The organism is Lysinibacillus sp. UBA6686 (assembly GCF_002455205.1).
GTDB classification, from domain to species: Bacteria; Bacillota; Bacilli; order Bacillales_A; family Planococcaceae; genus Lysinibacillus; species Lysinibacillus pakistanensis.
Genome location: NZ_DKJS01000080.1, coordinates 1 through 105,235 on the forward strand (window position 1 = coordinate 1; position 105,235 = coordinate 105,235).

Here is a 105,235-nt window from a genome sequence, read left to right on the forward strand (position 1 = left end):
TTTAGTTTTTCAACACTATGAGCTCATAACCTTAATTCAAGGTTTATGAGCTTTTTTAATATTTAGTTCACCCTCCGTTCATTTAAGAATTTTAAGCTTAGGGTATTCAAAGAATGGAGGCGTTTAATATGAATCTTGCCTGGAAAGAAATGAAGAAAAATAAAGGAAGGTTTTTAATATTAGGCTCGATTGTTTTTCTTGTTAGTTTTTTAACTTTTATTATTTCTGGCTTGGCCAATGGATTATCACAGGATAATGCCGCTTTAATTAAAGATTTACCACAGGGGCAATTTTATATGGATGAAGATGCAGATCAAACTTATAATCTTTCAAAGATAGATCGTAGCATTCAAAATGAAATATTGAGCAATGAAAAAAATGCTGTAGCTTTTTCGATACAAATGGGCTTTTTAAATGATAAGGACAATAAGCAACAAAGCGTTGCCTTTACTACTTCTACAGCATCAACGTTATTTGCAAATGTGAAGCAAGGGGAAGTAATTTTAGATAGTTTTTTAAAAGACAAAGGGATTAAAGAAGGAGATACATTAACAAATAATCAATTTAATGGCAAGTTCGTTGTCAAGGGATTTGTAGAGCAAAAAAAATATAGTCATGCCCCAGTCGCTTATATTAATAAAGAAGATTATCAAGAAATATATCGCGTTGATGAAATGCAATTGATTTTCGTACCAAATGGAGATTCTTCAAAGGAATATACTGGATTACACTCATTCTCGAATAGAGAATTTCTTCAAACAATTCCAAGCTATAACGCGGAACAAATGTCTTTAAATATGATTGTATGGTTTTTAATCGTCATTAGTGGGATGCTATTTGCGATTTTTTTCTATATGATGAATGTCCAAAAAATTGGCTTGTATGGAATCTTAAAGGCCATTGGTTTGAAAACAAACAAATTATTCAAAATGATATGGATACAGATGGCTATCATTACAGTTGTTTCACTCATTTTGTCTGTAGGCCTAAGTCAGGCATTTAATATAATATCGCCAAAAGAAATGCCATTTACTTTAACGGTTATTACAACCATTCAATTATCGATTGTGTTTCTAATTATTGGATTTATTGGTGCTACAATTTCAGGAATGCAAATTAAAAAAGTTGAACCATTACAAGCGATACAGCAAGGAGAGGCTTAATATGACTTTATTAAAAATCAATGGAATTAGAAAAACATTTACAAATGGGGAGATAGAGGAAGAAATACTAAAGGGAATAAATCTTTCTCTAAAAGAAGGGGAAGTAACGGCAATGGTTGGTGCTTCTGGATCTGGTAAGAGTACGCTTCTAACAATAGCTGCTGGACTTCAACCTACATCAGATGGGCAAGTTATCTTTGAGGGGAAAAATATGTCCATCATGAGCTCTGAAGAGGTTCGAAAAGTACGGGCAAGTAAATTCGGGTTTGTTTTCCAGTTTGCATATCTTGTACCATTTCTTACAGTTGAGGAGCAGCTACAGTTAATGCTAGATGTTTCAGAATCCAAATTAAAGAAACAGGAACAAAAAAATGAAGTGAATCGAATACTTAAATTAGTAGGGATGGATCATCGAAAAATGGCTTATCCTTCCTCCTTATCAGGTGGAGAGAAGCAACGCGTTGCTATTGCCCGGGCAATAATTCATAAACCAAAAGTTCTATTTGCAGATGAGCCAACTGCAAGCTTAGATTCAAAAAAATCAGAGGAGGTTATGTTACTTATTAGAGATTTAACTAAAACATTAAACATTACTACTTTAATGGTGACACACGATGAAGAAATGCTCGTTTATACGGATCGTATTATTAAAATGACTGACGGTGTCATTTTGCAAGATGTTATTTAGATTAAAGGATAAAAAGCCATAACCATATAAAGTCGATTTGCCACAAAAACGTGATGCAAATCGATTTTTTAGTTTTCAAATCAAACAATATATAAAGTTAATTTTTCAATACCCTCTGTGCGTTTTGATAAACAGGCACCTTTGGATAATGTGGAGTTGATTTCCGTTAATGATGGATTTTTTTATAAGTCTAGTGTTAAGTTACCAAATCACCAAACAAATGAAGCATATTGTAGAAGGAAGGAGGTGATTTGACATGGCGTTTGTTATTGCCTTATTGATTGTATTAGCAGGTTTAATAGCAGTATTCCAATTAAGCGAGGGAAGATCAGAAAAAGGAAAATTTATCGTTTGGGGCATTATTACAATGATTGTATTTGCACCATTTCTATCTTTCTTAATTGGTGTAACGTTTGGAATGATGGCTAGAAATGGTTGGGCTATATCGATGATGATGTTTTTATCTCCTGTTATTTTTATTATAGGACTTATTATATTACTATTAGGTATATATAAGAACAATGAAGAGGAACATAAATAACTAGCTATTTATCTCTTAAATGGGGTTAATTCGTTCAGTGTTTTCGTTATCTTAACTAACAAGGTAAAAAACCGCGAGACTCCTGTGAATTGTTTTTGCGATAAAGTATAAATTGTAAAATATAGTGAAGGAGACATAAGCCTCCGATCCAATATTTTTTTCACTCGTTTTTTGAATAGCATAGCGGTTTTTTACCATTTAAAATGATTACGTTAATCGTGCATTTCGGCTTACTTTACAGACCATTCTCATTAACACCCTGTGTAACGAAGGGAAAAGTGTAAAGACAATATCCATTGTTTTACGCATTGGCATTGGACAAATAATTGGCTTATTTTTGTGCACTCCTGCAAGAGCGATTTTTGCTAATTGCTGTGGTGACATCATTTTTTGCTTTTTCAATTGCTTGGACATTGCTGTTTTGTCAATATTAATAGCTGTTGCTTTATCAAAAATAGGTGTATCAACAAAAGTTGGACATAAGGTGCTTACCTTGACACCATATTCCTCTGCCTCATAGTGAAGTGATGTTGTTAAGCCTACAACAGCATGCTTTGTCGTTGAGTATGCCGCAGAAATAGGAGACGGCCCTAATCCTGCTGCTGATGACGTATTGATAATATGTCCAAACCCTTGTTCTTTCATGATTTGATAGCCAACTTGTGTACCATAAACAACGCCCCACAAATTTATATCCACAATGTCTTGCCATTTGTCTATCGACATATCGTAAATTTCACCATACATTGCTATACCAGCGTTATTGAATAAATAATCTAATCTTTGAAATTCCTTATATACATTTGTAATAACGTGTTCAACACTTTTGTAATCGGTTACATTCAATTCAACAAATCTAGCATTTAAGGCATCTTTATTTAGTTCTGCCTCTAGAAGATGCCCATCTTGTTTGTTGATATCTGCAATAAATACAAATACATGACGATCTACTAGCTCTTTACAGATAGCCTTTCCTATACCTGATACACCACCAGTAACAATCGCAACCTTTCTCATAGTCATCACCTCTCGTATGAATTTCTAATGAACAGTAACTTCCTGCAATAGAAGCTGTTCAATTACAGTTGTGTATTGATCCACGACTAGTTCTGCTCCTTTACTATTTAAATGAACACCATCCAAAGTAAAATGTAGCCCTCTTTTTTGAGATAATCGATCAATTCGCAAAGGATCTTTATAAAACAGTACATCTTTCATCACTTTCAGAACATTAGTGTTAATATAATCTGAGCTATCAACTTGTTCCAGGTGACTTTCAAAAACCTTTTGCATATTTAAAAAACTAACATTTGCATACTTAGAAGAGATAGAATGAATAATGGAGGAAAGCTCTTTTAATTCCATATTTGAAGCATTTCTTATTTCCTCTCCTACTAAAGCGGGTGTTACTAAAACTACATGTTTCGAAGATGCTAAAATCATTTCTAAAACATTTACATAGTTTTCTTTAAATTCTTGATGATCTTTTGTTACTGGCTGTGCCTGCACTTTCAAAAGCTTGGCATAAACATCATTAACACCAATCCAAAGAAAGCTAAGGTCATAATAACTAGCTAGTTTCGATTTCTCTAATCGCGTCTGTAGGCTTTTAACTGTTTCGCCTGGTTTACCAAGATTATCAAATTCTAAATGTGGATGTTTTGCTGTTAATTGTTTAAAAAATGAAACCCCTGGTCTTCCTTCTGTTAAGCTGTCTCCTAAACAGGCAATTTTCATTTATACCCCACCTTTTTTGATTTCTTTTAAAAAAATGGTAATTGCTTGTTGAAAAAGTGGCTCTAACTCTTTAAGCTCTTGAGTATTTGTAAGCTGACATAAGCCTCCTAGCCAAGTGCCTAGTAGAATTGTCCATTCATCAATATTTCCATGAATAAATTCTCCTCTATCAATTCCTTCTTGAAGTATTGCACGATAAGCACCCATCGGTACAACCGCTAAATTGAATAATTGCTGTATGGATTCAGGGCTAGATTTGGGATTGGCAGCTAGTTCTTGCCCAGATCTTAATAAAGGTGTTTGGTAATGATAGAGAACATGCATAGCCATGCCATATAATTTTTCTGTTGCTGTGGAGTAGGTAATTTCCTTTTCCAGCCATTTGCTGTGCCAATCTTGCATTGTTTGTTGCGCTAAAAGAACAAAAAGCTTTTCTTTGTTTTCAAAATGGTAGTAAATATGTCCCTTGCTGTAGCCTGAAGCGGTTGAAATATCTCCAACTGATGTTTGATTATAGCCTTTTTGAGAAAACAAACTAACCGCATGTTCCATAATTTCAACTTTTGCTTTCTCGCTATCATAACGTCTTTTGCTCAAGAATTTTCTCCTTTCTAACATTTGAACGATTGTTCTAATTTGATTATACAATAATTTACTAATTAATAAATAGGTAAATTCCTAAGTCATTATGTTGTCACAATTGATTAATGCTGGAACTTTAGTCGAAGGGGAAACATTAGGTATGGAAGTCTCTAACTTATGTCGATGGGCTGAAGGAAATATTGACCAAATTGTTGAACTATAAAATTAGTACTTTTAAAAATCAGAAGGGGGAATTAACGCTATGGGGAGAGTAATCGGATTTGAATTAAATAGCCAGGAGCCTGAAAAAGCAGCTGAATTTTATGCTAAGGTTTTTGGTTGGGAAATAGCTACACCTCATTGGAATTATTGGGCTTTAACGACCGGGGATGATAAAAAGCTAGGAATTAACGGTGGTATTGGAAAAGGACCGCATGATTTCCCTTTTGGAACACGTATTCAAATTAAAGTTGATTCTATCGATGAAGCAATTTCTAAAGCAAAGGAAAGTGGCGCCATTATTGTTCGTGACAAAATGGAGTTCGATGAATTTTATCTTGCCTATATGGTAGATCCAACTGGGCTTGGCTTTGGCATCATTCAAAACAAATAATCTAAATGATTGTAGGGGCTTGGAAAAAATGATTAATGGAGAAAGCGAGGGGGAGTCATGAAACAGATATTGAAAATAGCATGTGTACTATTACTAGCTGTTTGTTTAATACCACTAAAGGATGTACATGCAACAAGCTTTAAAGATGTGTCTGATGATAATACTTTGATTACGGAAATTGATTACCTAGTGGAAAAAGGAATTATTAATGGTTATCCAAATGACCTTTTTAAACCGAATGCCTATGTAACAAGAGCGCAGGCGGCTGTTATGTTATCACGCGCTTTAGGATTGCAAACAGCAAATGTGAAGGATCCAAAGTATCAGGATGTCCCGACTACACATGCCTATTTTAAAGAAATTGCAGCAGTGCACAACTATGGCATTTTCGATTCGGCGCAGAAATTTAATCCAGAGGCTACTCTTTCAAGAGGGGACATGGCTATTGTGCTGCAAAGAGCATTTAAATTAAAGGAATCTGAGCGATACTATTTTTCAGATGTGACAGAAAAGACGAAGGGCTATAAGGAAATTTACACAATAGCAAGTAAAAATATAACAAGACGCTATACGGATGGCTCATTTAAGCCTGATTTACCTTTAACACGAGCTCACTTTTCAGCATTTTTGGCTCGCGCATTAACATTATCGAATTCAGATCTTTTAAAAGATACTAAATATGACTACATATATTCATATTATTCGTTGAATGATAAGAATCGCTATACATTAAAATATGAATATAGTCATAATAACAATAAGAACGATGTATGGACAATAACTGATTTAAATTCAAACGAGTTATTTGATGAAGAGTATCTATTAAGTGAGGGTCTTCATTATGCTCAGGGATTGGCGAGTAATGAAAGTACACATTATGATATATATTTCTCACTACCGATTAGAATTGGTGTTATTAGACATGAAGATGATGGCGGAGTTATTTCAGGAATACGAATTACTGTTAAAGCGACAGATGGCACTGTTCGAGCAGGTGGTGTCAATTATAATAATGTCATTGTACTAGAGGAAAAATCCGTTTACAGTGATAATGTATGGACATATTACTTTGTTGATGGTATCGGTTTAGTTAAAGAGCTTTACAATTATGAGGTTATTTACGAGCTTCTTGATCGTACAAAAAATTAACTCTTCCCTACAGAAAAAGCAAGTCTTCTATAATAAGGAGGCTTGCTTTTTTGTCATGAAGCATCTAATCCAATGAAATATGAAAAAAACGATGAAGGGCTTGTAGCCATTCTTTTTCATTCTGAGTTGTATAGGTTGTTAGGGATTGTCCCTCATATATTCGGAATTCATTGTTAAGCATTGTATGTCGACCACGAGGAGTACGAATCATAGCAATTTTATTTTTTTGTTTTGAAAGTCTTGGAGCGAACTTTGCATCATTTGCGTCATCTAAAAAACTATAGAGTAAACGCCAATTATATTTTGTTTGTTCATACAGCATCCAGCCATTTACATTGTCTTGTTCAATTTTATAAAGTTCGTTACCTTCGCGATGTTGATGACCTGCTATTAGTGGAACGGGCTTACACGGAGCTAGTGCACCTACGCCAACATCAGTGATATATGATTGTCCAGCGTAATTGACGAGCAATAGCTGATGCATAGGTACATCCTCGATAGGTGTATCTGCTTCAAGATTACGCCAAAACTGTGCATATCGGTTTGTCACTGAATAGCCAAGCTCACGAAGAAGCCAGCTAAATAAAATATTTAGTTCAAAGCAATTGCCTCCGCGCTTATGAATGATTATTTTTTGAAAAATATCAGGAATAGAGAAGGAGATGCCTTTTTTCAAAACAACATCTAAGTTTTCATACGGGATTAAATTTAAATGATTTGTTTGTAACTGCCCAAGTAATTTAATAGTCGGCTCAGTTAAAGGACCTTGAAAACGAATATGTTTCAAATACTGTAATATTTGTGAATTCATATACTATCGCCTCACTTCCTTATTTATTAACATAACCGAATTAGCTTGAGATTACACGTATAATCTTTTTAAAAGAAAATAATAGAAAAGTAGATAGATAACTAGTAAAATTTAAGTATTAGCTACTATTTAGTAAACTATTTTCCAATTAAGTTCACAATAAATTATTGTAAGGTAGGTATATAAATGACAACAATGAAATGGATAGAAGTCAATTCGTATGATGAAATGAGCAAAGTGGCAGCAAATATTTTTACTAAGCAATTACAGGAAAAGCCTACAAGCATTTTAGGACTAGCAACTGGTGGTTCACCTGTTGGAATGTATGAGGAGTTAGTAAAGCGACAACAAGCTGGACAGGTTTCATTTAAAGATGTTATCACGTTCAATCTAGACGAATATGTAGGTTTGGATCAAACAAGTCCAGCTAGTTATTGGACATTTATGCATGAGCAATTATTTAATCATGTAGATATAAAAGAAGAAAATATACATTTACCAAACGGCAAGGCAGAGGATTTAGCTGCGGAGTGTATAGCGTATGATGCTCGAATTAAGGAAGCAGGGGGCATTGATTTACAGCTTCTTGGTATTGGCGTGAATGGACATATTGGCTTTAATGAACCAGGCACACCCTTTGAATCGCTCACGAACATAGTCGAACTTACTGAATCAACCCGTACTGAAAATGCAATTTATTTTGATGATCCTAAGGATGTTCCGACACATGCCATTACAATGGGAATTCAATCGATTATGAATGCCAAGGAAATCGTGTTAATTGCATTTGGTGAAAAAAAGCTAGAGGCAATTGAACGATTAAAAAGTGGAATCATCAATGAAGATTTCCCTGCAAGTCAATTACTAAATCATCCAAATGTAACGGTTATTTACGGCGGAACAAAATAGATGCCTAGCGTAGAACTCAATTTAATTGGAGTCTACGCTTATTTAAATGGATAGAAACAATAAACTGCTGGATAGATCTCTTGTACCAATGGATAGAATCACTAAATCGATGGATAGAATTAAAATTCAGCTCACTTTTCTGCCTGATACGATGACCCCTGCAACAACAGCAAGTCCTCCAACAATTTGAAAGGCATGAAGCTTTTCATCAAGAAACAGTACTGCAAATATGGAAGCGAATACAGGGATGAAGTTTAAATAAATACTTGCCTTATTTGCACCTAACTGTACAACCCCACTATTCCAGCTTAAAAAGGCAACAACGGATGCGAAAATTCCAACATAGAGAATGGCTGCTATTGATGACCACTGCCAATGAATCGAATTCGTAAGCGTAGCGGTTTCATAGATATAAAATGGTAATAACATAATGGCTCCAGTAAAAATGGTTACTAGGAATGTCGATTGCCCTGGTAAGCGTTTGGCGTAATGCTTAATGAGGAGGGAATAAATACTCCAGCAGAAGACTGCGATAAGTACAATTAAGTCCCCTTTATTAAATGTAAAATCAACTAAGCTTGCAATGGAGCCTCCTGAAATAATGAAAGTGACACCACTAAGTGATAAAGCAGTTCCAAGCAACTGATATTTTGATAGTTTTTCCCTCAAAAAAATAAAGGATAGTATGTAGATCATAATCGGTGTTGATGAATTCATTAAAGATGCATTAATAGACGTTGTATAGTGCAGACCGATATAAACAAGGGTATTAAATGCTGCAACACCTGTTAGAGATAAAATAATAACGATTGGCCAATTTGCCTTGAGCATATGCCATTCATGCTTTAAACTCCGATAAGCAATGGGGAAAAATACGATGAAGGCGACACACCATCTTAGAAAGGCTAGTGTAAGAGGTGGGATATCTCCACTAACTGCACGTCCAATAACAAAATTACCACCCCATAAAAGAGTTGCAAGCATTAATAACAAATATGGTGGGATTTTCATGTTGCAATGACTCCTCTACAGTAAGAATATTATGGATAATTATAGCCACTAACGCCATGAATAATCAATGCCCTCCTTATAATCAGTATGCTAGAATAAGAAAAAAGGGAGGAGAAATTCTGATGAAAAGCACCGTACCACATTTGCAAAAGGGAGATACAGTTGGCTTAGTGGCTTTGTCGAGTCTAGTGGAACCTGAAAAGCTAGGAGAGGCACTATCTTTTCTTGATGATTTAGGTCTTCACTATATTATTGGGGATACGATTCAAGAAAAGCATGCTTATTTAGCAGGTAGTGATGAGATGCGACTAACTGATCTTCATGAGATGGTTAGAAATCCAGAGGTCAAGGCTATTTTCTGTGTGAAAGGTGGCTATGGCTCTGCACGTATTGCTGAGAAAATTGATTATGCTCTATTAGAGGAACATCCAAAAATTTTCTGGGGTTTCTCTGATCTTACATATTTACATTGTGCAATTAATGAATATGCTAATTTAGTAACGTTTCATGGACCTCTACTAATGTCTGTTGGAAGAATTGATGAGCTATCAAAAAAGATGTTTTTACAGTTATTTTCACCAATTGAAATACAATATACTGAAGAAATTTCACCATTAACAACAATTGCAAGTGGTGTAGCCCGTGGGCAAATTATTGGAGGAAATTTACGTCGTCTTGTAAGCTCAATAGGGACAAAATTTGAAGTTAGGACAGAGGGTAGAATTTTACTGATAGAGGAGATTGCAGAGTCCATTCCACGAATAGATTCGATGCTGCAACAATTAAAGCAGGCAAGAAAGCTTGAGCAGTTAGCAGGAATTGTGATTGGTTCCTTTACGCAGACAGGAGCAGATGAAGCAGCACTTCTTATGTTGATGAAGGAGTATTTTGGAGAGTTAGGAATTCCTGTTGTAGCAGGCTTTAAAATCGGACATGATACAACAAATATTGCCATTCCATTAGGGGCTGATGCCATTTTGGATGCACAGGAAAAGGTACTAAAAATTTTACCTGGTGTGCATTAAGAAAGCACTCTGCATTTGGGCGTTAGTCCCTTATGTAGAGTGCTACTTTATTATTCTTAGTAGGGCTCTGCATCATGTCCATTATTAATTGCATCCTTAGGAGCATCGTCACCATCAATATTGCCGAGAGGCTTTGATGTAGATGAGTTTTTTTCAGCCTTTTGTAATCCTTCCTTTAGCAAGCGACCATATTCTTTATCGGCTTCCTCTGCTAAAGCAATCATAGCCTTTTGAATAGCCATATTACATACGGATAAATCACGAATTAAGTTTTCAAGAAGCTCGTCTCGCTCCCACTGCTCAAAATTCCGATACGTTTCGCCAGCCTGTTTAGTGTTGCTTTGACGATCAATAGACTCCCGTACAAGTTCGCCGTCTATATGTGGTGTATATTCTATGCCTGTTTGGGTTGCTTCCTTTAATCCATTAAGCATAGAAGGCTCATAATTAATATGTGGATTTTGTCCAGGTGCTAAATCACGTTTATACATCATTTGACCACCATTTAGATTAGTGGCTACTCGTTTTTTAGGAGCATTAATTGGTAACTGAAGATAATTTGTCCCTACACGATGACGCTGAGTATCAGAATATGAAAAGGTGCGGCCTTGTAGCATTTTATCATCTGAGAAATCCAATCCGTCTACCAGTACACCTGTACCGAAAGTTGCCTGCTCAACCTCAGCAAAATAATCTTCAGGGTTTTTATTTAACACCATTTTACCCACTGGATACCACGGGAATTGATCATTCGGCCAAAGTTTTGTATCATCTAATGGATCAAAATCTAGCTCAGGATGCGGTCCGTCCTCCATTATTTGTACATTTAATTCCCATTCAGGAAAATCACCCTGTTCAATTGCATCGTATAAGTCCTGTGTAGCATGATTAAAATTCTTCTTTTGAATCTCCTCAGCTTCTCTTTGGGTTAAATTTTTAATACCTTGTAAAGGCTCCCAGTGATATTTGATAAGGACAGCTTTGCTCTCATTATTCACCCATTTATATGTGTTAACACCAGAGCCTTGCATCATTCGATAATTTGCAGGAATACCCCATGGAGAATAAACGAATGTGACCATATGGAAGGTTTCTGGTGAGCTTGCGCAAAAATCAAAAAAGCGTTCTACATTCTGAATATTTGTAATTGGATCTGGCTTAAAGGCATGAATCATATCTGGGAACTTCATCGCATCACGTATAAAGAAAATCTTTAAATTATTACCCACTAAGTCCCAATTCCCATCCTCTGTATAAAACTTTACAGCAAAGCCTCGTGGATCTCGTAAAGTCTCTGGAGAATGCCCACCATGTATAACGGTTGAAAAACGTACAAAAACTGGTGTCTTTTTCCCCTTATCTTGAAAAACCTTTGCTCTTGTATATTTAGAAATAGGCTCATTACCAACAACACCATAGGTTTCAAAGTAACCATGTGCCCCTGCACCACGAGCATGTACAACTCGTTCAGGGATTCTTTCACGATCGAAATGGCTCATTTTTTCTAAAAAATCGTAATTTTCTAGTGTAGCAGGACCACGATTACCGACAGTTCTTAAATTTTGATTATTGGTAATGGGGTGCCCCTGTCGATTCGTTAAAGTTGTATCATCTTGTTGTGTTGAATCATTTTGATTTGTCATTGTTTGACCCCTTTCTTTTGGATATCCACATTCTGTCCTTTAGTAGGGCAAACTAGACATAAAAAAGCTCTCCTACATACAAGATGTAAGAGAGCTTTTGGATGGTGTTTTCAAAAAATAATCAAGTTAGCTGAGTATAGCCTTTGCCTATAGTTGGTTATCGGTCATCGGTCATACGGTAACAGGTCACATGTTATTGGTTTTTTCAAAGTTTGCTTCAAAAAGCGAAATTGAAAACAACGCATCCAAGATGGAGTACAATTCGACTCCATACATCTATTGTATACAGTTTCAAGGGATATGGAAAGCCTTAACAGCAAGAGGACTAAAGGTGATATAAAATATTGTAAATTAGTTAATAAATACTATGGAAATATTAGTATTAGTTTATCATAATTGTAATGTGCGAATACGGAAATATTTTATAGAAGAATAATTTCGATTTGTATATTTAGTAATATGGAAATGAATTTAGGGGGAAATAAGTTAATGAAGAAGGCTTTGTTTTTACTACTAGCCCTAATGCTAGTTGGATGCTCTGGCGAAGGAGCCGAGAAGGAAAAAGAGAAGAATGTAAAAGAAGAAGAGGTAGTACAAGAAGAAAAAATTGTTCCAGTAAAATATGATGAGGTAGATACTGAATCGAAAGCTGCTGTAGAAAAATTTGTTCAAAAATACAATGTCAGAGTTGATTTATATAAACAGGATGCAGAGAACTCTATAACATTAGAGAAAATTCCTGAGCCAGTAACTAGTGATTTAATGAAAGAGGACGACATCCTTTCACAAACTTTATTGGAAGCGGACTTTATAAAATATAAGGGTCATTATAAAATAGTGGCTAAATATAATGAGGATAAAAAATTAATTGGCTATAATATTTCCGTAGAAGGTAGCCCTGCTAGTGAGGTAAGTGAAGAGGGTGACGAATGGGAAGAAGGATTTTTATCAGCAATGTCAATTACTGATGCAATTGGCTTAGATTTAGATAAAAATGAAGAAGAATTAGGTAAAGCTTTAGATGAAGAGAAGAAAAGTCATACATATACTGATTCTAATTATAATATAACTTTCCTTTTAGCTGATCTGGATTTAGGGCAATTTGAAGTTAATTATGATTTAGCTAACTAGAGAAGAGTTTTTCATAAAGTGCCCCAAAAGTTATAAATTTAACTTTTGGGGTGTTTTAGTTTAGAAATATCGAGAGTCATCGAAGTTAATAGTAACACTATAGTTTTTTGAGTTGATTAGATTTGATAATTTATGGGCGTCTTTTTCTAGTTGAATGGCACGCTCACGATATGCATCTGGCTCATACATAGCAATCTCATAAAGCATTGTATTTTCACCATAACCCATTCGTACACTTTCTTTTTCATGCATACTAAATTGTTTGCAAAGCTCAGCGTCTGCACGGAGCTGTGTTGCGAGCTCGATAGCTTCTACTAAAGCCAATGTTTCACCCTTAAATTCTACTGAATTATTGATATTTGCTTCATAGACTAATCGATCTAATGTACGAGCATCGAGACGTACTTGAGCTAATTCTTCCTCAATGGTCTTCATTGCACGATTACTTGTTTTTGGGGTTTGTCCCTTCTCCACAGTTACAAAGGCACTACGATGTAATTCACTAATAAGCTCTTGAACTTTTTTTCCTAGAATACTTTTAAGTTTAACGGCTTCCGCAAGATTAATCATTCAAACACGTCCTTTTTATAGTGTCGTTGCTGGTACTACGTTTGTTAATAGGGTTACTTTATAGTCGCCTCCATGAATTTGGTTAAACATTTTCCCTGCTGAGGCTAAGAGCTTAGTTGCATTTTCTTCTGTTAAGGATGGTCGAAGGTAGAAAATCTGTAGTGCCTCAGTCGTCTCTTCTGAAATAGAAGTACGCTTAGAATCGACAAATGGTGAACCGAATGCTCCTTCTGCATCATAGCTATAAAGAATATTATTTAATGAATTAAAGCGTCCATTTAAGCCTTCATAGCCAGTATCTTCATTGCCCAATGCAATTTCTATATCTCCTTGTAGTTTATCTACATCATATAAGCCTACTGGAATTTCATATTGGAGGGAAAAGAAATTATTTAAATCTACACCTGAATGGTAGGGTGTTAAATAATTTTGTTTACTAATACGACGCATTAAGCTTTCTGCTGAGTGACGGTATCGATTTGGATCAGCACCAAGCTTTTTCCAGAGACGTCGCCATTCTGCAATTCCTTCACGTTGCGTAACAGGATTCTCCTGCACTTCTAGATAGAGATTTTCTTGATACAATTGCATACGACCCTTAATCATTTGAGGCGATTCTGCTACAACAATTTTGGTATAATGGATAATGCCGAATTTAAGCTCGGGATGTTGTGTCAATAGGGATTGATTAATTGATATATCCATAAAACACCACCTACTTTATCTATTTCTATTATTGTATCATGTAAGGAGTTGGAAATAAAATGAACATACATGACCTGCAACATGAGTTTGTAGCGTATGCAATGTCCATTGGTATAGACAAAATTGGCTTTACAACAGCAGCTCCATTTACAGAATTGAAAAATCGACTGCGCCGCCAGCAGGAACTTGGCTATCAGTCCGGCTTTGAGGAAAGTGATATTGAAAAACGAACTGAACCCCTACAATTGTTAGATGGAGCAGAGAGTATAGTAGCGATAGCTGTAGCCTATCCGTCGCGTATGCAGAATGCACCTGTTGGCAAAAAAGGAGCAAGACGCGGGATTTTTTGCCGTGCTTCTTGGGGAATCGATTATCATACAGCCTTACGTGAACGATTGACATTACTATCGGCTTGGCTAAAAGAGCGAGTAGAGGGTGTCCGTATCGAATCAATGGTGGATACGGGTGCTCTAGTTGATAGAGCAGTTGCTGAACGTGCGGGAATAGGCTGGAGCGGGAAAAACTGCGCCATTATTACACCCGAATTTGGTTCCTATGTCTATTTAGGAGAGCTTGTCACAAACATCCCCTTTGCACCAGATAAGCCTATGGAGGATGAATGTGGAGACTGCCGCTTATGTTTAGATGTTTGTCCAACAGGAGCGTTAATAGATGGAGGGCAACTAAATGCTCAGCGCTGTATTGCCTTTTTAACGCAAACAAAGGGAACACTGCCTGATGAGTTTCGCACACATATTGGCAATCGATTGTATGGCTGTGATACATGTCAGACCGTATGTCCGAAAAATAAAGGCAAAATCAATTGGATACATGAGGAATTTAAACCAGATCCAGAGCTGGCCAAGCCATTGCTGACGCCTCTTTTGAAGATTTCAAATCGTGAGTTTAAAGATAAGTTTGGACATATTTCTGGCTCATGGCGGGGGAAGAAGCCCATTCAACGAAATGCTATATTGGCCCTTGCCCATTTTAAAGAAGAAGCGGCTGTACCAGATTTAATTGCACTTCTAGAAAAGGATGATCGTCCTGTTATTCGAGGGACAGCAGCATGGGCTTTAGGTAGGATAGGCGGGAAAGAAGCCCATTCCGCATTATTTCAGGCGAAGGATAAGGAAAGTAACGAAGAGGTACGCATTGAAATCGACAAAGGGTTACAATTTTTTAATAGGGTGGATGAGTGAATATCTCTCAGGATAACTTGATAAAGGGAGCACTTCATGTGAGGGTGAACGCTTGAAAAGTGTGGTAAACCGTTCAATTTTGGGGAGAAATCGCTCAAAAAATTAATGACAGAGAAGCACCAACCTAACAGTGGGATTTAAGATAAGAATTACTTTTACATTTGAAATTTTTAATAAGGAAGTGTACCTTATGCCATTGCATATCGTTTTATATCAACCAGAGATACCAGCAAATACAGGTAATATTGCACGTACCTGTGCCGGAACAAATACCTCACTACATTTAATTCGTCCTCTTGGCTTTTCTACAGACGATAAAATGCTGAAGCGTGCTGGGTTAGATTACTGGCATAGTGTCAATGTTGTGTATCACGATTCACTAGAGGATTTTTTAGAAGCATCAAAAAATGGTGATGTTTATTTAATTGAAACATATAGTGAAGAGCCATTCACAACACATGATTTTAGTGATAGAGACCGCGATATTTATTTTATGTTCGGAAAAGAAACAACAGGTTTGCCAAAGGATTTTGCTTACGAGCGTCGACATATGTGCTTGCGAATTCCACAGAGTGAGCATGTACGTTCACTGAATCTGTCGAATACAGCGGCTATTGTTATATATGAAGCATTACGGCAACAAGGTTACCCAGGGCTACATTAAAAAAGGCAGTTCTCCATCATGTGAGAACTGCCTTTTTTGGATAGCACCTTAAAACTGACGGATAGAATCCAAAAGTGGATGATATAATTCAAAAACTGACGGATAGAATGTCCTTCCTAAAATTTTAATAAAATTTTATTACCAGCAGGGTCCTCTGTTTGGAAACCCCCAGCTATATCAGTAACAGGAGCACCAATAGCACGAAGATTTTCTTTCATTGTTGCTACTTGTTGTTCATTATCTAAACGCAAAGAAAAGGTTTTTAAGCCGACTTGATGTTCACCAAGTTTTGGCGCATTTTCTGAGTACCAAGTATTTAAGCCGATGTGATGGTGATAGCGGCCTGTAGAAATAAATAATGCTTGTGTGCCATAGCGTGTGACAATGTCAAAACCTAATCCTCTTGTATAAAATTCCTCTGCTTCTGTTAAGTTAGATACAGATAAATGAATATGACCCATTACTGTACCAGTAGGAAGTCCACTCCATGTATCATTACCTTCAGCTAATATCGATTGAATATTAAGTGGTTCAGTAACCATATGCACTTGGTTAGAATGCCAAGTCCATTTATCTTCAGGTCGATCAGCATAAATTTCAATGCCATTTTTATCAGGATCACTTAAATAGAGCGCTTCACTGACATCGTGGTCAGATGCCCCAAAATATACACCATTTTTATGAAAATGACTAATAACATTTGCTAAATCACGACGTGAGGGCAATAGAAGTGCGAAATGGTAAAGTCCAGTAGTAAATCTCGTTTTTTCTTCTACAGTTTCAGGTTGAACGATTGTTAGTAAAGCTGTTTTTCCATCTGCAGTTAAAGTGGCTTTATGGGATTCTTGTTGTAAGACTTTAAAGCCAATAACCTCCTGATAATAGGTTAATGAACGTTGTAAGTCGCTCACTTTAATTTCAACATTAGTGACATAAGTGTTTGGTTTTTCATGAAAATGCATAATGACCCCTCCATATATTAAAAAGTTATCTTTTGTTATCAACTTACTTTATGTAAGTAAGTTTATTTTAAAAAGTACATAAAGTCAAGAATTTTATTTATCTTCATTCAGCAAATGTTTTTGTATTGAAAGCAAATCGACAGATGTTTTATGCGTGAAAGCGTAGCGGCAGCTACAATTACGCCAAGGCGAAATAAAAAAGAGAAGTACCTGAAGTGGTTCTTCTCGTGGAATATAAGGAAAATCACTAAGCAATTCATATGCTTAGTGATTTTCTAGAGGTATTATTTGTCTGATTTGTAGTCGCCTTCGTAACCAGCAGTGAAAATAGCAGATAAGAATGCAATAGTTACACCAAGAATTAATATTAATTTCATGGAAGAACCCTCCTCATGTTTATAAAGACATCTTCATTTAGTATAGCTTATCTACTAGAAAAATAAAATGACATAGTGAAATAAAATATGGCAGAAATGGTTCAGTCATATTAATTTAGGGAACACTATTAGAGAGGTGATGATAATGGAAAAAAAGGTTCCGAATATCGAAAACGGCACAATGGCTAGAAATTTTAAAGATTTGCATGATTTAGGAAAGCAGATGGAGCATTTACGTGATGGCTTAGAGCTAGTGGAGGACGAACGTATTCCAGATCCTATCCAAGTAGATGACCCTGAAGAAGAGAAAAAGGACTAGGTTTTTTAATGGCGTAGATATGACCTCTCAAGAATTTTCCTTATTTTCTTAAAACCAATTTTTTGTATAATGGAACTAGGAAAAGAAAGGGGTTGTTATTCTTGAATTTACAATCAACAAAAACATTAACAAATGGTATAGAAATGCCTCGCTTAGGTTTAGGTGTCTATAAAATGATAGAGCGTGATGAAACATTGCAAGCTATTGATAAAGCACTTAAATTTGGTTATCGAGCAATTGATACCGCTTCTCTTTATGGTAACGAAGAGGAAGTGGGCAAAGCCATTCGCTATTCAGGTGTTAAGCGTGAGGATATATTTGTTACAACAAAGGTTTGGAATAATGACCAAGGTTATGATGAAACGTTACGAGCTTTTGAAGTGTCGTTAAAAAAATTAAATATGGATTATTTAGATTTGTATTTAACACACTGGGCAGTACCTGAAACATTTGAAGAAACGTATCGAGCCATTGAACGTCTATACGATGAAAAGTTAATTCGGGCAACAGGTGTTTCGAATCATCATGAGCATCATCTACAAAAGCTATTAGCAAAAGCAAATATTCAGCCGATGGTTAATCAAGTTGAGGTGCATCCATATTTACAGCAAAATGATTTAAGAGCTTACTGTAGTGAGCATGATATTGCTGTGACTGCATGGTCTCCACTAGGGCGTGGCGGTGTGCTCGATAACACAGTTATTACAAGGATTGGACAAGAAATTGGCAAAACAGCTGCTCAGGTAGTACTACGCTGGCATTTACAAAGAGATACCCTAATTATTCCTAAATCTGTTACACCAAGTCGTATTGAGGAAAATGCACAGGTTTTTGATTTCGAGTTATCCTTAGCACAGATGGATCAAATAGCTGCTTTAAACCGTAATGAACGCTTTGGGCAGGATCCAGATAATTTCAAATTCAATTTTTAACTATTTAAATTTAGCTAATCCTGCTCTTCTAGATAAGAGGGCACTAAAAAGCTAACTTTTTTATATTAGAAATCTGTCTTTTGTTAAATTGGAAAATTAAAAAAAGTCGATTTGCACCATATTGAAGCAAATCGACTTTTTTAGTTATATTATTTTGATTCTTTTACATAAGGAATATAGTTAGAAAGCATTTTTGCCATATGAGCACGTGTAGCGTTATTGCTTGGCATAAACTTACCATTTGAACCGCTAACAATCTTTAAGTCTTTCATAAGTGCAATTGCCTCTTGAGTTTCAGTGTTGTATTTGGCAATATCACTGAAATCAGCTTTTAGTCCAGCTTTTGCATCATGTTGAAGATTGTATGCACGAGCAAACATTAATGCAAGTTGAGCACGAGTTACTTTTGTATTAGGATTGAATTTACCATTTACACCTTTAACAATGCCTGCTTCGGCAAGAGCAGTGATTTCCTTTTGTGTTGCAGGATTTACATGTCCAAGATCCGTAAATGTTGTTTTGCCTTTTGCCTCAAGCTTTAATGCACGTGCGATAAATGAAGCTGCCTGAGCACGAGTTAAGTTAGCATTTGGAGAATATGTTGTTGCAGTCGTACCATTTGTTAAATCACGGTAATAAAGATCACGTACATAGCCCTCTGTTTCTGAGCCTTTTGCGATGTCAGTAAATGGAATTGTTGCAATAATACGTCCTTCAACTTTTGGATCAACATTTTTCAATGTAGTTAAGTGTTCGATAAACATTTCATAATCAATTGTACCAGGCTCACTTACACGGCCATCAGCATAGGCTTTTTCAAGTGTTTCGTAGCCGTCTCCACCTTTAGCAGTAAAGGTATTCGTTGCAGCTTTATAGTATGTTGCTTTGTCTAGCTCTTTACCATTTAATTTAATAGATTTTACACGTTTACCAGCTGGAGCTTTTCCATCAAATTCTACTTGTAAGCCAGAGAAGTGTAGGAAGCCGCCAGATTCTTTTGGAAACTCTTTTACACTATGTTCGGCAATGTCATAGATTTCAGCCCCTGTTAGTTTAACGATACCAAGTGCATTACCGAAAGGCATGACAGTCATTACTTCACCAACTGTAATATCTCCCGCATCAATGCCTGCACGGATACCACCGCCATTTTGGAAGGCAAATTGTACTTCTGGGTCAATTTTCTTGGCACCCGCCAGCATACCATCTGTAATTAGGTTTCCAAGGTTTGTTTCACCAGCACGAACGCCCCAAAGACCACGTTTACCATCCAATACTGAAACAGCTGTATTACCTGTAGATTGTTGTTTAACAGCAGTAATTTTGTCTGTATATGGAGCTAAAATTTTAGCTGCTTCAGGGTCTGCTGCAACCGGATTATCTTTATCGTTTAAAGCGTGTAATTGACCAAAGTATTCAACAACAGCACCATTATCATCAAACGTTAAATCAAGCTCACCTAAATTCTCACTATATTGACCTGTTTGAACGATAATTGTAGGATTTTTAAATGATGTTTCTGCTTTCACAGCTTTGTCTAATTTAGTATGTGTATGGCCACCAACAATTACATCAATACCTTCTACTGCTGCCGCTAGTAATTGATCGTTATCGAAATCTTTTGAATCATCGAATCCTAAATGAGTCACAGCAACAATTTTATTAACACCTTGTTTTTCAAATTCTGCTACTGCTTTTTTTGCAGAGTCGATATAATTGGCAAATTGCACATTAGCAACGCTTGAAATAGAAGGAGTTTCTTCAGTTGTTAAACCAAAAATACCAACTTTTTCTCCATCGACATCTTTAATAATACCGTTATAAATTTTACCTTTTTCGAAGTCTTTTGTGACAGTTTTAAACTGTAAGCCATCAAATAAAGAATCCTTTGAAAAGTCTAGGTTTGCGCTTAATATTGGGAAATCGGCTCCCTTTACAAATTTAGCGAGTGCAGCATGTCCCTCTGGGCTTGACCCTAAATCAAACTCGTGGTTTCCAAAAGTCATGGCATCATAACCCATTAAGTTCATTAACTTCATATCAACTTCTCCAGAGAATTGATTGAAGTAGAGTGTACCTGAGAAAACATCACCAGCATCTAGTAGAAGAGTGTTAGCGTTTGCAGCGCGAAGCTCCTTTACTTTTGTAGCACGCTGTGGAGCAGCTTCAACATGTGCATGTGTATCATTGGAATGTAAAATTGTTAGTTTGAAACCATCCTTTGTAGCTGCAGGTGCTGTTTCCGCTGCATGAGCTGCAAAACCTGGAGTTGCTAATAAACTAGCAACTAGAGTTGTTGCTGCAATACTTTTAACCCATTTCATCAATGAATTCCTCCCTCATAATATGTCAGATGACTGACAATTTACTCTTATTCTATCATGAAAGAAATTCTTCGTCATTACCATTAATGGTAAATGTATATTAAATTTGTTGTAAAAAATAGATTAAGAAATATCAAATAATATATTTATACTTTTTTTGAAGTATAAGTAAAATTTTTACCTCAAAAAAGCGCGGGAAATCAACCTTTTTGATTTCCTGCGCTTTTTAAGATTTTGAGCAACTCACTAAACCTAAGCAAAGGATTACTGTTTGTCCTTTACAACAATTTGCTTATTTAAAAATGGATGTTCAAATTCTAATTGGATGGCATGAAGCTCATAGTCTCCACTTGCTGTTTCTCTTGCACCATACATTGTATCACCAATAATAGGATGCCCAATATAAGCTAAATGTACTCGAATTTGATGTGTTCTACCTGTTTCAAGGATGAGATGGACAATACAAGAACTTTTAAAGCGGGCTACTACCTCATAGTGGGTGACTGCATGCTGACCAGTTTTGGAGACAACACGTCTTGTTGCGTGATGCCGATCCTTCCCAATGGGTTCAGTGATTGTACCTGTAGAAGCTTGTAAATTTCCTTGTACCTCTGCAGCGTATGTGCGAATAATAGATTTTTCTTCAATCATACGATCAAAGATTGACTTTGCAAGAGGATGCTTTGCCACCAGCAATAAACCTTGTGTGCCTCTATCCAGTCGATGGACATGCTCTGCATAAACCCCACCTTGCTTTTTAATATGTGCCATAACATGGTTCATACAAGTATGAGTATCACGAGCATCATTTGGATGTGTTGACATACCTTTTGGTTTGGAAACAATTAAGCAATGGTCATCCTCATAAATAATATCAATTGCACATACTGGTGTAGGCTGATAATTGGATGAAGGTATCGGAAACGAAAATTTTAAAATTGTACCTGGTTGAAGTGGGGCTTTCCATTGAACAGGCTCATTGTTCACTGTTGTAATTGCTTTTGACATTCGTAATTCATGGACTAATTTTTTACCAAGTCGCCAATGATTACGTAGCAGTTCCTCAATAGTTAAATCATCTTCATTAATTTCATAATGAAACATAAATCATCCTCCGTAGAAAAAACCGTATTCCAATTGTAGAACACGGTCTCTTAATTATTTTGCAGCTTTTACAGCCTTCATTACATAAAAGCTTGCCCCTGCAATTAAAATAAATGCAGTTAGTGCTAAAAATGGGATTGTGATAAAGCCTAACCAATTAATATATTGACCAGTACAGGAAACAAGACCACAAGAAGGAGCGGTATCTGCTAAAAAACTAAGCTTTTGAATTCCGTAATGATAAAGAGATACACTGCCACCCATAATGGCAAAAACAGCTGTTGTAGCTGCAATACGTGCATTTTTTTGTATAAAGGCAATTGTTGTCATAATGACAATTGGATACATGAAAATACGCTGAATCCAACACATTTTACAAGGTTCATAGTGACGAATTTCAGAAAAGTATAAGGACCCTAGTGTTGCAACGACAGAGACAATCCAAATAAATAATAAACCATTTTCTACTTTTTTAGACATATCTATTCTCCCCTTTATTAAACCATATCCTTGTACGATTATAGTTCTTCTAGTTTTATAAGTAAATTAACTTACGCAAAATAAGGCATAACTTTTTAAAAGAATTTCAGTCTAAAGTATGAACGGGTCAGGCAGACGTTTGAGACTTTGAAATGTTATCATTAACATTAGTAATGCCGAAGAAGAGGTGTTTTTGTGAGAGAGAATGAGCATTCAAATATCAGTATTTTAAAAGAGATTGCAGAGCTATTAAATGAAGAAACTGAAATAGTGACAATGCTAAAGGGTGCACTTGTGAGATTTTTAAATGGGACAAATTTTGAAACAGGCTGGATTTTTTTTATCAATGAGAAAGGACGATCAGAGCTTGTTGTACACGAAAATTTACCAGATGCATTGGAATTCAAAAACTGTCATTACTTAAAAAAGGGAGGCTGCTGGTGTGTTTCCCGCTATCGTAATGAGGAATTAAAAAAAGCCTCCAATATTATTGAATGCCAGCGCATTGAAAGTGCGATTGCAGCGAATGTCGGGGATCATGAGGGTATTACACACCATGCTACAGTGCCTCTTCAGTCAGGACAAGAACGTTTTGGGGTCTTAAATGTTGCCTCAAAGGATAAAGTGCGTTTTTCTGAGGAGGAGCTAGCTTTACTTGAATCTGTTGCTTTTCAGATGGGGTCAGCTATTAAGCGAATTTTACTGACAAAGCAGGAACAAGAAATGGCACTCGTAAAGGAGCGTAACCGTCTAGCTAGAGATTTACATGATTCGGTTAATCAGCTGCTTTTTTCAGTTACTCTAACAGCGAGAGCCGGTATTGAAATGACGAATGATCAAGCTATTAAAGAAACATTTAAGGAAATTCAACATTTAACACAGGATGCCTTAACGGAGATGCGAGCATTAATTTGGCAGCTTCGTCCAAAGGGCTTAGAAAATGGTTTGCTTGAAGCGATTAAAGTATATGCTGAAATGCTCGGCTTAAAGTTGCATGTAACAGTTTCAGGTGTATTGCAATTCCCCTCTCGTATTGAAGAAACGTTATTTCGGGTAGCACAAGAAGCACTTAATAATGTACGTCGTCACGCAGGTGTGCTGGAAGCAGCATTATATATAACAGTTACATCTACAGACATTTTGCTTGTGATTCGTGATGAGGGACGAGGCTTTGTCATAGATAATAACACGAAGTTACTTTCAATGGGTTTGCAGTCAATAAAGGATCGTGCAAAATCAGTTGGCGGTGCAGCTGACTGGGTTAGTGAAATTGGCAAAGGAACAGAGCTGTTAATCCGTTTGCCATATTAGGAGGGAAGAAAATGATACGTGTATTAATTGCAGATGATCACCATGTAGTACGTCGTGGATTATTATTTTTTTTAAAAACGCAGAAAGACATTGAAGTGGTAGGGGAAGCAAAAAATGGACTGGAGGCAGTTGCTTTAGCAGAAAGCATACAACCAGATATTATCCTTATGGATTTAGTCATGCCTGAAATGGATGGTATTCAGGCTACTAAGCGCATTAAAGCGAAATTGCCACAAATTGAAATTTTGATGCTTACAAGCTTTTCGGATCGGGATCATGTCGTTCCAGCTATGGAGGCAGGTGCCGCTGGTTATCAATTAAAAGATATAGAACCTGATGAGTTGGTATTGTCTATTCGTCGAATAATGCGTGGCGAAAATACTCTTCACCCAGAGGCCACATCAACGCTAGAAATGGATCGACAAGAATCTGAAAATGCACCTCATGCATTAAACCCACTAACACCTCGTGAACAGGATGTACTTGCAGAGCTAACAAAAGGGAAAAGTAACCGAGAAATTGCTTCCTCCTTATTCGTTACAGAGAAAACTGTAAAAACCCATATATCTAATATTTTCACGAAGCTACAGGTGCAGGATCGAACACAGGCGGCTCTTTATGCTGTAAAGCACGGACTGACAGAGGGTAGTGGTGTGTAAAAGGTAAATTAAAACGGCGAGTTCCTACAAATATGTAGTAGCCCGTCGTTTTTTTATCTTCATTCAGCAAATGTTTTCTGTAGCGAAAGCGAAGCGACAGCTACAGATGGCTTTTGTATCGAAAGTAAAGCGGCAGATGTTTTATGCGCGTAATCGTAGCGGCAGCTACAATTACGCCAAGGCGACATTGATTGTTTATTTTTGAATAAAAAATTTATTTGTAATTTCTAGTAATGTTGAGCTCGGCGAAAGGCCTAAATCTTCTTTTAATTTTTGTTCATAGTCTTGAAATACCCTGTATGCCTGTTCGTATAGCCCAGTGTTTATTAAAATGTGTAAATAGTGTTGAAGTTTTTGTTCATTATATGGGTCAAAATCTAGTAGGCTATTTAAGAATTCAAGTGCCTTTGACGTATCCGTTAAGATGGAAGCTTGAAAACCTTTTTCTAATAAATCTATGTATGATTTAGTCAATTTATCTTTATAGGCTGTGGCCCATTCATAATCGTCAAAAATAAGAAGCCCATTTTTATAAATGGAAATACATTGATTAATTAAGGAAATAGGTGGAAACTCCTGCTTTGAAAAATCATCATAATATCTTTGAAAATCATATAAGTCGCAAAGAATATTAGGCTTTTCAAAGATATAATATTTATTGGAAAATACTATACAGTTCGCATAACCTATATTGCTTAAGGTTTTTCTTAAATAAGATAAAGCTGTATGAAGATTCGATTTTGCCCGTACATAGTCTAACTCAGGCCAGAGAATTTCTATTAAATAATCACGGTGAATAGGAATGTTTGGATGTAAAATAAAATATACAAATAATTCCTTTGTTTTCTCCGTTTTGAAGGCAATTAAACTATTGTTGCTATAGGCAGCAAATTGATCAAAACATTGAACGTTTAGCATCGTTTTCGAAGCCTTCTGAATGAGTTGCTGTATGGAATATTCATGCTCAATTCGAGCAATAGCCTTTTCTAAACGAGCATGATTAATTGGTTTAAGTAAATAATCAAGCCCTCCGATATCATATGCCTGTAATGCAAACTCTTGATGGGAAGTTATAAAAATAACACTAACATATGGACGCTCCGTTTTGACGATATCAGCTACTTCTAGTCCAGTCAGTTCATTGAGCTTTACCTCTAAAAAAATTGCCTCAAATTCTAATGTTGGAAGCTCCTGAAGAAATGTCTCTACACTAGTAAAGGTTTTCATCACCTGTATTTGCTGAAATGCTTGTAGTTTATTTTGAAAATAGTGTAAAGCTAGTGGTTCATTGTCTATTAAAACGGCTCTAATCACATCAAAATCTCCTTTTTACAATTAAATTGAAAACCATTAAACTCTAGTTCATTGTGTTTGAAAAGGCTTCCTAATATATAGTGAGCACTAAATAAGTGAATTTCACTTAAAAATAAAAATTTGACACTAAGATTTAGTACTCGTAATTTTACTTTTCATAATCCTATTGAGGTTTCATAAAAACAAAGCACTAAATTCTTTGCCACAAATAGATACTATAGTTTTCAGCGCTCTATAAAGAGGATGGAAGTTTTGTCTGTTGTGTTAAGAGAATTGAAATAATTGTATAAGCGTTTATTATCAAACTATTCTTAGCGAAATCAAATAATTCCTGATAAATTCTTGTATTAAACTTGTTTTTTTCTTATATTGTAAAAATAGTATAATGATTGTAATAATTTATCAGGCGTTATTATAGTACATTCGACTTAAATAAAACTCAAAAAGTACTTAAAAAATACTTAAAAAAGATAGGATATTAGTAATTAAAATGCAAAACAAAATAGTTAATTTGTGATGAAAAATGCTTGATGGATGACTAAAATGACATTATGCAATAAAAATAGTAGCAGCAGGGATGGGTGAACCATGAAATTAGAGCGTCTTTTAATGATGACAATGATTTTAATAAATCGAAAAAAAGTGACGGCACAGGAGCTCGCTGAATTATTTAATGTATCTGTTCGTACCATTTATCGTGATATCGAAACACTTAGCTGTGCTGGAATTCCTGTTTTGAGCCAGCAGGGGGTTAACGGTGGAATAAGTTTGATAGAGGGATATCGTGTTGATAAACAGGTTCTGACAAAGGAGGAGCTTGCCTCACTTTCCATTGCTATTAAAAGTGCACTTACAACCTATGAAGATGCCCATGCGGAAGCAGTGCTCGAAAAATTAACAAGTGTTGCTGATGAAGAAATAAAACAATCCATTGATCAACTATTTATTGATCTTAGCCCTTGGGGACCATCTATTGTTTTTAAGGAGCAGATTACACTATTAAAAAAAGCAATTGAACAGGCACATTGTGTAAGCTTCACCTACTCTACAACACATGGTCAAGTAACCACTCGTTTTTTAGAGCCACATACATTAGTACAAAAAGGAAAGGTATGGTATGTCTACGGTTACTGTACATTAAGAAAAGACTTTCGCTTATTTAAAATAGCTAGAATGAAAAATTTAAAAGATGAGATGATAACCTTCCAGCGCAAAGAAGTTCATTTGTCTGAATTACCGTGGAACAAAGAGTGGCATCGCCCCCAAAATGTCATCAAGCTAAAGCTATTATTCGATACAACAATAACAACTTTAGTGGAAGAAACATTTGGCGCAGAGCATATAGATCATGAAAATTTAACAGTTAATATTTCATTGCCAGAGGATGAATGGCTATATGGTTTTCTCTTAAGCTTTGGTCACCGTATAAAAGTTATAGAACCGCCCCATGTTAGAGCTATTGTGCAAAAGCGAGCACAGGAAATTCTAGAGCTATATAAAGGTATTTAATTTTCATTTAAAAAAGATGACATACAGCTGTCAGGTTTCCTTTGCTATAGTCGTAACAAATAGTATGAAGGGTGGATGAAATATGCAAAGTTATTGTCAAAGCTGTGGTATGCCATTAGCAAACGAAGCATTGTTAGGAACAGATAAAGAAGGTCAAAAAAGTCAGGACTATTGCATGTATTGTTATGAATTAGGAGAGTTTAAGCAGCCAGGATTGACAGTTGAGGAAATGGTTGAGATTTGTGTACCACATTTAAAGGAAGATGGTATGGCTGAAGAAGAAGCACGCCAAATGTTATCTTCTTTCTCACCAGGTTTAAAAAGATGGAGAAGAGAAGAAATAAAACAGCCAACCATGATAGAACGAGAATCATTTCAAATCGTAGGGATTTCAGCTCAAACGAGCAATGCCAATGAAATTACGCCTCAAGCTAAAATTCCTAAATTATGGTCAGATTTTTATCAGCAAGAAGTGATGGGACAAATAAAAAATCCAGTCAATAACGTTATATTCGGTCTATATTCGGACTATGAAACAGATGTTAATGGGGATTATTCAATTACCCTTGGAGTGGAAGTAGCAGCTACAGATGAAATCACACAAGGGATGGTCGTAAAAACAATACCGGCTGCTAAATATTTAGTTTTTACTTCAGAGAAAGGGTCAATGCCAGACATTGTAATTAAGGCTTGGCAAGATATCTGGGCCTGGTTTGCCAGCTCAGAAATAGAAAGAGCATACACAGGTGATTTTGAGAGCTATGATGAACGATGTGCCAACCCACAAGAAGCACAGGTTGATATTTATATAGCAATCAAATAACAACAAATCTCCTGCCATTTACTTGGTAGGAGATTCGTTGTCGTTTGCTGGAGGAATGATTTCAATATGTGGTTCAATATGCACGAGTACCTGACAGAATCGATTTTCACGAGTAATCGTTTTTTCAATCTCCTCTGTAATACGATGACTTTCAAAGACGTTTAAGTAAGGGTCCACAGTGACAGTTACATCGATAAAGTACATATTGCCATGGGCGCGCCCCTTAAAGTCTAACAACTCAATTACTCCATCAACATTACGAATAAGGACAGACAAAGTCTCAACTTCTTCGATATTAAATGCATCTGTTAGACTTTGAACAGCCTCCCAAAAGATTTCAATTGCTGTTTTAATAATTAGAAGTGCAACGAGAAGTGCAGTAATTGTGTCTATAATAGGAAAGCCGAAAATAGCTCCGAAAATCCCGATTGCTGTACCAATACTTACTAGCGCATCTGAACGATTATCATAGGCTGCTGCCTTTACAGCTGCACTTTTTATTTTTTTAGAAAGTGCTAAATTATAGCGATAAACGATATACATCACTATAGCACTGCCAATTGCGACATAGGCAGTTACTAATGACGGTGCTGTACTAACAGGCTCCCAAAGACCTTTTATCGAATTAATAAGTACCTGTAAGCCAACAATTAACATAATAAACGATGCAACAAGTGAGGCAACTGTTTCGGCACGCAAATGCCCATATTGATGATTAGAGTCAGGTGGAATTTGTGCAATTCTTAATCCAATAAGTACTGCTATAGAGGCGATAATATCAGTAGTATTATTTAATCCATCTGCCTTAAGCGCTTCTGATGCACCAATATAGCCGATTGTTAATTTTATAGAACTTAGTACCAAATATGTTGCAATGGATAACCAAGCACCTTTTTCCCCTTGACGTAAATTTGTATAAAGCTCCATTTTGTTTCCTCCTCGCAAAACTTTCGGGCATTATAAAACGACTCCCTTCTTTGAAAGGGAGTCGTTGCTACAATTTATCATGTTATTGCTATAAGCTCCCCACCACTATAGGTTGTGAGCTATATACATTTTTTATAGCTTGTATCTGTTAGTGCGATGTTAATCGTAACACAGTAAATAAAACACTCAAATTTTTAGTCATTTACATCTTCATTGTCATTTGATAAATCACGTTCAGGTAACTTCAGAACTTCTAAGTATAAAATATGGTGACCATCTAATTCTTTTGCGATAAATTCATAGCCTTGCTCTTTAATGCTATCTCCTTCGACTGCATCAAAGCGCTTTGTCATAAACCAACCGCCGATTGTATCTATATCATCATCTTCTATGTCAGTACCTAGCATATCATTTACATTTTCTACTAGCATCTTTGCATCTAAAATAAAATGATCTTCTGCAATTTCTTGTACTTCAGGGATCTCATCCTCATCAAATTCATCTTGAATATCGCCGACAATTTCCTCAATAATATCTTCAATCGTCACTAAACCAGATGTTCCACCATATTCATCCATTAAAATGGCCATATGAATACGTTCACGCTGAATTTTAAGTAGTAAATCGTTAATTTGTGTTGTTTCCATCACACGAATTATCGGCTGCATATAGTCAATCACAGGCTTATCACCATTTGCAGGATCTTTAATGTAAGCGGTTAATAAGTGCTTCATATTAACTAAGCCGATAATATGGTCTTTGTCACCATCGATAACTGGGTAACGGGTATATTGCTCAACGCCCATTAAATCGAATACTTCTCTAATCGTTAGTTCTTTTTCAATACCAACGATTTCAGTACGTGGGACCATGATTTCTTTCGCAAGACGATCAGAGAACTCAAAAATGCTGTTCACATATTCATATTCTGAAGTATTAATTTCTCCACCTTTTAAACTATCCGACAAAATCATACGTAACTCTTCTTCAGTATGGGCTACTTCTGATTCTGACATCATTTTCAAGCCGAAAAGACCTGTTAAGCCTCGTGCAGATCCGTTTAATAGCTTAATGATTGGATACGTAATGTTGTGGAATAAAATTAATGGGCCAGAAAGATTTAATGTTACAAATTCTGCTTTTTGGATGGCAAGTGTTTTTGGCGCCAATTCCCCCATAACTACATGCATAAACGTTACAATTGAGAATGCAAGTATAAATGAAAGGACAGTAGTAATGTTTTCACTCAAATTTAGAAATTCAAACACTGGATTCAAGATAATCTTAAATGTAGGTTCACCAAGCCAACCTAAGCCAAGTGCTGTAATGGTAATACCTAGCTGACATGCCGATAAGTATTCATCTAAATCTGAAATTACACGTTTTGCATTTTTTGCTTTTTTATTCCCTTCGGCAAGCAATTGATCAATACGTGTAGATCTTACTTTAACGATTGCAAATTCGGTTGCAACGAAAAATCCTGTCATTATTATTAGTAGGGCAAATGCCGCCAACCTTATGGTTATTTCCATTATGTCTCCGTCCAAATAATTCCTTTGTCCCCGCCCGAATGAGGGAGGTAAACAAAGTGTACACCTCCTATGATTTAAAAAATTGTTGGATGATTCAATCATAAAATATTTAGATGCAAAACACAAATATTGACAACCACTTTTTATGATCAATCCGTATTTTACTAACGTCAAAATATTGAAAATCAAAAATCATTGTGCTACCTTTAAAAGGAGCAAAGATAGTTTATTTAGAGAAGGAAGCATTTTATCTCATAAAAAACGACACGTCAAAAATCTCAAGAGAGCTTTATCTGCGAATTTTTTAAATGAATTATTTTTAATAGCATCAAACAAAGGAGCCTTCTCAGCAAGTGAGAGGGCTCCTTCTGCTTTAAATACTATTCTTGTTGGAAGCGTAATTTTAAACACGCTTTTTCAACATCATGAAGTGGTTCTTTGAATGGGATTTCGCCTGTAAAGGATGATATGGTAACAGGTGCCTTTTCCGTAATACCTTGCTGTGTTAAAAGATAATTTTTTCCATTAAACGTTAAATACATATTTTTTACAGATTTTTTTCCGAATGAGCTAGTCGGAGTGTCGATTAAGGCTTTTAATTGGCTGCAAAATTCATTGTAAAAATCACTATTATAGCCAGAAAGTAACTCGAATTTTTTACTATTGATAGTGTCAGCTTCATCTACTAATTCAAAAATTTTAGCAGAAAATTCGGAAAAAACTTCTTTTATTTTTGCACGAATTAATGCTTTTGAATTATAACTGTTTAAGTCATCTAAAAGTGTGACTTTACTCATTGAAATAGCCCCCTGCATACAAAACATTTATTATCAAGTTGATAACATAAATGTATAAGAAAAATGCGGCGATTTCAATAGATGGAAATATTTTTAGCATAAATGATCTGCATTCACTAGTAAAAAATGGGTATATTTAAAAGCTGATTACACGAGAAAGGTACTACTTTTTATTATTCGTACACATGATACAACATAAGCTCATGAATCATTTTTTTAACATCTTCTTCGTTTGGTGGAATAGATCCAGTCCATTGGATATTGCCATCCTTTAAATACTCAGCTGTATAGCGTTCACGTTGATAGAAGAAAGAAATAGCCCAGCCAGGAAGCTGAGAATTTTCAAATAAAGGCTTAAAATTGAAATGCTGAATCATAAACAAACCCCATTTCTTATATATGTAGTTATTATTATTCAAGGATAGTAGTAAATTTGCAACTATTCCACCTAAAGAAAATGATTGAAAGGTGTTGAATTATCTAGGGGTTTTTCTTTCGCTGAAAATCCTTGCTCTGCTATAATGAGTGCAATAGGCGACAAAATCCGCCAATCGTGAATACAATTGAAATGAGAGGGTACTAATGGATAATTTTCTAGTGACTTTACTATTTATGGCCATTATTGGAGCTGCTATCGGTGGTGTAACGAATCACCTAGCTATAAAAATGCTTTTTCGTCCACATGAAGCAATATATATTAAAAATTGGCGTGTACCATTTACACCAGGACTTATTCCAAAACGACGTGATGAATTAGCGAGGCAGCTTGGACTAACGGTTGTAAATTATTTATTAACACCTGAAACCTTTAGGAAAAAATTCTTTTCTAAAGATATTCAGGACAAAGTAGAACAGTTTGTACAAACAAAGGTAGAAGAAACTATTTTTACAAATGATAAAACGATTCAAGATTGGCTTACATTAGCTGGATTTTCTCATATGCCAACAACAATTGAAAACAAGATTGAAGCAATTGTTGAGGGACAATTTGAGTCGATGAAGAATACATTATCAACGAAGTCAATTCATACACTGTTATCGGCAGATATTCAACAAACAATTGACGCAAAGATTCCAGTAGCAGTTCGTCATATATTAGAGAAGGGTGAGGATTATTTTTTATCACCTGAGGGCGAGTTAACTATAAAAGCAATGATTGATGATTTCCTGTCGTCTAAAGGTTCACTTGGTGGAATGATCAATATGTTTTTAGGTGACTCTTCTTCGCTTGTGGCAAAGGTTCAGCGCGAGCTCATAAAATTCTTGCAGGCACCAGGTACAACAGCATTATTAACGAAAATCTTTACACAGGAGTGGGATAAATTAAAAGAACGTCCTGCGATGGATTTTTTACAGGATATTCGATTTGATTTATTATTAATGAAAGTGCAAGGTTATGTAAAAGAGCAGCTAGCAGTTGAGGAACGCTTGAAACAACCTATTTCATATTACTGGCCAGAAGGTAATACATGGATGAAGGAAACAGTCATTCCTCAGGTTATTGAAAAAGCTTTTGTTAAAGCAGAAGAGAAATTAGAGGATGTATTAAAACGCTTAAATTTACAGGAAGTAGTTCGTGAGCAGGTTGATTCTTTCCCTGTGGCGAAGCTAGAGGAGCTTGTACTAGGCATTTCAAAACGTGAGTTTAAAATGATTACAGTACTAGGTGCAGTTCTTGGTGGGTTGATTGGGATTGTGCAAGGGTTAATTGTCTACTTTATTTAAAAAGGGGAAATAAAAGAATGATTAATATTTATAATGAAATTAATGCTTTAGAGGCAACTTTCCGTAAAACACCGGAATTTGAAGAGTTGCAAAAGGCTGTTTCAGTAGTAAAGAATGATGAAGAGGCATTAAATGTTTTTAAAAATTTCCGTAAAATTCAAATTGAGCTACAGAAAAAGCAATTAGCGGGTGAGGATTTTTTGGAAGATGAACTAGTGTACGCTCAAAAGGCGTCTCAGCTTGCTCAGCAAAATGAAAAAATATCTTCAATGCTTGAAGCAGAAATGAAATTAAGCAAGGTGATTGAAGAGGTAAATCGTATTTTAGTAAAGCCTATACAAACATTGTATGAGGGAATATAAAGTACCCTTCGCTAATTAAGGGTCTAGGAATAAATAAACTATTATTTGCACATATAACAATTAGGAAAGAAACGTGTCTCCATGTCGAGGCACGTTTTCACGTTATACACTAATTTAAAAAATATGGAGGTAAGTACTATGCATGTAATTATTGAATGGACATATAAGGCGCTAAAGGGTGCAACAACAGTACTCCGTTCAGAAGAAATGCCAGCAGCTCAAGCAGTACTACTAGCTGAGGATATGGAGCGAACAGGGAGAGTTAAATCGTTGCATTGTATTGATCGACAGGAAACAAACTGGTCGCTAAAGGAGCTGAAGGCCTATTTAAAGGAAATTGAGACAGAGCCACATAACATTACTGTTTATTTTGACGGTGGCTTTGATCGTGCTACAAAACAATCAGGGCTGGGATGTGTCATTTATTATGAGCAAAATGGCAAACCATATAGATTAAGAAGAAATGCCTTTTCATCAGAGCTAAATTCCAATAATGAGGCAGAATATGCAGCGCTTTATTTAGGGATCGTTGAGCTTGATTTACTGAATGTGCATCATTTACCTGTTTGTTTCATTGGTGATTCTCAAGTCGTAATTAATCAATTAAGTGGGGAATGGCCTGCGCTGGAAAAGGATTTATCGAGCTGGGCAGATAAAATTGATGCGAAGTTAGAGGATCTTAATATTCAACCAGAATATCAGCTCATTTCCAGGAAAGAGAATTCAGAAGCGGACCGTCTAGCTACACAAGCCTTAAATGGCATAGACATTACAGGATTAAGCGAAACTGAAAGGTAGTCACTGAACCATTGTCCAAAACCATCTTGGTCATTAAATAGGCTAGACTAAACTAGTAAATGCAATGGACAACCCTTATACGTGTCACACCCCTTTGAATGGGAATTGTAATAATATGGAGGAACCACCTTCCTTTGATTGAAAAAATTCCTTTATCTAAAATGAGTATAAAGGTATTTAATTCTGATAAGAGCCTCGCTACAAATCATATTGTAGAAGGCTCTTTAAGGCTGTTTATTTTCTAACTATCTAAACGACTTGTTAACAAGATAGTTTAATGGGGGTTTTTCATAATTCAACCTTTTGAATTATTAGGATTTTCAAGAATAAAACTAAAGATAATGATGTATACATTATACTTAATATCATCAATCCTGATGTGACATCTGGTTCTTTTTGAAAGTCGAATAACGAAGGAACTCCCACGTAATAAGGAAATAAAACATAGATATAATACATTACTCCGAAGTACAATGCTAGCAATAAAATGATCATACAAAATTTACTAAAACTTGGTTTCTCAAATGTTACTGTATGTCTTCCTTTTGCTAAATTATAGCATGTTGTTCCTAATAAATAGATTAAAATAGTACAAATGAAGATTGTAATACTAAGAATTATTTTAGCGGCAGATTTCACCTTTGGAAAATCCTCACCTAATAAAGGTTTAGGAGTTCCTCCTTCCACTATTCTAAATAAATTAAAACCAGAATGGAATGTTATATCTTGTTTCGAATTTGATAGGAGAACAAGTCCAAATGATTTATCAGAATTTAAAACCATCGTTGAAGTGAAGCCAGGTAATCCACCCTCCATATACATATTTTGCGGATATATATACCAATTGTACCCCATACCATAATTATTAGCTTGGAATACTTCGTTAATACGGTTTGAACGAATCAGATTACCCATAGGAGTTCCCCCCTCGTTTAGTAGACACATCATAAACTTTGCTAAATCTGTGACATTTGAGGATAACCCTGCCGAGCTAGATGTAGCATAAACTAACTCTTCCTTATAAGGTTTAATTTTACCCCAGTGATAACGATGTCCCATTGCTGTATTGGAAAGTTGTTGATCATCAAATGTAAAATACCCTGTTCTGTTCATTCCGAGAGGTTTAAAAATATTTTCATCCATATATTTTGTAAAAGGAACATTTGAAACTTCCTCAATAATTATTTGCAGCAAATCTGTATTCATATTGGTGTATTCAAATGTTTCACCGGGTTTCGCAACTAACATAACATTACGTAGTTTATCACTAATTTGAATTTTAATTTCCCGTCGATCTACACTTTTCACTTCATGAACATTGAGGCGACTAGGCAAACCACTTGAATGATTAAGTAAATGCTTAATAGTAATCTGATTTGACATTAAAGCATCACTTGTTTTAAACCAAGGAAGATAATTAACAACAGGATCTTCTATACGTAAAAGTCCTTTCTCTTGAAGCTGCATAATAGCTATTGTGGTAAACACTTTAGAAAGCGATCCTAAGTTAAAGTTTGTATTTTCGTCAATCTGCTGTGTATCTTCTCGGATATCTAATGTTCCAAAACCTTTAGAATAAATAATCCCATTAAAATCAACAAGTGCAAAGGCCATTCCCGGAATATCATGTGTTTTCATGTTGTTCTCAATTTCAACTTCAATTTGTTTTATTTTCTGGTCCCTATCACTTATTGTTGCCGAAAATTTATCTGTAGACGTGAATAGTAAAATACAAAGAATGCAAATAATTAAAACTATAATTTTTTTAATCATACTCCCCCCTATTCTTTACTATCAAACTGCTTTACTACAAACTAAGTTGATTTTGCTATAATCACATTTTTCAACTAGTATATTTTTAAATTATAGTAACTAAAATCGCAAGAAGAAATACTATATGACTATTTACGAGGAAATAGTAGGCAAGATTCAACCCGTAGAATACAGCAAAGGCATCACGAATAATAAATATTGTTAACCGCACCTCCTAGTCCACCATACCCTTTATATTTTATGTTTTTTACAATTTAGGTCTTGTTAAATCAAATGATGGTTTTTTTATTTTTTAAAATGAAACTTTTACCATTTAAAATCGACTACTACTATGTATCTAAATAATAAGGAGAGATTTTATGAATATGAAAAAGTTTGCACCTGTAGCAATGACAGCATTATTATTTGGAAGTGCAGTTCCAGTCGCTTCAGCCAATGAAAAGCCTACAGAAGCACCGCAAATTCAAATTGATCCTGTACACATTTTCAACAATACACATGGGATAGTTGAGAAAGTCCATACTGGTGAAAAAATTACATATTACACGGTAAAAGATGGCGATCAAACGAATGTTGTAGAAATTACAAATGAAACACCTGTTTTCGATAATACAGGGAAGAAGGTGGATCTTAAAGAGGGAGATAAAATAGTTGCCTATACATTTGCAAACAAGCCTCAAAAATTAATCTATCCACCACAATTCAATCCTGATGTTGTCATAGTTGAAACAGAGGCAGTTGGATTTGTTGATGTTGATTATTTCTTTGAAGACTTAAAAAATACTTATGATATTTTAAAATTAAATATTGGAGAAAAGACGGAGCTTTTCAATTCACAGGGAGAGAAAGTCACAGCTAAGGATTTAGCAGAGAAGCATTTAGTGGTTTTCTATACAGCTTCTACAAAAAGCATCCCAGCTCAGACCACTCCTTCAAAAGTAATCATTCTTGAAAACAAATTTGCTAATACAGCAGAAAATACTGTTGAAGCAGAGATTGCAGCCATTATTGAGGCAGATTCATATGAAGTAGAAGGAACGAAAATGGTTCCTTTGCGCCTGATTGCTGAAAAACGTGGTTTTACGGTAGAGTCAACGGGTAAAGGGGCAATTATAACAAAAGGTAATTTATCTTTCACAATTACGCGCGGTGAAAAAATGTTTGGTGTGAACAAAGCCTTACATCCACTTCATGTAGCACCTGCATTACTAGAAGCGAATAAAACATATGTACCAATAGAGTTTGTTGAGGAATTCCTAAAATAATATGTTTCAAAGTAAAACAGTAAGCTAGAGGAGGTATTCTAGCTTGCTGTCATGTTGTTGAAATACTATTATTTCAATGAAATCAAGGTGATAAATTAAAAGTATAGTCTTTTTTCAAAACGAGGGGTTGATCTCCGTTCCGACTGAGTGCTTTCCAGGGGGCGTCCGATGAGCCGCTTCACTCAGTCTAAACTCCAATCAACCACTGCTCATAGTATTTTCTTCTGGCATTTCATACAAATTAATAGTGATAAATTTGAAGTCTTAGCCATCACTATATTGTGCAAAAATGGAGCTTTGAAAACATTTTTCTATGTGAATGCAGAGCGACAGTAATAAGTGGCTTTATGTAAGGTGAAAAAGTAGTTTATGCATAGAATGTAGGTTGACAGCTATAGAATTGTACTACTATTCTATCCATTTAATGATGGTGAGAAATATGCTTTTACTTTACTTTTNNCTCGCCCACTGGAAAGCGAGTAACCTGGAACGGAAATCATCTTCATTTTGACTAAATATTCTCAAAGGTATCCTTGACCATTTAGTTTTTCAACACTATGACAGTAAGCTAGAGGAGGTATTCTAGCTTGCTGTTTTTGCTTTTAGGAGTATTTAAGATAAATGTCGGATACTTCTTTGCAAAGATTTGAACACTTCGCTTGAAATGAAAAGTTTGCATAAAATTTCTCGCTAGTATTAATTCATCTGAATACAGTAAAGCATGTCGAAAATGTTGCTGGATAAATTTTCGTGCCTGTTCATAGTGCTTGTTGATAGAGATAGCACCGTAAATCTCTTCTTGATCCATAATATAAATAAGATCACAAGGAACTTTATGCATGCGATATTTTAATAAAATAGTAATGTAAATGGTCTTTTCATCACATCGTTCTAAATTAAAGTGATGAAATAATACTTCTAGCTGGTGAATAAAGCTTGGAGCGGAAGAAAAATAATTATTTTTTATAAGAACCATTATCAACACCACCTTTATTAAAAATTATAAAGTGAATAACTTACATTGTCTATAATTAGACGGAATATTCTGTTATTTAAAACTTCTATTTGTAACTTTGCTTAACCTAATAAAAATTTGTTACACTATGGATGCCGTAATTTTGAAAGAAGAGAGCGAAGAAAATGAAAATTATTCACATAGATCAAAATTATCCAGAGGATTGGATTCGCGTATTAAACCATATAGCAAATTTATTTTTTGAGGATTCCAAACTAAAAGCAAAGTCTGATGGAGCCGACATGTCCGTATCCTTTGAGCATCATGTTGCTGAGGATTGTTCTATATCTACAAAAGCAGTATTAGAGGTAGAGGGAAAGCAATTTACAAATGAATATCATATTCAATATAATACACAGGCTGATGGACGTGAGCTAAATATCCGTATTAAACGTGCTCTGTCACATGTATTTTTAGATGTGCTTGAACAATATACGGGGATGCAACAGCAATGGGGTATTTTAACAGGTGTCCGTCCGACTAAGCTCTATCATAAATTTAGAAAAGAAGGCAAGACAGAGAAAGAAATTGCTGACATACTTATTCGTGATTTCCGATTGTCTGCACAAAAGGTAGCACTCTTAAAAGATATTGTTGAACGACAATTAGTGACGATCCCTGATATCGATAACATTGGAAAGGAAATAAGTGTTTATATCGGAATTCCTTTCTGTCCCACAAAATGTGCCTATTGTACGTTCCCCGCATATGCGATTGGAAGTAACCGAAAGCATGGCCGTGTCACTACATTTTTAGAGGGGCTACATATTGAATTAAGAGAAATGGGTAAATGGCTGAAGGACAACGATATGAAAATCACATCTATTTATTGGGGTGGTGGCACGCCAACATCTATTGAGGCACATGAAATGGATGCATTGTATCAGACGATGTACGATTCTTTTCCACATCCTGAAACAATCCGCGAAGTGACAGTTGAGGCGGGTAGACCAGATACGATTACTACAGAAAAACTAGAGGTGTTAAAAAAATGGGGGATTGACCGCATAAGTGTTAATCCACAATCTTATACAGATGAAACGTTAAAGGCAATTGGTCGCCATCATACGGTTCAGGAAACAGTTGATAAGTTTTGGCTTGCACGTGAATCAGGAATGAACAATATTAATATGGATCTGATTATCGGCTTACCAAATGAAGGTATCGAGGAATTCCAGCATTCTTTAGAGGAATCTGCTAAGATGCAACCAGAGTCATTGACTGTTCATACACTATCATTTAAACGTGCATCAGAGATGACTCGTAATAAGGATAAATACAAAGTAGCGAATCGTGAAACTGTTGCAGAAATGATGCAGATGGCACAAAATTGGACAAAGGAAAATGACTATGTTCCGTACTATTTATATCGACAAAAAAATATTTTAGGTAATTTAGAAAATGTCGGCTATAGTAAAGCTGGTGAGGAAAGCATCTATAATATTGTGATCATGGAAGAGGTACAGACAATTTTAGGAATCGGCTGTGGCGCTTCTTCTAAATTTGTTCATCCTGAAACAGGGAAAATTACGCAGTTCCATAATCCAAAAGATCCTGCTGCCTATATCATGACATTTGAGGATGCTATAGGTAAAAAAATTGAGTTTTTAGATGAATTATATAAAGCATAAGGTAGAGGCAATCTGAGTTGTTCAGGTTGCCTTTTTCAAGCTCACAAGAGTGTTTGCTCTGAAGTATAATCATGTTAAAAATAAATGAAGTGGAGGGATAAAATGAAAGTCATTATTAGTCCAGATTCGTTTAAGGGAACCCTGTCAGCCCTCGAGGTAGCAAATGCAATGCAGGCAGGAATCATGGAGGTGGACCAATCAATTCATACTGTGATGTTACCAGTTGCAGACGGTGGAGAAGGCACATTGGAATCGCTTATTATGGCTACTGATGGTCAGTATTTTTCGGCGCAGGTACTTGATCCATTAGGGAGAGAAATAGTGGCGAAATATGGTGTACTTGGTGATAATGTTACATGTGTTATTGAAATGGCTCAGGCATCTGGCATAGTGTTACTTCAGGATAATGAAAAAAATCCTCAACGGGCATCAACATATGGAACGGGTCAATTAATAAAAGCTGCTCTAGATCAAGGATTTAGGAAGTTTATTATTGGCATTGGCGGTAGTGCTACAAATGATGCTGGTATTGGCATGTTAAAGGCACTAGGACTGCAATGTAGAAAAGAGGATGGCTCATTAATTGATGATGGAGTGTCAGCTTTATTAGAGCTGGCCATTATTGATAGTAGTTGTCTAGATTCACGATTAGCTGAAGCACAGTTTACTATTGCATGTGATGTGGATAACCCCTTTATTGGAGAGCAGGGGGCAACTGCTATATTTGGACCTCAAAAAGGCGTAAAAGAGCATCAAATTGCTTATTTTGATAACTGTTTAAAGCAGTTTGCGGACATTGTTGAAGAGCAATATGGCATTCGATTACATGATCTCAAAGGGGCAGGTGCAGCAGGTGGCATAGGTGGTGCATTCATAGCCTTTTTAAATAGTAGCTTCTCAGCAGGTATTGATATTGTAATGGATGCCATTCGATTAAAACAACATATAGAAGGAGCTCAATTCGTTATAACAGGGGAAGGGAAATCAGATCGCCAAACATTACATGGAAAAGCACCGTTAGGAATAGCGAAGGCAGCCAGATTAGCTAATGCTCAGGCAATCTTATTGTCAGGGAATATTGATGATATTGATAAACCAGCATTGTATACTTATTTTACTGTTGTTGAGTCTTTAGTAGATAATAAGGTTAGTGTTCAACAGGCAATGCAAGAGCCTTATGAATGTATTCGTTTGAAAACCAAAAAAATATTTGAGAATCTCTTACAAAAGAGTAGTTCATCATAGAAGATTTTAGAAAATAGTGGGCAGTTCCAAGCTGCTCTTTTTTGTATAATAGAAAAATAGAAAGGAAGTAAGAAGATGAAAAAATTAATAATAGTACTTCTTTGTATTTTTTTATTAGCGGGCTGTACAGAGGTTTTAAAGACAGAAAAAGTACCAGTAACTGCTGGACAAGAAATGCGTGTTCATTTCCTTGATGTAGGGCAGGGAGATTCTATTTTTATTGAGTCAGCAAATGGTAAGACAATGCTTGTGGATGGAGGTGTTAAGGGTGCAGGCCAGCAGGTGGTTTCGTATTTAAAAGAGCTAGGTGTAAATAAGCTAGATATAGTTGTAGCAACACATCCAGATGCTGACCATATTGGGGGCTTAATTCCTGTGTTACAATCATCAATTGATATTGGTCAATTTTATGATTCTGGAAAGGTACATACATCACAAACCTTTGAAGAAATGCTGACACTAATTGATACGAAGAATATTCCCTATTATGTTCCAACAACAGGAGAAAATATAGCGTTTGATGATGATCTTACTGTAAAGGTCTTAAATGCTAATGAGCATGCAACGGATAATAATGATGCATCGATTGTGTTAAAAATGGTATATGGCAATGTTTCGTTTTTATTAACAGGAGATGCGGGGATAGCATTAGAAAAAGACATGCTGCAAAATGATGTACAGGCAACAGTCTTAAAGGCAGGTCATCATGGCTCAAATACGAGTAGCTCGGAGAAATTTATTCAAGCAGTGCATCCAGAAGTAACCGTCTTAAGCTATGGGGAAGGAAATAAATATGGGCATCCTCATGCCGAAGTCGTTGAGCGTTTGCAAGCTGTTGGGAGTAAGATTTATGCTACCGCAGAAGCTGGAACGGTTATCGTATCTACAGATGGTGTAAACTATGATGTGCAGTCAAAAGAATGGTCAGGAGCCAATATCTCAACACCTCCAAATGCCACAAGTGTAGAGATTGTTAGTAAGGATTTAATAGATGAAATTGTCGGTATTAAAAATAATGGTAGTGAAGCAGTATCGTTAAAGGATTGGCAGCTTATTTCAATAGAAGGGAATCAAGTATTCAAATTTCCAAATGTGACATTACAGCCTGGTAAGATCATTTATGTGACAAGTGGAACAAATGCGCGAGATGGTCAAAATTATTTAAAGTGGACGAAGAAACAAATTTGGCTAAATGATGGAGATGCTGCACAATTAAAGAATGCGAAAGGGGAACTTGTTAGTGAGCTCGACTAAATATACCTTAGACCGTATTGAAGATGGCTATGCAGTTTTCTTGAAGTACCCAGAGGAAGAGGAACAACTAATCATATTACAGTCAGCCATGAATAAGCCAGTACAGGTGGGCGATCGTGTGTTAATTGAAGAAATAAACGACATTTATCATATTGAAATTTTACTAGAAGAAACAGAGCAAAAAAAAGCTGAGATAAAGAGCTTAATGGAACGCCTACGTAATAAAAATAAATAGTACATGACAGGCTGTGCGTAAGGTACGCATAGCTTGTTGATTTTAGAAGGAATGTACATAAAATGCCATCCTAAATATTTTGAAAATATGCTAAAATAAGCAGTATTAAAGGAAGCTAGGAGCTGACACAATGTCAATTAATACAATTATTTTTGATTTAGATGATACACTGCTGTGGGATAAAAAATCGGTTAAAACAGCATTTGAAAAAACATGTCAATATGCAGCAACTATACATAAAATAGATCCAGTAGAGTTGGAGGAAGCAGTACGAAAGGAAGCTCGTACGCTTTATGAGGGGTATGAAACATACGACTATACAGTGTTAATTGGAATTAACCCATTTGAAGGTCTATGGGGAACATTTGATGATCCAACAGATTCCTTCCAAAAAATGAAGGGAATTGTACCAGAGTATCGTACTGCTTCATGGACAAAGGGCTTAGCAGCGTTAGGGATTGATGATGCGCAATTAGGAGAAGAGCTTGGTGAGCGATTTGTGGTTGAACGTAAGGTATCGCCATTTTTATACGAGGATACATTTACTGTACTGGATGAGCTAAAAGGAAAATATCAGCTCATTTTATTAACCAATGGTGCTCCAAGCCTACAGAACTTAAAGCTGACAATTACACCAGAAATAGCGCCATATTTTGACCATATTATTATTTCTGGAGACTTTGGCAAAGGAAAGCCAGATGCCGCCATTTTCGAGCATGTTATGGAGAAGGCAGGTATTACAGCCGATGATGCCATTATGGTGGGCGACAATTTAAATACTGATATTTTAGGCTCATCACGTGTGGGTATGCGGAATGTATGGATTAATCGTGAAAACAATGTTCCAAGTGGTGCTGTAACACCAACTTATGAGGTAGATTCTTTAACTGCACTTTTAGAACTTGTGAATAAGCTATAAATCAAAAATGTACTGATTCATCAAAGGATCAGTACATTTTTTTTGCAGCCTATCAATGCAAACTCAAACTTTACCGGAATTCCATTCCAATAAATTGAATTATCAAAAAAATAAATTTATACTAAATAAAAGTAAACACTTTCAATCTAGTGATTTCGATTTGGAGAAATGTACAAGCCTTTTTCGTTGTAAAGACTGCATGTTTATGGGGGTGTATATAGTGAAAGCAAATCGTTTAGTGTTTGAGAATGCCATTGATATTAATCCACGTTCGGGCATTATAAAGTTCAATGGGAATCGAATGATCTTAAAATCAGCTGAGGCACTTGGTTTTTTTAGGCGTGATATTATTCAAACGTTGAATATGGAGCGAGCAAAGGGCTTTTTATTACGCTATGGATGGGCATGCGGCTATAGTGCTGGTGACTCTATTGAGAAAATGTACAATTGGAAAGAGTTAAAAGAGTTAATAAAAGCTGGCGCTGCAATCCATACTTTAGAGGGTGTTGTCAGTGTAGAAATTGATGTACTGGAAATAAGCAATGATAAATTTGAAATGGAAGGCAAATGGTTCCATTCTTACGAGGCGGAGGAGCATGTCCGCCATTTTGGCTTTAGTGAAGAAAGTGTGTGCTGGACATTAATCGGTTATGTAGCAGGCTTTCTAGCAAAAACTTATTCAAGAGAAGTCGTTGTTTTTGAGGAAAAATGTCGTGGTAAATGTGATGACTATTGTAAATTTGTTGTTCGAACTAAGGAGCATGCAACAGCAGAGCAATTAGATTTATTACGATATTTTCAAGAAACATCCTTAGCTGATGAATTAGACGCTACTTATAATGAGTTAAAATCATTGAATAATTCTATCCTCCATTCTGACACCATCCACAAACAAATGACACATGCAATGCTAGAGGGCTATACGTTAAATCAACTCTTACATCTTTTAAGTGATGCGTTGCAATGTAGTGTAGCAATAGAGCGTAGATATTTAATGAAGCCAATTGGTTATTATTTTATGCAGAAGGATGATGAGCACCTCTATCTAGAAGGAAAACTTAGGAAAAAGGAGTTTCGACATGAATATGAAATTATGACGATGAAAAAACAATTGGGGACTTTAGTGATTCTTAGTCATAATGACTTAACAAGAGAACAGGAAATGATTATTGAACGCGCTGTGACGGTATTTTCAATTTATTTATATACACAGATGCAAATTGCTCAGTCCCAATGGCAAAAAAAGTCCGATTTTTTAGATGAAGTCATGAGTAGACAATCTTCCACAGAGGCACTCATTAAAAAGGCTCGCAGCATTTTCTATTTTGATCCGAGTAAAAACAATCGTGTAATTGTCATCACATCTGAGTATGAGGAACCAGAAATTTTGCATAGCTTTTTAATGACAGAGTATTTAAATATTGAGTGTTTCATTAAAAATCAAGAAATTTTACTTATTCTAGAGGATTGTGAAAAGGATATTGGATATATATCAGACTTTGTTAGCATTTTAACGAAACGATTAAAAGAACGATTTAAGCAATCTATATTCCAAATTGGTGTAGGGAAAAATGCTGATAGGTTAGAGGAAATTGGAAGCAGCCACAATGAGGCTAGACTGATTTGTCAATTTCTACAATATGCAGCACCTGGAAAGACACAATCTGCTATTTACGAAAACTTTCAGCATATTATGCTATTTTTAAAGACGACAAATCCAAAGGAGCTTCTGCATTTCTATGAAGAGGTGCTAGGTCCGCTAATAAAATATGATGAGCAAAATAATGCAACACTTGCCCATACGTTAGAGGTTTTTTTAAACAATAGCGGTAATGTCAATAAAACAGCAAAGGCTTTGAGTCTTTCAATTCCAGGTTTTCGTTATAGAATGGAAAAAATTGAATCTTTATTACAAGAAGATTTACGTACAGGAGATGGGCGTTTTCGATGCCAATTAGCTTTAAAAATCTATTATGTACTGAAAGCATTAGAAAATAAAAAGTAGAGAAAGTCAGCGTATTTGCTGGCTTTTTTCTATTTTTTGCACATATTCCTTTCAAATTTGAAGGAAAAATGGCGGAATTCTATACTTTTTATTAATTATCTAAAAATTCCGAAAGAACTATATTTAAATAGACATGTCAAACAAGAAAAATAATTGTAGGGGGGAAGGGAATGGTCGTAAAACAAGGTACGAAGCCATTGACAGGGCAAGAATATTTAGAAAGTTTAAAGGATAGTCGAGAAATTTGGTTACATGGTGAACGTGTAAAGGATGTCACGACTCACCCAGCTTTTCGGAATTCGGCTCGATCGATTTCACGTTTATATAATGCCATGCATGACCCAAAATACAAAGATATTTTAACTTGTGAAACGGATACGGGTAGTGGAGGTTATACCCATAGTTATTTCCGTGCAGCACGAAGCGCGGATGATTTAATGAAAGGACGGGATGCTATTGTAGCTTGGGCCCGCCTTACATATGGGCAGATGGGGCGGACACCAGACTATAAAGCTTCCTTCCTTGCAACACTTGGTGGGAATCCTGAATACTATTCACCTTTTCAAGAAAATGCAAAGCGTTGGTACAAAGAGTCACAAGAACGAAATTGGTTCTTTAATCATGCAATTGTGAACCCACCTGTAGATCGGCACAAAGATGTTCATGAAGTGGGCGATGTTTTTATCCAAGTGGAGCGTGAAACAGACAAAGGCTTGATTATTAGTGGTTCGAAGATGGTAGCAACAGGATCAGCTATTACTAATTACAATTTTGTGGGTACGTATGGATTACCAATTAAAGATAAAAAATTCGCGGTTGTTTTTATTGCACCAATGGATGCTCCTGGTGTAAAGCTTATTAGTCGAGCATCGTATGAAATGACGTCTGCGATTATGGGTAGTCCATTTGATTATCCGCTAAGTAGTCGTTTTGATGAAAATGATGCAGTACTTGTATTTGAGCAAGCGCTTATTCCGTGGGAAAATATTTTAATTTATGAAGATATGCAAAAGACAACTTCATTCTTTGTAGAAAGCGGTTTCATTAATCGCTTTACTTTCCAAGGTGTCACACGCTTAGCGGTGAAATTAGATTTTATTATTGGTGTATTGTTGAAGGCATTAAAGACAGCGGGTACTGATCAATTCCGTGGTGTTCAGGTTCATATTGGAGAAATTATTGCTTGGCGTCATATGTTCTGGTCATTAAGTGATTCGATGGCCTTGAATCCTGAGAAAAAAGAAAATGGTATCGTTATTCCGAATTTAAATGGTGGACTAGCATATCGCGTATTTTTACAGGAAGGTTGGCCAAAGATTAAGGGCATTATTCAGCAGATTGTAGCAGGGAATTTAATTGTTCAGCCATCTAGTGCAAGAGATTTTTTAAACGAGGAATTCCGTCCGACATTAAATAAGCTCTACCGTGGTTCTAATGGTATTGAAGCACTTGAAAAAATTAAAACAATTAAGCTACTTTGGGATGCGATTGGTACTGAATTTGGTGGCCGTAGTGAATTATACGAACGAAATTATGCTGGAAATCATGAAGATATTCGATTACAAACATTGTTTGGTGCACAAGGCAGTGGTAAAACAGATGAGTTTATAGCGTTTGCTGAGCAATGTATGGCAGATTACGATTTAACGGGGTGGACAGACCCTACGTGGGTTAATCCTGATGATGTAAATTATTTTACAAATAAATAATGAAAAAATTAGGGGGAATGTTTGATGTCAAATTTTGATGTAGCACAATTAGCGCATGTGGAGCTTTTTACACCAAAGCCAGAGGAATCTTTAAAGTTTTTCACAGATTATATGGGGTTACAAATTACAGCGCGTGAAGGGCAATCGGTATATTTACGAGGCTATGAAGATTTTTATCATCACACATTAAAGCTTACAGAAGGGAAAGAAGCAGGTCTTGGACATTCTGCATGGCGTGCAAGTTCACCAGAAGCACTGGAGCGTCGCGTCGTAGCTTTAGAAAAAAGTGGTTATGGGAAAGGTTGGATTGATGGTGATTTAGGTCACGGTCGTGCCTACCAATTCGCCACACCAGATGGCCACAATCAAGAAATTTTGTGGGAAGTAGATTATTTTCAGCCAGTTGAAGATCAAAAAACATTGCTAAAAAGCCGTCCACAAAAACGTCCATTAATGGGTGTGCCAGCCCGACGTTTAGATCATATCAACTTAATGTGTAGGGATGTGGCTAAAAACCGTGAGTTTATGTCTGAGCATTTAGGCTTCAAGTTACGGGAACAAATTGTGTTGAACAATGATGAAGAAATCGGAGCATGGATGAGTGTTAGCCCGCTAGTACATGAGGTAGCGTTAATGAACGATCAAACTGGCAATAGCGGCCGCTTCCATCATATTGCATTTTGGTATGGCTATCCACAGCACCTAATGGATACAGCTGATATTTTTGTAGAAAATGGTATTCAAATTGAAGCTGGGCCTGGAAAGCATGGTGTGAGTCAAGCATATTTCATGTACGTGATGGAGCCTGGTGGCAACCGAGTTGAATTATTTGGCGATTCAGGCTATCTGATTTTCGATCCCGATTGGAAGCCGATAACGTGGCGCGAGAATGAGTTAGATGAAGCGATTATTTGGTACGGCTCTCCACTACCAAATGAATATTTCCTATATGGTACACCAGATCGAGCAGTAAAGGTTCCAGTGAAATAAACAATACTAGAGTTATCACAATGTGGGTTGATTTCCGCGGAGCAACAGATTTTTTTTGTGGAAAGCACAGTGTAACATAGCGGAAGCGACACGATGTTGGTCATGAAGGCGGTATCACAGGACTTAGCCTAAGTTCAATCTATCTCTAATCCTAAGAGAGTCGCTCAGTCACCATATCATCGCTAACTTTGATAATAAATAAGCTTGTATTGTATCTGTAAAAAAGTCCAAACAGCTGTCTTAAATACTATTTCAGAGTATTTAAGACAGTACTAAATCATGAGGAGGTTATGTAATGGAGGATCGTCTATTTAGAAATGCGATGGGGAAATTTGCAACAGGTGTCACTGTGATTACAACAAATGTTAATGGCAAAATACATGGCATGACTGCAAATGCGTTCATGTCTATTTCACTTAATCCGAAATTAGTTGTCATCTCTATTGGGGAAAAAGCTTCTATGCTAAAGCATATCCAACAAAGTGGAACATTTACTGTCAATTTTTTATCTGCCCAGCAGCAAGAGCTGTCAATGCTATTTGCTGGACAAATCAAAGAAGAGCGTCATGTAACATTTGGTGATTTACAAGGTGCTCCAACAATTGAAGGGGCTATTGCACAAGTGAGCTGTGAGGTGGCAAGCACGTATATAGAAGGTGATCATACATTATTTATCGGACGAGTAAAAAATATTCATCTAGAAGATGGGGAGCCATTGCTATTCTTTAATGGACGATATGGTGCACTATCATCGGAAACACCGGTGCAAATCTAGGAGGTAGAGGCTATGGATAAACAATTATTTGCAGAGAAATTACAGGAAGCTCAGGTATTGAAGCAACCTATCGCCCCCTTAACTTCTACTATTCCAGATATAACTGTAGATGATGCTTATGCTATTCAATTACTTCAAATTGCTTCAAAGCAACAGGAGGGGAAGCATATTGTTGGTAAGAAAATCGGCTTAACGAGTAAGGTGATGCAGCAGCAATTTAATGTGTCAGAGCCAGATTATGGTCATATTTTATCGAATATGGTGGAGGTCGATGGTGCAACAATTTCTCTCAATCATTTCATTCAACCAAAACTGGAATTTGAGATTGCGTTCGTTTTAAAGAAGGACTTATATGGACCAAATATTACAGTGGAGGATGTTATTGAGGCAACGGATTACATCGTCCCTGCACTAGAAGTAATTGATAGTCGAATAGCTGATTGGAAAATTCGATTTGAAGACACGGTTGCAGATAATGGTTCCTCCGCCATGGTGATTATTGGTGGGAGGCCAACAAAATTGCTAGATGTAGACTTACCACATATTGGTATGAATGTTTATCGAAACGGCGAGTTGTTTGATAGTGCCGCCGCTGCCGCTGTAATGGGTGATCCATTACGTGCAGTTGCATGGTTAGCTAATAAGCTTAGTAAATATCATATCGGTTTGCAGGCAGGTGAATTTGTGTTAGCAGGTGCTTTGACAGCCGCAGTTACCATTGAGGACGGAGATACGTTTGTTGCAGAGTTTGCTCATTTAGGTGCTGTGTCCGCTACGTTTAGGCTGAAGGGGGAGAAATGAAGATGGTAAAACTAAAAGTGGCGATTTTAGGCTCTGGTAATATTGGAACCGATTTAATGTACAAAATCGAGCGTAGTGATTACCTATCAATGAGTGTCATGGTAGGAATTGACCCTGCTTCTGAGGGAATTCAACGTGCTAAGGCTCGTGGCTATCATACAATCACCAATGGAATAGAAGGCTTAGTGGCCAGTCCAGAGCTCTTTGATATTGTGTTTGATGCGACAACGGCAAAGGCACATTTGATGCATAGTGAGAAAGTACTTGCTCTTGGTAAACAGATTGTTGATTTAACGCCAGCAGCTATTGGTCCGTTTGTTGTACCGTGCGCTAATTTGAAAAAATTCGTAATGGCCGACAATGTCAATATGGTAACATGCGGTGGGCAAGCGACTATTCCAATTGTCTACGCGATTAATCAAGTAGCTGATGTTGAATATGCGGAAATTGTTGCTACCGTAGCAAGCAAAAGCGCTGGACCTGGTACTCGGGCAAATATTGATGAGTTTACACGGACCACAGCAAAGGCAATAGAGGACGTGGGTGGAGCGAAAAAGGGCAAGGCCATTATTATTCTAAATCCAGCTGATCCGCCGATTATAATGCGTGATACCGTGCATGTTTTGGTAAATGAGCGTAATAGGGAGCAAGACATTTTAAAAGCAATTGAAGATATCGTGCAAGCTGTTCAACAATATGTACCAGGCTATCGACTAACTAGTGCTCCTATTTTTAATGGTCAACAAGTATCCATCTTTTTAGAGGTAGAGGGAGCAGGAGATTTCTTCCCAACCTACTCGGGAAACCTCGATATTATGACGGCCGCAGCAGTACAAGTAGGAAATGAGATCGCTAAACAGCAACATGAAACAGTGAAATCGAATTAAACGGAGGTGAGTGAAATGAAGAAAATAACAGTTTTAGATGTGACATTGCGTGATGGTAGTCATTCTATGCGTCATGCATTTACAGAGCAGCAGGTGAGAGAGGTTGCGCGCGGTTTAAGAAAGGCAAAGGTGAACTATTTTGAGGTGTCACATGGAGATGGACTAGGGGGCTCCTCATTACAGTATGGATTTTCCAAAGTAGATGAACTGAAGTTAATCGAAGCAGCGAGAGAAGAATGTGGGGAATCAGCTATTTCGGTGCTAATTTTACCAGGCATTGGTGTAAAGGAAGATTTAAAAAATGCAGTGAAGGCTGGAGCTAAAATGGCTCGCGTTGCAACCCATGTAACCGAGGCTGATGTGGCTGGTCAACACATTTACTTAAGTCGAGAGCTAGGATTGAAAACAGTTGGATTTTTAATGATGGCACATATGGCTCCAACATCTGTAATCGTTGAGCAGGCAAAATTATTTGAGAGTTACGGTGCTGAGATCATTTATGTAACAGATTCAGCAGGTGCTTTGCTTCCGCATGAGGTCAAGGAACGAGTAGCTGCATTAAAGTCGCATGTTTCTTGTGAAATTGGTTTCCATGCACATAATAATTTATCACTGGCTCTAGCAAATACTCTAGCCGCTGTTGAAGCAGGAGCTACATATGTGGACGGAAGCTTACGCTGTTTAGGTGCTGGTAGTGGTAATACACAAACGGAAGTGATGGTCGCTGTTTTTGATCGACTGGGCTATGAAACTGGTATTGATTTATATAGTGTAATCGATGTTGCAAATGAAGTGGTTGCACCATTTATGCCCCAACCTCAAGAAATAACTGGCTCTAGTTTAATAATGGGCTATGCAGGTGTTTACTCTAGCTTTTTATTATTTACGCAGGAAGCGGCGAAAAAATATAACGTAGATGAGCGTGAAATTTTAGTAGAACTTGGCAAAATGAAGGCAGTAGGTGGGCAAGAGGATTTAATTGCAGAAATTGCTCGTGAGATAGCCAATCATAAGCAGACAGTAAACTAGAAGCGGAGGAACGCGCGATGATGAAAACCGATACGTTAGATCAAATTGCGTATGCGTTGTATAAAGCAGAGAGAGAGAGGACAGAAGTTGCAAAGTTTGTTGATCAATATCCAGAGCTGACAGTGGAAACCGCCTATAATATTCAAAATAAATTAATCGAACTGAAGTGTACGTATGAGGAAACAACCATTTCGGGGCTAAAGCTAGGGTTAACGAGTAAGGCAAAACAACAAATGATGGGTGTTCACGAGCCTTCCTATGGAGTGCTGTTAGCGAATATGGCGTTAAATGCAAAGCAGCCGATTTCATTAAAGTCTTTCATTCACCCGAAAATTGAACCTGAGATAGCCTTTGTATTTAGGCAGGATTTAGGTGGCCCAATTGTAACCGTTGCACAAGTGTTAGAAGCAACTGATTATGTTGCTCCTGCAATGGAGATTATCGATAGTCGTTATTTAAATTTCAATTTTACATTACCGGATGTGATTGCTGATAACTCATCTTCCTCGCGTTACATAGTGAGTTCGCAAAAATATGCGGTGAACGAAGTGGATCTTGTGAATATGGGCTGTATTTTCACACAAAATGATGAGATTTTTGCGACAAGCACAGCAGGTTCAGTAATGGGGCATCCAGCACGAGCCATTGCATGGATGGCCAATAAATTAATCGCTCGGGGACAACATATTCGAGCAGGAGATATTGTGCTAAGTGGCGCATTAACAGGCTCTGCAACAATGCATGCAGGGGATAACTTTACTGTAAGCTTTGACGGTATGGAGTCGTTAACAGTTCAAGTAGAACGATAGCAAAGGAGGAAGGTGTAATGCCATTTATTCAAATAACATTCATTGATGGACGGACACCAGAGCAAAAGGAACGGTTAATTGCAGAAGTAAGCAAAACCGTTTCATCTGTATTAGAGGCACCACTTGAAACAGTTCGTGTGTGCTTAAATGAAATCCCAAGCACACATTGGGGAATTGCAGGAAAGTCTATCCAACGTCGTCAAAATGAATAATAAGGAGTGGTCAACGATGAAGAATACACAAACGAAATTGAAAGAAGTTAAACTATTTATAAATGGAGAATATGTAGAATCTTCTTCTCAAACATTATTCGAGGTGAAAAATCCTGCGACCCAGGAAATTATTGCAAAAGTTCATGAAGCAAGCTTTGAAGATGTGGATCGAGCATGTGAAGCTGCACGGCAAGCTTTTGAAGAAGGTCCATGGCGTACAATGCCTGTATCCGAGCGTTTGGCAAAAGTTCGCCGGATGGCAGAAATTATTCTAGAACGCAAAGAGGAGTTAGCACGCCTTGAAGCATTGGATGTAGGTAAGCCTTATCAAGTGGCATTAGAACATGAAATACCTCGTGCTGCGGAAAACTTGAAGTTTTTTGCTGATTTTATGGAACAGCAAGGCGGTGAAGTATATCCCATGGACGATGCTTATTTAAATTATACGCGCTATGAACCAGTTGGGGTTGCGGCATTGATAACTCCTTGGAATTTACCGTTTATGCTAACAACGTGGAAGCTTGGTCCATGTTTAGCTTCAGGAAATACAGCGGTCATAAAACCAGCAGAAATTACACCATTAACTGTATCGTTACTTGGGGAGATTGCACAGCAAGCGGGTATTCCAGACGGTGTCGTAAACGTTGTCCACGGCTTTGGCGTACAATCAGCTGGAGAATTTATGACAACACATCCTGAAGTTGATTTAATTTCCTTCACAGGGGAAACAACGACGGGGAAAGCAATCATGAAAAACGGTGCTGATTCATTGAAAAAGGTTTCCTTTGAGTTAGGGGGAAAGGCAGCCAATATTATTTTTGAAGATGCCAATTTAGAAAAAGCCATCCCCGTATCGATTCAAGCCGCATTCATGAATTCCGGTCAAGTTTGTTTAGCAGGATCGCGGATTTTAGTACAACGCGCGATTTTAGATGAATTCCTTACACGTTTTAAAGAAGCGGCTGCAGCATTAGTTGTTGGTGATCCTCAAGATTCTAAAACGAATATGGGACCAGTTGTAAGTGAAACACACTATAACAAGGTAACAAGCTATTTAAGTATAGCTGAATATGAAAATTCTACGCTTATTTATGGTGGTAAACGTCCTGAATTACCAGCTCATTTAAGTACGGGTTATTATTTACAGCCCACAATTTATTTACAGGAAAATCCGCAAGCTCGCATTTGCCAAGAGGAGATTTTTGGTCCTGTCGTTACAATTATCCCTTTCGATACAGAGGAAGAGGCACTTGCAATAGCTAATGGAACAGAGTACGGTTTAAATGCAGTTGTTTGGACCGAAAATTTACAGCGTGCCCACCGTATTTCACATGATGTACGTGCAGGTACAATTTGGGTAAATTGCTGGTTTGTGCGCGACTTACGAGCTCCTTTTGGAGGCTTTAAAAAGAGTGGCATAGGACGTGAGGGCGGCCACCATAGCTTAGAATTTTTCACAGAAGCAAAAAATATATGTATTGCGTTGAAATGAGGATAATCAGTGGAGGACGAATTGGCCCTCCACTGATTAAAATGCATCTTATCGAAAAAATTTGATGGAGTATCGAAACAAATTGAGGTTTTATCGAAACTTTTTAGAGAAATATCGAAACAAACTCAAACTTTATCGAAACTTTCACTAAAAGTGTGCATTAAATCCAAGATATAGCCATGTAAGTGCTATTGCAATACATAGTTGAACCACAGCACTGGCTATTAGGTATCCTCGCGGTTCACCTGCTTTTTTACGATAGTATATTTGCATAATAGAGTAGAACGTAAATAAGCTGTATATAATCGTAGCGTGTATGGAATGCATCAGTAAATAGATAGCAAATAAAATACCTGCACACAAGACAAGCATAATGGCATTTGCGATGGCATGCTCAACTGTAGCAGCAAAAAAGCGTCGTTCGGTATGAGGCATTCTTTTTTTTGCAAGCCATAGTATTAAAAATGAAACAAATAAAAAGAGTTTTGACACGATTAATTTGTAAGGACGCTGATAATCGTGGGAATTGATTATCATGTCAAAATGCCTGTCGAATTGAATGGCACGTTTAGTTTGGACATTAAAAAGGGTATCGTTATTTAGTACCTTCCATTTCTCCTGAATACCATCTGAATAGACAACCAACAAATCGTGAGGTTTAAAGTAACCATGTGCTTCCCGCTGTTGAGCTGTTATTGAAACTGTAGGTGCATGTTCCATTTGTTCTTGTAGCTGAGTTAAAAGTTGCTTATTTGTATAGCATTGCTGAGGTACATAAAGGCATGAATCTTTCGCGATGAACGTTTCTTTGTTTTCATTGCTGTGTACATAGATTTTAGCAATTGTTTTGTTTGTATCTGTTGTCAGTGGGGAGTTGGCTGGCCCCTGGATAAAGGACAAAATTAAAATAGACAGAACTGTGATAAATAGCAAAGACACAGTAGGCATTTTCCAAGACCTTTTAATCGGTCGTTTTTCTATTGTAGTAGGAGTAGTAATATTGTGTAATATTTTTTCTTGCTGCTGCTTAGTTAATTTTAAGTCACGTAAATGTTGCCAAGATTCCTCATTGCTCTTCATCAAATTCACCTCCAAGCTGCTTTTTTAATGCAACTAGTGCACGTTTTAATGTGTTTTTTACCTTTCCTTCATTCCAGCCAAGTACATCACAAGTTTCCTGAATGGATAAACCCTCGATTTTACGTAAAATAATGACATCCCGATAGGTAAGCTTAAGTTTACTAATTGCAAGATAAAGCTTCTTTGAATCTTCTTGCTGGATTAGCCATTGGTGTGGTGAGGTTGGCTCAAGCTCTTCATGATCATTTAAAAACGGTACAAATTGAATAAGTTTTTTCCGTCGGTAATGATCGTAGGCTAGATTACGTGCAGTACTCCTTAGCCAAGCAAGCTCCGCATCTTCTTTGATCGTCGGCTGATATTTTAAATAGCGAACAAATGTCTCCTGTGTGAAATCCTCCGCTAATTTCTCATCATTGAGTAAGTAATATAAGTATTTAAAAATAGTTTGATTATGTAAGTAAAATAGCTCTTCAATTGTCAAAATGTGCACCTCCTTTCTCTTAAAGACGAGTGACTTTCTGAAAAGTATCATTTTACAAAAAAATAAATAGCGCACTTGCCGAAAATGGCTAAGTACGCAATTTTTTATAAAATATCTTTTTGTGATTCACGTCGCCAAGCATAGAGTGTAAGTATTATTGTAAGGCCGATAAGAAAAATATAGCCAGTTGGTGTTAGCCATTTCGGATGCCAAATCGAAATAATGTCTGAAATCATATAATTCGTGACACCAGCAATCATGCCAAACATAACGACAATTTGAATACCAATTAATGCAATTGTATTTCGAGCAAATGTTGAAATTGCCATCGATAATATACCTAAGAGTACAGTTACAATAAAGATTGCCACGATTGATAAAATAATATATCGGAAAAACGTCATATCGTACCAGTAATAGTTCCAGTTAAATGAAGACAATGGTAAGTCAAAATGGGAAGAAGTGTTATTTGTTGCATACATAGTTAAATAAATAATCATTAATACAATTGTTATAATCACTGCACTGACGAGCCCTGCAAGCCATTTTATCCAAAAAATTCTACGTCCTTTTTTCGATGTATATTGCAATGGAATAATAGATGTTACCTTGTCCCTAAGAAAAATAGGAGATAGCAGAATAGCAATGCTGAAAAATATAATAATAGCTAAACTATTTGTAATACTCCGGAAATTATCTAATACAGTGTTAGAGTAAATCGTACGCTTTCTCTCATTCAATAACTGCTTAAAGCGCTGCTGCTGTGCCCCAGATGTGCGTTCCATTTCTGCTTGAAGTGATATTTCATGGTGTTGGTAACGTTCAATTAAACTTCCCCATGCTTGCAATACCCATGGAAAATCCTCTTCGCTGTGAAAAGTAATAGCATTAAAATACTCTGACTGCTGTTCATTCTCCGGATCACTGAATGCTTCGTATGTTGTAATACCTAATGCCACAGCTTTCGGATCATGTTCTAAAAATGTATCTGCCTTCTTTTTCTCCTGCTCGTACATGGCTACTATTTCTTTATATTCTTTTTCGTCTATTTCTGCCCCATACATTGGAATTAGTTGCTGCTCAATCGCAAATGTATCTCCCGCAGGACGACCATTGGGAAAATAGGTTATATTAAACTCAAACAATAACCAATAGAGAAGTACATTCACAAATGCAATTAACGCTACAATCTTCCAGGAAAATATTTTCCTCATTTCCAACCAAAATAGCTGCATATTACACAATATCCTTTCTATTAAATCGTCTGAAAACGTATGTTACACAAAGTAAACTAATGAGACCCCATAAAACTAAAGTCCAAACCTCATGGTATTCAAACATCATCAAATTGGACACACCTGAAAAATACTGATGGGGGTTGAGTAAGAGAAGTATTAAATTAAAATGCATCAGTAGCAATAGCGTAGGCATACCACTGAAGAACATAGGTACAACAAACATACTTACAAGAATTAATATACATAGTATCCAAGAGAGATAACTATTTCTTAAAAATGTACTTATGCAAAATGTAAGGAGCGAGATAATAAGTAAAGTGATAACAAGTATAGTAATTGTTAATAATAAATACTTCCAGAGCTCAATTGGCCACCATGTTATATGTGGCCACGTATATTCCCAGTTCAAGCCACTGGTAATAGGTGCTGTCCAAACGCCAGAATAATCATATACCGTGAAAAAGGTTATTAATGATATTCCAAATAATAGCGATAATATAAGGAGAGTCGTTAAAAGGCTTGCGATTAATTTATGCCACATCAATAGACGTCCTTTTTTCGATGCATATGTTACAAGCTGTGTCCGATGTTCAAATTCATAATTTGTAATAAGAGCTGTGAGAAGTACTACAAGTATTACACCTTCCATAGCGACTTTTTTAATAAGATTTTTAAATAATTCGCTATGCATTCGATAGTTACTTGCGAAAAACCACTTTTTATACTCCTTAGTTTCCTTCATTTCAGTGAAGCGATTATTTAATTTATCGAATTCCCTTGTGATAACGTCAGCCGACCAGTTCGTTAAGCCGAAATCAGCAATTGTTCCTTCCTTTAGTGTCTCAATATTAAGCTTTGAGTAGCGTTCATCTAAACTCTTTCCAAGATTAATATATAATTGCATCAAATGTATTCGATCAATTTCATGTTGCTCAGCTAAAGTAGAATTTTGATATTTTTCATCATTCATGGAATTGATAAAAGCATTTGCATCTTGAAACTGTGGAACAAGCTTTTTAACATCAGCATTCAAGTCTTTCTGCATATTATCCAAAATATCATCATTAAAAGCTTCACCATACTTTTCAATAATGACATTTGCTATTTTTAATTCGTCTTTTCCATAAGAATGACTAATAATCGTGAAAATATTAAAAATAGAAAACAACACGAGTAGTATTAAAATGGTAGGTGAATATAATGCTTTTTTCATTTCTAGCCAAGTAATGTTCATTTGTTACCACCAGTCGTACTTTCATGTGCATATTCCGCTAAAAATACGTCCTCGAGCTGTGGTTCAACTGACTTCCAGGACGACTCAATCTTTTCATCCGCGACAAAGCGTACAATCATCTTTCCTTGCTCTTGCTTTTCTGCCAGTGTCACATAACTTTTGCGGAATTCAGTAAAGTCCTCATACATCATTGTTGTTTCAAAAACTTTTCCTGAGAGCGTTGCGCAAATATTAGCAACAGAATCTTTATACGAGATGACGTTATTTTTTATCATGATAATTTCGTTCGCAATAGATTCGATGTCGGATACAATATGGGTCGAAATGATGATAATTCGGTTTCGTGCAAGCTCTGACAGCATATGTCTAAAGCGAGCACGCTCCTTTGGGTCAAGCCCTGCTGTTGGTTCATCTAGCACAATAATTTTAGGATCACTTAAAAGTGCCTGTGCAATGCCAACTCGTTGAATCATCCCACCTGAAAACTTCCGCATTCTTTTATTTTTCACATCTTTCAGTGCTACCATATCGAGTACTTCATCAATACGACTGGCTACGGTTTGCTTGTCCATCCCTTTTAATGCTGCCAAATAACTTAAATATTGCTTTGGTGTAGAATGCTTGTAATAACCAAAATGCTGAGGTAAATAGCCAACATGCTCCCGATATGATTGTCCAAGCATTTGAATAGGTTGTCCTTGATAAAAAATGTCGCCGGTTGATGGACTAATCAATGTTACTAACATTTTTATAAGAGTTGTTTTACCAGCACCATTTGGAGCAAGTAAACCGTATATACCATTGTCAAACTGTAAGTTAATATGATGTAAAGCCGTAAAATCTCCGTACTTTTTCCCTACATCTTGAACGACTAACATTCAAAAACCCCCTCCTGATCTTTTGTCATTAAACGTTTAATTGAATAAAGGTATAGTGCCAGTACTCCTATAAGTAAGACAATGTACACTGCAATTGGTATGCTGTCTAAAACTCGTGCATACTGTTGACCTACTGTGTTAAGTAAAAGGGTATTTCCTAATATCCAAACTATGATAAACACCATACTTCGTTTGAAGACTTGTCCATTGTAAAGTGATAATAGTAAACCTGCTGAGAACAAAAATAACCCTGTTAAAGATAGAAGTAATAGTCGGAATATATCAATTTCGACCTTAAGTGATAAGATTAAGATAAATGACATATTAACTAAAATAGCTATGCCACTAAAGAAAAGCATACGGCATACGAGTAACTGAAAGACCGTATACTTCATCGTCATTTCTAATTCAAAGGTATTATTCGATTGTTTTTGATAATATGCATATGCCGTTAAGCATAGGAAAACAAGCGGTGAGAGCATAAAGAACATACCATTAAACACAGAAGATTCCATTGGTGTTTCATCAACTATTAGCCAAATATAGCCGAAGATCATTAACGTTATAAGTCCACTAAACAATGCCTCACCATAGCTAAGGAAAACGTATTTCCAGCCAATTTGACGCTTTAAGTCAAGCAGTAAATGTATGAAGCTTTGTTTTACTGGTAGCCCTTGCTTGATAATATAAGCAACTTGCTGTTCAATCTCTTCATCTGCTGGATATGGAATCGACTGTTTTTTGCTTTCCATGTATATTTGCCTCCATTTCCTCTCTTAGTTTTTTAAACCCTGCATAATATCTTGTCTTGACCGTCGATTCTGATACATTCAAAAGCCCTGCAATCTCTTGAAAAGTCAGCTCTAAAAACAATTTGTAACGAAGAATTTGCTGGGTCTGTGCTTCATACTTATAAAGTAGATAATTTACTTCCTCTAAATCTTCCTTTTTAATAAGGTAATCTACTAAATCTACTACATCTATAAGTTCAAGATCTTCTACATAGTTTGTTAGCTGGCCAGCTTGATACGACTTTGAGCGAAAATAATCGATGCAATGATTGGAAGCTATACGATAAAGCCATGTGCGAAAAGCTGCTTTCTTCTTATTGAAATTAGGAATAGCCTGCAGCACGCGTATGAAAATTTCCTGCGTCAAATCTAAAGCTAATTGTTCGTCCAAAACTTGCTTATAAACAAATGCAAAAATTTCTTTATAATATTTTTTAACAAGTAAGTTAGCACTTTCTTCATGAGCTGATTGCTGCACACGCCTTATCCATCGGCTTTCTAAATCCATCACATTATCACATCACTTTCATCGCTTCATTTATATATTCGTAAAGTTCTTTTAAATAGTTTTAATTTCAGCAATTTTTTAGTGAGAACATAAAAAAAGACCCGAGTATTTAACTCAGGCCCTTTACCATAAACTCTATTAAATTATAGGCTAATCGCTTTTACTTCATCAATATTTTCTAATTGTGCAACGAATTTCAAATCTTCTTCTGTTACCACATTATCGATTGTAAGCATCATGACAGCTGTTCCTCCAACCTGTGCCCGGCCAACCTGCATTGTTGCGATGTTAATATCTTTTTCAGCTAGCTTTGTGGCTACGCGACCGATTGCACCTGGTTTGTCCGTGTTTTTAATGTAAAGTAGGTGACCTTGTGGAATCACGTCAACAACATAGTCTTCTACTTTGACAATACGTGCACCTAGACCGTTTAATAATGTACCAGCTACAGTATGTGTTTCATTCGCTGTTTTAATTTCAATCGTAATTAAGCTAGTGAAGCCTTTAGCTGTTGTAGTCTTATGCTCATTAATTTTCATGCCGATACGCTCAGATAAGTAGCGAGCATTTACGTCATTCACATGGTTACCGTGATTTTTAGATAATAAGCCTTTTAATGCATTTGATGTTAATGGTCGCACATCATAGTTTGCTACCTCGCCAGCATATGATAAATTGATTTCCTTTACAGGCTCAGCTGTCACTTGAGATAAGAATGAACCTAGTTTTTCCGCTAACTCGAAGAACGGTTCAACTTGTGCAAGTAGCTCTTTCGGAATAGAAGGCATATTCACTGGGTTAGTTACAGTACCAGTTTTATAGAATTTAATAATATCATTTGAAACATCCACAGCTACAGATTCTTGAGCTTCAATTGTAGATGCACCTAAGTGAGGTGTTGCGATTACTTGTGGTAAAGTAAGTAGCTTATGATCCGTTGCTGGCTCAGATACGAATACGTCAAGAGCAGCACCTGCTACCTTACCTTCTTCGATAGCATCGTATAAATCGTCCTCATTAATAATACCGCCACGTGCACAGTTAATAATGCGTACGCCATCTTTCATCATAGCAAATTTCTCTTTGTTAATAAGATTACGTGTTTCTGGAAGAAGTGGTGTGTGTACTGTAATGAAATCTGCATTTTCACAAATTTCTTCAACAGTTGATTTTGTAACGCCTAATTCTTTTGCACGTTCATCTGTTAGGAATGGATCATATGCCATTACGTTCATACGTTGACCTTTAGCACGATATGCTACTTCCACACCGATACGACCGAAGCCTACAACACCTAATGTTTTATTTTTAAGCTCAACCCCAACATATGATTTACGATCCCATTTTCCATTTTTTAATGTATTAAATGCTTGTGGAATATGACGTGCTAGGGAAGTCATCATGGCGATAGTGTGCTCAGCAGCAGAGTTTGTATTACCATCTGGAGCATTCACTACGATAATACCATGCTCTGTTGCAGCAGTAAGGTCAATATTGTCCACACCTACACCAGCACGTCCAATTAGCTTCAAGTTTTTAGCTGCTTCAATTACTTCGCGTGTTACTGTTGTTTGAGAACGCACTAATAGTACATCTACATCAGCAATTTTTGCCATTAATTCCTCTTGTGCTAAACCAGTATCAACAATGATATTAAGATCTAAATCTTGTTCTTGACGAAGTGGGAAAATACCATCTTCACTTAGTGGATCAGCGATAAATACGTTAATTGTTTTTGTTGCAGTAGTCATTTGTAATTAGCTCCTTTTAATTAAAATTTAATAGTTTCTATATTCGATAGTTTGAAATTTGTAAAATTCGTACATCTTACAGCATGCAAACAATCTCCTTTCAAAATCCGTGACATCCGCCAGAAGGTTTATCTTTATTCATCCGTGCTACAGAAAATTTGGCTTTTGTACAATTAAGATTTTCTGAATGAATATAAAAAAGCCTTTCACGCCTTACAAACACAATTATTGCGTTGTAAGGGGCGAAAGGCTGAATAAACATTGGTTCGCGGTACCACCCTTAATCACTGCTTGAAAGATTTCTTGCAGTCTTAGCTATATGCGTAACGTGCATGTGACGGATAAGCTTACTTTGAAATATTCTGCCTATCTATTCAGGAGTGGAACTATTATCGTAGAAATCACTGATTTACACCAACCATCAGCTCTCTTAAGATTTTCTTGCGACTAGCGTGTCTCCGTCGTTATATTTTTGTGTAATTAAATTTGATATCATCATAATCCCTATTGTTCACCTTTGTCAATAATATTTCTGAAAAAGTTAAAAAATATTGACTTCAAAAGTCTGAAAAATACCAAAAAGCGAACTTTATGTTGTTTTTATTTAATTATAGTTCGTCTTTTAGGGGAGGACAATGAAAGCGCTAACGAAATGTCTTAAGTCAAGTAAAATGGGCATTTGAGATAAAGTCGAGCTGAAAAATTATATGGCAATTTATTGGGAGATGATTGTTGAAGTGAGTGAAATTTTCAATATTTTCAAGAAGAAGACGAACGTTATTTTCTTGTCACACTTTAGTCAAAAATATAAAAAGTAGAAGGTAAACGAACTATTAGGGAAGAATGTAAGTAAAGGAATGACCGATTTTTGGGGGTGTAAAATGTTGTATGATGTTGCAATTGTCGGAGCAGGGTTAGCAGGTTTGGTCGCTGCGTGTGAATTAGTAGATGCCAAGAAAAAAGTATTGTTGGTAGACCAAGAGCCAGAAAATTCAATGGGGGGACAGGCTTATTGGTCTTTTGGTGGCATATTTTTAGTGAATTCTCCTGAGCAAAGACGACTTGGTATTAAAGATAGTAAAGAGCTAGCGTGGCAGGATTGGCAAGGGACTGCTGGCTTTGATCGCTTGGAAGACGAGGATTCATGGGCGTTTAAATGGGCAAAGGCCTATGTTGAATTCGCAGCAGGTGAAAAATATGAATGGCTAAAATCGTTAGGCATAAAGTTCTTTCCTGTAGTTGGTTGGGCTGAGCGAGGAGGCTCATTAGCGGGAGGTCATGGTAACTCGGTGCCTCGATTTCATATTGTATGGGGAACAGGACCTGGGATCGTCAAGCCTTTTGTAGATAAAGTAAATAAGGCAATAAAGGATGGTTTTATAGATTTTAAACCAAGACATCGTGTAGATGAATTTATTCAACATGAAGGAAAGATTTACGGAATAAGTGGGACAATTTTAGCTGAAAGTTATGCAAGCCGTGGTGAGAAAAGTTCAAGGATTGGAATAGGTGAGTTCAACTATGAAGCCAAGGCTGTAATTGTAGCTAGTGGTGGTATAGGAGCAAATTTTGATTTAGTAAGAAAAAATTGGCCACAACGACTGGGCACACCACCTAAAAATATGGTCTGTGGTGTACCTGCCTATGTAGATGGCAGAATGCTAGAGATTACAGAGCATGCGGGAGGGCGTATTGTGAATCGAGATCGTATGTGGCATTACACAGAGGGCTTAAGAAATTGGGACCCGATTTGGCCTAATCACGGAATTCGTATTTTACCTGGTCCGTCATCCTTGTGGTTTGATGCAGAAGGAAATCGTTTTAGTGCACCCAATTTCCCGGGTTTTGATACATTGAGTACGCTTGAAGCCATTCAAAAAACAGGCCATGAGTACTCATGGTTTATTTTAACGGAAAAGATAATTGAAAAGGAGTTTGCTTTATCGGGCTCTGAACAAAATCCTGACTTAACCAATAAAAGCATAAGAGAAGTCCTTAAACGTATTTTACCAGGTCCGCCAGCTCCAATTCAGGCTTTTAAAGAACATGGAGAGGATTTTGTAATAGCGGATAACTTAAAGGAATTAGTGGATGGTATGAATAAATTAGCGGGTAACGAGCTTCTTAATTTCATGAAAATTAAAGAACAAATAATGGCAAGAGATCGGGAAATGGATAATAAATTTACAAAGGATTTGCAAGTTAATGCCATCCATGGAGCAAGGAATTACATTGGGGATAAATTAGTGCGCGTTGCCAAGCCACATAAGATATTAGATCCTCATAATTGGCCGTTGATTGCTGTACGTTTAAATATTTTAACGCGGAAAACGTTAGGGGGCCTACAGACAAATTTAGATGGCGCTGTGCTCGGGATAGATGGTCAGCCAGTACCAGGTTTATTTGCTGCTGGCGAAGTAAGTGGCTTTGGAGGCGGCGGTGTTCATGGTTATCGTGCTTTAGAGGGAACATTTGTCGGAGGTTGCTTATTCAGTGGGCGACAGGTTGGGCGCTACTTAGCTAAAAGAGAATAAGAAATTGGAAGAAAGCCCGATTGTGCTGAGAAATAGCTCGGGTTCAGGAAGAAAGCGCTCAGGTAAAAAGTAAAACTGCTCGGGTCCAGGAAGAAAGTGCTCAGGTAAAGTGTAAAACTGCCGCTCGGGTCCAAGGAGAAAGTGCTCAGGTAAAGTGTAAAACCGCTCGGGTGCAAGAGAAAAGTGCTCAGGTAAAGGATAAAACTGCTCGGGTCAAAGGAGAAAGCGCTCAGGTAAAGGGTAAAATCGCTCGGGTTCAGGAAGAAAGCGCTCAGGTAAAGGGAAAAACCGCTCGGGTCAAAGGAGAAAGCGCTCAGGTAAGGTACAAAACCACTCGGGTCTAAAAAAACTACTAAGGTACTAAATAAAAACAATCCATAAAACGATAAAGCATCATCCGTAAATTGGATGATGCTTTTTTGATGTGAAAAATCACAAGAATATTTAAGGTGACTCACTAAACTGCTTGAACCTGAGCTATTTTAGCAATTTGTTCCTCAATCTGCTCAGGTGTCCAGCCATTTTCTTCAACGAAGAAGTTCCGCTTTGCACGTCGGCAATCATCTGAACAGCTACGCATATAAAATGCTTCATGCTTTTCTTCACAAAGCATTAATCGATGACATTCCGGGTTTGCGCAGTTTGTATAGCGTTCTGATGGCTCGCCAGTGAAGAAATCTCGTCCAATAACCACGTGCTCAACCTGATTGATTGGTACACTGCGACGTCGGTCAAAGACAAACATTTGCCCATCCCAAAGCTGACCCTTTACCTCTGGATCTTTTGCATATGTGGCAATTCCTCCATGTAATTGAGCAACGCTTTCACCATATCCCTCACGCTTTAACCAACCTGAGAATTTTTCACAACGAATACCGCCTGTGCAATATGTTAAGATTTTCTTACCTGTAAATTGCTCTTTATGTTCCTCCATCCAATCTGGAAGATCACGGAAGTTTTCGATATCTGGACGAATCGCCCCGCGGAAATGTCCAAGATCATACTCATAATCATTACGTGCATCAATAATGATGGTATTGTCCTCTTGCATGCGCTTCATAAATTCTTTTGGTGATAAATAATCACCTGTTATTTCTAAAGGATTAATGTCATTCTCTAAACCAAGGTGTACTATTTCACGACGAGGGCGAACATGCATTTTTTTAAAGGCATGTCCTTCCGCTTCATCTATTTTCCACATGATATCGTTAAAACGAGAGTCAGCCTTCATCTGCTCCATATAAGCGTCCGTTTGCTCAATAGTACCTGAAACTGTACCATTAATTCCTTCATGCCCAATTAAAATACGACCAAGGAGTCCGATTTCTTTACATAGCGCTAAATGTTCTTCAGCAAATGCTTCAGGATCTTCAATCGTAATATATTTATAATAAAGTAATACACAATAGTCTTTCTGTGTCACAATACTTAACCACCTTTAAACAATATTCGACCTTTAATATAGCATATCAAGTGCAAGTTTGCGTAACAGAGAAGGAGTTTTCTAAAAAAACTCGAATAATACATAGTGAATGTCTATTCATATTTGGGGGTGCTAGGATGGAATTTTCAACAATTACTTTGGAAAAATTAGAGCGTCGAGCAACATTGACGTTAAATCGTCCACAGGCAATGAATGCGATGGATGATGTGATGATGCGGGAGCTGGCAGAGTGCTTTGAGGCATTACAACAAGAGCAGGATATACAGGTGCTTGTTATTCGTGGAGAAGGGAAGGTCTTTTCTGCAGGTGGGGATATTAAAGCGATGCTAGATCCAAATAAACCGCTTAATATTGAGGAGGCCATGGTTTATTTAACACGCATTGTAAAAGCCTATTATCAACTACCAATGATTGTTATTGCGGCAATTCACGGGGCATCTGCGGGATTAGGCTTTAGTCTTGCTTTAGGGGCAGACATTGTTGTGGCTTGTGAAAATAGTAAGCTTGCGATGAATTTCATTGGTATTGGACTTATCCCTGATGGAGGTGGCCATTTCTTTATGAAGGAACGTGTGGGCACTGTTAAGGCAAAGCAAATGATCTGGGAGGGCAAAGTATTAACTGCAGCAGAGGCACATGAAGCAGGATTAATTGACTACGTGGCTCCGGAGGGATCTGTTTTTGCAGTGGCTGACCAACTCGTTGGAAAAATGTTGGCGTCCCCAATTGCATCCATGATCACAACTAAGAAAATACTGCATGCTCAAAATTTACCGCAATTAGAAAGTATTTTGGCAATGGAGGCAGAGGGGCAAACAGCTATGAGGAAAACAGCTGATCATTTAGAGGGAATTCATGCATTTGTTGAGAAGAGAACACCTGTTTTTGCAGGGAAATAAATAGGAACAACATAGTGAAAGGCGCGTAGAGCTATTACTACGTGCCTTTTACTAGTCACTTTTAGACATGGAATAATATTAATTTACCAGAAGAGTTGACAAGGCGATGAGTTTTATCGGCAACACCTTTTTCTTCGATTTGCTGTTGACCGTTAATTTTTGCAGTCTCATCGTTTTCGAAAGTCCATGTTTCATCGAATAATGTTTCCCCTGTTTTTTCAAAAGCTGTGAAACGATAATTCTCCATTCTACACCCCACCCTTTACATAAATATATATCTATTATACATAGAAGATTTATAAACTTCACGGTAAATCTAGCGATAATTTTGATAAATTACGAAAATTGTGGAAAATTAAAGGCGATCTTAATAGGGGATATATTGAATAAATTTCTCATCTAATGAGAAGTATGATAAAATAGAACAAATATTCGGTTTGAATCAAAGGTGATATTTTATTGTGAGAGGATGTCCCAAAGGTTCAAATTATTTATTACTTGAGGTGATTAGATGTCTGCAATTCGTTTTTTTCATATGGCGGATTTACATTTAGATAGTCCATTTAAGGGCTTATTTGGTTTACCTGAACATAATTTTAAAAAAATTCGAACAAGTACCTTTGAAGCTTTTAATACAATTATTGATAAAGCTATTCAAGAGAAGCCTGATTTTTTACTAATAGTTGGTGATATCTATGATGGTGAAAATCGTAGCTTACCGGCTCAACGTCGATTCCAAGAGGCTATGGAAAAACTCTTTCAGCATAATATCCCAGTGATTTTAAGCTATGGAAATCACGATCATTTAAATGGTTCTTGGACGCGCTTCGCCTTACCAAGTAACGTCTATGAATTGCCAGCGGAAACAAGTGTTGTTCAGCTAAATATACGAGGACAGCAAGTGAATATTTATGGCTTTAGTTATAGTGAACGTCATGTAAAGGAATCAAAGATTGAGAGTTATCCTATTGCCTCTGACCAACATGTACTTCATATTGGTATGCTCCATGGTAGCGAGTTTAGTGATACCACACATGCAGTTTACGCACCTTTCACAAAGGAACAGCTACTTGAAAGAAACTATCATTATTGGGCTTTAGGACATATCCATAAACGCCAGCTGCTACATCAAAATCCACCTATTGTGTATCCTGGTAATATTCAAAGTCGACATCGTAAGGAACAGGGGATCAAAGGTTTTTATGATGTCACTTTATCGCAAGCCTCTGTTGAACTGGATTTTATACCGACATCTGCTGTCGTCTATAACACAGTGGAGGTAGATTGCAAAAATATGTTTCATGCAAATGAACTTTTAAAAAAATGTGAGGAAGCACTTTCACTCAATCGACAAGCCTACGGGGCATCTGTTGTAGAACTTCATTTAAAAAACATTGATGAACACGCCTCTTCTTTATTTGAACATGCTACTGTGGATGCATGGCTAGAAACTATACGAGAGGCGGAAGATGGGATTGAACCAATGTGTTGGGTACAAAAGCTAGTGCTACATACTTCATCAACACTGTACGAACATACTGCTGCAACTAAATCTGTGGTGAATTTAATGGAGCAATGGGATATCACAGCATGGAAGGATATACTAAAGGACCTATATCAACATGCCGGTGGAGCAAGATTTATCGACCCTTTAACAGAACAGGACATTAAAGTCTTAATGCACAATGCACAGGAATTATTAGCAGAAGAAATTCAAAGGACGTGAATGACATGCTAGTGATACGAAAAATCCAAATATATGGTTTTGGGAAGCATGAAAATATCACAATCTCTTTATCTGACGGTGTTACTATATTTTATGGCATGAACGAGGCAGGAAAAACAACCATTCAACAGTTTATTTTACAATTGCTCTTTGGTTTTCCTACAAAGCAACAAACACAACGCAAATATGAGCCGAAAACATCAACTAGATTTGGCGGTCAGCTGACAGTTTGGCACCCAATATACGGGCAATGTTCAATTGAGCGTGTTAAAGGAAAGGCAACTGGAGAGGTCACGGTTTATCTTGAAGATGGTACAGTTGGACAAGATGAGCTATTAGCAAAGCTGCTTTATGGCTATTCAAGGGCATCCTTTGAATCAATTTTCTCCTTTTCTTTACACGAATTACAGGGCATTGAGAAAATGTCTGAGGAGGAGTTAACACATTTGTTGATTGCTTCCGGAACAACAGGTGTTCAGCAATTGTCTACTATTGAAAAGAAATTGGAAAAAGAGGCTGGGGATCTGTTTAAAAAGTCGGGCAAGATACCTATTATTAATCAAAAGTTAGAGCAACTAAAGCAACTTGAGCGCACTATTAAACAGGAGCAGAGCAATATTCAAAGCTTTGAGGACAAATTGCTGCAATTAAAGCGGCATGATCAAAAGCTTGAAGATTTGTATAAGCAGCAAAAAATACAGCAACAGAATTGGCAGCAGCTCAATATTCTTAAGCAGGCAATGCCCCTTATGAAACAGCAGAAGGCTTTGGAGCAAACATTAAAAAATTATGAGCATGTGCAGTTTCCACCAGAAGGTATAAGGCGCTATGAGCAATTAAAGGACCGGCTAATGCACGAAACATGGCAATTGCAGCAGCAAAAAGAGCAGTACCATGAACTGCAGCAAAAACTGCAATTAACAGTGGATGAGCAAGCTATTCATGAAATGTCTCGACTTTTGAATAAGGAAGCGACATGGAATCAGTTAATTGTAAAAGAACAAAACTTAATGGATGATTTATATTTATTAGAGCAAGAAATAGAAGCACAGTTTCGATTATTAGGTGTACAGGAAAGCGAAGCACAGTTGAAGCTCCTTGAGGAGACGGTCTCATTGCAGCAAGAGGAGCAATTTCAGCAACAACTAAGTCTACTAGAGGAAGCGGAGGAAGAGTTAAAATTTCATTTACGTTCCTTAGAGCAAATACACATTGAACTAGATTCAATTGCCCAGCATAAGCAGCGTCTTCAACAGGAGGCATTAACAGCAGAAGAAGAACATATTTTAGCACAGTGGCCACAACGTAAACGGAAACTAGAGCAATACCGTCATGGAAGGTCACAGCGCTCAAAGCAGAAACAATCCAGTTCCATAATATGGATTTTATTAGCTATAAGTATATGTTCAATTATATATGGTGTTTTTGAGAAAAACATGGCTGTCATCGTTTTAGGAGCAGCTATCGCTTTATTCCTTATTTTATATGTGAAATTCTCAAGAGATGAAAGTAAAGCATCGGGACAGCCCAATCAGCAAATTCGCGAATTAGAGCAGCAAGAAAATATTGCTCAGACGATTCTTTGGAAAAAACAAAGGCATGAGGAGCGCTTGTTGCAGGTACATGAGCAGCAACAAGAAAAAGAACGTCAATATGTACAGCTAGAATATAAAATTCAACAGGCTGAAAGGGTGAGTGAGGCAGCAACTCAATCACTGCAACAATTTTTAGAGCGCTTCCGATTAGAGGGTAATATAGCAAAAACATTGTTACCAGAGCTTTTTATGCGAATACGGGGAGCACAAGAGCTGGAGGCAAAAAGGAAAAGTACAAGTAACCTTTTACAAACGATACAGATGGAAAAACGTGAGCTATTTGAACAGCTACAACAGGCTCTCAATGCAGAGTACAGTGAACAAGAAATTTTTATGCATTTGCGTACTACATTCCTTACGTTACAGCAAGAGCTACAAATGACTCAGCAAGCAAAAGAACAATTGACTAATCTTACTGTCAATATTCAAGGGATAGAATCTCATATAGAAAACGTTGAATCACAATTTGCTCCATTATTTAATGAGGCAAATGTTCAATTAGAAAAGGAGTACTACGAGACACATGAGCAATATGAACAACAGCAGAAATTCAAAGCTGAACTCCTAACAATAAAAAGTCAACTTGCTTCATTGGATTTATCAAACGATGAGGCATTGATGCATGATAGCCAGCTAAGTGAACGTTTAAAGACTCTAGAAGCAGAACAGGATGCGAGTCAGTTAGCAATCGATCATTGCTTAGAGCAACGTGCTACACTCCAAGTCCAAAAGGAGCATCTTCTAAATGATGAGAATTATGGTCAATTACTTCAGCATTTTGAGCAAGAGAAATCTATCCTGCAGCAGCTGATAGGGCAATGGGCAACAAAAAAGGCATTGTCTAATGCTATTCATGAAACATTATTCAGCTTAAGAGAGGAGAAGCTACCTTATGTTTTAACAGAGGTCAATGCAATCTTTTGTTTATTAACTGGTGGTCGTTATACGAAGCTATTCATTAACGATGCTGGCTATTTTGTCGCTCAGGATGCTGCTGGTGGCTTACATTATCATATGGCCGAATTATCACAGGCAACAAAGGAACAAGCCTATATTTCACTACGTATGGCACTAGCAAAAACACTTTCAACTTCTGCACCATTTCCATTTATTATGGATGATCCTTTTGTCCATTTTGATCGAATCCGAACAGACAAAATGGTACAATTAATGAAAGAAGTAGGATATGAACGCCAAATTCTATATTTTACTTGTCATGACACGATGCTTAAATATTGGCACAAAGATCAAATTGTCGATATAAGCGCATTAGCAAATGAAAGGGGAGTGACGTCAACATGAAAGGAATAACGACGCTCCAGGTTGGAGAAGCAGTTGATCAATTTTTATTAATTAAACAAGCGACAAAAGGGGTTACAACGGTTGGCAAGCCCTTTATGTCGTTGTTATTACAAGATAAAAGTGGAGACATTGAGGCAAAGCTGTGGGATACAAATGAAGATCATGAAAAAATGTATCATGCCGAGGCTATTGTCCGTGTCGGTGGCGAAATACATGACTATCGTGGGAAAAATCAATTACGAATAAAATCCATTCGCGTAGCTAAACCAGAGGAGGGAATTGCAATCCATGATTTAGTTCCTTCTTCAGCTACACCTAAAGAACAACTCTATGAAGAATTAACACAATATTTCTTTGAAATTAAAAATCCTCATATTTCAAGAATTACACGAGCAGCTATTAAAAAACATCAGGATGCTATTTTAGTATTTCCAGCAGCGACCAAAAATCATCATGATTATGCCTCAGGCTTACTTGATCATATGGTATCAATGTTGAGACTTGGCAAAGCTATTGCTGATTTATATCCTACGTTAAATCGTGACTTATTATTTGCGGGCATTATTTTGCATGATATTGGTAAGGTAGTAGAGCTTTCTGGCCCAGTTGCAACAATGTATACTGTTGAAGGGAATTTACTTGGCCATATTACGATTATGGTAAATGAGATTGCTAAGATTGCTAGTGAACTAGAAATTGAGGGAGAAGAGGTTATGCTATTGCAGCATATGGTCTTATCCCATCACGGCAAGGAGGAATGGGGTAGTCCCAAAAAGCCGATGCTTCAGGAAGCAGAAATTTTGCATTATATTGATAATATTGATGCAAAGATGAACATGCTAACACGAGCACTTGGTAAAACAACTCCTGGTGAATTTACAGAGAGATTATTCCCACTCGATAATCGATCGTTTTATAAGCCAACTATCTATTGAATGAAAAAAGGGTTACGCTGATACAAGCGTAACCCTTTTCGTATAGTAAGAGAATGACTATTTAGATTCTTTTTCAGTATCTTCAGCTTTCTCTTCTTTGTCTTTATTTTCTTTAGCTGCTTTTTCTTCAGCTTTTTTTGCTGCCTCTTCAGCTGCTTTAGCTTGTTCCTCACTTGTAGTTGTAAGGGCCTTTATAGCAGGTTCTAAATCTTTATCAGATGTTTTTATATCAGCTTCTTTAGCCATTTTAGCAATAATATCTTTAAGAACTTGTTGATCTTCACCTGTGTTCACTAATTTAGCCATCATTTGTGAACGGATATTTTCTTCTTCATCCTTGAATGAGCCAACACCTTTTACATCACGCTTGTCCGTAACCTCAATAATATGGTAGCCAAAGCTTGATTTTACGGGTTCACTTAATGTTTTTAAAGGAAGAGCATAAGCAGCATCACTGAATTCCTCAACCATTGCACCAGCAGAGAACCAGCCAAGCTCTCCACCTTTTGCGGCAGAACCAGTATCAGTGGAATACTCTTTTGCGACATCCGCAAAAGCAGCGCCACCTTTAATTTTGTCAATAACTTCCTTAGCTGTTTTCTCATCAGCCACTAAAATATGACGAGCATTTAATTCTGTTTTCATCTGCTCATAATATTTTTTTATATCTTCTTCTTTAAAGGCTTTATCTTTTAAAGCCTTATCTGAAAGAAGCTGAATACGTAGAAACTCTTTAAAGCCATCTTTAGTTAAGCCATATTGAACAAGAGCTTGGTCAAAATTATCACCTAACTGAGCTACGTAATTGTCATAAGCCTCTTTAATTTCCTTATCTGTTACTTTATATTTGTCAGCTAATACTTTTTCTGTCAACATTTGTTGAATTACATGAGAACCTGCTAAAGTTTTTGCTTGTTCATTAAAGTCAGCTACTGAAATATCACCGGCTTTTGATGTTGCAATCGTTTTACTGTCCCCTCCGCTACAAGCTCCAAGCGCTAAAACAGAGGCGGCTAATGTTAAAGATAATACAGTCTTTTTCATTGTGGATATTCTCTCCTAACATGGTTTTCGTCCATTTTTTACTATAACATAAACGTTTTAAAAACAAAATGGTTCCCCCTTGAGTATAGCCTATATTTCCATTTTTGAAGCGCATAGGATATAGAAAAGAAAGGGGGTGAAGTTATGAGCAACGGAGGATACGGTGGCGGTGGCTACGGCTCAGGCTTTGCTTTATTAGTTGTGTTATTTATTTTATTAATTATCGTTGGTGCAGCGTTCCTATACTAATTAATAAAATGGCGAAAAGCTAAGGGTGTAATGTCCTTAGCTTTTCTTAACAATGGAAGGCATTCACACCTACGCTTGAGGTCACGTTTATCTTTTGATACACGAGATGTCAAACTTACCACTTTTTGCTGGACGGGTGCAGATGCAATTTTTTAACTATACTGCATATAAAATTTCAATATAAAATGAGACAAGTAATATTGTAATAAGTATATTTATAGTTCGGAATATTTTTGGCTGGTTTTCTTCGGGAATTTCACGTCGCATGCACAGTGCATAAGTCATGCGGTTTATTTGAAATAAATAGAATACCGAGAATAGAACTACGATCATTAATAGCAAGTCTATTCCTCCCCTCTTTCAATAGTAATAGCATAACAAAAAACGTCAATAAAACACAAGTACTAGCAATTTAATGAATAGTAGGCGGTACTAAAATTTCATAGCCCTTTGGTGTCTCCTCAATTTGAGAGTCCTTAGGTGAATTCAATAAGTATTTTACATAGAGAATATCGATTAAACATAAACTACAATGATAAGCTAAAAGCAATGCGCCGTAATGTGTGTAAGCAGGTAATAAAAGTGTACCTATTAATATGGCTGTATTAAGCACGAAAAATGGTGTAAGAAGTGCTATAATATAACGACTTTTTGAGAGTGGTTCACGTATCCGCATATGTAAAACAGGAATTACATAAAATTGTGAACGCATCCGTAATGTTAAATGCTGTCGTAAATCATACAATGCTAGAAAGTGTAAGCATTTATGAATTGGATAAAGGGCAAATACAGCGATAACAAATAACCAAAATAAATGATCAGTATAGTGTTCATCATTAAATAAATTAAATGTAACATAGGATAGGGAAAAGACGGTTAAAAACACAAAGACAGACATTATTATAATACGTGTTGTACCGTAATGATGTTCAAGATTTAATATTTTCCAACAGTGCATGCTTTATCAACTCCATAATAGGAAGGGTCCTATTTAATGTAAATTGATTTATGTTAGAATGCAAGAAAAAGGAGGTATCTCAGAAATATTTTCTGAAATACCTCCTTTAACATGATTTTTAAACGTTTCGTAAGACGACTTCAGATTGCTATTTACTAAACGTTATTCCTCAATTGCTTGACTTATAATCAGCAGGAGAAGAAACAATTCCTACAAATTAGTTTCGCTTTACCCTTTTACAGTTGAACGTTCTTCTAGCTTGTCAAAGGAATCACGGAAGTGCTGAAAGGAGCGTTCGAAAATATCGATGAAGTCCTCTCCATATATATTGCGGATAACAGCCATAACATCTAAAAATTCTGGGAAGCGGCCATATAAGTCTTTTAAAGCTAATGAACCTTCGAGGACAGAATGATACGTATTATGATAATTGCTATTCATTTCAATAATTAGTTCTGTGCCTGCTTCAGTTAGTTCAACATACGTATTACGTTTGTCGTCATCACGCTTTGAAAACTTCAGGAATCCACGCTCTTCTAATTTTTTAGAGAAGTTAAATGCTGTGGAAACATGCATCACGCCAAATTTTGCTACATCGGAAATCGAAGCCCCTTTTAGATGATACGAAATCCATAAAATATGATGCTCATTGATGTTTAAATCGTATGGTTTAATCCATTGCTGCCAATCCTTTTCAACCGCTTTCCATAAGGCTTTTGATAATTGCGCAATTCTTTGACTATAAAGCATCGCCTCTTTTTGTGTGTATAATTCCTCTGACAAAGCCATCACCTACTGCTTTCTTTAACATTTTAAAAATATTATAGCAATAAAGAAAAAAAGTTTAAAGTTAGAAAAATTAAATAATTGAAAAGTGGTTGAATAATAATATTTTATGATTTAATTATGATAAAAAAATAGAATTATTTTTGGGTTATAAGGACTTTAGTCGCTTATTTTTTCTTGCGGTTTTTTCTTCTTTTCTGTGATTTGTGCAACGTTTTTCTCGATTTCGCTAATTGTATTCTGTAATGCCTCTATTTCTTGTTGTAAATTATTTTTTGTAGGCTCGATTTCATCTGTAAATGTAGTAATTGTTTGTTTTAATTCATTTATTATTTGTGGTATATTATTTTTGACTTCATTTGTTAAGGTATTAACTGACTGTTTAACATTATCAACCTGATGTTTAACTTCGAAAAGTTTGCCCTTTGTGATTTCAGCATTTTCTCGCAAATTAGTGCGTAATTGTCTGCCTGATTGAGGAGTAGAGAAAAGTACAGCAATTGTTCCACCAACAATACCAGTAACTAGTCCAAATAAAAATGGTTTTGCTTTCATATTGAAATACCTCGTTTCTGTAATAATCATATTATCTCTATTAAACCACGAATTACACATATACCAAAAGAAAAAAGAAACTAAACGAGTGATTTTCTATCACGTTTTAGCTTCTTTTAGTAGTTGGAAGTACCTTTACCTCAAAATAAAGGTTCGAACTATATATTAAATTTGAGAAATAGCTGTGTTAAATTTAGAACGCTTTACTAATTTAACGACTATTGGATAAATTATCGCAAAAGCTACAACATTAAATGCTACAGCGGGTAATACAACACCTACAAAAAGCATAGCAAATGTTGCACCAACATTGGCATTAAACACAAAAAGTGCTACTGCTAAAAATACTGTACCGGATAATATTGTTCCTACACCCACTAAGATAGCCGATATAGCAAAATTGTTTGCCAGTTTCTTCAGGGTGATTAAAATCGCTAAAAAGACAAAGCCAGTAACAGCCTTATCGATAATATTTGGAACAAGACCAGCAGGAAATGTTGTAAATAATCCTGATAGAACACCTGTCGCTAAAGAAAGCAAAAATGTTTCTTTGATGGTAGGGAACAGTAATATCCCGATAAACATCATTGTTAGCATGAAATCGGGCTTCATGCCATTAACCATACCTGGTGTGACTACATAAAGTGCCGCACCGACACCCACTAAGAGTGCCATTAAAACTAGATTCTTTGTATTCATTTCTAATCTCTCCTCGACTATGCTAATCTATTTGTCCCCCAACGTGTCCTCTTGACCGTTAGCGAAACTTATTTGTGATTGTACGATAAATAATTTTAAAATGCAAGGCACTATTCTGAAAATTAATCCTTCTTATTTCAAAGATGTGCTTTTATATTTTCTGCAACTTCAGTCAATTGCTCTGATGTATATTTTTGTGTCTGCCAAATTAAACCTAGACCTTCTTTTTCGTCATAACGAGGAATAAAATGTAAGTGATAGTGGAAAACAGTTTGTCCTGCAGCGGCTCCATTGTTATTAATCGTATTCAAGCCGATCGGTTGAAATGCAGCTTTGAGAGCATTGGCAATTTTAGGTGCCACAGCATAAAGGTTTCGTGCTACTTCCTCTGGCATTTCAAATAAATCCTGACAGTGCTGCTTTGGAATTAATAAAGTATGTCCTTTAGCAACAGGTGAAATGTCTGTGAATGCATAGACATGGTCGTCTTCATAAATTTTTGTACTTGGAATGGATCCATCAATGATTTTACAAAATAGGCAATCGCTCATTCGTAATTTCCCCTTTCATTTATGTATGTAATTACATTCTATCATACTCATAACTGTATCATTTGCTAATTTTTGATAAAATATAAAACAAGAAGAGGAGTGAGGTCATGTCAGTATTAGAGGTACAGCATGTGACAGGTGGCTACACAAGAAAGCCTGTTATTAAAGATTTATCATTTACTATTGGAAAAGGGGAGCTCGTTGGCTTAATTGGCTTGAATGGTGCTGGGAAAAGTACAACGATTAAGCATATTATTGGTACAATGCTTCCCAAAGAAGGGGATATTCGATTAAATGGTGTCACATTAAAAGAGGATACGGACAAGTATCGTACATCATTTTCTTATATACCTGAAACGCCTGTATTATACGATGAGCTAACATTAAGGGAACATTTAGCATTAACGGCAATGGCTTATGGCATAGATGAGGCAACACTTGCAGCTAGGTCGGAATTATTATTGAAAGAATTTCGAATGGAGAAAAGATTGAATTGGTTCCCATCGCATTTTTCTAAAGGGATGCGTCAAAAGGTGATGATTATGTGTGCCTTTTTAGTTAATCCAAGTCTTTACATTATTGATGAGCCTTTTGTGGGACTTGATCCCCTAGGCATTCAATCATTGCTAGATCAAATGGATGAAAAGAAAAAAGAGGGCGCTTCTATATTAATGTCCACTCATATTTTATCGACGGCTGAGAAGCATTGTGATCGAATCATCTTATTGCATGATGGGCGTGTTCGAGCACAGGGAACGATGAATGATTTACGTCAGGCTTTTGCTATGCCACACGCGACATTAGACGAATTATATATTGCTATGACAAAGGAGCGGGACCATGAAGAACTTGCGTGATGTATGGTCTTCTCGCTTCATGCATTATATCGGAGAAGTACAAAAATATATGCAATTTATTTTTACTGGGCATATCGCGATTGTACTCGTATTTCTTGTTGGAGCAGGAGGCTATCAATATAGTGAATGGCTAAAAAACGTGCAATTAGATTTTCCAGCAGAAATTGTTATTGCCGTAATCGTAGGAATTCTATTAGCTTTTAGTCGACCTACATCGCTCTTGAGAGAGCCAGACCAAGTGTATTTATTACCTGTAGAATCAAAAATGTCGCAGTACTTTAAAAAGGCGTTAGCATGGACGTTTTGGTCTCAGGTTTGGATTGTTGCGATTGTTTATATTGTAAGTATTCCTTTACTTAAGGCCGTTACTGATTTAACAACAATTGAAATTTGGGCAGTGTTTGTTCTAATGATCGTATTGAAATTTTTAAGTGTTCTAGGTGAATTTAGCTATCGTTATAGTGAACGAGGCAAACTGATTTGGGTGGACAGACTAATTCGAGCAATCATATTTGGTGTGACTATTTACATGGCGCTCCAAGCTCAATTGCTATTTGCCATCGTTGCAACTGTTATCGGCTGTATTTACATTCTTATATTCAGAAAAAAATGTAAGGATGAGCCTGTGCCATACGAGCATTTTGTCGAGCTAGAGCAAAATCGTATGATGAGCTTCTATCGTTTTGCAAATTATTTTACAGATGTGCCCCATTTAAGAGGAATCATTCGCCGAAGAGCATGGCTTAATTGGTTGTATACATTTATTCCTTATAAGAAGGAGAACACACAAAAATATTTGGTGTTCCGCACTTTTGTACGTACAGATGATCATTTTTATTTATGGCTTCGTTTAACAGTGATTTCTGCTGTTATTGCAGCGTTAGTTGATATTCCTTTTGTGACATGGATTGTTGTAGGAGCATTGAGCTTTGCGTCCACGATTCAGTTAAAGCAAGCGTTATTGGCAAGTGGAGAATTTCGTATGGACATGCTCTACCCATTGCCTGATCATGCGCGCAAGGCAGCTGTTCAACAAATTGTTCGTTTAGCGATGATTACTCAAGCTATTATCGTTGGTATATGTAGTGTGATGCAACCAATGTTCTATATAGGAATAGTCATTATTATTGTTGTCAGTGAAATAACGTCGAAGGTTTCTAAGCCGTAATTAAAAGTCCATGTAGATGTCTACGTGGACTTTTTGAACGGTTATCAGAATGTCTTAATATTGGTAAAAATTATGTGACTAATTGATAATACCACTATCATACCTTTTTTCATGTAAAGAAAAATGTGCCTGGCTTTTCCCATGTCAACGCTGTCCACAGCAGCCATCATTGAGCCCACACGATATTGATTATATTGTTCTAGATAAAAACGGTGTGGTAAACCGAATGTTACTCCTCATCTTCTTCTTTTGGGGTAGCACTATAGGTTGTAATATAGGAAGCAGCTGAAAATATATTTTGCTGACGTACGCCAGTTGGTTCTTCCCGTTCAGCATGTGCTGATTTATATGCTTTTGAGCTTTTCCATGCTTCAAATGAATGTGGGCCATTCCATTGTGTCATGACGATATAGGTTTCGCTATTTAACGGTCGAAGTAGTCTGAATGCTAGAAAGCCCGGTTCATCCTCGATAGCACGTGCACGATTTAAAAAGCGATGTTCAAAAACAGGTCGACCTTCATCTGTAACAGGAATATTGTTAAAAACAAAATATCCACGCTCTTCTAAATCATTTACTGAATCTAATACTTCAAAATTACGTGGTGTGGCAAATACAGATTTTCCTTCAGTTTCATGTATAAGTACAGAATTTCCTTCCCCATGTATTAGAATCATCTTCTGGTTTTGGTGCTTTTTTCTTACTTGTTCTAAAAAATCTCCTGTTCCCGAAGTTAAATAAATATACATAAATTTGCCCTCCTTATGAATGCTCTGACTAATAGCTTGATTATCTCCATTTAAGTGGAAGTCTATAGCTTTGTCAAAAAAGAAACCTTTTAGAAAGAACAATTTTATGACATTTCATGTGGAAAACTATACAATTGCTAAGGAAGCGTTTACTATTGAAAACGGATATCAATAATAAAGGAATAAACTAAAGATTTTATCTTCATTCAGCAAATGTATTTTGTATACGAAAGCAAAGCGGCGGATACAGAAGGCTCCCACTTCTACAGGTGGTGAGATGAACGCGGTTTTGATTTCTTTTCATTGGGTGTTCAAACACCTACTGAATGAAGATAAAGCCTCTGGCAAATGTCACGGATTTTCAAAGGAATGAATAAAAGGATGTTTGCCTAAAATCTTCACATTCTGCGAAAAGGGCAAACTGACCTGCATCGGTAAAAACGCTACGTCCTGTGGCATTACCGAATGACCGACATCATGTCGGCCTTCGTGCAGTCCTAGGCACAATTCAAAATCCGGACGTAATTACGCTAAGGCGAAATTGATTTTAAATATTTTATATGCAAGAATGTACAAAATGCTTTCTTAGTGCACGATATGGTAAAATAATGACTATTAGATGGAAAAGAAGAGAGGTACTTATGAAAATTATTGTTGGGTTAGGGAATCCAGGTAAACCTTATGAACATACAAGACATAATATTGGCTTTGATATTATTGATGCGATAGCTGAAAAATGGGGTGCACCTTTAACAAATTCAAAATTTAATGGCATGTATGCCACTGTACATCGTCCAGAAGGAAAGGTTCTACTTGTTAAGCCTTTAACATATATGAATTTATCAGGGGAATGTGTTGGACCTCTTATGAATTATTTTAATATTGATGTGGAAAACTTAATTGTTATCTATGATGATTTAGATTTAGAAACAGGTAAATTGCGCCTTCGTCAAAAAGGTAGTGCGGGTGGACATAACGGAATTAAGTCATTGATTCATCATTTAGGCACACAAGAGTTTAATCGTATTCGTGTTGGGGTGAGTCGCCCACCTGCTGGTATGAAGGTCGCAGATTATGTGTTGTCAAAATTTTCGAAAGAAGACCAAGGTGCCATTGAGAACGCTATTGAGAAGTGTGTAAATGCTGTTGAAGCATCTCTTACAAAGCCATTTCTTGATGTCATGAACCATTTTAACGGATAACCAAATATCAAAGGTGGTATTATTGATAGTCTCCAACACAAAGCGAAGATTATTCTTTTATGTTTGTGAATATTGTATGGTGCATAATCCTTTTTAGAAATGTCTATACTTTAAGTAGTAAGTTGCTTAAAGGAGGATGATTTGGAGATGTCAGTTCGCTATCGATGTCGGCATTGTGAAGTAGAAATAGGGACACTCCCATTTGATGCAGATGATACAATTCGAAAGCTGCATATTTTCGAATTGGGAGAAGCGGATGATTATGTTGAGAAAGACCAACATGGACACACGACTGTGCACTGCATTTGTGAGCAATGTGAGGATTCGCTGAGACAATATCCAGATTATCATGCACTCAATAAATGGATTCAATAATTGGAGAGATGCTTTGACGCACATTGTGTGCGTTCAAAGCTTTTTCCGTTTAATATAATGAACAAAAAATTGATACGTATTATCGTACTAGATTCATAGTATATGGCGATAGAATTACGGCTGAAAGGAGCTTTTGACTGTGGAAGTTTTACGACAGTTAGTGTCGCAGGACAAACATATTACATCATTTTTACAGGAGATTCAGAGCGGTCATACTGCAGCACAGCTTATTACAGGACTAACAGGAAGCGCACGCCCAGTAATGGTCGATGCGTTATTCGAATATGTACAAAAGCCGATCTATATAGTTTCTCCAAATTTATTGCAAGCACAAAAGATGGTTGATGAGCTTGCTGGAATTTTAGGTGAAGAATATGTTCATTATTATCCTGCTGATGAATTTATTGCTGCAGATTTATCTGTAGCGTCACCCGAGTTACGTGCGGAGCGTATAGCTACACTTGATTGTCTAGCTAGAGGTAAAAAGGCTGTTTATGTAATACCAGTTGCAGGCTTACGTAAAATGATGCAGCCAAAAGAGCATTGGCTACAGTACTATTTACAAACTGCAATAGGAGAAGATATTCAAATTGATGAGTGGCTACAAACATTAGTGGAAATGGGATACGTCCGCAATTCAATGGTGACAACACCTGGTGAATTTGCGTTACGTGGTGGTATTTTAGATATTTACCCTCCATATTTAGAGTCCCCAATTCGTATTGAGTTATTCGATACAGAGGTGGATTCAATTCGAACATTTTCAGCAGATGATCAGCGATCCATTGATAAATTACAAACAATCCGCATCCTCCCTGCCTCAGAAGCAATTTTAACGAGGGAAGAAAGAGTGGCATTGGCTGGTCGCCTAGAAACCGCTTTAGCAACAAGCTTAAAGAAGGTTAAAAAACAGGAAACAAAAGAGCTACTGTATCAGCATATTCAATATGATATTGAGTTGTTACAGCAGGGGAACTTACCGGACTATGTAAACAAATATGGTTCGTTGTTGTATGAGAAAACTGCGTATCTGGGAGATTACTTTGCTCATGATGGAATCGTGTTATTTGATGAGCTTGGTCGTATTCAAGAAGTTATGGATGCTTGGGAACGTGAAGAGGATGAATGGTTTTTATCGTTAATTGAAGAAGGTAAGATGGTTCATGATGTAAAGCCAGCTTTCTCCTTAAAAGAAATTTTGGCAATGCTGTCACAGCAAAAATTGTATTTCTCCTTATTTTCTCGAACATTTGCAGGAGTAACATTTAATAAGACAACGAATTTTTCTTGTAAGCCAATGCAACAGTTTCATGGGCAAATGGCATTGTTACAAAGTGAGGTTGAACGTTGGTTACTTGGTAAATTTACAGTACTTATCGTTGCTCGAGATAAAGAGCGTGTTAAACGCGTTCAGCAGATGCTAGAGGAATATGATATTCATACAGTAAATGGTAAGCCGACTGAGCCAGGTATCTATATTGTAGATGGTACACTTTCTAGTGGGTTTGAGCTACCTCTACAACGATTAGCCATTGTGACGGAGGATGAGCTTTTTAAGCAGCAGGTAAAGAAAAAAGCACGTCCTCAAAAAATGACCAATGCAGAACGTATTAAAAGCTATACTGAAATTAAAGCTGGTGACTATGTTGTCCATGTTCATCATGGTATTGGTAAATATATAGGTGTAGAAACCTTAGAGGTAAATGGTACACATAAAGATTATTTACACATTCGCTATCGAGCTGATGATAAATTATATGTGCCAGTAGAGCAAATCGACTTGATTCAAAAATATGTGGCATCTGAAGACCGTGAACCGAAGCTACATAAACTTGGTGGGGCAGAATGGAAAAAGACCAAAGCTAAGGTATCCTCTGCTGTGCAGGATATTGCTGATGATTTGATAAAGCTCTACGCGAAACGTGAAGCAGAGAAGGGACATTCATTTGCTCCTGACAATGATGATCAGCGAAATTTTGAAGCTTCCTTCCCTTATGAAGAAACAGAGGATCAATTACGTTCCATTGTTGAAGTTAAGCGTGATATGGAGCGTGAACGCCCTATGGACCGCCTTGTATGTGGTGACGTGGGCTATGGTAAAACAGAGGTTGCTATTCGGGCTGCGTTTAAAGCGATACAGGATGGAAAACAAGTAGCCTTTCTTGTACCTACAACGATTTTGGCTCAGCAGCATTACGAAACAATTCGTGAGCGCTTCCAGGACTTTGCGATAAATGTTGGTCTCCTATCTCGCTTCCGTACAAAAAAAGAGCAAACTGCAACGCTAAAGGGGTTAAAGGAAGGGCAAGTTGATATTGTAATAGGTACACACCGAATTTTATCGAAAGATTTAATGTTCCAAGACCTTGGACTGCTTATTGTCGATGAGGAGCAGCGTTTTGGTGTAACTCATAAGGAAAAGATTAAACAATTAAAAACGAATGTAGATGTCTTAACACTTACTGCTACACCAATTCCAAGAACGCTTCATATGTCAATGGTAGGTGTCCGTGATTTATCTGTCATTGAAACACCTCCAGCCAATCGTTTTCCTGTCCAAACGTATGTAATGGAGCATAGTGGAGCATTAGTACGTGAAGCCATTGAGCGAGAAATGGCACGTGGAGGGCAAGTGTTCTATTTATACAATCGTGTAGAGGACATGGCTCGAAAGGTTGAAGAAATTCAAGTACTTGTACCAGAAGCACGTGTAGGACATGCACATGGTAAGATGACAGAATCAGAGCTAGAATCCGTAATATTAGCCTTTTTAGAAGGTGACTATGATGTTCTTGTAACAACGACAATCATTGAGACGGGCGTCGATATACCGAATGTAAATACATTGATTGTTCATGATGCTGACCGAATGGGCTTGGCACAGCTCTATCAATTGCGTGGACGAGTAGGTCGTTCCAATAGGGTAGCTTATGCATACTTTATGTATCAACGTGATAAGGTTTTAACAGACGTGGCGGAGCAGCGATTACAGGCAATTAAAGAATTTACAGAGCTTGGATCAGGCTTTAAAATTGCAATGCGAGATTTATCTATCCGAGGTGCTGGGAACCTACTAGGAGCCCAGCAGCACGGCTTTATCGATTCAGTAGGCTTTGATTTATATTCACAAATGCTAGAAGAAGCAATTGCAGAACGTCAAACAGGTGTGAAAAAAGAAGAAAGACCTGATATTGAAATTTTAGTAAGTGTTGATGCGTATATACCAGATGCCTACATTCCAGATGGCTATCAAAAAATTCAAATGTATAAACGTATTAAAGCGATGGATCAGGTGGAAGAATATCATGAAATCTTTGAGGAATTAGAAGACCGATTTGGAGATCTTCCGATTGAGACGGAGCGCTTACTAAAAATTGCACGTATGAAGGTATGGGGCTTAAATGCGGGTGTAATGTCAGTAAAGGAGAAGCAAAAAATTATTACCATTTTATTATCAGAGGAAGGTACAGCAAATGTCGATGGTGGTAAAATTGTGGAGCAATCCATGAAATTTGAACGTGCTGTTGGCTTTGGTATGGATAACATGCAATTGAAATTAACAATTGATGAACGAAAGTGCGGAAAATATCTGCCTTTTGATATTTTAGAAGAATTGATGCAAATGATCTTTAATGCAAAAAAACAACCTTAAAAGAAAAGCTGATTGTATCTTACATAGGATAACAATCAGCTTTTCTTTAATGAGTTCAAATTTTTTCAATAATCACTAATAGAAAGTTATGCAAATGGTTATTCTAAGGTAAGATGATTAAGGTTAAATTCTACATGCAAATAGCCTTTTAAGCATGATTTTAAGGTTTTTGGAAAATGTTGTTGGTTGTGAAATCCTTTTTCTTCAGTTTTTGCATAGATTGTTTTATAAAAAACCATACTATAGTTGAATAAAAATTTCATTGTAGCGAAAGCGAGGCATTAAGAATGAAGGCAACAGGAATTGTTCGTCGTATTGATGATTTAGGGCGTGTGGTTATTCCAAAAGAAATTCGTAGGACGCTACGTATTCGTGAGGGTGACCCGCTAGAAATTTATACAGATCGTGAAGGCGAAGTCATTTTAAAGAAATATTCTCCTATTAATGATTTGGGGGAATTTGCAAGAGAGTATGTTGAAACATTGTATGAAACGTTAGGTACTCCTGCATTTGTAACCGATCGAGATGAAGTAATCGCTGTGGCGGGTATCGGTAAAAAAGAATACATTAATCGTCGCATTACCTCCTTTGCAGAAGGTTTTATGGACGAGCGTTCAACAAAAATAGAAAAAATGGAAACAACTATCGAGATTGTTCCTGGACAATATGAGCAAGTAAAGTCATATTGTGCAACACCTATAATGGTAAATGGTGATCCGATTGGCTGTATTATCGTTTTATCAAAAGTACACTTTGTAGGTGAAGTAGAAGTGAAAGTTGTCGAAACGGCTGCAAACTTCTTAGCTAAACAAATGAATAGTTAGTTGAAATGTAAAGTTATTGCGCTGACCTTTTTTGGGCTGAACAATAACTTTTTTTTGTACATAGGATTTATGTCGATAATAAAAAGTGATGCTATCGGGCGCGTCAAACTTTTGAGATATGCTATACTAATGGCATTGTTAAAGAAGGAAAGAGGGCAATTTATGTCGGAACGTTTTGGCATGAAAAGCTACATGAAGGGTGCGGCCCTACTTACAATTGCAGCTCTTATAGTAAAGGTTCTTAGTGCAATTTATCGTGTGCCTTTTCAAAATCTTGTTGGGGATGAAGGCTTTTATATTTACCAGCAAGTGTATCCGGTTATTTCCATTTTTGTCGTATGGACATCTAGTGGCTTTGCAGTAGCTATTTCTAAGATGCTTGCAGACAATGATTGTATTGTGGACCCACTGGAGCGGAATAAAAAAAGAAACAGTATTATGCGTATTGTTTTTAAATATCTAACAGTATTATCATTGTTGTTCTTTGCAGCTTTGTTTGGTGGGGCAGATATGATTGCACAGTTAATGGGTGATACCAAGCTTGCGCCTTTAATACGGACAGGTTCATTTATAGTACTTGTTATGCCAGCTCTTGCTGTTTTAAAAGGAGGCTTCCAATCAAGGGGAATTATGGAGCCGATAGCCTATGCACAGGTGCTTGAGCAAGCTGTCAGAGTATCTGTTATTTTAGTAGGTACATTTATGATAATGGCGACGACAAAATCGCTATATGGTGCTGGACAAATGGCTATAATAGGTACTGTCATTGGTGAAGTTGTAGGTTTTATTGTGTTAGCATTTATCTTTAAAAAAAGATTTGGATTATTAAAAGATAAGCAATTACAGCAGCGTTTCGCAGGCTATCCAATTATTAAAGAGGTTACGCTGCTCAGCCTAAGTGTTAGTATGAGTGGCTTGTTATTGCTTGGCTATCAATTAGTTGATTCCTTTACAATTTATTCATTGTTATTAGATAGTGGCATGGATCAAACAATGGCTAAGGAAACAAAAGGTATTTATGATCGTGGTCAACCATTGGTTCAGTTAGGCGTCATTATTGCATCTTCACTTTCATTGGCAATTGTGCCACTCGTTGCACATATGTCTAAGAAAAAGGAAGGGCGTAATGCCATCCCATTTATACAGCTAACATATAGAGCATCAGTACTATTTGGAGGAGCAGCATCTTTAGGTTTAGTGCTGGTTATGCCCTATATAAATGAAATGCTCTTTAAAACGGACGCTCTGTCAGAAGTACTCATGGTATATGTATTACAAATCGTTCCTTTGTCAATTATTTTGACATTCACAGCTATTTTGCAAGGCTACGGAAAATTAAATAAGCCAGCTATATTTTTAATAGTTGGTTTTATCTTAAAAATAATTTTGAACATGCTGACTATACGGTTGTTTGGGGTTTTAGGAGCAGCCGTTGCTAACAATGTGGGATTATTGTTTACAGCCCTAATGCTTGTCTTCTATTTGAAGAAAATGACAGCAGTGCAATTAGCACCTCGCAGTTTTTATAAAAAATTTGGCATTGCAGCAATCTCTATGACGGCTGTGGTAATACTTTGGCTACAGCTAGTACCAGCATTGCTACACCCCTTTTTATCACCTCGAATGGTTGCAGTGATAGCTGGATTCTCAGCGGTGAGTATTGGTGCGTTTGTGATGATGACAGTGATTGCTAAGCTACGAGTGTTAGCAGAAAAAGAATGGTATTTACTACCGTTTGGACGAAGAATGGCTGTTTATCAGTTATGGTTAAATCGGAAGAAGTAGGTGGATTAATTGAAAACTTTAACAGTGATTGGCTTGGGTGCAGGGGATTTTGATCAGCTACAAATGGGCGTTTATAAAAAATTGAAGGCAGCAAAAAAATTATTTGTTCGTACAGTGGATCATCCTGTACTAGAGGCATTGTCGGCAGAGGGCTTACAGTTTGAAAGCTTTGATGCTGTGTATGAAAAACATAGTTCATTCCAGCCTGTATATGAAGAAATTGTAGAAAGGCTTGTGGAGGCAACAACATTTGGAGATGTTATGTACGCTGTTCCGGGTCACCCACTTGTTGCTGAGCAAACGGTACAATTACTGATTGCTGCATCAGATACTGGAAGAATAAATTTAGTCATCGAGGGTGGACAAAGCTTCTTAGATCCAATCTTTGGGGCATTAAAAATTGACCCAATTGAAGGCTTTCAACTGCTTGATGGCACTAGCTTTTCGATGCACGACATCAACATGCGTCAACATATTTTAATTGCCCAAGTATATGACACATTCAGTGCCTCTGAAGTTAAGCTTACGTTGATGGAAAAATATGATGATGAATACCCTGTGACAGTGGTGACAGCCGCAGGATCTTCACAAGAAAAATTGATAACCGTCCCACTTTACGAGCTTGATCAAAGTGTTGAGGTGAATAATTTAACAACGGTTTATGTGCCACCAGTAAAATCACAGGAAGAGGCATTGCGAGATTGGTCAACATTTAGGCAAATTATCGCTACGCTAAGAGGTCCAAACGGCTGTCCGTGGGACCAAAAGCAAACACATGAATCCCTGAAAAAATATTTACTTGAAGAAGCCCATGAATATTTGGCAGCTGTGGATGCAGAGGATGACTTTGCGATGATTGAGGAGCTTGGAGATGTATTATTACAAGTATTTTTACATGCACAAATAGGAGAAGATCAGGGCTACTTTACACTGGAAGATGTTTTAGCTTCTATTAGTGAAAAGATGATTCGTCGCCATCCACATGTTTTTGGAGATGTTTCTGTAGAAGATGCGGAAGGTGTCGTAACCAATTGGGAAGCTATAAAAGCACAGGAGAAGGGTGAGAGCGATAAGCCACTATTAGAAGAAGAATATAGGTCATCGTCTGCCCTTCAAACGGCTTTTAATTATCAAAAAAGAGCAGCAAAAGTAGGTTTCGACTGGCCTGATGTGGATGGTGCCTGGAACAAATTTTCAGAGGAATGGCAGGAATTTCGTCAGGAAGTGACAAAAGGTACAAATGCGTCACGTCTTGATGAGTTTGGAGATGTATTATTCACACTTGTAAATTTAGCACGTTTTTATAAGCTATCTCCAGAAGAGGCAATGTTACATGCGAATGAGAAGTTTGCGAGACGATTTGGTTATGTTGAAAAGAGGGTAAAAGAATGCGGAAAGCCTTTTTCTGAGTATACTTTAGAACAATTAGATGCTTTCTGGAATGAAGCTAAGCGGATAGAAAAGGAGTAAATTATGAGATTAGATAAATTTTTAAAAGTATCGCGTTTAATTAAGCGACGTACACTAGCGAAAGAAGTGGCGGACCAAGGTCGAATTACGATAAATGGAAAGGTCGCAAAAGCAAGTAGTACAGTAAAAGCTGGTGATGAGCTAGCTATTCGTTTTGGGCAAAAAATTGTCACTGCACGTGTTGATGAATTACGAGACACTGTGAAAAAAGAAGACGCTGCGAAAATGTTTACGATATTAAAAGAGGAGCGTTTGGATAAAATAGAGCCAGAGTTTATTGATGATGAAGAATAATTGAATGAAAGAAGTTATTATTTCTGAATTCCTCCTTAGTAGTAGATAACTTTTATAAAGTTGTCATGCTTTGAAGGTTGTCCGCATAAAGTGAACAGAAGCTAGGACGACTAAAGGAGGAAGAAAATGACGCTACATCAAGAAAGTAACCGTTACACAATTCCATCTGGAGAACATATTTTAACGATTCGTAATCGTAAAAGAATGGACATGACTTCTGTAAAATCAATTGAACGCTTTGATCAGGAAGAATTTTTCATCAAGACGTCCCAAGGGCATTTGTTAATCCGTGGAGAGGAACTGCATATCGTTCATTTAGATGTTGATAAAGGACTATTGACACTTGAAGGAACTGTAAAAACCTTACAGTATGACGAGGAAGAAAGTGGCTTCTCGAAAGGTTTCCTTCATAGATTGTTTGGATGATTGTTAGTGAACAATTTGTTCAGCTATTAGTCATGGTTTTGAGCGGTATAGCAGTTGGTTTTATAATTGATAGTGTTAGGCTCATTGTTTTTTCAACTCCAAAAAGGTCAAGCCTTCGAAAGTGGATGATGGTATTTGAATTACTTACTTGGATTCTACTGGGGGGTCTGACATATTATTTACTATTTTGGCTGAAAGATGGCGCTTGGCGGGCTTATGACCCGCTAGCGCAAATTGCTGGAATTTTTTTGTATCAAACGTTTTTTCAAACTTTCTTACGTTTCATAGCAAGGGTTTTGGTAAATATAACATGGAGACCCTTCTGGTTCATCGTACGATTAATAATCGCCATCATTCGACAAATATTGAAAATAATCATAAATGTTTGTATGTTTGTTTTAAGACCTTTTGTCAAAATTTATTCGTATTTGTCCAACACTTTTTTAAAAAAATTTAAATTTATCAAGTATAATAAGAAACAACAATAATTTTCGGAGGTGCGGGCATGACTAAACGTCATTCATCAAATGATGACCAACGAAACTTTACTAAGCTTGATAATGACTATGTCCGTAACACGGATAAAGCCATTAATCGTAAAAAACAAGCTCGGAAACGAAAAATACGCCGTATTGTCTTTTTTGCGATTGTACCAGTCGTTATTATCGCCTTTCTCGTTAATATACTTTTCCATCAAAATGAAATTTTAGCTGAAAAAGAGAAGAAAAAGGACGAAGCGAATCAGCATCTTACAGAATTAAAAGATGAACGAGATTCATTAAATCTTAAAATTAAGCAATTAGAAGATGATGAATATATCGCAAAGATGTTACGTAAAGAGTATTTCTTATCCGAAAAAGGTGAAATTATTTTCATTATTCCTGAGAAGAAGGATAAAAAAGACGACTGAAGAGCTATGTATTGTTGACACACTTTTATTGTTATATATAATGAAAAGAGAAACTTATTGTAGTAAAAAGTTTGATTAAATTGATTACATGGCTCAAAAGAGTCGCTTAATTTTTAAGGAGGAGCATTTTTTTTATGTCAATTGAAGTAGGCAGCAAGGTACAAGGTAAAGTAACAGGAATCACAAATTTTGGAGCATTCGTTGAGCTGCCAGATGGCAAAACAGGCTTAGTTCACATCAGTGAAGTTGCTGACAATTATGTAAAAGATATCAATGAGCATCTAAAAGTTGGAGATGAAGTTGAAGTAAAAGTGATGAATGTTGAAGCGGATGGAAAGATTGGTCTTTCAATTCGTAAAGCAAAGCCTCAAGTTGAGAGACCAGAGCGTCCTCAACGCCCACGTCGTGACAATCGTTCTAACGATCGCAACGAGCGCCACCAGCCAAAAGAGAATTTTGAGCAAAAAATGGCACGTTTCTTAAAAGATAGTGATGAGCGTCTAGCAACGCTTAAACGTGCTACAGAGTCAAAACGCGGTGGTCGTGGAGCTAGAAGAGGGTAGTTTGCTGACTGTTTTAATCGTAGAAAAAGTGTATGAAATAGAGTTGGGATTAGCTTTTTAAAAGAGCTGATCCTTTTTTTTGTTTATTTAAAAAGAATCTATTATTTTATCAAAATGATGGATTACTTAAAATTAGTGCAAGAATAAACAAACTGCACTCTCATCGTTTCCTCAATAACGAGTGATACTTAGGTTTCTGTTTTTTTATAATGTTGAAGTTGGCCTTTTTTTCTTTTTAAGTGTTGATACGGTTGCTTCTTCCACAGTAGTCTCAGAGGATTTATCAGTAGGCCTTACTATTATTTTTACAAGTAATAGAACACCGTAAGCACTTACGGCTAGTCCAGTAAGGAGTAAAAATATCTGTACGACAAATGGCAAATTTATAAGGATAGATATAAGAATAATCATGGAGCCACTACCACAAATTAAAGCGGCTTTTGTTAATGAACTCAAAGGATTAACCTCCTAATATCATGTTCTATTCTCTCTATAGTATGCCATATTATTAGGAGGCAGGGATAGAGAAAATCAGTAATTTCTACAATTCTAATATAACTAAATGCTTTTATATCACAGTTTTTCTAATCTCAAAAAAGGCGCCTCAGACAATAATCTGAGACGCCTTTTTATGATGACCCCTACGGGATTCGAACCCGTGTTACCGCCGTGAAAGGGCGGTGTCTTAACCACTTGACCAAGGGGCCTCTCTATGGTGGCGGCCGAGGGGATCGAACCCCCGACCTTACGGGTATGAACCGTACGCTCTAGCCAGCTGAGCTAGGCCGCCAAAAATAAATATGGAGCGGAAGACGAGGTTCGAACTCGCGACCCCCACCTTGGCAAGGTGGTGTTCTACCACTGAACTACTTCCGCAAACTCTTAAAGCAACAAATTAAATAATACAAGCCTTTATCACTAGTGTCAAGTAGCTTTATAAAAAATATTAATAAATATGCATCTTTCTTAACAAAATAAAATTGGTTTAAAATTTGTAATGTAAAAAGCTATAGTTATGAAGGATTTATATTTATAAGTGGGAATTTTAGCAAATATTTTGTTCTTAAGTAGAAACGTATCAGCGTAAATTCTGACCATTATATTTATGACGAAAAGTGGAAAAACATTGAAAATCAAAGATTAATTGCGGTACCTAATCCTATGGTTGCTAAGATTTAAAGATCTGAAAACAATTTGTGGTGATGATTTAATTTAATAAAAAAGCAGATTATCGTTAAAGTAGCTAAAATTTTTGTAGAGATTGCTGCCATTTCCCGTATTTATGCATATGTATTCGTCGAAATTTTAAAAATTTTTCTTGTCACCGTCAGACAATCTTTCCACGCATAATTTTTTATAATAACCGAAAGTGTGGAAAGGGGATAGTGAAATGACAAGTATTGAGTGGTTTGACACAGCAAACGTAGCTGATCATAAATTAGGAGTAAAAAGAAGGCAGTTGTTTATTGGCTCTTTATTTTTTATAACATCCTTTTTTTTAGCTCAGTCTGTTGTATTTGAAGCAGCTGTACCTTTCTCGGTTCCTTTTTGGGCAATTATACGAACGAAGTATAAGGAGTATGCTAAATATGTTTTATTTGGTGGCTTAATTGGGGGATTCTTTCTTGGTTTTGGACAGGTTGTTATTTTAGCCTTACAAATTGCCATGTATGAGTGTATCATACGTTTTCGGTACTGGAAGCTTCCTCAAAGTATTTCAGTTGCATTAGCCATATCGCTTGTTCAAATGATATGGCAGGGGGTCATGCATCAGGGTTTACCTCCCATGCTTGTACAATTTTATGTTGGCTGTGAAGCTGCATTAGCACTTATTATGACTCTTTTTATGCAAGTCCTTTTTGTTAATTCCTATGAATGGTTTACAAGTCATTGGACATATGAAAAGCTTGGTTCTGGATTAGTGGTTTTTGCCGCCATGCTTACTGGAATGCAAACAGTTGTAATTAGTTATTTTTCTCTGCCTATTTTTTTATTACAGCTATTTATATGCTTTGGTGCATTAGTGGGAAGTGTACCATTAGCAACTGTAATTGGAGCAGTGCTTGGAACGCTCATAGGTGTTGCAAAGCTGTCTTTTACCGGTATGCTTTCAGTTGCTACGTTAACTGGACTGTGTGCAGGAATGGGGGCACGTGCAGGGCGCTTTGGAGTGGCGATTGGTAGCATCTTACCTAGTGTATTTTTTTTATTTTATGACGCAACATTACCATTAGATAGCGTTTATTTTACATCCATTGCTGTAGGTAGTATCGCATTTCTAACCATTCCCAGAAAGTATTCTGATAAGGTAAGGGACAAGCTATTTCCACAGCGAGAGGAGATCTTACTCGCCCGTCAAAATTGGTTAACGGAGCATGTCACTTATAAATTAGAGCATTTTCAACATTTCGTACAATTCATGAAAGAACTTGTGTTTGAGCGCTTTATGACAACTCCTGTTGAGGCTTCTAAGGAAGTGTCACCAATGAATACATGCTTAAGCTGTTTTCGTTATGATCGCTGTTGGGGTGCTCAAAATAACGGTATGGACAAGCTAATGACAGACTGGTTCCATATGAAGGGTGTAGGGAAGGAATCTGCAATACATCGGGCAGAGGACCAAATTCGTTATAAATGCGTGAAATCTACAAAAATTTTCGAGGAGCTAGAAACAGAGCTATATAGGGAGCGTATTAATGGACAATATTTTCATGGAAAGAAAATGATTGCACTTCAACTACGAGATATGAGCAATCATCTAAATCAGCTAATTGCAGAGATGAAGGAGGACACCGTATCATTTGTTAGTGTGGAAAAGGATATTATCCAAAAGCTAAAGGAGGCGCATATTGAATGCTTCCAGCTAGATGTGCTGAGTAATAAACCTGGAGCAAGAAAAATTGTCTGTGCGCTCACACCAGCTCGAGTCGATTGGGAAGAGGATACAACATTGGCAGAAAGGATGATACTACCGATTTTATATGATATTTTTGAAGAACCGTTTGAAATTGAAAAGGTAGTAACGTGTGATGTGCCATTTCGCCACATTCAAGTAAGCTTTAGTTCAGCTATTAGTTTTGAAGTAGAGTATGATATATATAGTATGTCAAAAGGCGCAACACTATATTCTGGTGATTCCCATGCGTTATTTCAACTACATCCTGGATTATTTGCAATTTTATTGTCAGATGGTATGGGACAGAGTAAAGAAGCACAGCATGAAAGTAGAAAACTAATACATTTAATGCGAGAATGCTTAAATTACAATATGAATCCAGAGACTGCAATGCACACATTGCATTATGTCATGTCCCTAAAGCAACAGGATGATATGTATGCAACACTGGATTTTGCCCTTGTCGATTTACAACAGGGTGATTTATGGTCATGGAAGGCAGGGGGAATGTCTACGTATATCTTACGTGGAAAAGAGGTGCTAAAAGTTGAAAGTAATGCAGCACCTGTTGGATTTTTATCTATTTCAGCAATTGAGGCGGAAAAAAGAAAACTGAAAGCAGGAGATGTCATTCTAATGCATTCTGATGGGTTATTTTCAAGTATTGCCGATTGGGATGAACAAGAAGAGTACTTTTTAGCTTATGCTCAGCAGGTTGCAAGCACGACCAAATCCATTCAGGAAAAATTAACGACGATCATGCAGTCTTTCCAAACACACTATGATATTGAAGATGATTGTACAGTATTGATGTTAGAGGTAACACACGTTGTACCTACTTGGGCTGTCTTTAGACCAGTTCAATATTCTATGAGTTAAATGATTAAAATAATCAGCGAAAAGGGGAGGAGAAGCGTTTGTCATTTGAATTAAGGGTCAAATCACTAATTGAAGAAAAGCAATTAATACAGCAAGACGACCATCTTCTCATCGCCGTTTCGGGTGGAATAGATTCCATGGCTTTGCTTCACTATTTTGTTCAAACAAAAGAAAAATGGGGAATAAAGGTAGAGGCAATTCACGTTGATCATATGTTAAGAGGAGAAGCGTCTGCTGAGGATAGAGCCTTCGTCCAAAGATATTGTGATAATCATGAAATATATTTACATGCAAAAGCAATTCCAATACCAGAGATTATGGCTTTAGAAAATGGAAATACACAGCTTATTTGTCGTAGAGAAAGGTATCAATATTTTAAAGAGGTCATGCAAAAAACAAATGCAAGCAAGCTTGTAACTGCACATCATGCGGACGACCAACTGGAATCAGTATTAATGGCCCTGACTAAAAATGCAACGATTAACAGTATGCAAGGTATTCGGCCACAGCGTTTTTTTGCAGGAAAATCATTAATTCGTCCGTTTTTAACGGTTACAAAGTCTGAAATAAGGGAATATTTACTTAGACAAGGTTTAGAGTACCGTGAAGATGCTAGCAACTTTAAAGATACCTATGTACGTAATCGTTTTAGACATCATGTGGTGCCATTATTGGAGGCAGAAAATCCACGAGTAACCGAGCAGGTGACCCATTTTACAGAACAATTACAAGAAGATGATGCCTATTTAATGACATTAGCAGAGGATGTATTTTCTAGAACAGTAAAAAAATTAGACGAAAATACATATAGGATGGAAATTGAGGCTTTTCAATTGGTACCACTTGCTTTACAAAGGAGGCTCATTTTAATACTATTAAACTATCTTTACAAAGATTCAAATACGATACAAAGTTATGCTTTATTGGTTTCAATTTTAAAGCTTTGTGATACGACAGCTGGATATGCTGAAGTTCACTTGCCAGAAGAATTTCTAGCAGTTCGCCGTTACGGAAAATTATCGATTCAGAAGAAAGAACCATTAGAAGGTCAAACTTCTCCTGAGAAAAAAATTATTTCGACTGCTAATGGGTGGACAACACTGACAAACGGTGAACGTTTATGCATAGTCAAGTTGCCTGATTTATCGTCTGAATTGCTGACGGATACTGCACAACTTTTTTATTTTAACGCTAGCAAACTCAAACTTCCTCTTTATGTTAGAACTCGTAAGGAAGGGGATAGAATGCTGTTAAAAGGAATGGATCAGCCAAAACGCTTATCTCGCCTTTTTATAGATGAAAAGATTCCTTTAAATGAGCGAAATAGCTGGCCGTTACTGATTTCTCCATCTGATGAGGTCGTAGCGGTAATTGGTGTGCGTATGGGTATGTTTTTTTCAACCACTCCGCAACCAAACGATGATACAGTGCTCATCGTAGACTAAGGTCTTTGTAAAACATTTCACCATAAAGGTTGAAGATTTTTTGATACACACGAGGAGGAATCGATATGTTACAAAATGACATCGAAAAAATTATGATTACAGAGGAACAATTGCAAGAAAGAATTGCTGATCTAGGAGCACAATTGACTGCAGAATACAAAGATTCATTCCCGTTAGCAGTTGGTGTTCTTAAAGGAGCAATGCCATTTATGACTGATTTGATGAAGCGTTTCGATTCTTTCATTGAGTTAGACTTTATGGATGTTTCTAGCTATGGAAACGCCACAGTATCATCAGGCGAAGTAAAAATTCTTAAGGATTTAAATACCAGCGTTGAGGGACGTGATGTATTAATTATCGAGGACATCATCGATAGTGGTTTAACATTAAGCTATTTAGTAGACTTATTTAAATACCGCAAAGCAAAATCCATCAAAATCGTTACATTGTTAGATAAACCGTCAGGTCGTAAGGTAAATTTAGCAGCTGATTATGTAGGATTTGAAGTACCGGATGGCTTTGTTGTGGGATATGGCTTAGATTACGCAGAAAAGTATCGTAATTTACCATATATCGGTATTTTAAAACCAGAGGTATATTCTTTCTAAGAGTTAACGAAAGACCCCAGCTATGAAAAGTAAGCCTTCAGCGAAGGTCAGATTTTTATTGAATTAATAATAATTCGAAATCTTGACACATTGTTTAGCTGTGCTGAGATCCAGGAACAGGTACAATTACGCTGGGATGCAGTGATTATGACATAAATATGTTTCTATTTCGACAAAAAGCGAACCAAACTTTTTTTAAATAAGGCTTTTCGTTGTATGATGAAATCATGATATGTTAAGATTTTACTTATAATTTTTCTGTTTGTAATGAGGAGGCTGGAGATGAATCGAATATTTCGATATACCATATTCTATTTACTGATTTTCCTAGTGATTATCGGTATTTTTGGTACTTTCAATGGTGGAAATGCGCCAACGAAAGAGTTAACTTATTCTGAGTTTCAAGATGCTCTAGATAAGAAAGAAATAACAAGTGCTACAATTCAACCTGATAAACAAGTATACATCGTTGAGGGTACGATGAAAGGTTATGAGAAGGGTCAACGCTTTACAGCAAATATCCCTCGTGAAAACCAATCTTTATTGAACCGTATCGATGAGGCTGCTAAGGATAAGAATAGTAATATTAGCTATTTAACAGCACCAGAAACAAGTGGATGGATTCAATTCTTTACAGGGATTATTCCTTTCATCATTATCATTTTCTTATTCTTCTTCCTGATGAGTCAATCGCAAGGTGGCGGCAATAAAGTAATGAGCTTTGGTAAAAGCAAAGCAAAGCTATACGATGATCAAAAGAAAAAAGTTCGTTTTACAGATGTGGCGGGTGCTGATGAAGAGAAAGCAGAACTTGTAGAAGTGGTAGATTTCCTAAAAGACCACCGCAAATTCACTGAAATCGGTGCACGTATTCCAAAAGGTATCTTACTTGTAGGTCCTCCAGGTACAGGTAAAACATTGCTTGCACGAGCAGTAGCAGGTGAGGCAGGCGTACCGTTCTTCTCGATTTCAGGTTCTGACTTCGTAGAAATGTTTGTCGGTGTTGGTGCATCTCGTGTTCGTGATTTATTTGAAAATGCGAAAAAGAACGCTCCATGTATTATCTTTATCGATGAGATTGATGCAGTAGGTCGTCAACGTGGCGCGGGTCTTGGTGGTGGCCATGATGAGCGTGAACAAACGCTTAACCAATTACTGGTTGAGATGGATGGCTTCGGCGCGAATGAAGGTATTATTATTATCGCAGCAACAAACCGACCAGATATTTTAGATAAAGCGTTATTACGTCCAGGTCGTTTTGACCGTCAAATTACAGTCGGTCATCCTGATGTAAAAGGGCGTGAAGCAATTCTTAAGGTACATGCACGCAACAAACCTTTAGCGGACTCAGTTGATTTAGCAGCTGTTGCTCAGCGTACACCAGGTTTCTCAGGCGCTGACTTAGAAAACTTGTTAAATGAGGCTGCACTTGTAGCAGCGCGTAAAAGCAAACGTACAATTAATATGGCAGATATCGATGAAGCATCTGACCGAGTAATCGCTGGTCCAGCTAAAGCTAGTCGTGTATATTCTGCAAAAGAGAAAAAGCTTGTATCCTTCCATGAAGCTGGTCACGTAGTCGTTGGTTTAGAACTAGATGAAGCGGATACAGTACACAAAGTAACAATCGTTCCTCGTGGTCAAGCAGGAGGCTACGCGATTATGTTACCTAAGGAAGAACGCTTCTTTACAACAAAACAAGAATTGTTAGACCGCATTGCTGGACTATTGGGTGGTCGTGTCGCTGAGGAAATTGTGCTTGGTGAAGTTTCTACCGGTGCACATAACGACTTCCAAAAGGTGACAAGTATTGCGCGTGCTATGGTAACTGAATATGGTATGAGTGAGAATCTTGGTGCGATGCAGTTTGGTTCAAGTCAGGGTGGTAATGTATTCCTTGGTCGTGATTTTAATTCAGATCAAAACTACTCTGATTCAATTGCTTATGAGATTGATAAAGAAATGCAAAAAATTATCGATTCTCAATATGAGCGCACTAAGCGTATCTTAACGGAAAAACGCCAATTACTTGATTTAATTGCCAATACTTTGATGGAAAAAGAAACATTGAATGCGCAAGAAATCGAACATTTGCGTGATCACGGCGTCTTACCAGAACCAGAGGCTGTTGAGGTAATTGAGGAAAAAGCTCCTAAAGCTGAAACTAAACCAACTTTAGATATCGTTGGTGAGCCAACTGTTAAAAAGGAATTGCTTAGCAAAGAACCAAATCCAACAACGGCTGATTTACCAAAAGAGGGCACGGACTTCAATCATAATGCACCAAAAGGTATCGATGAAAAACGTGATTAAATGAAGAAAGACTGTTTACATTAAGTGAACAGTCTTTTCCTTTGCCTTTTTTCGTTAACAGGTATTAGGATATAGATATAAATTTCAAGATAGACGTTTTACAACTTGCGATTCTCACTAAGGAATTCTAGAACAGTCTGGTTATCAAAGAAATTTTGAGGAAGCTACTTATGCTTGTATAGTAAACAAGATTGGAGTGAATAGAAACATGGAGAATGTAACATTGAATAATGGCTTAGTAATGCCGTTAGTAGGCTATGGTGTCTTTCGAGTGCCTGAAGGAGATGATTTGGCTGAGGCAGTAAAAACAGCTATTAAAAAGGGCTATCGTAGTATTGATACAGCGCAAGTATATCGCAATGAAGAAAGTGTTGGGCGAGGAATTCGCACAGCAATTGAGGAAGGCTTGGTAACTCGTGAGGAGCTATTCGTCACATCAAAAGTTTGGAATGCTGGACTTTCCTATGAAGAAACACTTGCGGCATATGAAAGCAGTTTAAAGAAATTAGGGTTAGAGTATTTAGATTTGTATTTAGTTCATTGGCCAGGAATCGATGATAATTACATGAATGTTTATAAAGCGCTTGAGAAAATATATCAGGATGGCCGTGTACGATCAATAGGTGTTAGTAACTTTCATGTACATCATTTAGAAAATTTATTGAAGGAAGCAACAGTTATTCCGGTTATTAATCAGATTGAATTTCATCCACATCTAACGCAAGAGGAAGTACGTGCATATTGCAAAGAAAAAGGAATCCAAGTAGAAGCATGGTCCCCACTGATGAATGGAGCTTTATTAGAAGAAGCATCGATTCAGGAGCTGGCGTCAAAATACAGCAAAACACCAGCTCAAATTGTGTTACGTTATGATGTTCAGCATGAGGTAGTAACCATTCCGAAAACAATGACTCCTGCACGTATGTCAGAGAATCTAAATGTTTTTGATTTTGCACTAACTGAAAAAGAAATGTCTCAATTAGATGCATTACATGATGGATTACGTTGCGGTCCTGATCCAGAAAAGTTTAATTTTAAATAAACTGCAAGGAGCTACTTAATAGACGGGTGGCTCCTTTTTAAAGTGAGCACGAATGCTATTTCGTAGAGCGTAAAGTATGGTATCATTTTTAAAAGTGTTTTAACTTATCGACTACACATTGTATAGTTGTATCAAATGCATAGAGCCAGTTACAATGACAATGAGGTGCAAGAAATTGGGGGCGTCACTATGATATTAGTTTTAGATGCAGGAAATTCAAATATCGTTTTAGGGGTCTATGATAAAAACGATCATTTAGCCTTTCATTGGCGTATGGTGACAGATCTTCACAAGACTGAAGATGAATACGCAATGCAAGTTTTAGCTTTCTTTAATCATGCAGGCATCTCATTTGAACAAATAACCGGCATTATTATATCCTCTGTTGTACCACCAATAATGTTTTCGTTAGAAGCGATGTGTCAAAAATATTTCCGTAAAAAACCGCTTGTTGTAGGACCTGGTGTGAAAACTGGTTTGAATATTAAGTATGAGAACCCACGTGAGGTTGGCTCCGATCGCATTGTGAATGCAATTGCGGCTCTTGATGCTTATAAAGCACCAATTATTATTGTTGATTTTGGTACTGCTACAACATTTTGTTACTTAAATGAAAAAGGTGATTACATGGGAGGTGCAATCGCCCCAGGTATTACGATTTCTACGGAGGCCCTTTATACACAAGCGGCTAGGTTACCACGTATTGAAATATTAAGATCTACGCATATTGTAGGAAAAACAACCGTTTCTGCGATGCAGGCCGGAATATTTTATGGTTTTGTTGGACAAGTTGAGGGCATCGTTAATCGCATGAAAGCACAAAGTAAGGAAGAGCCATTCGTGATTGCCACTGGCGGCTTAGCTAATTTAATCGCTGGAGAGACACAGGTAATTGATGTGGTTGATCCGTTTTTAACATTAAAAGGTTTATATAAGCTATATAAACGCAACCAATAGGAAATGAGGGACATTTCATTTATGAAAGACTATTTAGTACGAGGCTTAGGGTTCAACGGACAAGTTCGTGTTTTTGCAGCTTGTACAACAGCGACTGTAGGGGAGGCTCAGCACCGTCATAATACGTGGCCTGTTGTATCGGCAGCCCTTGGTCGATCTATGACTGCTGCTGTAATGATGGGTGCCATGCTGAAAGGTGAAGAAAAAATCACTGTTAAAATTGAGGGCAACGGTCCAATTGGTCCAATGGTTATCGATAGTAATGCTAAAGGTGATGTACGTGGTTTTGTTACAAATCCACACGTCCATTTCGATCTAAACGAGCAGGGTAAGTTGGATGTTCGCGCGGGTGTAGGTACAGAGGGAGCTCTTACGGTTGTTAAAGACCTTGGTTTAAGAGATATGTTTTCTGGACAAACGCCTATTGTCTCAGGTGAAATCGCTGAAGACTTTACTTACTATTTTGCTACATCCGAGCAAGTACCGTCATCGGTTGGGTTAGGTGTTTTAGTAAATCCTGATAATACGATTCTTGCAGCTGGAGGGTTTATTCTTCAATTGATGCCTGGCTGTGATGAAGAGACAATTAATGAAATCGAACAGCACCTTTCAACATTAGAGCCCGTTTCCAAAATGATTGAAAAGGGCTTTACGCCTGAGCAAATTTTAGAAGCGGTATTAGGGGAAGACCATCTACAGATTTTAGATTCCATGCCAGTAGAGTTTAAATGTCAGTGTTCAAAAGAGCGTTTTGGGGCAGCAATCTTAGGTTTAGGAACAGCAGAAATTCGAGAAATGATCGATGAAGATGGCGATGCCGAAGCACAATGTCATTTCTGTTTAGAAACATATCATTTCTCCAAAGAAGAACTAGAAGGTTATATTGATGAGCTCAACGCGTAATCGCCGACCTTCAATCTCTGCAACGCCAAACCAAACGCCTCTATTGCAACGACGTTTAAAAACGAAACCAGCTTTAACAGTTATAGCCGTTTTGTTATTAGGAAATATTTTATGGTTGATTGCTTGGTTAATCCCAAACAAAGGTCAAGAGATTGGCAGCGATGAACAGGTCGCTGCCATTGACGGGGAGGTTATCACTCGTCAGGAGTGGATGATTGCCATGGAAGAACGCTATGGTAAAGAGACACTACAAAATTTAGTAAATGAATCTGTGATGGAGAAGGCAGCTAAGAAATATAAAATTAAAGTTACAGATAAAGAAATTGATTTAGAGCTTGCACTAATGCGCTCTGCCCAGGATAAGTTTGATACGGCAATGCAAAATCTGTCTGCTGAGCAACTGCGACAAAAAATACGCTCACAGCTTATTTTGGATAAAGTACTAACAAAAGATGTAGTAATAAAAGAGGATAGTATTGAAAAATATTATGAAGAAAATCAATCCCTGTATAATACGAAAACAAGCTATCGCACCAATTTCATAGAAGTGGATTCCAAAAAAGCTGCTGAGGAAGCATTAAAAGAGCTAAAAAATAGCTCTGATTTTTCCGTGCTAGCACGAGAAATTTCTTTAGATAGTGCCTCTGCTAGTTTAGGTGGAGATATCGGTTTCCTCACAGAAAAACAGGAAAACGTTGATCCAGCAATTATAAAGGCTGCAAAGGCATTAAAAGCTAAAGAGGTAAGTAAAGCTTTTAAGCTTAATAACGGTCATTATGGAATTGTGCAAGTACAAGAAATCGTAGAAGGACAATCCTTTACATATGAAGATGTGAAAGAGCATATTGAACGTGAGCTTGCGCTAGATCAATTACCACAATCTGTTACTCCAGAAGCATTTTGGTCTGAATTCAAGGCAACTTGGTATTATGGAGAAGAGAAAAAAGATAAATAATAGCTAGCTCCAATGCGTTTAGGAAGAATCTGCAAGAAATCTGCGGGATAGGTGAGCCAAATAATGCTGCAGACGTTTTGCGTCAACAGCTTATTGGCATATTCCCAAAAGTTCGGCGGATTCTTTTCTATGTTTCAATAAATATTCTGAAAATATATGCTTTATTTATTGACAATCGAATGGAAAAATTGATAAAATACAAAATAAGTAAAACCTATAAAAATAGTAGGGATTAGGAGTGGATTAATAAATGAGTAGATTAGCGAACTCAGTAGCTGAATTAGTTGGAAAAACACCAATTGTAAAGTTAAATCATGCAACAGGCGAAAATGAAGGTACGGTTTATGTAAAATTAGAATATTTTAATCCAGGTAGCTCAGTAAAAGATCGTCTAGCCTTGGCGATGATTGAAGCAGCTGAAAAAGACGGTACGTTAAAGCCAGGAGGTACTATTATTGAGCCTACTTCTGGTAATACAGGTATTGGTCTTGCAATGATCGCAGCAGCTAAAGGCTATAAAGCGATTTTAGTAATGCCAGAGACAATGAGCTTAGAGCGCCGAAATTTATTACGTGCATACGGAGCAGAGCTTGTTTTAACACCTGGTCCAGCAGGTATGAAGGGGGCAATTGCTAAAGCGGAAGAATTAGCCGCAGAAAAAGGTTACTTTTTACCACAACAATTCACAAATCCTGCTAATGCTGTTATTCACCGTTTGACAACAGGCCCAGAGATTGTTGAAGCATTTGATGGTTTAACGCTTAATGCATTTGTATCTGGAGTAGGTACAGGAGGTACAATTACGGGTGCAGGTGCCGTATTAAAAGAAAAATTCCCGGAGATTGAAATTATTGCAGTTGAGCCAAAGGATTCACCAGTACTTTCTGGCGGTCAACCAGGACCACATAAGATTCAAGGCATTGGCGCTGGTTTCGTGCCTGAAGTGTTAGATACAGATATCTATTCTTCAGTATTCCCTGTTGAAAATGAGATTGCTTTCGAAGTTGCACGTAAAGTAGCACGTGAAGAAGGAATTTTGTGCGGTATTTCATCAGGTGCAGCAATCTATGCGGCAATTGAAACAGCAAAACGTTTAGGAAAAGGCTCAAATGTCCTTGCAATTGTTCCATCTAATGGTGAACGTTATTTATCAACACCTTTATATCAATTTGAAGACTAATCTATGATTTGCTAACAAAGGCTCCTTTAACGAGGAGCCTTTCATAGTGTTGAAAAACTAAATGGTCAAGTGACTCTTTGTGAATATTTAGTCAAAA

At 36.9% G+C, this 105,235-nt stretch carries 103 protein-coding genes, 3 tRNA genes and 1 other annotated feature; of the genes, 64 read left to right on the top strand and 42 right to left on the bottom strand.

Features of this window, described 5'->3' with window-relative positions; genetic code table 11:
• Positions 1–128: 128 nt before the first annotated feature.
• The 3 genes from B2R82_RS21225 to B2R82_RS21235 all read left to right on the top strand — a co-directional run bounded on the left by B2R82_RS21225 (position 129) and on the right by B2R82_RS21235 (position 2,392).
• Positions 129–1,163: an ABC transporter permease gene (locus tag B2R82_RS21225; protein WP_286926907.1), complete on the top strand. Its 1,035-nt coding sequence runs from the start codon at positions 129–131 to the stop codon at positions 1,161–1,163.
• A 1-nt stretch (position 1,164) separates the two neighbouring features.
• Positions 1,165–1,851, top strand: a complete 687-nt coding sequence (locus B2R82_RS21230; RefSeq protein ID WP_286926909.1) for an ABC transporter ATP-binding protein — start codon at positions 1,165–1,167, stop codon at positions 1,849–1,851.
• Positions 1,852–2,107: 256 nt separating this feature from the next.
• Positions 2,108–2,392, top strand: coding sequence for a hypothetical protein (locus tag B2R82_RS21235; protein ID WP_286926911.1), 285 nt, complete (start codon positions 2,108–2,110; stop codon positions 2,390–2,392).
• 207 nt (positions 2,393–2,599) lie between these two features.
• Here B2R82_RS21235 and B2R82_RS21240 read toward each other — a convergent pair whose 3' ends face one another.
• From B2R82_RS21240 to B2R82_RS21250, 3 genes are read right to left on the bottom strand one after another with little or no spacing between them, the layout of a single operon-like run.
• Positions 2,600–3,415, bottom strand: coding sequence for an SDR family NAD(P)-dependent oxidoreductase (locus B2R82_RS21240; protein WP_286927007.1), 816 nt, complete (start codon positions 3,413–3,415; stop codon positions 2,600–2,602).
• An 18-nt stretch (positions 3,416–3,433) separates the two neighbouring features.
• Positions 3,434–4,129: an SGNH/GDSL hydrolase family protein gene (locus tag B2R82_RS21245; protein WP_286926913.1), complete on the bottom strand. Its 696-nt coding sequence runs from the start codon at positions 4,127–4,129 to the stop codon at positions 3,434–3,436.
• On the bottom strand, positions 4,130–4,726 hold the full coding sequence (locus B2R82_RS21250) for a TetR/AcrR family transcriptional regulator (RefSeq protein WP_286926914.1): 597 nt from the start codon (positions 4,724–4,726) through the stop codon (positions 4,130–4,132).
• Positions 4,727–4,973: 247 nt separating this feature from the next.
• Between B2R82_RS21250 and B2R82_RS21255 the strand changes: the two genes are divergently transcribed.
• Positions 4,974–5,324, top strand: a complete 351-nt coding sequence (locus B2R82_RS21255; RefSeq protein ID WP_286926915.1) for a VOC family protein — start codon at positions 4,974–4,976, stop codon at positions 5,322–5,324.
• Between the two features lie 57 nt (positions 5,325–5,381).
• Positions 5,382–6,473, top strand: a complete 1,092-nt coding sequence (locus B2R82_RS21260; protein WP_286926916.1) for an S-layer homology domain-containing protein — start codon at positions 5,382–5,384, stop codon at positions 6,471–6,473.
• Positions 6,474–6,537: 64 nt separating this feature from the next.
• Here the strand turns inward: B2R82_RS21260 and B2R82_RS21265 are convergent, their stop codons facing one another.
• On the bottom strand, positions 6,538–7,284 hold the full coding sequence (locus B2R82_RS21265) for an arylamine N-acetyltransferase family protein (RefSeq protein WP_286926917.1): 747 nt from the start codon (positions 7,282–7,284) through the stop codon (positions 6,538–6,540).
• A 195-nt stretch (positions 7,285–7,479) separates the two neighbouring features.
• Here B2R82_RS21265 and nagB point away from each other — a divergent pair, with 195 nt between their 5' ends.
• On the top strand, positions 7,480–8,193 hold the full coding sequence (gene nagB / locus B2R82_RS21270; protein ID WP_286927009.1) for a glucosamine-6-phosphate deaminase: 714 nt from the start codon (positions 7,480–7,482) through the stop codon (positions 8,191–8,193).
• A 126-nt stretch (positions 8,194–8,319) separates the two neighbouring features.
• Here the strand turns inward: nagB and B2R82_RS21275 are convergent, their stop codons facing one another.
• On the bottom strand, positions 8,320–9,204 hold the full coding sequence (locus B2R82_RS21275; RefSeq protein WP_286926918.1) for a DMT family transporter: 885 nt from the start codon (positions 9,202–9,204) through the stop codon (positions 8,320–8,322).
• Between the two features lie 122 nt (positions 9,205–9,326).
• On the opposite strand from B2R82_RS21275, the gene B2R82_RS21280 reads away from it, so the two are divergent.
• Complete coding sequence (locus B2R82_RS21280) at positions 9,327–10,229, top strand: S66 peptidase family protein (RefSeq protein ID WP_286926919.1); 903 nt, start codon at positions 9,327–9,329, stop codon at positions 10,227–10,229.
• Between the two features lie 56 nt (positions 10,230–10,285).
• Here the strand turns inward: B2R82_RS21280 and B2R82_RS21285 are convergent, their stop codons facing one another.
• The gene (locus tag B2R82_RS21285; RefSeq protein ID WP_286926920.1) at positions 10,286–11,872 is read right to left on the bottom strand and encodes a catalase; all 1,587 of its coding nucleotides are present in this window, start codon (positions 11,870–11,872) and stop codon (positions 10,286–10,288) included.
• A gap of 489 nt (positions 11,873–12,361) precedes the next feature.
• Here B2R82_RS21285 and B2R82_RS21290 point away from each other — a divergent pair, with 489 nt between their 5' ends.
• The gene (locus B2R82_RS21290) at positions 12,362–13,003 is read left to right on the top strand and encodes a hypothetical protein (RefSeq protein WP_286926921.1); all 642 of its coding nucleotides are present in this window, start codon (positions 12,362–12,364) and stop codon (positions 13,001–13,003) included.
• Positions 13,004–13,063: 60 nt separating this feature from the next.
• Here B2R82_RS21290 and B2R82_RS21295 read toward each other — a convergent pair whose 3' ends face one another.
• Positions 13,064–13,573: a hypothetical protein gene (locus B2R82_RS21295; RefSeq protein ID WP_286926923.1), complete on the bottom strand. Its 510-nt coding sequence runs from the start codon at positions 13,571–13,573 to the stop codon at positions 13,064–13,066.
• A gap of 15 nt (positions 13,574–13,588) precedes the next feature.
• Entirely contained in the window at positions 13,589–14,278 is a 690-nt protein-coding gene (locus tag B2R82_RS21300) for a B3/B4 domain-containing protein (protein WP_286926925.1), read from the bottom strand.
• A 59-nt stretch (positions 14,279–14,337) separates the two neighbouring features.
• On the opposite strand from B2R82_RS21300, the gene queG reads away from it, so the two are divergent.
• Both queG and trmL read left to right on the top strand, forming a co-directional pair.
• Positions 14,338–15,480 carry a tRNA epoxyqueuosine(34) reductase QueG gene (gene queG, locus B2R82_RS21305; RefSeq protein WP_286926926.1) on the top strand — a complete coding sequence of 381 codons (1,143 nt, stop codon included), beginning with the start codon at positions 14,338–14,340 and terminating at the stop codon, positions 15,478–15,480.
• Between the two features lie 190 nt (positions 15,481–15,670).
• The gene (trmL, locus tag B2R82_RS21310) at positions 15,671–16,144 is read left to right on the top strand and encodes a tRNA (uridine(34)/cytosine(34)/5-carboxymethylaminomethyluridine(34)-2'-O)-methyltransferase TrmL (protein WP_286926927.1); all 474 of its coding nucleotides are present in this window, start codon (positions 15,671–15,673) and stop codon (positions 16,142–16,144) included.
• Positions 16,145–16,260: 116 nt separating this feature from the next.
• Here the strand turns inward: trmL and B2R82_RS21315 are convergent, their stop codons facing one another.
• Positions 16,261–17,106 carry a VOC family protein gene (locus tag B2R82_RS21315; protein WP_286926928.1) on the bottom strand — a complete coding sequence of 282 codons (846 nt, stop codon included), beginning with the start codon at positions 17,104–17,106 and terminating at the stop codon, positions 16,261–16,263.
• A gap of 522 nt (positions 17,107–17,628) precedes the next feature.
• Between B2R82_RS21315 and B2R82_RS21320 the strand changes: the two genes are divergently transcribed.
• Positions 17,629–17,802, top strand: a complete 174-nt coding sequence (locus tag B2R82_RS21320; RefSeq protein ID WP_283869561.1) for a hypothetical protein — start codon at positions 17,629–17,631, stop codon at positions 17,800–17,802.
• Between the two features lie 101 nt (positions 17,803–17,903).
• Positions 17,904–18,734, top strand: coding sequence for an aldo/keto reductase (locus tag B2R82_RS21325; RefSeq protein WP_286926929.1), 831 nt, complete (start codon positions 17,904–17,906; stop codon positions 18,732–18,734).
• A 149-nt stretch (positions 18,735–18,883) separates the two neighbouring features.
• Here the strand turns inward: B2R82_RS21325 and B2R82_RS21330 are convergent, their stop codons facing one another.
• From B2R82_RS21330 to B2R82_RS21340, 3 genes are all read right to left on the bottom strand, one after another.
• Entirely contained in the window at positions 18,884–21,058 is a 2,175-nt protein-coding gene (locus B2R82_RS21330; protein WP_286926930.1) for a 5'-nucleotidase C-terminal domain-containing protein, read from the bottom strand.
• Between the two features lie 264 nt (positions 21,059–21,322).
• Positions 21,323–22,162 carry an RluA family pseudouridine synthase gene (locus B2R82_RS21335; RefSeq protein ID WP_286926931.1) on the bottom strand — a complete coding sequence of 280 codons (840 nt, stop codon included), beginning with the start codon at positions 22,160–22,162 and terminating at the stop codon, positions 21,323–21,325.
• Positions 22,163–22,216: 54 nt separating this feature from the next.
• The gene (locus tag B2R82_RS21340; RefSeq protein WP_283869557.1) at positions 22,217–22,642 is read right to left on the bottom strand and encodes a disulfide oxidoreductase; all 426 of its coding nucleotides are present in this window, start codon (positions 22,640–22,642) and stop codon (positions 22,217–22,219) included.
• Positions 22,643–22,837: 195 nt separating this feature from the next.
• Here B2R82_RS21340 and B2R82_RS21345 point away from each other — a divergent pair, with 195 nt between their 5' ends.
• The gene (locus B2R82_RS21345; protein ID WP_054771988.1) at positions 22,838–23,953 is read left to right on the top strand and encodes a GAF domain-containing sensor histidine kinase; all 1,116 of its coding nucleotides are present in this window, start codon (positions 22,838–22,840) and stop codon (positions 23,951–23,953) included.
• An 11-nt stretch (positions 23,954–23,964) separates the two neighbouring features.
• Positions 23,965–24,612, top strand: a complete 648-nt coding sequence (locus B2R82_RS21350; RefSeq protein WP_283869556.1) for a response regulator — start codon at positions 23,965–23,967, stop codon at positions 24,610–24,612.
• 195 nt (positions 24,613–24,807) lie between these two features.
• Here B2R82_RS21350 and B2R82_RS21355 read toward each other — a convergent pair whose 3' ends face one another.
• Positions 24,808–25,926 carry a response regulator gene (locus B2R82_RS21355; protein ID WP_286926932.1) on the bottom strand — a complete coding sequence of 373 codons (1,119 nt, stop codon included), beginning with the start codon at positions 25,924–25,926 and terminating at the stop codon, positions 24,808–24,810.
• Between the two features lie 588 nt (positions 25,927–26,514).
• On the opposite strand from B2R82_RS21355, the gene B2R82_RS21360 reads away from it, so the two are divergent.
• Both B2R82_RS21360 and B2R82_RS21365 read left to right on the top strand, forming a co-directional pair.
• Complete coding sequence (locus B2R82_RS21360) at positions 26,515–27,435, top strand: helix-turn-helix transcriptional regulator (protein WP_286926933.1); 921 nt, start codon at positions 26,515–26,517, stop codon at positions 27,433–27,435.
• An 82-nt stretch (positions 27,436–27,517) separates the two neighbouring features.
• Complete coding sequence (locus tag B2R82_RS21365; protein WP_286926934.1) at positions 27,518–28,258, top strand: effector binding domain-containing protein; 741 nt, start codon at positions 27,518–27,520, stop codon at positions 28,256–28,258.
• Between the two features lie 18 nt (positions 28,259–28,276).
• On the opposite strand, the gene B2R82_RS21370 is transcribed toward B2R82_RS21365, so the two are convergent.
• The 4 genes from B2R82_RS21370 to B2R82_RS21385 form a co-directional block, all read right to left on the bottom strand.
• The gene (locus B2R82_RS21370; RefSeq protein ID WP_286926935.1) at positions 28,277–29,185 is read right to left on the bottom strand and encodes a cation diffusion facilitator family transporter; all 909 of its coding nucleotides are present in this window, start codon (positions 29,183–29,185) and stop codon (positions 28,277–28,279) included.
• A 194-nt stretch (positions 29,186–29,379) separates the two neighbouring features.
• The gene (locus B2R82_RS21375; RefSeq protein WP_286926936.1) at positions 29,380–30,717 is read right to left on the bottom strand and encodes a hemolysin family protein; all 1,338 of its coding nucleotides are present in this window, start codon (positions 30,715–30,717) and stop codon (positions 29,380–29,382) included.
• Between the two features lie 380 nt (positions 30,718–31,097).
• On the bottom strand, positions 31,098–31,514 hold the full coding sequence (locus B2R82_RS21380) for a hypothetical protein (protein WP_286926937.1): 417 nt from the start codon (positions 31,512–31,514) through the stop codon (positions 31,098–31,100).
• Positions 31,515–31,687: 173 nt separating this feature from the next.
• Positions 31,688–31,891, bottom strand: coding sequence for a YheE family protein (locus B2R82_RS21385; protein WP_054771990.1), 204 nt, complete (start codon positions 31,889–31,891; stop codon positions 31,688–31,690).
• Positions 31,892–32,096: 205 nt separating this feature from the next.
• Here B2R82_RS21385 and B2R82_RS21390 point away from each other — a divergent pair, with 205 nt between their 5' ends.
• The 3 genes from B2R82_RS21390 (at position 32,097) to B2R82_RS21400 (ending at position 34,399) form a co-directional block, all read left to right on the top strand.
• The gene (locus tag B2R82_RS21390; RefSeq protein ID WP_286926938.1) at positions 32,097–33,239 is read left to right on the top strand and encodes a DUF445 domain-containing protein; all 1,143 of its coding nucleotides are present in this window, start codon (positions 32,097–32,099) and stop codon (positions 33,237–33,239) included.
• Between the two features lie 17 nt (positions 33,240–33,256).
• Entirely contained in the window at positions 33,257–33,601 is a 345-nt protein-coding gene (locus B2R82_RS21395; protein WP_286926939.1) for a YlbF family regulator, read from the top strand.
• Positions 33,602–33,739: 138 nt separating this feature from the next.
• Complete coding sequence (locus tag B2R82_RS21400) at positions 33,740–34,399, top strand: ribonuclease H family protein (protein WP_286926940.1); 660 nt, start codon at positions 33,740–33,742, stop codon at positions 34,397–34,399.
• 288 nt (positions 34,400–34,687) lie between these two features.
• Here the strand turns inward: B2R82_RS21400 and B2R82_RS21405 are convergent, their stop codons facing one another.
• Positions 34,688–36,172 carry a serine hydrolase domain-containing protein gene (locus B2R82_RS21405; protein WP_286926941.1) on the bottom strand — a complete coding sequence of 495 codons (1,485 nt, stop codon included), beginning with the start codon at positions 36,170–36,172 and terminating at the stop codon, positions 34,688–34,690.
• A 359-nt stretch (positions 36,173–36,531) separates the two neighbouring features.
• On the opposite strand from B2R82_RS21405, the gene B2R82_RS21410 reads away from it, so the two are divergent.
• Together B2R82_RS21410 and B2R82_RS21415 are read left to right on the top strand one after the other, a co-directional pair.
• Positions 36,532–37,437, top strand: a complete 906-nt coding sequence (locus B2R82_RS21410; RefSeq protein WP_286926942.1) for a stalk domain-containing protein — start codon at positions 36,532–36,534, stop codon at positions 37,435–37,437.
• 168 nt (positions 37,438–37,605) lie between these two features.
• Positions 37,606–37,773, top strand: coding sequence for a hypothetical protein (locus tag B2R82_RS21415; protein ID WP_286926943.1), 168 nt, complete (start codon positions 37,606–37,608; stop codon positions 37,771–37,773).
• Positions 37,774–38,005: 232 nt separating this feature from the next.
• Here the strand turns inward: B2R82_RS21415 and B2R82_RS21420 are convergent, their stop codons facing one another.
• Positions 38,006–38,413 (bottom strand): hypothetical protein, encoded by a 408-nt coding sequence (locus tag B2R82_RS21420; RefSeq protein ID WP_286926944.1) that lies wholly within the window; start codon positions 38,411–38,413, stop codon positions 38,006–38,008.
• A 164-nt stretch (positions 38,414–38,577) separates the two neighbouring features.
• On the opposite strand from B2R82_RS21420, the gene B2R82_RS21425 reads away from it, so the two are divergent.
• The 15 genes from B2R82_RS21425 (at position 38,578) to B2R82_RS21495 (ending at position 54,445) form a co-directional block, all read left to right on the top strand.
• Positions 38,578–40,083 carry a coproporphyrinogen III oxidase gene (locus B2R82_RS21425; protein WP_286926945.1) on the top strand — a complete coding sequence of 502 codons (1,506 nt, stop codon included), beginning with the start codon at positions 38,578–38,580 and terminating at the stop codon, positions 40,081–40,083.
• Between the two features lie 102 nt (positions 40,084–40,185).
• The gene (locus B2R82_RS21430) at positions 40,186–41,328 is read left to right on the top strand and encodes a glycerate kinase (RefSeq protein WP_286926946.1); all 1,143 of its coding nucleotides are present in this window, start codon (positions 40,186–40,188) and stop codon (positions 41,326–41,328) included.
• A gap of 75 nt (positions 41,329–41,403) precedes the next feature.
• Entirely contained in the window at positions 41,404–42,582 is a 1,179-nt protein-coding gene (locus B2R82_RS21435; RefSeq protein WP_286926947.1) for an MBL fold metallo-hydrolase, read from the top strand.
• A complete protein-coding gene (locus B2R82_RS21440; RefSeq protein ID WP_286926948.1) occupies positions 42,569–42,817 on the top strand; it encodes a DUF3006 domain-containing protein in 249 nt (82 codons plus the stop codon). The genes B2R82_RS21435 and B2R82_RS21440 overlap by 14 nt, the downstream gene beginning before the upstream one ends.
• 130 nt (positions 42,818–42,947) lie before the next feature.
• The gene (locus B2R82_RS21445; RefSeq protein WP_286926949.1) at positions 42,948–43,736 is read left to right on the top strand and encodes an HAD family hydrolase; all 789 of its coding nucleotides are present in this window, start codon (positions 42,948–42,950) and stop codon (positions 43,734–43,736) included.
• A 220-nt stretch (positions 43,737–43,956) separates the two neighbouring features.
• Positions 43,957–45,741, top strand: coding sequence for a XylR N-terminal domain-containing protein (locus B2R82_RS21450; protein WP_286926950.1), 1,785 nt, complete (start codon positions 43,957–43,959; stop codon positions 45,739–45,741).
• 170 nt (positions 45,742–45,911) lie between these two features.
• Entirely contained in the window at positions 45,912–47,450 is a 1,539-nt protein-coding gene (locus B2R82_RS21455) for a 4-hydroxyphenylacetate 3-hydroxylase N-terminal domain-containing protein (RefSeq protein ID WP_286926951.1), read from the top strand.
• A 24-nt stretch (positions 47,451–47,474) separates the two neighbouring features.
• Positions 47,475–48,440 carry a catechol 2,3-dioxygenase gene (locus B2R82_RS21460; RefSeq protein ID WP_286926953.1) on the top strand — a complete coding sequence of 322 codons (966 nt, stop codon included), beginning with the start codon at positions 47,475–47,477 and terminating at the stop codon, positions 48,438–48,440.
• 295 nt (positions 48,441–48,735) lie between these two features.
• Complete coding sequence (locus tag B2R82_RS21465) at positions 48,736–49,215, top strand: flavin reductase family protein (protein WP_286926955.1); 480 nt, start codon at positions 48,736–48,738, stop codon at positions 49,213–49,215.
• A 12-nt stretch (positions 49,216–49,227) separates the two neighbouring features.
• On the top strand, positions 49,228–50,016 hold the full coding sequence (locus B2R82_RS21470) for a 2-keto-4-pentenoate hydratase (protein WP_286926957.1): 789 nt from the start codon (positions 49,228–49,230) through the stop codon (positions 50,014–50,016).
• 2 nt (positions 50,017–50,018) lie between these two features.
• Positions 50,019–50,903 (top strand): acetaldehyde dehydrogenase (acetylating), encoded by an 885-nt coding sequence (locus B2R82_RS21475; RefSeq protein ID WP_286926958.1) that lies wholly within the window; start codon positions 50,019–50,021, stop codon positions 50,901–50,903.
• A 15-nt stretch (positions 50,904–50,918) separates the two neighbouring features.
• Positions 50,919–51,932, top strand: a complete 1,014-nt coding sequence (dmpG, locus tag B2R82_RS21480) for a 4-hydroxy-2-oxovalerate aldolase (protein ID WP_286926960.1) — start codon at positions 50,919–50,921, stop codon at positions 51,930–51,932.
• Positions 51,933–51,949: 17 nt separating this feature from the next.
• Entirely contained in the window at positions 51,950–52,741 is a 792-nt protein-coding gene (locus B2R82_RS21485) for a 2-keto-4-pentenoate hydratase (protein WP_286926961.1), read from the top strand.
• A 17-nt stretch (positions 52,742–52,758) separates the two neighbouring features.
• Complete coding sequence (locus B2R82_RS21490) at positions 52,759–52,953, top strand: 2-hydroxymuconate tautomerase family protein (RefSeq protein WP_283869531.1); 195 nt, start codon at positions 52,759–52,761, stop codon at positions 52,951–52,953.
• 16 nt (positions 52,954–52,969) lie between these two features.
• Entirely contained in the window at positions 52,970–54,445 is a 1,476-nt protein-coding gene (locus tag B2R82_RS21495; RefSeq protein WP_286926962.1) for an aldehyde dehydrogenase, read from the top strand.
• A gap of 147 nt (positions 54,446–54,592) precedes the next feature.
• On the opposite strand, the gene B2R82_RS21500 is transcribed toward B2R82_RS21495, so the two are convergent.
• From B2R82_RS21500 to serA, 8 genes are all read right to left on the bottom strand, one after another.
• Positions 54,593–55,525 (bottom strand): hypothetical protein, encoded by a 933-nt coding sequence (locus B2R82_RS21500; protein ID WP_286926964.1) that lies wholly within the window; start codon positions 55,523–55,525, stop codon positions 54,593–54,595.
• Complete coding sequence (locus B2R82_RS21505) at positions 55,512–56,009, bottom strand: RNA polymerase sigma factor (protein ID WP_286926966.1); 498 nt, start codon at positions 56,007–56,009, stop codon at positions 55,512–55,514. The genes B2R82_RS21500 and B2R82_RS21505 overlap by 14 nt, the downstream gene beginning before the upstream one ends.
• A 104-nt stretch (positions 56,010–56,113) precedes the next feature.
• Positions 56,114–57,223, bottom strand: a complete 1,110-nt coding sequence (locus tag B2R82_RS21510) for an ABC transporter permease (RefSeq protein ID WP_286926968.1) — start codon at positions 57,221–57,223, stop codon at positions 56,114–56,116.
• Between the two features lie 22 nt (positions 57,224–57,245).
• Positions 57,246–58,481: an ABC transporter permease subunit gene (locus tag B2R82_RS21515; protein WP_286926969.1), complete on the bottom strand. Its 1,236-nt coding sequence runs from the start codon at positions 58,479–58,481 to the stop codon at positions 57,246–57,248.
• A complete protein-coding gene (locus tag B2R82_RS21520) occupies positions 58,478–59,359 on the bottom strand; it encodes an ABC transporter ATP-binding protein (protein WP_286926970.1) in 882 nt (293 codons plus the stop codon). Before B2R82_RS21520 ends, B2R82_RS21515 begins: the two co-directional genes overlap by 4 nt.
• Complete coding sequence (locus B2R82_RS21525; RefSeq protein WP_286926971.1) at positions 59,353–60,111, bottom strand: hypothetical protein; 759 nt, start codon at positions 60,109–60,111, stop codon at positions 59,353–59,355. The genes B2R82_RS21520 and B2R82_RS21525 overlap by 7 nt, the downstream gene beginning before the upstream one ends.
• Positions 60,071–60,658, bottom strand: a complete 588-nt coding sequence (locus B2R82_RS21530) for an RNA polymerase sigma factor (protein WP_286926973.1) — start codon at positions 60,656–60,658, stop codon at positions 60,071–60,073. The genes B2R82_RS21525 and B2R82_RS21530 overlap by 41 nt, the downstream gene beginning before the upstream one ends.
• A gap of 143 nt (positions 60,659–60,801) precedes the next feature.
• On the bottom strand, positions 60,802–62,409 hold the full coding sequence (serA, locus tag B2R82_RS21535) for a phosphoglycerate dehydrogenase (RefSeq protein WP_286926974.1): 1,608 nt from the start codon (positions 62,407–62,409) through the stop codon (positions 60,802–60,804).
• Positions 62,410–62,644: 235 nt separating this feature from the next.
• Positions 62,645–62,883, bottom strand: a binding site (T-box leader).
• 407 nt (positions 62,884–63,290) lie between these two features.
• Between serA and B2R82_RS21540 the strand changes: the two genes are divergently transcribed.
• Entirely contained in the window at positions 63,291–64,943 is a 1,653-nt protein-coding gene (locus B2R82_RS21540; RefSeq protein WP_286926975.1) for an FAD-binding dehydrogenase, read from the top strand.
• Here B2R82_RS21540 and B2R82_RS21545 read toward each other — a convergent pair.
• Together B2R82_RS21545 and B2R82_RS21550 are read right to left on the bottom strand one after the other, a co-directional pair.
• Positions 64,922–65,401 (bottom strand): hypothetical protein, encoded by a 480-nt coding sequence (locus B2R82_RS21545; protein ID WP_286926976.1) that lies wholly within the window; start codon positions 65,399–65,401, stop codon positions 64,922–64,924. The two genes, B2R82_RS21540 and B2R82_RS21545, sit on opposite strands and share 22 nt — an antisense overlap.
• Positions 65,401–66,366 carry a rhodanese-related sulfurtransferase gene (locus tag B2R82_RS21550; protein ID WP_286926977.1) on the bottom strand — a complete coding sequence of 322 codons (966 nt, stop codon included), beginning with the start codon at positions 66,364–66,366 and terminating at the stop codon, positions 65,401–65,403. The genes B2R82_RS21545 and B2R82_RS21550 overlap by 1 nt, the downstream gene beginning before the upstream one ends.
• Before the next feature lie 137 nt (positions 66,367–66,503).
• On the opposite strand from B2R82_RS21550, the gene B2R82_RS21555 reads away from it, so the two are divergent.
• Positions 66,504–67,286, top strand: coding sequence for an enoyl-CoA hydratase (locus tag B2R82_RS21555; protein ID WP_286926978.1), 783 nt, complete (start codon positions 66,504–66,506; stop codon positions 67,284–67,286).
• Positions 67,287–67,347: 61 nt separating this feature from the next.
• Here B2R82_RS21555 and B2R82_RS21560 read toward each other — a convergent pair whose 3' ends face one another.
• Positions 67,348–67,533 (bottom strand): YhzD family protein, encoded by a 186-nt coding sequence (locus B2R82_RS21560; protein ID WP_283869523.1) that lies wholly within the window; start codon positions 67,531–67,533, stop codon positions 67,348–67,350.
• Positions 67,534–67,797: 264 nt separating this feature from the next.
• On the opposite strand from B2R82_RS21560, the gene B2R82_RS21565 reads away from it, so the two are divergent.
• Genes B2R82_RS21565 through yhaM form a run of 3 tightly spaced genes read left to right on the top strand, consistent with a single transcriptional unit; the run spans position 67,798 to position 72,844 of the window.
• Positions 67,798–69,012 carry a metallophosphoesterase family protein gene (locus tag B2R82_RS21565; RefSeq protein ID WP_286926979.1) on the top strand — a complete coding sequence of 405 codons (1,215 nt, stop codon included), beginning with the start codon at positions 67,798–67,800 and terminating at the stop codon, positions 69,010–69,012.
• 5 nt (positions 69,013–69,017) lie between these two features.
• Complete coding sequence (locus B2R82_RS21570; RefSeq protein WP_286926980.1) at positions 69,018–71,909, top strand: AAA family ATPase; 2,892 nt, start codon at positions 69,018–69,020, stop codon at positions 71,907–71,909.
• Entirely contained in the window at positions 71,906–72,844 is a 939-nt protein-coding gene (yhaM, locus tag B2R82_RS21575; RefSeq protein ID WP_286926981.1) for a 3'-5' exoribonuclease YhaM, read from the top strand. The genes B2R82_RS21570 and yhaM overlap by 4 nt, the downstream gene beginning before the upstream one ends.
• A 57-nt stretch (positions 72,845–72,901) precedes the next feature.
• Here yhaM and B2R82_RS21580 read toward each other — a convergent pair whose 3' ends face one another.
• Positions 72,902–73,888: a peptidylprolyl isomerase gene (locus B2R82_RS21580; protein WP_286926982.1), complete on the bottom strand. Its 987-nt coding sequence runs from the start codon at positions 73,886–73,888 to the stop codon at positions 72,902–72,904.
• A 144-nt stretch (positions 73,889–74,032) separates the two neighbouring features.
• On the opposite strand from B2R82_RS21580, the gene B2R82_RS21585 reads away from it, so the two are divergent.
• Positions 74,033–74,137, top strand: coding sequence for a YjcZ family sporulation protein (locus tag B2R82_RS21585; protein ID WP_264989774.1), 105 nt, complete (start codon positions 74,033–74,035; stop codon positions 74,135–74,137).
• A gap of 156 nt (positions 74,138–74,293) precedes the next feature.
• Here the strand turns inward: B2R82_RS21585 and B2R82_RS21590 are convergent, their stop codons facing one another.
• The 6 genes from B2R82_RS21590 to B2R82_RS21615 all read right to left on the bottom strand — a co-directional run bounded on the left by B2R82_RS21590 (position 74,294) and on the right by B2R82_RS21615 (position 77,686).
• Complete coding sequence (locus B2R82_RS21590; RefSeq protein ID WP_008173337.1) at positions 74,294–74,479, bottom strand: hypothetical protein; 186 nt, start codon at positions 74,477–74,479, stop codon at positions 74,294–74,296.
• 70 nt (positions 74,480–74,549) lie between these two features.
• Positions 74,550–75,095 (bottom strand): DUF3267 domain-containing protein, encoded by a 546-nt coding sequence (locus tag B2R82_RS21595; protein WP_286926983.1) that lies wholly within the window; start codon positions 75,093–75,095, stop codon positions 74,550–74,552.
• Between the two features lie 228 nt (positions 75,096–75,323).
• Complete coding sequence (locus B2R82_RS21600) at positions 75,324–75,884, bottom strand: HTH-type transcriptional regulator Hpr (RefSeq protein WP_286926984.1); 561 nt, start codon at positions 75,882–75,884, stop codon at positions 75,324–75,326.
• 156 nt (positions 75,885–76,040) lie between these two features.
• On the bottom strand, positions 76,041–76,436 hold the full coding sequence (locus B2R82_RS21605) for a YtxH domain-containing protein (protein ID WP_286926985.1): 396 nt from the start codon (positions 76,434–76,436) through the stop codon (positions 76,041–76,043).
• Between the two features lie 165 nt (positions 76,437–76,601).
• Complete coding sequence (locus tag B2R82_RS21610; RefSeq protein ID WP_286926986.1) at positions 76,602–77,135, bottom strand: tryptophan transporter; 534 nt, start codon at positions 77,133–77,135, stop codon at positions 76,602–76,604.
• 137 nt (positions 77,136–77,272) lie between these two features.
• Positions 77,273–77,686 (bottom strand): HIT family protein, encoded by a 414-nt coding sequence (locus tag B2R82_RS21615; protein ID WP_286926987.1) that lies wholly within the window; start codon positions 77,684–77,686, stop codon positions 77,273–77,275.
• Positions 77,687–77,793: 107 nt separating this feature from the next.
• Between B2R82_RS21615 and B2R82_RS21620 the strand changes: the two genes are divergently transcribed.
• Both B2R82_RS21620 and B2R82_RS21625 read left to right on the top strand, forming a co-directional pair.
• Positions 77,794–78,543, top strand: coding sequence for an ABC transporter ATP-binding protein (locus tag B2R82_RS21620; RefSeq protein WP_286926988.1), 750 nt, complete (start codon positions 77,794–77,796; stop codon positions 78,541–78,543).
• On the top strand, positions 78,527–79,711 hold the full coding sequence (locus tag B2R82_RS21625) for an ABC transporter permease (protein WP_286926989.1): 1,185 nt from the start codon (positions 78,527–78,529) through the stop codon (positions 79,709–79,711). Before B2R82_RS21620 ends, B2R82_RS21625 begins: the two co-directional genes overlap by 17 nt.
• A gap of 229 nt (positions 79,712–79,940) precedes the next feature.
• On the opposite strand, the gene B2R82_RS21630 is transcribed toward B2R82_RS21625, so the two are convergent.
• A complete protein-coding gene (locus tag B2R82_RS21630) occupies positions 79,941–80,459 on the bottom strand; it encodes an antibiotic biosynthesis monooxygenase family protein (protein ID WP_286926990.1) in 519 nt (172 codons plus the stop codon).
• A 641-nt stretch (positions 80,460–81,100) separates the two neighbouring features.
• Between B2R82_RS21630 and pth the strand changes: the two genes are divergently transcribed.
• The 11 genes from pth (at position 81,101) to B2R82_RS21685 (ending at position 91,960) form a co-directional block, all read left to right on the top strand.
• A complete protein-coding gene (pth, locus tag B2R82_RS21635) occupies positions 81,101–81,661 on the top strand; it encodes an aminoacyl-tRNA hydrolase (RefSeq protein ID WP_286926991.1) in 561 nt (186 codons plus the stop codon).
• A gap of 147 nt (positions 81,662–81,808) precedes the next feature.
• Positions 81,809–82,036, top strand: coding sequence for an anti-sigma-F factor Fin (locus B2R82_RS21640; protein WP_008180264.1), 228 nt, complete (start codon positions 81,809–81,811; stop codon positions 82,034–82,036).
• 139 nt (positions 82,037–82,175) lie between these two features.
• Positions 82,176–85,688: a transcription-repair coupling factor gene (gene mfd, locus B2R82_RS21645; RefSeq protein ID WP_286926992.1), complete on the top strand. Its 3,513-nt coding sequence runs from the start codon at positions 82,176–82,178 to the stop codon at positions 85,686–85,688.
• A 287-nt stretch (positions 85,689–85,975) separates the two neighbouring features.
• Entirely contained in the window at positions 85,976–86,512 is a 537-nt protein-coding gene (spoVT, locus tag B2R82_RS21650) for a stage V sporulation protein T (protein WP_286926993.1), read from the top strand.
• Between the two features lie 162 nt (positions 86,513–86,674).
• On the top strand, positions 86,675–88,297 hold the full coding sequence (locus B2R82_RS21655) for a putative polysaccharide biosynthesis protein (RefSeq protein ID WP_286926994.1): 1,623 nt from the start codon (positions 86,675–86,677) through the stop codon (positions 88,295–88,297).
• Positions 88,298–88,306: 9 nt separating this feature from the next.
• Positions 88,307–89,767, top strand: a complete 1,461-nt coding sequence (gene mazG, locus B2R82_RS21660; RefSeq protein WP_286926995.1) for a nucleoside triphosphate pyrophosphohydrolase — start codon at positions 88,307–88,309, stop codon at positions 89,765–89,767.
• Positions 89,768–89,770: 3 nt separating this feature from the next.
• Positions 89,771–90,061 carry an RNA-binding S4 domain-containing protein gene (locus B2R82_RS21665; protein WP_283870267.1) on the top strand — a complete coding sequence of 97 codons (291 nt, stop codon included), beginning with the start codon at positions 89,771–89,773 and terminating at the stop codon, positions 90,059–90,061.
• Between the two features lie 126 nt (positions 90,062–90,187).
• Complete coding sequence (gene yabP, locus B2R82_RS21670) at positions 90,188–90,487, top strand: sporulation protein YabP (protein ID WP_054772175.1); 300 nt, start codon at positions 90,188–90,190, stop codon at positions 90,485–90,487.
• On the top strand, positions 90,484–90,975 hold the full coding sequence (gene yabQ, locus B2R82_RS21675) for a spore cortex biosynthesis protein YabQ (protein ID WP_286926996.1): 492 nt from the start codon (positions 90,484–90,486) through the stop codon (positions 90,973–90,975). The genes yabP and yabQ overlap by 4 nt, the downstream gene beginning before the upstream one ends.
• A 17-nt stretch (positions 90,976–90,992) precedes the next feature.
• Complete coding sequence (locus tag B2R82_RS21680; protein ID WP_283870268.1) at positions 90,993–91,397, top strand: FtsB family cell division protein; 405 nt, start codon at positions 90,993–90,995, stop codon at positions 91,395–91,397.
• Between the two features lie 134 nt (positions 91,398–91,531).
• Positions 91,532–91,960: a S1 domain-containing RNA-binding protein gene (locus tag B2R82_RS21685; RefSeq protein WP_219363866.1), complete on the top strand. Its 429-nt coding sequence runs from the start codon at positions 91,532–91,534 to the stop codon at positions 91,958–91,960.
• 204 nt (positions 91,961–92,164) lie between these two features.
• Here B2R82_RS21685 and B2R82_RS21690 read toward each other — a convergent pair whose 3' ends face one another.
• The 4 genes from B2R82_RS21690 to B2R82_RS21705 all read right to left on the bottom strand — a co-directional run bounded on the left by B2R82_RS21690 (position 92,165) and on the right by B2R82_RS21705 (position 92,836).
• On the bottom strand, positions 92,165–92,416 hold the full coding sequence (locus B2R82_RS21690) for a hypothetical protein (protein WP_286926997.1): 252 nt from the start codon (positions 92,414–92,416) through the stop codon (positions 92,165–92,167).
• Positions 92,417–92,595: 179 nt separating this feature from the next.
• Positions 92,596–92,667 (bottom strand) — tRNA-Glu (locus B2R82_RS21695).
• Positions 92,668–92,673: 6 nt separating this feature from the next.
• Positions 92,674–92,750: transfer RNA gene (locus tag B2R82_RS21700), tRNA-Met, on the bottom strand.
• 11 nt (positions 92,751–92,761) lie between these two features.
• Positions 92,762–92,836 (bottom strand) — tRNA-Gly (locus B2R82_RS21705).
• A gap of 514 nt (positions 92,837–93,350) precedes the next feature.
• On the opposite strand from B2R82_RS21705, the gene B2R82_RS21710 reads away from it, so the two are divergent.
• The 9 genes from B2R82_RS21710 to cysK all read left to right on the top strand — a co-directional run bounded on the left by B2R82_RS21710 (position 93,351) and on the right by cysK (position 105,138).
• Positions 93,351–95,735, top strand: a complete 2,385-nt coding sequence (locus B2R82_RS21710) for a SpoIIE family protein phosphatase (RefSeq protein ID WP_286926998.1) — start codon at positions 93,351–93,353, stop codon at positions 95,733–95,735.
• A 38-nt stretch (positions 95,736–95,773) separates the two neighbouring features.
• Complete coding sequence (tilS, locus tag B2R82_RS21715; RefSeq protein WP_286926999.1) at positions 95,774–97,180, top strand: tRNA lysidine(34) synthetase TilS; 1,407 nt, start codon at positions 95,774–95,776, stop codon at positions 97,178–97,180.
• Positions 97,181–97,245: 65 nt separating this feature from the next.
• Positions 97,246–97,788, top strand: coding sequence for a hypoxanthine phosphoribosyltransferase (hpt, locus tag B2R82_RS21720; protein WP_286927000.1), 543 nt, complete (start codon positions 97,246–97,248; stop codon positions 97,786–97,788).
• Positions 97,789–98,070: 282 nt separating this feature from the next.
• On the top strand, positions 98,071–100,101 hold the full coding sequence (gene ftsH, locus B2R82_RS21725) for an ATP-dependent zinc metalloprotease FtsH (RefSeq protein WP_286927001.1): 2,031 nt from the start codon (positions 98,071–98,073) through the stop codon (positions 100,099–100,101).
• Positions 100,102–100,309: 208 nt separating this feature from the next.
• Positions 100,310–101,143: an aldo/keto reductase gene (locus B2R82_RS21730; RefSeq protein WP_286927002.1), complete on the top strand. Its 834-nt coding sequence runs from the start codon at positions 100,310–100,312 to the stop codon at positions 101,141–101,143.
• A gap of 189 nt (positions 101,144–101,332) precedes the next feature.
• Entirely contained in the window at positions 101,333–102,100 is a 768-nt protein-coding gene (locus B2R82_RS21735) for a type III pantothenate kinase (RefSeq protein ID WP_283870274.1), read from the top strand.
• 21 nt (positions 102,101–102,121) lie between these two features.
• Entirely contained in the window at positions 102,122–103,003 is an 882-nt protein-coding gene (gene hslO / locus B2R82_RS21740) for an Hsp33 family molecular chaperone HslO (RefSeq protein WP_286927003.1), read from the top strand.
• The gene (locus tag B2R82_RS21745) at positions 102,987–103,958 is read left to right on the top strand and encodes a peptidyl-prolyl cis-trans isomerase (RefSeq protein ID WP_286927004.1); all 972 of its coding nucleotides are present in this window, start codon (positions 102,987–102,989) and stop codon (positions 103,956–103,958) included. The genes hslO and B2R82_RS21745 overlap by 17 nt, the downstream gene beginning before the upstream one ends.
• A gap of 250 nt (positions 103,959–104,208) precedes the next feature.
• Complete coding sequence (cysK, locus tag B2R82_RS21750; protein ID WP_286927005.1) at positions 104,209–105,138, top strand: cysteine synthase A; 930 nt, start codon at positions 104,209–104,211, stop codon at positions 105,136–105,138.
• The last annotated feature ends 97 nt before the right edge of the window (positions 105,139–105,235 follow it).

What these genes read in the sequence shown, in the direction of transcription:
- B2R82_RS21335 (WP_286926931.1), bottom strand. Translation starts at nt 22,162, where the DNA reads ATGTTTCATTATGAAATTAATGAAGATGATTTAACTATTGAGGAACTG.
- B2R82_RS21380 (WP_286926937.1), bottom strand. Translation starts at nt 31,514, where the DNA reads ATGAGTAAAGTCACACTTTTAGATGACTTAAACAGTTATAATTCAAAA.
- B2R82_RS21460 (WP_286926953.1), top strand. Translation starts at nt 47,475, where the DNA reads ATGTCAAATTTTGATGTAGCACAATTAGCGCATGTGGAGCTTTTTACA.
- B2R82_RS21415 (WP_286926943.1), top strand. Translation starts at nt 37,606, where the DNA reads ATGAGCCGCTTCACTCAGTCTAAACTCCAATCAACCACTGCTCATAGT.
- B2R82_RS21265 (WP_286926917.1), bottom strand. Translation starts at nt 7,284, where the DNA reads ATGAATTCACAAATATTACAGTATTTGAAACATATTCGTTTTCAAGGT.
- B2R82_RS21235 (WP_286926911.1), top strand. Translation starts at nt 2,108, where the DNA reads ATGGCGTTTGTTATTGCCTTATTGATTGTATTAGCAGGTTTAATAGCA.
- B2R82_RS21470 (WP_286926957.1), top strand. Translation starts at nt 49,228, where the DNA reads ATGGATAAACAATTATTTGCAGAGAAATTACAGGAAGCTCAGGTATTG.
- B2R82_RS21665 (WP_283870267.1), top strand. Translation starts at nt 89,771, where the DNA reads ATGAGATTAGATAAATTTTTAAAAGTATCGCGTTTAATTAAGCGACGT.
- B2R82_RS21455 (WP_286926951.1), top strand. Translation starts at nt 45,912, where the DNA reads ATGGTCGTAAAACAAGGTACGAAGCCATTGACAGGGCAAGAATATTTA.
- B2R82_RS21615 (WP_286926987.1), bottom strand. Translation starts at nt 77,686, where the DNA reads ATGAGCGATTGCCTATTTTGTAAAATCATTGATGGATCCATTCCAAGT.
- B2R82_RS21585 (WP_264989774.1), top strand. Translation starts at nt 74,033, where the DNA reads ATGAGCAACGGAGGATACGGTGGCGGTGGCTACGGCTCAGGCTTTGCT.
- B2R82_RS21640 (WP_008180264.1), top strand. Translation starts at nt 81,809, where the DNA reads ATGTCAGTTCGCTATCGATGTCGGCATTGTGAAGTAGAAATAGGGACA.
- B2R82_RS21730 (WP_286927002.1), top strand. Translation starts at nt 100,310, where the DNA reads ATGGAGAATGTAACATTGAATAATGGCTTAGTAATGCCGTTAGTAGGC.
- B2R82_RS21525 (WP_286926971.1), bottom strand. Translation starts at nt 60,111, where the DNA reads ATGGAAAGCAAAAAACAGTCGATTCCATATCCAGCAGATGAAGAGATT.
- dmpG (WP_286926960.1), top strand. Translation starts at nt 50,919, where the DNA reads ATGAAGAAAATAACAGTTTTAGATGTGACATTGCGTGATGGTAGTCAT.
- B2R82_RS21240 (WP_286927007.1), bottom strand. Translation starts at nt 3,415, where the DNA reads ATGACTATGAGAAAGGTTGCGATTGTTACTGGTGGTGTATCAGGTATA.
- B2R82_RS21680 (WP_283870268.1), top strand. Translation starts at nt 90,993, where the DNA reads ATGACTAAACGTCATTCATCAAATGATGACCAACGAAACTTTACTAAG.
- B2R82_RS21605 (WP_286926985.1), bottom strand. Translation starts at nt 76,436, where the DNA reads ATGAAAGCAAAACCATTTTTATTTGGACTAGTTACTGGTATTGTTGGT.
- hslO (WP_286927003.1), top strand. Translation starts at nt 102,122, where the DNA reads ATGAAAGACTATTTAGTACGAGGCTTAGGGTTCAACGGACAAGTTCGT.
- B2R82_RS21245 (WP_286926913.1), bottom strand. Translation starts at nt 4,129, where the DNA reads ATGAAAATTGCCTGTTTAGGAGACAGCTTAACAGAAGGAAGACCAGGG.
- B2R82_RS21735 (WP_283870274.1), top strand. Translation starts at nt 101,333, where the DNA reads ATGATATTAGTTTTAGATGCAGGAAATTCAAATATCGTTTTAGGGGTC.
- B2R82_RS21290 (WP_286926921.1), top strand. Translation starts at nt 12,362, where the DNA reads ATGAAGAAGGCTTTGTTTTTACTACTAGCCCTAATGCTAGTTGGATGC.
- B2R82_RS21260 (WP_286926916.1), top strand. Translation starts at nt 5,382, where the DNA reads ATGAAACAGATATTGAAAATAGCATGTGTACTATTACTAGCTGTTTGT.
- B2R82_RS21610 (WP_286926986.1), bottom strand. Translation starts at nt 77,135, where the DNA reads ATGAATACAAAGAATCTAGTTTTAATGGCACTCTTAGTGGGTGTCGGT.
- spoVT (WP_286926993.1), top strand. Translation starts at nt 85,976, where the DNA reads ATGAAGGCAACAGGAATTGTTCGTCGTATTGATGATTTAGGGCGTGTG.
- B2R82_RS21315 (WP_286926928.1), bottom strand. Translation starts at nt 17,106, where the DNA reads ATGCATTTTCATGAAAAACCAAACACTTATGTCACTAATGTTGAAATT.
- yabP (WP_054772175.1), top strand. Translation starts at nt 90,188, where the DNA reads ATGACGCTACATCAAGAAAGTAACCGTTACACAATTCCATCTGGAGAA.
- B2R82_RS21375 (WP_286926936.1), bottom strand. Translation starts at nt 30,717, where the DNA reads ATGGAAATAACCATAAGGTTGGCGGCATTTGCCCTACTAATAATAATG.
- B2R82_RS21285 (WP_286926920.1), bottom strand. Translation starts at nt 11,872, where the DNA reads ATGACAAATCAAAATGATTCAACACAACAAGATGATACAACTTTAACG.
- B2R82_RS21600 (WP_286926984.1), bottom strand. Translation starts at nt 75,884, where the DNA reads ATGGCTTTGTCAGAGGAATTATACACACAAAAAGAGGCGATGCTTTAT.
- B2R82_RS21530 (WP_286926973.1), bottom strand. Translation starts at nt 60,658, where the DNA reads ATGGATTTAGAAAGCCGATGGATAAGGCGTGTGCAGCAATCAGCTCAT.
- B2R82_RS21435 (WP_286926947.1), top strand. Translation starts at nt 41,404, where the DNA reads ATGAAAAAATTAATAATAGTACTTCTTTGTATTTTTTTATTAGCGGGC.
- B2R82_RS21350 (WP_283869556.1), top strand. Translation starts at nt 23,965, where the DNA reads ATGATACGTGTATTAATTGCAGATGATCACCATGTAGTACGTCGTGGA.
- queG (WP_286926926.1), top strand. Translation starts at nt 14,338, where the DNA reads ATGAACATACATGACCTGCAACATGAGTTTGTAGCGTATGCAATGTCC.
- B2R82_RS21390 (WP_286926938.1), top strand. Translation starts at nt 32,097, where the DNA reads ATGGATAATTTTCTAGTGACTTTACTATTTATGGCCATTATTGGAGCT.
- B2R82_RS21425 (WP_286926945.1), top strand. Translation starts at nt 38,578, where the DNA reads ATGAAAATTATTCACATAGATCAAAATTATCCAGAGGATTGGATTCGC.
- B2R82_RS21620 (WP_286926988.1), top strand. Translation starts at nt 77,794, where the DNA reads ATGTCAGTATTAGAGGTACAGCATGTGACAGGTGGCTACACAAGAAAG.
- B2R82_RS21330 (WP_286926930.1), bottom strand. Translation starts at nt 21,058, where the DNA reads ATGAAATGGGTTAAAAGTATTGCAGCAACAACTCTAGTTGCTAGTTTA.
- B2R82_RS21400 (WP_286926940.1), top strand. Translation starts at nt 33,740, where the DNA reads ATGCATGTAATTATTGAATGGACATATAAGGCGCTAAAGGGTGCAACA.
- B2R82_RS21275 (WP_286926918.1), bottom strand. Translation starts at nt 9,204, where the DNA reads ATGAAAATCCCACCATATTTGTTATTAATGCTTGCAACTCTTTTATGG.
- B2R82_RS21255 (WP_286926915.1), top strand. Translation starts at nt 4,974, where the DNA reads ATGGGGAGAGTAATCGGATTTGAATTAAATAGCCAGGAGCCTGAAAAA.
- B2R82_RS21580 (WP_286926982.1), bottom strand. Translation starts at nt 73,888, where the DNA reads ATGAAAAAGACTGTATTATCTTTAACATTAGCCGCCTCTGTTTTAGCG.
- B2R82_RS21395 (WP_286926939.1), top strand. Translation starts at nt 33,257, where the DNA reads ATGATTAATATTTATAATGAAATTAATGCTTTAGAGGCAACTTTCCGT.
- B2R82_RS21540 (WP_286926975.1), top strand. Translation starts at nt 63,291, where the DNA reads ATGTTGTATGATGTTGCAATTGTCGGAGCAGGGTTAGCAGGTTTGGTC.
- B2R82_RS21625 (WP_286926989.1), top strand. Translation starts at nt 78,527, where the DNA reads ATGAAGAACTTGCGTGATGTATGGTCTTCTCGCTTCATGCATTATATC.
- B2R82_RS21490 (WP_283869531.1), top strand. Translation starts at nt 52,759, where the DNA reads ATGCCATTTATTCAAATAACATTCATTGATGGACGGACACCAGAGCAA.
- B2R82_RS21445 (WP_286926949.1), top strand. Translation starts at nt 42,948, where the DNA reads ATGTCAATTAATACAATTATTTTTGATTTAGATGATACACTGCTGTGG.
- B2R82_RS21420 (WP_286926944.1), bottom strand. Translation starts at nt 38,413, where the DNA reads ATGGTTCTTATAAAAAATAATTATTTTTCTTCCGCTCCAAGCTTTATT.
- B2R82_RS21655 (WP_286926994.1), top strand. Translation starts at nt 86,675, where the DNA reads ATGTCGGAACGTTTTGGCATGAAAAGCTACATGAAGGGTGCGGCCCTA.
- pth (WP_286926991.1), top strand. Translation starts at nt 81,101, where the DNA reads ATGAAAATTATTGTTGGGTTAGGGAATCCAGGTAAACCTTATGAACAT.
- B2R82_RS21430 (WP_286926946.1), top strand. Translation starts at nt 40,186, where the DNA reads ATGAAAGTCATTATTAGTCCAGATTCGTTTAAGGGAACCCTGTCAGCC.
- B2R82_RS21370 (WP_286926935.1), bottom strand. Translation starts at nt 29,185, where the DNA reads ATGGAGCTTTATACAAATTTACGTCAAGGGGAAAAAGGTGCTTGGTTA.
- B2R82_RS21495 (WP_286926962.1), top strand. Translation starts at nt 52,970, where the DNA reads ATGAAGAATACACAAACGAAATTGAAAGAAGTTAAACTATTTATAAAT.
- B2R82_RS21295 (WP_286926923.1), bottom strand. Translation starts at nt 13,573, where the DNA reads ATGATTAATCTTGCGGAAGCCGTTAAACTTAAAAGTATTCTAGGAAAA.
- B2R82_RS21465 (WP_286926955.1), top strand. Translation starts at nt 48,736, where the DNA reads ATGGAGGATCGTCTATTTAGAAATGCGATGGGGAAATTTGCAACAGGT.
- B2R82_RS21500 (WP_286926964.1), bottom strand. Translation starts at nt 55,525, where the DNA reads ATGAAGAGCAATGAGGAATCTTGGCAACATTTACGTGACTTAAAATTA.
- B2R82_RS21225 (WP_286926907.1), top strand. Translation starts at nt 129, where the DNA reads ATGAATCTTGCCTGGAAAGAAATGAAGAAAAATAAAGGAAGGTTTTTA.
- B2R82_RS21520 (WP_286926970.1), bottom strand. Translation starts at nt 59,359, where the DNA reads ATGTTAGTCGTTCAAGATGTAGGGAAAAAGTACGGAGATTTTACGGCT.
- B2R82_RS21710 (WP_286926998.1), top strand. Translation starts at nt 93,351, where the DNA reads ATGACAAGTATTGAGTGGTTTGACACAGCAAACGTAGCTGATCATAAA.
- B2R82_RS21510 (WP_286926968.1), bottom strand. Translation starts at nt 57,223, where the DNA reads ATGAGGAAAATATTTTCCTGGAAGATTGTAGCGTTAATTGCATTTGTG.
- yhaM (WP_286926981.1), top strand. Translation starts at nt 71,906, where the DNA reads ATGAAAGGAATAACGACGCTCCAGGTTGGAGAAGCAGTTGATCAATTT.
- B2R82_RS21560 (WP_283869523.1), bottom strand. Translation starts at nt 67,533, where the DNA reads ATGGAGAATTATCGTTTCACAGCTTTTGAAAAAACAGGGGAAACATTA.
- B2R82_RS21630 (WP_286926990.1), bottom strand. Translation starts at nt 80,459, where the DNA reads ATGTATATTTATTTAACTTCGGGAACAGGAGATTTTTTAGAACAAGTA.
- B2R82_RS21595 (WP_286926983.1), bottom strand. Translation starts at nt 75,095, where the DNA reads ATGCACTGTTGGAAAATATTAAATCTTGAACATCATTACGGTACAACA.
- B2R82_RS21555 (WP_286926978.1), top strand. Translation starts at nt 66,504, where the DNA reads ATGGAATTTTCAACAATTACTTTGGAAAAATTAGAGCGTCGAGCAACA.
- B2R82_RS21515 (WP_286926969.1), bottom strand. Translation starts at nt 58,481, where the DNA reads ATGAACATTACTTGGCTAGAAATGAAAAAAGCATTATATTCACCTACC.
- B2R82_RS21485 (WP_286926961.1), top strand. Translation starts at nt 51,950, where the DNA reads ATGATGAAAACCGATACGTTAGATCAAATTGCGTATGCGTTGTATAAA.
- B2R82_RS21570 (WP_286926980.1), top strand. Translation starts at nt 69,018, where the DNA reads ATGCTAGTGATACGAAAAATCCAAATATATGGTTTTGGGAAGCATGAA.
- B2R82_RS21365 (WP_286926934.1), top strand. Translation starts at nt 27,518, where the DNA reads ATGCAAAGTTATTGTCAAAGCTGTGGTATGCCATTAGCAAACGAAGCA.
- yabQ (WP_286926996.1), top strand. Translation starts at nt 90,484, where the DNA reads ATGATTGTTAGTGAACAATTTGTTCAGCTATTAGTCATGGTTTTGAGC.
- B2R82_RS21340 (WP_283869557.1), bottom strand. Translation starts at nt 22,642, where the DNA reads ATGTCTAAAAAAGTAGAAAATGGTTTATTATTTATTTGGATTGTCTCT.
- nagB (WP_286927009.1), top strand. Translation starts at nt 7,480, where the DNA reads ATGAAATGGATAGAAGTCAATTCGTATGATGAAATGAGCAAAGTGGCA.
- serA (WP_286926974.1), bottom strand. Translation starts at nt 62,409, where the DNA reads ATGACTACTGCAACAAAAACAATTAACGTATTTATCGCTGATCCACTA.
- ftsH (WP_286927001.1), top strand. Translation starts at nt 98,071, where the DNA reads ATGAATCGAATATTTCGATATACCATATTCTATTTACTGATTTTCCTA.
- B2R82_RS21280 (WP_286926919.1), top strand. Translation starts at nt 9,327, where the DNA reads ATGAAAAGCACCGTACCACATTTGCAAAAGGGAGATACAGTTGGCTTA.
- B2R82_RS21685 (WP_219363866.1), top strand. Translation starts at nt 91,532, where the DNA reads ATGTCAATTGAAGTAGGCAGCAAGGTACAAGGTAAAGTAACAGGAATC.
- B2R82_RS21475 (WP_286926958.1), top strand. Translation starts at nt 50,019, where the DNA reads ATGGTAAAACTAAAAGTGGCGATTTTAGGCTCTGGTAATATTGGAACC.
- B2R82_RS21300 (WP_286926925.1), bottom strand. Translation starts at nt 14,278, where the DNA reads ATGGATATATCAATTAATCAATCCCTATTGACACAACATCCCGAGCTT.
- trmL (WP_286926927.1), top strand. Translation starts at nt 15,671, where the DNA reads ATGCCATTGCATATCGTTTTATATCAACCAGAGATACCAGCAAATACA.
- hpt (WP_286927000.1), top strand. Translation starts at nt 97,246, where the DNA reads ATGTTACAAAATGACATCGAAAAAATTATGATTACAGAGGAACAATTG.
- B2R82_RS21320 (WP_283869561.1), top strand. Translation starts at nt 17,629, where the DNA reads ATGGAAAAAAAGGTTCCGAATATCGAAAACGGCACAATGGCTAGAAAT.
- B2R82_RS21565 (WP_286926979.1), top strand. Translation starts at nt 67,798, where the DNA reads ATGTCTGCAATTCGTTTTTTTCATATGGCGGATTTACATTTAGATAGT.
- B2R82_RS21745 (WP_286927004.1), top strand. Translation starts at nt 102,987, where the DNA reads ATGAGCTCAACGCGTAATCGCCGACCTTCAATCTCTGCAACGCCAAAC.
- B2R82_RS21360 (WP_286926933.1), top strand. Translation starts at nt 26,515, where the DNA reads ATGAAATTAGAGCGTCTTTTAATGATGACAATGATTTTAATAAATCGA.
- B2R82_RS21385 (WP_054771990.1), bottom strand. Translation starts at nt 31,891, where the DNA reads ATGATTCAGCATTTCAATTTTAAGCCTTTATTTGAAAATTCTCAGCTT.
- B2R82_RS21405 (WP_286926941.1), bottom strand. Translation starts at nt 36,172, where the DNA reads ATGATTAAAAAAATTATAGTTTTAATTATTTGCATTCTTTGTATTTTA.
- cysK (WP_286927005.1), top strand. Translation starts at nt 104,209, where the DNA reads ATGAGTAGATTAGCGAACTCAGTAGCTGAATTAGTTGGAAAAACACCA.
- B2R82_RS21230 (WP_286926909.1), top strand. Translation starts at nt 1,165, where the DNA reads ATGACTTTATTAAAAATCAATGGAATTAGAAAAACATTTACAAATGGG.
- B2R82_RS21410 (WP_286926942.1), top strand. Translation starts at nt 36,532, where the DNA reads ATGAATATGAAAAAGTTTGCACCTGTAGCAATGACAGCATTATTATTT.